The organism is Acidovorax sp. Q11 (assembly GCF_054950075.1).
Window position 1 is genome coordinate 113880 of the sequence record NZ_JBUDZG010000005.1, and the last position, 112828, is coordinate 226707.

Annotated in this window: 110 protein-coding genes (1 of these 110 running past the window's edge); 51 read left to right on the plus strand and 59 right to left on the minus strand. The window is 65.4% G+C overall.

The genetic code is table 11. The annotated features are described in order from the left end of the window. From ACYZGB_RS06475 to ACYZGB_RS06495, 5 genes are all read left to right on the plus strand, one after another. Nucleotides 1-160, plus strand: the final stretch of a protein-coding gene (locus tag ACYZGB_RS06475) for a PilC/PilY family type IV pilus protein (RefSeq protein WP_462387428.1). 3161 nt of this gene lie to the left of the window's left edge; only the last 160 of its 3321 coding nucleotides appear in the window; its start codon lies off the left edge, out of view; its stop codon occupies nt 158-160. 29 nt (nt 161-189) lie between these two features. Continuing rightward, nucleotides 190-618 (plus strand): type IV pilin protein, encoded by a 429-nt coding sequence (locus ACYZGB_RS06480; RefSeq protein ID WP_462387429.1) that lies wholly within the window; start codon nt 190-192, stop codon nt 616-618. A gap of 53 nt (nt 619-671) precedes the next feature. Then, nucleotides 672-1787: a bifunctional diaminohydroxyphosphoribosylaminopyrimidine deaminase/5-amino-6-(5-phosphoribosylamino)uracil reductase RibD gene (ribD, locus tag ACYZGB_RS06485; RefSeq protein ID WP_462387430.1), complete on the plus strand. Its 1116-nt coding sequence runs from the start codon at nt 672-674 to the stop codon at nt 1785-1787. 446 nt (nt 1788-2233) lie between these two features. Next, complete coding sequence (locus ACYZGB_RS06490; protein WP_063461107.1) at nt 2234-3436, plus strand: ammonium transporter; 1203 nt, start codon at nt 2234-2236, stop codon at nt 3434-3436. Nucleotides 3437-3595: 159 nt separating this feature from the next. After that, a complete protein-coding gene (locus ACYZGB_RS06495; RefSeq protein ID WP_462387431.1) occupies nt 3596-5503 on the plus strand; it encodes a phospholipase D family protein in 1908 nt (635 codons plus the stop codon). Between the two features lie 35 nt (nt 5504-5538). Here the strand turns inward: ACYZGB_RS06495 and ACYZGB_RS06500 are convergent, their stop codons facing one another. Beyond that, entirely contained in the window at nt 5539-6510 is a 972-nt protein-coding gene (locus ACYZGB_RS06500; protein ID WP_462387432.1) for a tRNA dihydrouridine synthase, read from the minus strand. 232 nt (nt 6511-6742) lie between these two features. Between ACYZGB_RS06500 and ACYZGB_RS06505 the strand changes: the two genes are divergently transcribed. Beyond that, nucleotides 6743-7315 (plus strand): hypothetical protein, encoded by a 573-nt coding sequence (locus ACYZGB_RS06505; RefSeq protein ID WP_462387433.1) that lies wholly within the window; start codon nt 6743-6745, stop codon nt 7313-7315. Between the two features lie 34 nt (nt 7316-7349). Here the strand turns inward: ACYZGB_RS06505 and ACYZGB_RS06510 are convergent, their stop codons facing one another. From ACYZGB_RS06510 to ACYZGB_RS06520, 3 genes are all read right to left on the minus strand, one after another. Next, a complete protein-coding gene (locus ACYZGB_RS06510) occupies nt 7350-8510 on the minus strand; it encodes a methyltransferase (protein ID WP_462387434.1) in 1161 nt (386 codons plus the stop codon). A gap of 8 nt (nt 8511-8518) precedes the next feature. Continuing rightward, entirely contained in the window at nt 8519-9043 is a 525-nt protein-coding gene (locus tag ACYZGB_RS06515; RefSeq protein WP_137746244.1) for a GNAT family N-acetyltransferase, read from the minus strand. Between the two features lie 178 nt (nt 9044-9221). Further along, nucleotides 9222-9806: a hypothetical protein gene (locus ACYZGB_RS06520; RefSeq protein WP_462387435.1), complete on the minus strand. Its 585-nt coding sequence runs from the start codon at nt 9804-9806 to the stop codon at nt 9222-9224. A gap of 164 nt (nt 9807-9970) precedes the next feature. On the opposite strand from ACYZGB_RS06520, the gene ACYZGB_RS06525 reads away from it, so the two are divergent. Continuing rightward, entirely contained in the window at nt 9971-10630 is a 660-nt protein-coding gene (locus tag ACYZGB_RS06525) for a response regulator (protein ID WP_462387436.1), read from the plus strand. Beyond that, nucleotides 10617-12509 (plus strand): ATP-binding protein, encoded by a 1893-nt coding sequence (locus ACYZGB_RS06530; RefSeq protein WP_462387437.1) that lies wholly within the window; start codon nt 10617-10619, stop codon nt 12507-12509. Before ACYZGB_RS06525 ends, ACYZGB_RS06530 begins: the two co-directional genes overlap by 14 nt. Here ACYZGB_RS06530 and ACYZGB_RS06535 read toward each other — a convergent pair. From ACYZGB_RS06535 to ACYZGB_RS06555, 5 genes are all read right to left on the minus strand, one after another. Beyond that, nucleotides 12481-13920, minus strand: a complete 1440-nt coding sequence (locus ACYZGB_RS06535; RefSeq protein WP_462387438.1) for a coniferyl aldehyde dehydrogenase — start codon at nt 13918-13920, stop codon at nt 12481-12483. The genes ACYZGB_RS06530 and ACYZGB_RS06535 overlap by 29 nt on opposite strands. A gap of 121 nt (nt 13921-14041) precedes the next feature. Further along, nucleotides 14042-14395, minus strand: coding sequence for a hypothetical protein (locus ACYZGB_RS06540; protein WP_462387439.1), 354 nt, complete (start codon nt 14393-14395; stop codon nt 14042-14044). Nucleotides 14396-14470: 75 nt separating this feature from the next. Continuing rightward, on the minus strand, nt 14471-17077 hold the full coding sequence (gene clpB, locus ACYZGB_RS06545) for an ATP-dependent chaperone ClpB (RefSeq protein WP_462387441.1): 2607 nt from the start codon (nt 17075-17077) through the stop codon (nt 14471-14473). Between the two features lie 217 nt (nt 17078-17294). Then, nucleotides 17295-17774, minus strand: a complete 480-nt coding sequence (locus ACYZGB_RS06550) for a molybdenum cofactor biosynthesis protein MoaE (RefSeq protein ID WP_462387442.1) — start codon at nt 17772-17774, stop codon at nt 17295-17297. Nucleotides 17775-17832: 58 nt separating this feature from the next. Next, nucleotides 17833-18063, minus strand: a complete 231-nt coding sequence (locus tag ACYZGB_RS06555) for a hypothetical protein (RefSeq protein ID WP_462387443.1) — start codon at nt 18061-18063, stop codon at nt 17833-17835. A gap of 81 nt (nt 18064-18144) precedes the next feature. Here ACYZGB_RS06555 and ACYZGB_RS06560 point away from each other — a divergent pair, with 81 nt between their 5' ends. The 3 genes from ACYZGB_RS06560 to dapA all read left to right on the plus strand — a co-directional run bounded on the left by ACYZGB_RS06560 (nt 18145) and on the right by dapA (nt 19904). Then, nucleotides 18145-18399 carry a hypothetical protein gene (locus tag ACYZGB_RS06560; protein ID WP_300217938.1) on the plus strand — a complete coding sequence of 85 codons (255 nt, stop codon included), beginning with the start codon at nt 18145-18147 and terminating at the stop codon, nt 18397-18399. 9 nt (nt 18400-18408) lie between these two features. Further along, on the plus strand, nt 18409-18747 hold the full coding sequence (locus ACYZGB_RS06565) for a hypothetical protein (RefSeq protein WP_462387444.1): 339 nt from the start codon (nt 18409-18411) through the stop codon (nt 18745-18747). Nucleotides 18748-19007: 260 nt separating this feature from the next. Continuing rightward, nucleotides 19008-19904 carry a 4-hydroxy-tetrahydrodipicolinate synthase gene (dapA, locus tag ACYZGB_RS06570; RefSeq protein WP_462387445.1) on the plus strand — a complete coding sequence of 299 codons (897 nt, stop codon included), beginning with the start codon at nt 19008-19010 and terminating at the stop codon, nt 19902-19904. On the opposite strand, the gene moaD is transcribed toward dapA, so the two are convergent. The 7 genes from moaD to ACYZGB_RS06605 all read right to left on the minus strand — a co-directional run bounded on the left by moaD (nt 19891) and on the right by ACYZGB_RS06605 (nt 26644). Continuing rightward, nucleotides 19891-20145, minus strand: coding sequence for a molybdopterin converting factor subunit 1 (moaD, locus tag ACYZGB_RS06575; RefSeq protein WP_462387446.1), 255 nt, complete (start codon nt 20143-20145; stop codon nt 19891-19893). The genes dapA and moaD overlap by 14 nt on opposite strands. Before the next feature lie 79 nt (nt 20146-20224). Further along, complete coding sequence (locus ACYZGB_RS06580) at nt 20225-21475, minus strand: molybdopterin molybdotransferase MoeA (RefSeq protein WP_462387447.1); 1251 nt, start codon at nt 21473-21475, stop codon at nt 20225-20227. Continuing rightward, nucleotides 21472-22029 (minus strand): molybdopterin-guanine dinucleotide biosynthesis protein B, encoded by a 558-nt coding sequence (gene mobB / locus ACYZGB_RS06585; protein ID WP_462387448.1) that lies wholly within the window; start codon nt 22027-22029, stop codon nt 21472-21474. The genes ACYZGB_RS06580 and mobB overlap by 4 nt, the downstream gene beginning before the upstream one ends. Nucleotides 22030-22165: 136 nt before the next feature. Next, nucleotides 22166-23611: a threonine synthase gene (gene thrC / locus ACYZGB_RS06590; protein WP_462387450.1), complete on the minus strand. Its 1446-nt coding sequence runs from the start codon at nt 23609-23611 to the stop codon at nt 22166-22168. Nucleotides 23612-23634: 23 nt separating this feature from the next. After that, nucleotides 23635-23949, minus strand: coding sequence for a response regulator (locus ACYZGB_RS06595; protein WP_462387451.1), 315 nt, complete (start codon nt 23947-23949; stop codon nt 23635-23637). 45 nt (nt 23950-23994) lie between these two features. Continuing rightward, complete coding sequence (locus ACYZGB_RS06600) at nt 23995-25329, minus strand: homoserine dehydrogenase (protein ID WP_462387452.1); 1335 nt, start codon at nt 25327-25329, stop codon at nt 23995-23997. A 70-nt stretch (nt 25330-25399) separates the two neighbouring features. After that, on the minus strand, nt 25400-26644 hold the full coding sequence (locus tag ACYZGB_RS06605; RefSeq protein ID WP_094285588.1) for a pyridoxal phosphate-dependent aminotransferase: 1245 nt from the start codon (nt 26642-26644) through the stop codon (nt 25400-25402). A gap of 152 nt (nt 26645-26796) precedes the next feature. Between ACYZGB_RS06605 and ACYZGB_RS06610 the strand changes: the two genes are divergently transcribed. The 3 genes from ACYZGB_RS06610 to ACYZGB_RS06620 all read left to right on the plus strand — a co-directional run bounded on the left by ACYZGB_RS06610 (nt 26797) and on the right by ACYZGB_RS06620 (nt 29844). Next, the gene (locus ACYZGB_RS06610) at nt 26797-27168 is read left to right on the plus strand and encodes an Mth938-like domain-containing protein (RefSeq protein ID WP_094285586.1); all 372 of its coding nucleotides are present in this window, start codon (nt 26797-26799) and stop codon (nt 27166-27168) included. Between the two features lie 215 nt (nt 27169-27383). Further along, on the plus strand, nt 27384-27869 hold the full coding sequence (locus ACYZGB_RS06615) for a peroxiredoxin (protein ID WP_063461152.1): 486 nt from the start codon (nt 27384-27386) through the stop codon (nt 27867-27869). 214 nt (nt 27870-28083) lie between these two features. Next, nucleotides 28084-29844 (plus strand): PhoH family protein, encoded by a 1761-nt coding sequence (locus ACYZGB_RS06620; protein WP_462387455.1) that lies wholly within the window; start codon nt 28084-28086, stop codon nt 29842-29844. A 71-nt stretch (nt 29845-29915) separates the two neighbouring features. On the opposite strand, the gene dnaB is transcribed toward ACYZGB_RS06620, so the two are convergent. From dnaB to rpsF, 5 genes are all read right to left on the minus strand, one after another. Next, entirely contained in the window at nt 29916-31340 is a 1425-nt protein-coding gene (dnaB, locus tag ACYZGB_RS06625; protein ID WP_462387456.1) for a replicative DNA helicase, read from the minus strand. A 193-nt stretch (nt 31341-31533) separates the two neighbouring features. After that, nucleotides 31534-31986 (minus strand): 50S ribosomal protein L9, encoded by a 453-nt coding sequence (rplI, locus tag ACYZGB_RS06630; protein WP_108618014.1) that lies wholly within the window; start codon nt 31984-31986, stop codon nt 31534-31536. Nucleotides 31987-31998: 12 nt separating this feature from the next. Further along, entirely contained in the window at nt 31999-32280 is a 282-nt protein-coding gene (rpsR, locus tag ACYZGB_RS06635) for a 30S ribosomal protein S18 (protein WP_005795932.1), read from the minus strand. Nucleotides 32281-32297: 17 nt separating this feature from the next. After that, on the minus strand, nt 32298-32588 hold the full coding sequence (gene priB / locus ACYZGB_RS06640; protein ID WP_462387457.1) for a primosomal replication protein N: 291 nt from the start codon (nt 32586-32588) through the stop codon (nt 32298-32300). Nucleotides 32589-32603: 15 nt separating this feature from the next. Next, nucleotides 32604-32993 carry a 30S ribosomal protein S6 gene (rpsF, locus tag ACYZGB_RS06645; protein WP_094285575.1) on the minus strand — a complete coding sequence of 130 codons (390 nt, stop codon included), beginning with the start codon at nt 32991-32993 and terminating at the stop codon, nt 32604-32606. Between the two features lie 329 nt (nt 32994-33322). Here rpsF and grpE point away from each other — a divergent pair, with 329 nt between their 5' ends. From grpE to dnaJ, 3 genes are all read left to right on the plus strand, one after another. After that, the gene (gene grpE, locus ACYZGB_RS06650; RefSeq protein WP_462387458.1) at nt 33323-33874 is read left to right on the plus strand and encodes a nucleotide exchange factor GrpE; all 552 of its coding nucleotides are present in this window, start codon (nt 33323-33325) and stop codon (nt 33872-33874) included. Nucleotides 33875-33967: 93 nt separating this feature from the next. Further along, nucleotides 33968-35920 carry a molecular chaperone DnaK gene (gene dnaK, locus ACYZGB_RS06655; RefSeq protein WP_462387459.1) on the plus strand — a complete coding sequence of 651 codons (1953 nt, stop codon included), beginning with the start codon at nt 33968-33970 and terminating at the stop codon, nt 35918-35920. 83 nt (nt 35921-36003) lie between these two features. Next, nucleotides 36004-37149: a molecular chaperone DnaJ gene (gene dnaJ, locus ACYZGB_RS06660; RefSeq protein ID WP_055399485.1), complete on the plus strand. Its 1146-nt coding sequence runs from the start codon at nt 36004-36006 to the stop codon at nt 37147-37149. Between the two features lie 39 nt (nt 37150-37188). Here dnaJ and ACYZGB_RS06665 read toward each other — a convergent pair whose 3' ends face one another. Continuing rightward, nucleotides 37189-38097, minus strand: coding sequence for a lytic transglycosylase domain-containing protein (locus ACYZGB_RS06665; RefSeq protein ID WP_462387460.1), 909 nt, complete (start codon nt 38095-38097; stop codon nt 37189-37191). 279 nt (nt 38098-38376) lie between these two features. Between ACYZGB_RS06665 and ACYZGB_RS06670 the strand changes: the two genes are divergently transcribed. The 13 genes from ACYZGB_RS06670 (at nt 38377) to accD (ending at nt 53382) form a co-directional block, all read left to right on the plus strand. Next, complete coding sequence (locus ACYZGB_RS06670) at nt 38377-39741, plus strand: MBL fold metallo-hydrolase (protein ID WP_462387461.1); 1365 nt, start codon at nt 38377-38379, stop codon at nt 39739-39741. A 137-nt stretch (nt 39742-39878) separates the two neighbouring features. Beyond that, on the plus strand, nt 39879-40856 hold the full coding sequence (locus ACYZGB_RS06675) for a LysR family transcriptional regulator (RefSeq protein ID WP_462387462.1): 978 nt from the start codon (nt 39879-39881) through the stop codon (nt 40854-40856). A 17-nt stretch (nt 40857-40873) separates the two neighbouring features. Then, nucleotides 40874-42295 (plus strand): 3-isopropylmalate dehydratase large subunit, encoded by a 1422-nt coding sequence (leuC, locus tag ACYZGB_RS06680; protein ID WP_462387463.1) that lies wholly within the window; start codon nt 40874-40876, stop codon nt 42293-42295. An 11-nt stretch (nt 42296-42306) separates the two neighbouring features. Next, nucleotides 42307-42438 (plus strand): entericidin A/B family lipoprotein, encoded by a 132-nt coding sequence (locus tag ACYZGB_RS06685; protein ID WP_063461163.1) that lies wholly within the window; start codon nt 42307-42309, stop codon nt 42436-42438. 10 nt (nt 42439-42448) lie between these two features. After that, nucleotides 42449-43099: a 3-isopropylmalate dehydratase small subunit gene (gene leuD / locus ACYZGB_RS06690; RefSeq protein WP_462387464.1), complete on the plus strand. Its 651-nt coding sequence runs from the start codon at nt 42449-42451 to the stop codon at nt 43097-43099. A 77-nt stretch (nt 43100-43176) separates the two neighbouring features. Next, the gene (gene leuB, locus ACYZGB_RS06695) at nt 43177-44253 is read left to right on the plus strand and encodes a 3-isopropylmalate dehydrogenase (RefSeq protein ID WP_462387465.1); all 1077 of its coding nucleotides are present in this window, start codon (nt 43177-43179) and stop codon (nt 44251-44253) included. Between the two features lie 380 nt (nt 44254-44633). Beyond that, nucleotides 44634-45764, plus strand: coding sequence for an aspartate-semialdehyde dehydrogenase (asd, locus tag ACYZGB_RS06700; RefSeq protein ID WP_462387466.1), 1131 nt, complete (start codon nt 44634-44636; stop codon nt 45762-45764). Nucleotides 45765-46062: 298 nt separating this feature from the next. Then, entirely contained in the window at nt 46063-48687 is a 2625-nt protein-coding gene (locus ACYZGB_RS06705; RefSeq protein WP_462387467.1) for a FimV/HubP family polar landmark protein, read from the plus strand. A 53-nt stretch (nt 48688-48740) separates the two neighbouring features. Further along, entirely contained in the window at nt 48741-49562 is an 822-nt protein-coding gene (truA, locus tag ACYZGB_RS06710; RefSeq protein ID WP_462387468.1) for a tRNA pseudouridine(38-40) synthase TruA, read from the plus strand. Next, nucleotides 49546-50319: a phosphoribosylanthranilate isomerase gene (locus ACYZGB_RS06715; protein WP_462387469.1), complete on the plus strand. Its 774-nt coding sequence runs from the start codon at nt 49546-49548 to the stop codon at nt 50317-50319. Before truA ends, ACYZGB_RS06715 begins: the two co-directional genes overlap by 17 nt. Beyond that, entirely contained in the window at nt 50297-51574 is a 1278-nt protein-coding gene (gene trpB / locus ACYZGB_RS06720; RefSeq protein ID WP_462387470.1) for a tryptophan synthase subunit beta, read from the plus strand. Before ACYZGB_RS06715 ends, trpB begins: the two co-directional genes overlap by 23 nt. Then, nucleotides 51571-52380, plus strand: a complete 810-nt coding sequence (gene trpA / locus ACYZGB_RS06725) for a tryptophan synthase subunit alpha (protein WP_462387471.1) — start codon at nt 51571-51573, stop codon at nt 52378-52380. The genes trpB and trpA overlap by 4 nt, the downstream gene beginning before the upstream one ends. Before the next feature lie 129 nt (nt 52381-52509). Continuing rightward, nucleotides 52510-53382, plus strand: coding sequence for an acetyl-CoA carboxylase, carboxyltransferase subunit beta (gene accD / locus ACYZGB_RS06730; RefSeq protein ID WP_462387472.1), 873 nt, complete (start codon nt 52510-52512; stop codon nt 53380-53382). Between the two features lie 120 nt (nt 53383-53502). Here accD and ACYZGB_RS06735 read toward each other — a convergent pair whose 3' ends face one another. Beyond that, entirely contained in the window at nt 53503-54051 is a 549-nt protein-coding gene (locus tag ACYZGB_RS06735; RefSeq protein ID WP_094285542.1) for a YggT family protein, read from the minus strand. Nucleotides 54052-54148: 97 nt separating this feature from the next. Here ACYZGB_RS06735 and ACYZGB_RS06740 point away from each other — a divergent pair, with 97 nt between their 5' ends. The 13 genes from ACYZGB_RS06740 (at nt 54149) to ACYZGB_RS06800 (ending at nt 68137) form a co-directional block, all read left to right on the plus strand. Then, complete coding sequence (locus ACYZGB_RS06740) at nt 54149-54790, plus strand: LON peptidase substrate-binding domain-containing protein (protein ID WP_462387473.1); 642 nt, start codon at nt 54149-54151, stop codon at nt 54788-54790. A 37-nt stretch (nt 54791-54827) separates the two neighbouring features. Next, nucleotides 54828-56735, plus strand: a complete 1908-nt coding sequence (locus ACYZGB_RS06745; protein WP_462387474.1) for a polysaccharide biosynthesis protein — start codon at nt 54828-54830, stop codon at nt 56733-56735. Next, entirely contained in the window at nt 56732-57964 is a 1233-nt protein-coding gene (locus ACYZGB_RS06750; protein WP_462387475.1) for a lipopolysaccharide biosynthesis protein, read from the plus strand. The genes ACYZGB_RS06745 and ACYZGB_RS06750 overlap by 4 nt, the downstream gene beginning before the upstream one ends. Beyond that, entirely contained in the window at nt 57948-58559 is a 612-nt protein-coding gene (locus ACYZGB_RS06755) for an acyltransferase (RefSeq protein ID WP_462387476.1), read from the plus strand. Before ACYZGB_RS06750 ends, ACYZGB_RS06755 begins: the two co-directional genes overlap by 17 nt. Next, nucleotides 58552-59634: a glycosyltransferase gene (locus tag ACYZGB_RS06760; RefSeq protein ID WP_462387477.1), complete on the plus strand. Its 1083-nt coding sequence runs from the start codon at nt 58552-58554 to the stop codon at nt 59632-59634. Before ACYZGB_RS06755 ends, ACYZGB_RS06760 begins: the two co-directional genes overlap by 8 nt. 32 nt (nt 59635-59666) lie before the next feature. After that, nucleotides 59667-60683: a glycosyltransferase family 2 protein gene (locus ACYZGB_RS06765; RefSeq protein WP_462387478.1), complete on the plus strand. Its 1017-nt coding sequence runs from the start codon at nt 59667-59669 to the stop codon at nt 60681-60683. Continuing rightward, nucleotides 60680-61375 carry a class I SAM-dependent methyltransferase gene (locus ACYZGB_RS06770; RefSeq protein WP_462387480.1) on the plus strand — a complete coding sequence of 232 codons (696 nt, stop codon included), beginning with the start codon at nt 60680-60682 and terminating at the stop codon, nt 61373-61375. Before ACYZGB_RS06765 ends, ACYZGB_RS06770 begins: the two co-directional genes overlap by 4 nt. Before the next feature lie 61 nt (nt 61376-61436). Continuing rightward, nucleotides 61437-62765, plus strand: a complete 1329-nt coding sequence (locus tag ACYZGB_RS06775) for a UDP-glucose dehydrogenase family protein (RefSeq protein ID WP_462387481.1) — start codon at nt 61437-61439, stop codon at nt 62763-62765. 35 nt (nt 62766-62800) lie between these two features. Beyond that, entirely contained in the window at nt 62801-63982 is a 1182-nt protein-coding gene (locus ACYZGB_RS06780) for a DegT/DnrJ/EryC1/StrS family aminotransferase (RefSeq protein ID WP_462387482.1), read from the plus strand. Nucleotides 63983-63990: 8 nt separating this feature from the next. Then, the gene (locus tag ACYZGB_RS06785; RefSeq protein WP_462387483.1) at nt 63991-64623 is read left to right on the plus strand and encodes a sugar transferase; all 633 of its coding nucleotides are present in this window, start codon (nt 63991-63993) and stop codon (nt 64621-64623) included. A gap of 79 nt (nt 64624-64702) precedes the next feature. Beyond that, nucleotides 64703-66247 carry a lysine--tRNA ligase gene (gene lysS, locus ACYZGB_RS06790; RefSeq protein ID WP_462387485.1) on the plus strand — a complete coding sequence of 515 codons (1545 nt, stop codon included), beginning with the start codon at nt 64703-64705 and terminating at the stop codon, nt 66245-66247. 76 nt (nt 66248-66323) lie between these two features. Further along, nucleotides 66324-67370, plus strand: a complete 1047-nt coding sequence (locus ACYZGB_RS06795) for a GGDEF domain-containing response regulator (protein ID WP_462387486.1) — start codon at nt 66324-66326, stop codon at nt 67368-67370. A gap of 62 nt (nt 67371-67432) precedes the next feature. Continuing rightward, on the plus strand, nt 67433-68137 hold the full coding sequence (locus ACYZGB_RS06800; RefSeq protein WP_462387540.1) for a mechanosensitive ion channel family protein: 705 nt from the start codon (nt 67433-67435) through the stop codon (nt 68135-68137). 43 nt (nt 68138-68180) lie between these two features. Here ACYZGB_RS06800 and nagZ read toward each other — a convergent pair whose 3' ends face one another. From nagZ to ACYZGB_RS06910, 22 genes are all read right to left on the minus strand, one after another. After that, nucleotides 68181-69272, minus strand: coding sequence for a beta-N-acetylhexosaminidase (nagZ, locus tag ACYZGB_RS06805; protein WP_462387487.1), 1092 nt, complete (start codon nt 69270-69272; stop codon nt 68181-68183). Between the two features lie 75 nt (nt 69273-69347). Continuing rightward, nucleotides 69348-69740 carry a holo-ACP synthase gene (acpS, locus tag ACYZGB_RS06810; RefSeq protein WP_462387489.1) on the minus strand — a complete coding sequence of 131 codons (393 nt, stop codon included), beginning with the start codon at nt 69738-69740 and terminating at the stop codon, nt 69348-69350. A gap of 61 nt (nt 69741-69801) precedes the next feature. After that, nucleotides 69802-70590 carry a pyridoxine 5'-phosphate synthase gene (locus ACYZGB_RS06815; protein WP_462387490.1) on the minus strand — a complete coding sequence of 263 codons (789 nt, stop codon included), beginning with the start codon at nt 70588-70590 and terminating at the stop codon, nt 69802-69804. Further along, entirely contained in the window at nt 70587-71354 is a 768-nt protein-coding gene (gene recO, locus ACYZGB_RS06820; RefSeq protein ID WP_462387491.1) for a DNA repair protein RecO, read from the minus strand. The genes ACYZGB_RS06815 and recO overlap by 4 nt, the downstream gene beginning before the upstream one ends. 83 nt (nt 71355-71437) lie before the next feature. Beyond that, nucleotides 71438-72442 carry a GTPase Era gene (gene era, locus ACYZGB_RS06825; RefSeq protein WP_462387492.1) on the minus strand — a complete coding sequence of 335 codons (1005 nt, stop codon included), beginning with the start codon at nt 72440-72442 and terminating at the stop codon, nt 71438-71440. Next, a complete protein-coding gene (rnc, locus tag ACYZGB_RS06830) occupies nt 72439-73122 on the minus strand; it encodes a ribonuclease III (protein WP_462387493.1) in 684 nt (227 codons plus the stop codon). The genes era and rnc overlap by 4 nt, the downstream gene beginning before the upstream one ends. Next, nucleotides 73123-73485: a DUF4845 domain-containing protein gene (locus ACYZGB_RS06835; RefSeq protein ID WP_462387495.1), complete on the minus strand. Its 363-nt coding sequence runs from the start codon at nt 73483-73485 to the stop codon at nt 73123-73125. It lies immediately after the preceding gene. Between the two features lie 41 nt (nt 73486-73526). Next, the gene (gene lepB / locus ACYZGB_RS06840) at nt 73527-74501 is read right to left on the minus strand and encodes a signal peptidase I (RefSeq protein WP_462387496.1); all 975 of its coding nucleotides are present in this window, start codon (nt 74499-74501) and stop codon (nt 73527-73529) included. Continuing rightward, nucleotides 74501-76309, minus strand: coding sequence for a translation elongation factor 4 (gene lepA, locus ACYZGB_RS06845; RefSeq protein ID WP_462387498.1), 1809 nt, complete (start codon nt 76307-76309; stop codon nt 74501-74503). Before lepA ends, lepB begins: the two co-directional genes overlap by 1 nt. A 511-nt stretch (nt 76310-76820) precedes the next feature. Continuing rightward, nucleotides 76821-78290, minus strand: a complete 1470-nt coding sequence (locus tag ACYZGB_RS06850) for a DegQ family serine endoprotease (protein ID WP_462387499.1) — start codon at nt 78288-78290, stop codon at nt 76821-76823. A gap of 161 nt (nt 78291-78451) precedes the next feature. Further along, a complete protein-coding gene (locus ACYZGB_RS06855) occupies nt 78452-79531 on the minus strand; it encodes a MucB/RseB C-terminal domain-containing protein (protein ID WP_462387500.1) in 1080 nt (359 codons plus the stop codon). Between the two features lie 42 nt (nt 79532-79573). Beyond that, a complete protein-coding gene (locus ACYZGB_RS06860; RefSeq protein WP_462387502.1) occupies nt 79574-80230 on the minus strand; it encodes a sigma-E factor negative regulatory protein in 657 nt (218 codons plus the stop codon). Nucleotides 80231-80239: 9 nt separating this feature from the next. Beyond that, nucleotides 80240-80866 (minus strand): RNA polymerase sigma factor RpoE, encoded by a 627-nt coding sequence (rpoE, locus tag ACYZGB_RS06865; protein ID WP_462387503.1) that lies wholly within the window; start codon nt 80864-80866, stop codon nt 80240-80242. Between the two features lie 6 nt (nt 80867-80872). Continuing rightward, nucleotides 80873-81379 carry a hypothetical protein gene (locus tag ACYZGB_RS06870; RefSeq protein WP_462387504.1) on the minus strand — a complete coding sequence of 169 codons (507 nt, stop codon included), beginning with the start codon at nt 81377-81379 and terminating at the stop codon, nt 80873-80875. Between the two features lie 138 nt (nt 81380-81517). Further along, entirely contained in the window at nt 81518-82762 is a 1245-nt protein-coding gene (gene fabF, locus ACYZGB_RS06875; protein WP_462387505.1) for a beta-ketoacyl-ACP synthase II, read from the minus strand. Between the two features lie 47 nt (nt 82763-82809). Continuing rightward, complete coding sequence (gene acpP, locus ACYZGB_RS06880; RefSeq protein WP_003058049.1) at nt 82810-83049, minus strand: acyl carrier protein; 240 nt, start codon at nt 83047-83049, stop codon at nt 82810-82812. 103 nt (nt 83050-83152) lie between these two features. Beyond that, nucleotides 83153-83911, minus strand: coding sequence for a 3-oxoacyl-ACP reductase FabG (fabG, locus tag ACYZGB_RS06885; RefSeq protein WP_462387508.1), 759 nt, complete (start codon nt 83909-83911; stop codon nt 83153-83155). After that, nucleotides 83908-84858, minus strand: coding sequence for an ACP S-malonyltransferase (gene fabD / locus ACYZGB_RS06890; RefSeq protein WP_462387510.1), 951 nt, complete (start codon nt 84856-84858; stop codon nt 83908-83910). The genes fabG and fabD overlap by 4 nt, the downstream gene beginning before the upstream one ends. Before the next feature lie 61 nt (nt 84859-84919). Continuing rightward, the gene (locus ACYZGB_RS06895) at nt 84920-85897 is read right to left on the minus strand and encodes a beta-ketoacyl-ACP synthase III (RefSeq protein WP_462387512.1); all 978 of its coding nucleotides are present in this window, start codon (nt 85895-85897) and stop codon (nt 84920-84922) included. Next, nucleotides 85897-86949, minus strand: a complete 1053-nt coding sequence (gene plsX / locus ACYZGB_RS06900) for a phosphate acyltransferase PlsX (RefSeq protein WP_462387513.1) — start codon at nt 86947-86949, stop codon at nt 85897-85899. Before plsX ends, ACYZGB_RS06895 begins: the two co-directional genes overlap by 1 nt. A gap of 104 nt (nt 86950-87053) precedes the next feature. Further along, nucleotides 87054-87236 carry a 50S ribosomal protein L32 gene (gene rpmF / locus ACYZGB_RS06905; protein WP_005794249.1) on the minus strand — a complete coding sequence of 61 codons (183 nt, stop codon included), beginning with the start codon at nt 87234-87236 and terminating at the stop codon, nt 87054-87056. A 110-nt stretch (nt 87237-87346) separates the two neighbouring features. Beyond that, nucleotides 87347-87895: a YceD family protein gene (locus ACYZGB_RS06910; protein ID WP_462387514.1), complete on the minus strand. Its 549-nt coding sequence runs from the start codon at nt 87893-87895 to the stop codon at nt 87347-87349. Nucleotides 87896-87920: 25 nt separating this feature from the next. On the opposite strand from ACYZGB_RS06910, the gene ACYZGB_RS06915 reads away from it, so the two are divergent. From ACYZGB_RS06915 to ACYZGB_RS06925, 3 genes are all read left to right on the plus strand, one after another. Next, nucleotides 87921-88520: a Maf family nucleotide pyrophosphatase gene (locus ACYZGB_RS06915; protein ID WP_462387515.1), complete on the plus strand. Its 600-nt coding sequence runs from the start codon at nt 87921-87923 to the stop codon at nt 88518-88520. 154 nt (nt 88521-88674) lie between these two features. Continuing rightward, nucleotides 88675-89451, plus strand: coding sequence for an SAM-dependent methyltransferase (locus tag ACYZGB_RS06920; protein ID WP_462387516.1), 777 nt, complete (start codon nt 88675-88677; stop codon nt 89449-89451). Between the two features lies 1 nt (nt 89452). Next, nucleotides 89453-90640: a toxin-antitoxin system YwqK family antitoxin gene (locus tag ACYZGB_RS06925; protein ID WP_462387517.1), complete on the plus strand. Its 1188-nt coding sequence runs from the start codon at nt 89453-89455 to the stop codon at nt 90638-90640. Between the two features lie 151 nt (nt 90641-90791). On the opposite strand, the gene ACYZGB_RS06930 is transcribed toward ACYZGB_RS06925, so the two are convergent. The 4 genes from ACYZGB_RS06930 to ACYZGB_RS06945 form a co-directional block, all read right to left on the minus strand. Next, a complete protein-coding gene (locus ACYZGB_RS06930) occupies nt 90792-91838 on the minus strand; it encodes a S49 family peptidase (protein ID WP_462387518.1) in 1047 nt (348 codons plus the stop codon). A gap of 95 nt (nt 91839-91933) precedes the next feature. Beyond that, complete coding sequence (locus tag ACYZGB_RS06935; protein WP_462387520.1) at nt 91934-92311, minus strand: Rieske (2Fe-2S) protein; 378 nt, start codon at nt 92309-92311, stop codon at nt 91934-91936. Nucleotides 92312-92332: 21 nt separating this feature from the next. Next, on the minus strand, nt 92333-93007 hold the full coding sequence (locus tag ACYZGB_RS06940) for an HAD family hydrolase (protein WP_462387521.1): 675 nt from the start codon (nt 93005-93007) through the stop codon (nt 92333-92335). 26 nt (nt 93008-93033) lie between these two features. Beyond that, nucleotides 93034-94035, minus strand: coding sequence for an RluA family pseudouridine synthase (locus ACYZGB_RS06945; RefSeq protein ID WP_462387522.1), 1002 nt, complete (start codon nt 94033-94035; stop codon nt 93034-93036). Nucleotides 94036-94633: 598 nt separating this feature from the next. Here ACYZGB_RS06945 and ACYZGB_RS06950 point away from each other — a divergent pair. The 4 genes from ACYZGB_RS06950 (at nt 94634) to queF (ending at nt 100684) form a co-directional block, all read left to right on the plus strand. Then, nucleotides 94634-97795, plus strand: coding sequence for an Rne/Rng family ribonuclease (locus ACYZGB_RS06950; protein ID WP_462387523.1), 3162 nt, complete (start codon nt 94634-94636; stop codon nt 97793-97795). 238 nt (nt 97796-98033) lie between these two features. Further along, entirely contained in the window at nt 98034-98819 is a 786-nt protein-coding gene (gene yaaA / locus ACYZGB_RS06955) for a peroxide stress protein YaaA (protein WP_462387525.1), read from the plus strand. Nucleotides 98820-98852: 33 nt separating this feature from the next. Then, complete coding sequence (locus ACYZGB_RS06960) at nt 98853-99761, plus strand: 2OG-Fe(II) oxygenase (RefSeq protein WP_462387527.1); 909 nt, start codon at nt 98853-98855, stop codon at nt 99759-99761. A gap of 77 nt (nt 99762-99838) precedes the next feature. Continuing rightward, nucleotides 99839-100684 carry an NADPH-dependent 7-cyano-7-deazaguanine reductase QueF gene (queF, locus tag ACYZGB_RS06965; protein ID WP_462387528.1) on the plus strand — a complete coding sequence of 282 codons (846 nt, stop codon included), beginning with the start codon at nt 99839-99841 and terminating at the stop codon, nt 100682-100684. A gap of 12 nt (nt 100685-100696) precedes the next feature. Here the strand turns inward: queF and ACYZGB_RS06970 are convergent, their stop codons facing one another. The 10 genes from ACYZGB_RS06970 to amaB all read right to left on the minus strand — a co-directional run bounded on the left by ACYZGB_RS06970 (nt 100697) and on the right by amaB (nt 111374). After that, nucleotides 100697-100963: a hypothetical protein gene (locus ACYZGB_RS06970; protein ID WP_057226739.1), complete on the minus strand. Its 267-nt coding sequence runs from the start codon at nt 100961-100963 to the stop codon at nt 100697-100699. A gap of 145 nt (nt 100964-101108) precedes the next feature. Next, nucleotides 101109-101597 (minus strand): tetratricopeptide repeat protein, encoded by a 489-nt coding sequence (locus tag ACYZGB_RS06975; RefSeq protein WP_462387529.1) that lies wholly within the window; start codon nt 101595-101597, stop codon nt 101109-101111. Nucleotides 101598-101748: 151 nt separating this feature from the next. After that, entirely contained in the window at nt 101749-102528 is a 780-nt protein-coding gene (locus ACYZGB_RS06980) for an anti-sigma factor (RefSeq protein ID WP_462387530.1), read from the minus strand. Then, nucleotides 102525-103163 carry an RNA polymerase sigma factor gene (locus ACYZGB_RS06985; protein WP_462387531.1) on the minus strand — a complete coding sequence of 213 codons (639 nt, stop codon included), beginning with the start codon at nt 103161-103163 and terminating at the stop codon, nt 102525-102527. Before ACYZGB_RS06985 ends, ACYZGB_RS06980 begins: the two co-directional genes overlap by 4 nt. A 117-nt stretch (nt 103164-103280) precedes the next feature. After that, nucleotides 103281-104510, minus strand: coding sequence for a Y-family DNA polymerase (locus ACYZGB_RS06990; protein WP_462387541.1), 1230 nt, complete (start codon nt 104508-104510; stop codon nt 103281-103283). A 161-nt stretch (nt 104511-104671) separates the two neighbouring features. Then, nucleotides 104672-106357 carry a thiamine pyrophosphate-binding protein gene (locus ACYZGB_RS06995; protein ID WP_462387532.1) on the minus strand — a complete coding sequence of 562 codons (1686 nt, stop codon included), beginning with the start codon at nt 106355-106357 and terminating at the stop codon, nt 104672-104674. 31 nt (nt 106358-106388) lie between these two features. Further along, on the minus strand, nt 106389-107630 hold the full coding sequence (locus ACYZGB_RS07000; RefSeq protein ID WP_462387533.1) for a pyridoxal phosphate-dependent aminotransferase: 1242 nt from the start codon (nt 107628-107630) through the stop codon (nt 106389-106391). After that, the gene (locus ACYZGB_RS07005; RefSeq protein WP_462387534.1) at nt 107627-108544 is read right to left on the minus strand and encodes an amino acid ABC transporter substrate-binding protein; all 918 of its coding nucleotides are present in this window, start codon (nt 108542-108544) and stop codon (nt 107627-107629) included. Before ACYZGB_RS07005 ends, ACYZGB_RS07000 begins: the two co-directional genes overlap by 4 nt. 74 nt (nt 108545-108618) lie before the next feature. Continuing rightward, nucleotides 108619-109815 carry an NAD(P)/FAD-dependent oxidoreductase gene (locus ACYZGB_RS07010; RefSeq protein ID WP_462387535.1) on the minus strand — a complete coding sequence of 399 codons (1197 nt, stop codon included), beginning with the start codon at nt 109813-109815 and terminating at the stop codon, nt 108619-108621. 23 nt (nt 109816-109838) lie between these two features. Next, nucleotides 109839-111374: an L-piperidine-6-carboxylate dehydrogenase gene (gene amaB / locus ACYZGB_RS07015; RefSeq protein WP_462387536.1), complete on the minus strand. Its 1536-nt coding sequence runs from the start codon at nt 111372-111374 to the stop codon at nt 109839-109841. Between the two features lie 244 nt (nt 111375-111618). On the opposite strand from amaB, the gene ACYZGB_RS07020 reads away from it, so the two are divergent. Then, nucleotides 111619-112524 carry a LysR family transcriptional regulator gene (locus ACYZGB_RS07020; protein WP_462387537.1) on the plus strand — a complete coding sequence of 302 codons (906 nt, stop codon included), beginning with the start codon at nt 111619-111621 and terminating at the stop codon, nt 112522-112524. Nucleotides 112525-112828 lie beyond the last annotated feature (304 nt).

Sequence of the window (112828 nt, forward strand, 5' to 3'; positions counted from 1 at the left end):
CATCTCCCTGAGAGGAAAAGGGATTATTATCAAAATCGGCGGCGGCAGTGGTGGCAGTGGTGGTGGTGGCGGTCCCGGCCCACTCCCACCCGGTACAGAACCACCACCACTACAGCTAGCCAAGCCAGCATCAACAGTCAATTGGAGGCAACTCCAATAATGATTTTAACGATCTGAAATGGATTGCAAATGAATCAGCAACAAAGAGGCTTCACCCTGATTGAAGTCATGATTGTGGTCGCCATTGTGGCCATTCTCACCGCCATTGCGCTTCCAAGCTACACAGAATATGTGCGGCGCGGGCATCGTGCGGAAGCGCGCGCCGCCTTGCTACAGGCAGCCCAATGGATGGAGCGCGCGGCCACGGCAACCGGCACATACCCAGCGACAGCATCGTTTCCGGCAACACTCACTACGATCAAGTCTGGCCGGTACACGATTGCACTGGCATCGCCACCAGCGAGCGCTGCGTCAGGTACCGCATATACATTGACTGCTACACCAGCTGGCGGGCAGGCGGGAGACCGATGCGGAAGCTACACGCTGACACACACTGGTGTGCGAGGTGCTGCATCTGCAGCGTCGGCGACTTTGATAACTGAATGCTGGAACAAATAGCCGCACGTGCCCTTGCCTCCATCAACTGTTGCCCCATGCATTAGCATCCGCCAATGCAATGCACCGACGAGTTGACGACCATGATGAACAAAGCGCTTGGGCTCTCCGCCCAGGCGTTTTTTGTTTCCAACCCCAATCCGCGCGTTGGCTGCGTGTTGGTGGCGCCGGATGGACGGGAAATAGGCAGCGGTCACACCCAGCAGGCGGGAGGCCCCCATGCGGAAGTCATGGCGCTGCGATCCGCGCAAGAAGCAGGGCACAGCACCCGGGGCGCGACCGCCTACGTGACCTTGGAGCCCTGCGCGCACCAGGGGCGCACGGGCCCCTGCTGCGATGCGTTGGTGGCCGCCGGGATTGGCAAGGTGGTGGCTTCCCTCACAGACCCCAACCCCTTGGTGGCGGGGCAGGGATTTGCCCGGTTGCGTGCGGCGGGGGTGGCGGTAGAAGTCGGCCCCGGGGCCGCTGAGTCCCGCGAACTCAATATCGGTTTCTTCAGCCGCATGGTGCGGGGCACTCCTTGGGTTCGCATGAAGGCTGCGACCTCGCTGGATGGCGCCACTGCTTTGCCCAACGGGACAAGCCAGTGGATCACATCCCCCGCGGCGCGCGCCGATGGCCATGCCTGGCGTGCACGCGCCTGCGCAGTGCTCACTGGCATCGGCACCGTGCTGGACGACAACCCTCGCCTGGATGTGCGCGAAGTGCCCACGCCGCGCCAGCCCCATGTGGTGGTGGTGGACAGCCAGTTGCAGACCCCGCCGGATGCCCGCCTGTTCTCGGCTGGCCGCGCTTGCTACATCTATGCAGCCATCCAGAACGACGAGAAGAAGGCCGCCCTGGAGGCGAGCGGCGCCACCGTGATCTGTTTGCCCAACGCCCAGGGCAAGGTGGACTTGGCCGCAATGCTGCGCGACCTGGCCCGCCGGGGGGTGAACGAGTTGCATGTGGAGGCCGGCCACAAGCTCAATGGCTCTTTGCTGCGCGAAGGGCTTGTCGATGAGATGCTGATCTACATGGCCCCCATGCTGCTGGGCCCTGGACTTGGACTGGCCCAGCTGGGGCCTTTTGAAGCCCTGAGCCAGGGGCTGAAGCTGGATTTCATATCGGTGGAGCAGCTGGGGCCTGACCTGCGCATCGTGGCCCGGGTGCCGGGGCGCGACACCTTCTGACGGGGCCTGCCCTCACCTGCATTTTCTGCATACCGATGCGCTCCGATCAGCAGTCAGCACAGCTGATTCAGTGCGGGTAGCGCTCCGCCCCCCACACACAGCACCCTTGCGTCGCACCGGGGGGATGAGCGCGCACTCATAGCAACCGCTCGCGGCAGGGCGCCCGATGCCAGCCATGCCCTCTGGCGCAGGCGCCGCAGCTCCATGACCTTCCCGGGCAACCACCCCAAGCGGGGACATTGCCATAGAAGAAATCTCCCGACAGCCCCCAGGCACAACACCGGAATACACACAGAGCCTTTCACCACCCCTCCACCCCGCTCCGCCCCATATCAGTGCAATCTTTCGCACCAATATCTGGCACGACTTTTGCTTCAATCTGGTGCAAATCTGTTGCAGACAGCCGCAATGCACCAGAGTCGATCAATCACTAGCGCGAGGATGTTATGGAAGCACTCAAACAGGGCACAGACGCTCTGTTCATTCTGCTCGGGGCGATCATGGTGTTGGCCATGCACGCCGGTTTTGCCTTTCTGGAGCTGGGCACGGTCCGCAAGAAGAACCAGGTGAATGCGCTGGTGAAGATTCTGGTGGACTTCTCGGTGTCCACGGTCGTCTACTTTGTGGTGGGGTACAGCGTGGCCTATGGCACGCATTTCTTCATGGGGGCAGAGGCTCTGGCACAGCAAAGCGGCTACGCGCTGGTCAAGTTCTTCTTTCTGCTCACGTTTGCAGCTGCCATTCCAGCCATCGTGTCCGGGGGGATTGCCGAGCGGGCCAAGTTCTGGCCCCAGCTCATGGCTACGGCGGTGATTGTGGGTTTTGTCTATCCCTTCTTTGAGGGCATTGCCTGGAACCAGCATTTCGGCGTACAGGCCTGGATCAAGGCCGTCACGGGCGAAGAGTTTCATGACTTTGCGGGCTCGGTGGTGGTGCACGCCATGGGCGGCTGGATTGCCCTGCCTGCAGTGATTCTGCTGGGCTCGCGCGCCAACCGTTACCGCAAAGACGGCGCGATCTCGGCCCACCCGCCGTCCAACATCCCCTTTCTGGCGCTGGGCGCCTGGGTGCTGGTGGTGGGCTGGTTTGGCTTCAACGTGATGAGCGCCCAGACCCTGGACAAGATCTCGGGCCTGGTGGCGGTCAACTCGCTCATGGCCATGGTGGGCGGCACGCTGGCTGCGCTGGTGCTGGGCAAGAACGACCCGGGCTTTGTGCACAACGGCCCGCTGGCCGGGCTGGTGGCCGTGTGTGCGGGCTCGGACCTGATGCATCCCCTGGGGGCGCTGGTGGTGGGCGCGGTGGCGGGCGCCATCTTTGTGCTGATGTTCACACTCACCCAGAACAAGTGGAAGATTGACGACGTGCTGGGCGTCTGGCCGCTGCACGGCCTGTGTGGCACCTGGGGCGGGTTGGCGGCGGGCATCTTCGGCAGCAAGGCGCTGGGGGGCCTGGGCGGCGTGAGCCTGTCGGCCCAGCTGATTGGCACGGGCCTTGGGGTGGCCTGGGCACTGCTGGGGGGCTTCATCGTCTATGGCCTGCTCAAACACACGGTGGGCCTGCGGCTTACGCAGGAAGAAGAGTTCGACGGGGCCGACCTCTCCATCCACAAGATCAGCGCCACGCCCGACCGCGAAGTAAGCTGGTAAACCCACAGCGCCGAGCCTGGCCGGGCGTGGTCAGGCCCGGGGTTCGGTGCATCGATGGGGCGAAAATGGCGGCCCCGTCCGACAGGCTCGGGCCAGGCAGCGGGATACACCTTGGAGCAACGCCCCGGCGGCTCCAAGGTCACAATCCCCCATCGCGCCATGCCCCACCAGCCTTCCTTCCTCCCCCTGCTGACATCCCTGGCCCACTACAGTCGGCGGGCCCTTGCCCTGCTGGTCACCGTGGCCCTGATGGGCTGTACGGGCTTGCCCAAGGATGTGGAGCGGCCCATCTCCACCGCCCTGCAAAACCCCGGCGACACCACACTGGGCCAATGGGTAGAGGCCCGCCGCACAGCGCAGAAGGCGCGCCACCCCTCGGGGTTCGTGCTGCTCAGCGGCCCCCAGGCGGCCTATAGCAGCCGCCTGGCGCTGGTCGATGCCGCCCAGAAAACACTGGACCTGCAGTACTACGCCATCCACGCCGACGCCAGCAGCGAGCGCCTGCTGCTCAGCGTGGCGGCCGCCGCCCGGCGTGGCGTGCGCGTGCGGCTGCTGCTGGACGACTTTCACAGCACCGGGCGCGATGCGCTGGTGATGCGCCTGGCCTTTGTGCCCAATGTCGAGATGCGCATGTTCAACCCGCTCAGCGGCGCGCGCGGCTCGCCCGTGGGCCGCATGTTCAGCCTGCTGGGCGACTTCTCCAGGGTGCAGCAGCGCATGCACAACAAGCTCTTCATTGCCGACAACGCTGTGGGCGTGACAGGGGGACGCAACCTGGGGGACGCCTATTTCGGCAACTCGGATTCCGGCAATTTTGTGGACCTGGACGTGCTGGCCGCAGGGAGCATCGTGCAGGACCTGTCGCGCAGTTTTGACAGCTACTGGAACAACGAGCGCGCCTACCCCGTGCAATCGCTCATCACGCGCGAGGAGCTGGACCGCTTGCGCGACAGCATCCGCGCCGCCGAGGCCACGCAGCAAGAGCGTGTGGAAAGCGCCAGCGCCGCCGCAGCAGCCCCCGCCCCCGCCGGGCGCGGCACTCCCGGCACGCGGCGCGCGCGCATCTGGAACCAGGAGCCCATGGACCTGCAGCAGATGCCGTTTGTCTGGGCGCCCGCCGCCGTGCTGGTGGACCGACCCGCCAAGATCCCGCCCGATGGCACCTCCACAGCCACCCTGCCCGACCAGAACCCGCCCCGGCCCAGCCCCGCCACCATCGCAGCACTGGTCCGGCCCCGGGCCTCGGCCACCGCAGCGACAACGGCGACCGCCCCATCGGCGGATGCCGTCGCCGGCACACCGCAAGCGGCCCAGGCCGCAGCGTTGCCAGCCGCGCCCGCCAATCCCCCCCTGAGCAATGGCAACGGCAACCCACCTGCCCCCTCTCCAGACAGCGAAACCAGCGAAGCCCAGACCGACACCGTGGTGGACGGCCTGCTGCAGCTCATGGGCCAGGCGCGGCGCGAGCTGCTGATCATCTCGCCCTACTTTGTGCCCGGGCCCGACATGGAGCGTGCCTTCGCGGCCGCACGGGCACGAGGCGTGCGCGTGCGGGTGCTCACCAACTCGCTGGCCTCCAACGATGCGCCCATTGCCCACGCGGGCTACGCACGCCACCGGCCCACGCTGCTGGCCATGGGGGTGGAGCTGTACGAGATGCGCAGCGAGCTCACCGGGGTGCTGCGCGGGGCCTTCGGTGGCACCGGCAGCATGGGCGCCACCGGGGCCGGTGGCAGCTCGCGCGCCATGCTGCACTCCAAGCTGATGATCGTGGACGGACGCCTGCTGGTCATCGGCTCGATGAACCTGGACATGCGCTCGCAGCGGCAGAACACCGAGGTGGCGCTGCTGATACGCAGCGGCGAGCTGTCGCGCCGGGCCACGGCACAGATCGACACCGCCCTGCAAGACGCGGCATGGCAGGTGCAGCAGACGGACCAGGGCCTGGTGTGGCGCGCCCCCCAGGGCAGCGGCCTGCCCGATGCCACCACCGAACCCGACGCCAGTCTGCCCCTGCGCCTGATGCTGCAACTACTGGGCCCCCTGGCGCCCGACCACCTGCTGTAAGCCAGCAGCCCAGGGGCCCAGCCGTCTGGGGCAGATCAGGCGCTGTTTCGCGCTTCGGCCTGTTGCGCCGCCACCCAGGCGGTGATGGCGCGCTGGTCCGTCATCGTGCGCACATGCTGGTAGGCCACTTCGGCCTCCACAAACCGCCTGCGCAGCAGGTTGAGCCACTGCTTGAGGCGCCCCGCGCGCTGGCGGGGTTCCAGGTCGTCGCACACCAGTTGCCAGAAGGCCGCGAGGTGGGGGATCAAATCGGCCCAGACCACCGGGTCCGCATCCGGCTGCCCGGCGTCGAATGCACGGATGGCGCGGGCCAGGCCGGGGTCGGCCACCATGCCGCGCCCCAGCATGAGGGCATCGCAGCCCGAGACCTCGCGGCAGCGCTGCGCGTCGGCCACCGTCCAGATCTCGCCATTGGCCACCACCGGGATGGCAACGGCCGCGCGGATGACCGGGATGTGCTCCCAGTACGCAGGCGGGCGGTAGCCATCGGCCTTGGTGCGGGCATGCACCACCAGCTCGGCCGCGCCCCCGGCCTGCATGGCCTGGGCACATTCGCGCATCAACCCCGTGTCGTTGAAGCCCAGGCGCATCTTGGCAGACACTGGCAGGTGCGCGGGCACGGCACGGCGCACGGCGGCCACCACGGTGGCAATGCGCTCGGGCTCCTGCAGCAGCGCGGCCCCGCCGCCATGGCGGTTGACCACCTTGGCCGGGCAGCCAAAGTTCAGGTCGATGCCCTCGGGCCCCAGCGCAGCCAGGCGTGCGGCGTTCTCGGCCATGCTGACCGGGTCGGAGCCCAGCAGCTGCGCGCGCACGGGCACACCCGCCAGCGTGCGACTGCCGTTGCGCAGTTCAGGCAGGTAGCGCAGGAACACCTTGTCGGGCAGCAACGTGCCGGTGATGCGGATGAACTCCGACACACAGCGGTCCACCCCGCCCACGCGCGTGAGCACGTCGCGCAGCACAAAATCCAGAAGCCCCTCCATAGGGGCAAGCAGCAGGGTCATCGCAGTGGGGGCTGTGCAAGGCCGGGCATACACGCCGCAGCCTCAAAAATATGAATAAAAACAGGCCTTTGCGCCTTATAGGCATGCCTTTATAGCTATCAAAAAATGAGCAAACCCCATTCCATGGCCAGGTGAACCGGGGCCAAGCCCCCGGATTGTGCGGCAAAGGGTCATCACGGCGTCATGGCGGGCGGCTGCAATGGCGGGCATTCGTGCCTGAACGGAGCCCCACATGCTGCTGCAAAAAACCGACAAAGCCCGCCAGGAGCTATCGCCCGGTGTGCGCACCCTGAGCCTGCGCGAACGTTCGCTGCTGCTACTGGCCGACGGCAAACCGCTGTCCGACCTGCAGGCCATGTACAACGGCATCGGCGCGCAGATTGTGGACAACCTCATGCGCCAGGGCTACCTGACGGGCCCGGCCGAGTTGCCGGAGCCCCAGCCCACACCGCCCGCGCAGGTGGCGCCCAGCACCAGCCCGGCTCCCTCGATCGAGCGGCCGGAGCCGGGTGAATCCCTGCGCTCGCTGGCCGGTGCGCGCATGTACCTGTTCGATACCTGCGAGCGACTCTTTGCCCGCCGCGACCCGGTGCTGGCACAGCATTTTCGCGAAGCCCTGCGCACCGCGCGGGACCGCAGCAGCATGCTGGATGTGGGCGACGCCATGTTCGAAGAAGTGGCCCTGGCCGCCGGGGCAGAGCGCGCCGCCAGCCTGCGCGAGCGGCTGGAGCAGTTGCTGCCCCGCGCCCCCGAGGCCACGCCCGGCCTCTATGCCGTCACACAGCCCGCGCTGCTGGAGGGCTGAGACGCCCGCCCACACCAGGCAGGCTCAAGCAGACTCAGACGACTGCTGCCAGCCGCCAGAGCGACGTCACCTCGGCCGCCCGCGCCGCATGCAGGGCATCCCCTGCATCGGCCGCCTTGGCGTGGACCGGCTTGACATCGTGCCGCCCCCGAACCACCAGACCCGCTTCGGCAATCCAGCCCAAGAGCTGCTCGCGCGGGCGCAGGCCCAGGTGCTCGGCCAGGTCCGACAGGATCAGCCAGCCTTCGCCACCAGGCTCCAGGTGCTCGGCCAGCCCCGCCAGAAAACCCCGCAGCATGCGGCTGCCTTCGTCGTACACCGCATGTTCAATGGGCGAGCTGGCACGCGCCGGCACCCAGGGCGGGTTGCAGACCACCAGCGGCGCACGGCCGGGCGGAAACAGGTGGGCCTGCAGCAGTTCGACCCGGGGCAACACCCCCAGGCGCTGCAGGTTGTCGCGTGCGCAGGCCAGGGCCCGGGGGTCCTGGTCGGTGGCAACCACCCGCTGCACCCCACGGCGCACCAGCACCGCAGACAACACGCCCGTGCCCACGCCAATGTCAAACGCCAGCGTCTGGCTGGGCAACGGGGTGCTGGCCACCAGATCCACATATTCGCCACGCACGGGCGAGAACACGCCGTAGTGCGGGTGGATACGGTTGTGCGGCGCGGCGCCCAGTGCGGGCACCTCCACGCCTTTCTTGCGCCATTCGTAGGCACCCACCAGGCCCAGCAATTCGCGCAGCGTGGCCACGCAACGCTCGCCGGTGGCGGGCCCCCAGGCCTGGGTGCAGGCCTCGCGCCAGTCGGGCGCGCGGCGCAGCGCAATGCTGTAGTCACCCTCCAGCGGGATCAGCACCGACGCCAGCACCCGCGCGCGCTGCGCCTGGGCCTGACGGTGCAGGTGAAAAGCCTCTGAGGGTGTGGCCACCACGGCTTTCTGGGCAGCCTTGGCCGCAGCACGGCGGTGCCTGCCGGTCTTGGAGTCGGCGCGCCGCATGAGCGCCTGCAGCAGATGCCGGGCGTTCTGGAAATCACCCTGCCACAGCAGGCCCGTGCCTTCACAAGCCATGCGGTAGGCCGTGTCGGCGGGCAGCGTGTCGTCGGCGGTGACCACCCGGCGCGGCGCCGGGGCGCCAGCTTCGGAGCGCCACTGGGCTTGTTGTGTCTGGCCCTGGCGGCTCCATTCAATCATTGTGTGCCCTATGCGTTGATGGGCCGTTTCAGGCGCACTTCTTCGATCTTCACGCCGCCAATCACATTGGTCTTGGCGGTAGAGAGTTCTTGCTTGAAGCCCGCCATTTCGTGGAAACGAATGGCGCGCTCGTTGCGCAGCGGCACCCATGCGGTGACGTTTGTGCAGCCTTCTTCGTGCAGGCCGTCGCGGGCGGCGTCCCACAGCGCCAGGCCAACGCCCTGGTTCCAATGGGTGGGGGCGGCGTAGATGGCCCAGATTTCACCGGTGGTGGGGCGGGACTTCTCATCGCGCGAGCGGTCGTAGCCCACAAAGCCGACGATCTTCTCGCCGTCCACCGCCACCTGCACCTGGGGCTCGCAATACTCAATGGCCTCGCGCCAGTAGGCCTGGCGCTTTTCGACCGACGACATGGATTTCAACTGCTCGTCTGGCACCAGCCCTTTGTAAGCCTCTTGGGCGGAAACGGTGTGGATCTGGGCGATGGCTTTTGCATCGCGAAGCGTGGCGGGACGAACCTGGATACTGGACATGAAAAAACCGAACGAAAACAGAGAATGAAAATGCGAAAGGTCGGCATTGTCGCCGCAAACGGTTTTTCGCCCTCCAGAGGCCCCTGTTTTGCCCTCGTCAAACGTTCGGCTTCGCTCCCCAAAATGCGGTCTTTGTGGCATGCACGGCCGGGCACCCGGCCCCGCTCTGCCGCTTTGTTCAGGCCATGGCCATCGAGCCCGACAGCGCAGCGCCCACCCCCACCGAGGCCGCCGCGCGCTGAACCATCGCCCGCTTGTTGCGCGGGCGCGGCACATGCACCACCGGCGGCGCACCATTGATGGCTGCCAGGCTGAGCACCAGCGTCACCGTGCGCGAATCCCCATCCCGCTCGTCGGAGGCATAGGCGCGGTAGCTGCCGTTGCCCGGCCCATGGCTGCGCGGCACGGCATGAAAAGCCACCCGGGCGCCCGTCACCCGGTGGCCACCAAAGGGCAGCACCCGCAGCCGCGCATCCCGGTCCAGCGCCAGCCCCAGGTTGCCCGGGCGGTTGATCAGGTCGGTGCGGATGGCGCGCCAGGTCTGCCCCTGGTCGGCAGAGAACTGCCAGGCCCCCGCCTGGGCATCGAGGTGTTCGATCACCACGCCTGCAGCGGCCAGCATGTCCGAGCAGTTCTCTTCCATGATCTGTGCCAGCGTATTGCCCCCCAGGCCGGTGCCCGCAGGGGCGGCCGGTCGCCGCTCGCCCCCCCGGTGGGCATTTGCAGAAGGGGTGGAGCCGTGGATCAACGCAGTGGTGGTCATGGGGAAGCCCTTTGAAGACGAAGTGAGACGACGAAGGTTTGCGCATCGGCGGGCACCCAAAGTGCTTTTCAATGCTTGACGGAAAGTCTAGAAAGTGACCTAGCCTGCGTCCATCGCACAAATGGACTAGCCCGCAACACCCGGTTGTGCGCAATACTTGTCCAATGAGTGCCCTCCAAAGTGCCCGTCCGAATGCCCGCCTCCTGCTGGTGGACGACCACGCCCTGTTCCGCACCGGGCTGCGCCTGATCGTGCAGGACCACCCCAGCGTGGGGGCGATTGCCGAGGCGGGCTCGATTGCCGACGCCTGCGCGCTACAGCAGGCCGACATCGACCTGGTGCTGCTCGACATCCAGCTGCCCGGCATGAGTGGCCTGGACGGCCTGCGCCTGGTGCGCCAGGCCTGCCCCCAGGCCCGCATCGTGCTGGTGTCCGCCAGCGTGGCGCCCGATGCGGTCTATGAGGCGCGGGCCCGGGGCGCCGATGGTTTTCTGCCCAAGTCGGCCAACGCCGAAGACATCCTGGAGGCCATCACCTGCGCGCTGTCGGGCCAGCCCTGCTTCCCCATCAACAGCGGCAACAGCGCCACCACACGCGGGCCCGATGCGCCCTCGCTCACGGCGCGCCAGCTGGATGTGCTGTCGCTGCTGTGCACCGGCAAACCCAACAAGGTGATCGCCCGCGACCTGGGCCTGAGCGAAAACACGGTGCGCGTGCACGTGGCCGCCATCTTTGCGCAGCTGGGCGTGAACAGCCGCAGCGCCGCGCTGCTGGCCGCGCAGCGCCTGGGCCTGTCCACACCGCAGCTCCATGACCCCCTCTGAGACCACGCCCGAGCCCCCAGGCGCGCAGCCCCCCACCCGCTGGGGCTGGCCGGTGTGGGAGCGCGACGAGGTGCTGCGCGAGCAGGTGGCCCTGCTGCGGCAGAACTTTCCGATGACGCTGCTGGCGTCGCTGGCCACCGCCCTGGGCACCCTGTGGGTGATGGCCCGGGTGGCCGACACGCAGGCCACCACCGTCTGGCTATCCACCCATGCGCTGGTGATTGCGGGCGTCTACCTCACGCTGCGCAGCATCTCCCCTTTTACCGACCCGGCGCCCCAGGCTGCGCGCAAGCTGATTGCCTGCATGGCCGCCATGGGGCTGAGCTGGGGCAGCCTGGGCTACGTGGTGCTGTACTGGGGCACGTCCGACAGCGTGATCTACGCCATCGGCATCATCAGCACCGTCTCGTCCGGCGCGCTGGGCCTGGGGGCGCCGCTGTACCGGGCCTATGTCACCTACCTCACCAGCGCCATCGGCGGGGTGATGGTGTCCGTGGCGCTGGCCGGGGGGCCTGTGATGTGGCCGGCGCTGTTCCTGACCAGCGTGTACTACGCCCTGACCTGCCTGCAGGCCCGCACCGCCGACCGGGCCACACGGCGCAGCATTGCACTCAAGCTCGAAAACGAGCGCCTGGTGAACGAGCTGCGCGCCGAATCCCAGCGCGCCCTGGCCGCGCAGGGGGCGGCCGAGCAGGCCGACCGCGACAAATCGCGCTTTCTGGCCGCTGCCAGCCACGACCTGCGCCAGCCCCTGCACGCCATGGGCCTGTTTCTCGAATCGCTGCAGCGCAGCCCGCTCAACGACCACCAGCGCACGGTGCTCAAACATGCGCACGCGGCCTCGGGCGCGGCGGCCGAAATGCTCACCACGCTGCTGGACTACTCGCGGCTGGAGGCCGGTGTGGTGAAGGTGCGGCCAGAGGCCTTTGCCGTGCAGCCGCTGCTGACGGCGCTGGAACAGGAATTTGGCGCGCAGGCCGACACGGCCGGGCTGGTGTACCGCACCCGCGAGACCTCGGCCGCAGCCTTTGCAGACCGCTCGCTGGTGGGGCTGGTGATGCACAACTTCATCTCCAACGCCCTGCGCTACACCGCACGGGGCGGTGTGCTCATCGCCTGCCGCACACGTGGCAAACGACTGGCGCTGGAGGTGTGGGACACCGGGGCAGGCATTCCCGTGCACCAGTGGGAGGACATCTTCAAGGAGTTCCACCAGCTCGGCAACCCCGAGCGCGACCGGCGCAAAGGGCTGGGCCTGGGCCTGGCCATCGTGCAGCGGCTGGCGCGCGAGATGAAGACTTCGGTGGAGCTGCGCTCACACCCCGGTCGGGGCTCCGTCTTTCGGCTGTGGCTGGACCGCTGGCAAGGCGCGCTGGAGGACGACGCCAGCCCCACCCCCTCGGCCCGCAGCCTGGCCGGGCTGAAGGTGCTGGCCATCGACGATGACGAGGCCGTGCGCCTGGGCATGCAGTCGCTGCTGCAAAGCTGGGGCTGCCAATGCCTCACGGCCGAGTCCAGTGCCGACGCGCTGGAGGCCCTGGAGGATGTGACCCCCGACATCATCATCACGGACTTTCGCCTGCGCCACGAGGAGACGGGCAAGCAGGTGCTGCAGGCGCTGCGCACCTACCTGGGCACACCCGTGCCCGCCATCATCATGACGGGCGACACATCGCCCCAGCGCCTGCGCGATGCGCAGTCCACCTCGGCACTGCTGCTGCACAAGCCGGTGTCCACCGGCCAGCTGCGCGATGCCATCGTGCAGCTCATCACCCGCCCCCCGGCCCCGCCGGACGGCGGGCCCGCAGCGGCGCCAGCACAAGAGGGGCCCGAGAGCGAGCCGGCCGCGACTACAGCCAGCGGCGCAACAAGCCCATGATCTGGTCGAACCGGGCGCCATAGGGCGGGTAGAACAGCGAGCCCATCGCCCAGCGCGACTGCACCAGCACCGACTTCTGGTGGCAAAAGCGTAGAAAGCCCTGCTCGCCGTGGTATGCGCCCCAGCCACTGTCGCCCACACCACCAAACGGCAGGTTGTCGTGCGCGATGTGCATCAGCGTGTCATTCACCGTCACGCCGCCGCTCACGGTGCGGCGCAGCACGTCATCGCGCACGGTTTCGCTCTGCCCGAACCAGTACAGCGCCAGCGGGCGCGGCCCGGCGTTGATGTGGGCAATGGCATCATCAAGCCGCTCGTAAGAGATCACCGGCAGGATGGGGCCAAAAATCTCCTCCTGCATGAGCTGCATCTGCGAGGTGGCGCCAAACACCAGCGTCGGCAGCATCTGGCGGCTGGCACCATCGCCCAGCGTGCCCACGGTGTGCACCACGGGCTTGCCTGCAGCCGGGTCGATGGTTTGCACCTCGGCCCCCTGCGTCTGTGCCTGCTGCAGCATGGTGCGCAGGCGCGCATGGTGGCGCGGCGTGATGATGGAGGCGTAGTCGGCGTTGCCCTCGATGGTGGGGAACAGGCGCGTCACCGCTGCGCGGTAGGCCTGCGCAAACTCGCCCTCGCGCCCCCGGGGCAGCAGCACGTAGTCGGGCGCAATGCAGGTCTGCCCGGCGTTGAGCAGCTTGCCGTGCGCAATCTTGAGCGCCGCGTCCTGCATGTCGCAGTGGCCGTCGATGATGCAGGGCGACTTGCCGCCCAGCTCCAGCGTGGTGGGCGTGAGGTTCTGTGCCGCCGCCTGCGCCACCTTGCGCCCCACCGCCGTAGAGCCGGTGAACACCAGATGGTCAAACGGCAACGAGGCAAACAGCGCCGACAGGTTGGCATCGCCCTGCACCACGCAGAACTCGTCGGGCGCGAAAAACTGGGCCACCAGGGCCGCCAGCTGGGCCGAGGTGTGGGGCGTGAGTTCGCTGGGCTTGAGCATCACACGGTTGCCTGCCGCCAGCGCGGTGATGGCGGGGGCCAGTGCCAATTGCACCGGGTAGTTCCAGGGCGATATCACGCCCACCACGCCCAGCGGCTGGCGCTGGATATGCGCGCTGGCGGGCTGCAGGTACAGCGGGGTGCGCACCTTGCGGGGCTTCATCCATTGGGCGAGTTGGCTCAGGGTGTGCGACAACAGGGTGCGCAGCACAAAGAAGTCCGCCACCTCGGTCAGGCGCGGCGAACGCATGCCAAAGTCGGCCTGCACCGCCGCAGCCAGCACGGGGCCATGCTCATCGAGCATTTTGGCGATGCGCAACAGCCGCTCTCGGCGCACGAGCAGTGGCACATCCACATGCGCGCGGCTCGCCTGGCGTTGGAGATCGAAATGGGCGTGAATATCGGCTGGTGTCATGTCTGGATCATAGAAGACACCCCCATGGGCGCATCACGCACAAGGCGGGTGTACCGCCGTCAAAAACTGCTGGCAGGCGCCTACGCAAAGAAGTGGGCGCGGCCCAGGGGGCCATGCCCCGTCAACGAACTTCGCGCGCTTCCACGTCGGTCACCTGGGCCGCACCCGGCAGGATGCCGCCCCGGCGTGACGCAGCGGCTTCTTCACCGGCATCGGCCGGTGCGGCGGCGCCACGGCGGCCGGAAGACCACCGCTCGGTAGAGCGGAACACGGTGCTGAAACCCGTGCGCGGATCCATGCGCATGGTCCAGGGTGTCACTGGCCGCCCCGTGAGGCGCGCCCAGCCTGCGCGCAGCATCCATACCAGGGCCAGCACCAGGGCGGCCACCAGCAGGCTGGCAAACAGCACCAACCCCATGGCAATGACCACTACACGCAGCAACAGGCGCACAACGCCCGCAACAAAATCATTCAAACGACACCTCTCCTTCACAATTTGGGAAAAGGATGGCAGCGCGAGTGTGCGCCACCACCGCTTCCCACACCCGCATTACCCCTGCGGGGCCACGCCGAACTGGAACACGCCCGGCTCCAGCACCGGGTTCACGGTGACTGGAATCACGCTCTTGGGCGGGAAGCGCCCTTCCAGCAGCAGCTTGGACAGCGGGTTCTCGATGCGCTGCTGGATCGCCCGCTTGAGCGGCCGCGCACCAAACACCGGATCGAACCCCACCTTGGCCAATTCTGCCAAGGCGGCATCGGACACCTGCAACTCCAAATCCATCTTGGCCAACCGGGATTGCAGCAGCTGCAACTGGATCTTGGCGATGGACGCGATGTGCCGCGCATCCAGCGCATGGAACACCACGGTCTCGTCGATACGGTTCAGGAACTCAGGCCGGAAGTGGTTCTTGAGTTCACCCCACACCGCATCCTTGATGTCCTGCGAGTCCTGTCCCACCATGGCCTGGATCAGGTGCGAGCCGATGTTGCTCGTCATCACGATCACCGTGTTCTTGAAGTCCACGGTGCGGCCCTGGCCGTCCGTCAGGCGGCCGTCGTCCAGCACTTGCAAGAGCACGTTGAACACGTCGGGGTGGGCCTTTTCCACCTCGTCGAGCAGCAGCACGCTGTAGGGCTTGCGGCGCACGGCCTCGGTCAGGTAGCCGCCCTCTTCATAGCCCACATAGCCGGGCGGCGCACCGATCAGGCGGGCCACGGAGTGCTTCTCCATGAACTCGCTCATGTCGATGCGGATCAGGTGGTCCTCGCTGTCAAACAGGAAGCCCGCCAGCGCCTTGCACAGCTCGGTCTTGCCCACGCCCGTGGGGCCAAGGAACAGGAACGAGCCCGTGGGCCGGTTGGGGTCGGACAGGCCCGAGCGCGAGCGGCGGATGGCGTTGGCCACCGCAGCAATCGCCTCTTGCTGGCCCACCACACGCTCGTGCAGCTTGGTTTCCATCTGCAAGAGCTTGTCCTTCTCGCCCTGCATCATCTTGGCCACGGGGATGCCCGTGGCACGGCTCACCACCTCGGCGATTTCTTCGGCACCGACTTGTGTGCGCAGCAGGCGGCGCGTGGCAGGGGCGCCGTCCTTGCCCGCCTCTTGCGCCTGCGCTTCTTTCAGCTGCTTTTCCAGCTCGGGCAGCTTGCCGTACTGCAGCTCGGCCACCTTGTTGAAGTCGCCCTTGCGGGTGAACTCCTCGATCTGGAACTTGAGCTTGTCGATGGCCTCGCGCACATGGGCGCTGCCCTGGGCCTGGGCCTTTTCGGATTGCCAGATTTCGTCGTAGTCGGCGATTTCCTTTTGCAGCTTGCCGATCTCCTCTTCAATCAACGCAAAACGTTTTTGAGAGGACTCGTCCTTCTCGCGCCGCACGGCTTCGCGCTCGATCTGCAGCTGGATCAGGCGGCGGTCGAGCTTGTCCATCACCTCGGGCTTGGAGTCCATCTCGATCTTGATCTTGGACGCTGCCTCGTCGATCAGGTCGATCGCCTTGTCGGGCAGGAAGCGGTCGGTGATGTAGCGGTGGCTCAGCTCGGCCGCAGCCACAATGGCCGGGTCGGTGATGTCCACGCCATGGTGCACTTCGTACTTTTCCTGCAGGCCACGCAGGATGGCAATGGTGGCTTCCACCGTGGGCTCGCCCACCAGGATCTTCTGGAAACGGCGCTCCAGCGCAGCGTCCTTTTCGATGTACTTGCGGTATTCGTCCAGCGTGGTCGCGCCCACGCAGTGCAGCTCGCCGCGCGCCAGGGCGGGCTTGAGCATGTTGCCCGCGTCCATCGCGCCCTCGCCCTTGCCCGCGCCCACCATGGTGTGCAGCTCGTCGATAAAGACAATGGTCTGGCCCTCGTCCTTGGCCAGCTCATTGAGCACGGCTTTCAGGCGTTCCTCGAACTCGCCGCGGAACTTGGCGCCCGCCAGCAGCGCTGCCATGTCGAGCGACAACACGCGCTTGCCCTTGAGCGACTCGGGCACCTCGCCCGCCACGATGCGCTGGGCCAAGCCTTCGACGATGGCCGTCTTGCCCACGCCGGGCTCGCCGATGAGCACGGGGTTGTTTTTGGTGCGGCGCTGCAGCACCTGGATGGCGCGGCGGATCTCGTCGTCGCGGCCAATCACCGGGTCCAGCTTGCCGATGCGCGCGCGCTCAGTCAGGTCCAGGCAGTATTTGGCCAACGCGCCGCGCTGGCCCTCGGCCTCGGCGCTGTCCACCTTCTGGCCACCGCGCACGGCGTCAATGGCGGCCTCCAGGCTCTTGCGCGTGAGGCCGTTGTCCTTGGCTATTTTTGCGGCGTCGCCCTTGCTGTCGATCACGGCCAGCAAGAACAGCTCGCTCGCGATGAACGGGTCGCCACGTTTGATGGCCTCCTTCTCGGTGGCTTGCAGCACACGGCCCAGCTCGGGGCCGCCCTGCACCTGGTCGTTGCCCTGCACCTGCGGCAGGCGCTTAACAGCCGCCTCGGCCGCCGTCAGCAGGCCGGGCACGTTGGCGCCCGCGCGCTGCAGCAGCGCCTTGGGGCCATCGTCCTGCTGCAGCATGGCCAGCAGCACATGCACGGGTTCGATGTAGGCGTTGTCATGGCCCAGCGCAATGCTCTGGGCATCGCTCAGGGCTTCCTGGAACTTGGTGGTGAATTTGTCGAGACGCATGGGTGAATGTCCTCCGAATTGCAGAACATTTGAGGCGAGGTGTGCCTGATTTCAAGACAGTCCTCCACCCCGCCCCATGGCCTGCCGTTGACCTGCATCAGTGATTTGCCACGCCAGACAATCACTTGTTACTATCAATTTTATAGCAATCAATGCTTTACCAGAGCGCGGAGACGGCCAATTTCTTTCAAATTTCCGCCCCATCGGGCCCCGCACGTCAGGCCGCGTTGCCCAGCGTGATGCCCCAGCGCGCCAGTGCGGCGTCATCGCTCACCCTCGCATCGACCCAGCGGGCGCCCTGGGCCGTTTCTTCCTTCTTCCAGAACGGCGCCTGGGTCTTGAGGTAGTCCATCAAGAACTCGCAGGCCTGGAAGCTCTGGCCCCGGTGGGCGCTGGTCACCGCCACCAGCACGATCTGGTCGAGCGGCTGCAGCAGCCCCACGCGGTGGATGACGCGGGCGCCGAAGATGTCGAAGCGCCGGAAGGCTTCGTCCACCATGGCCTCGATGGATTTTTCGGTCATGCCGGGGTAATGCTCCAGCTCCATGGACGCCACCTGGTCCCCTTCATTGCGGTCGCGCACCGTGCCCACAAAGCTGCACACCGCACCCACGCCCTTGTTTTCGCGGCGCAGCGCCGCCACCTCGGCGGACAGGTCGAAGTCTTCGGTCTGGATGGAAACGCGGGGCACGGTCATGGCGACAGGGCTTTCGGGCAATCGGTCAGTTGGGTAATCAATCGGGCAGGCGGCGCGCTCATGGCGATCGGTGCAGGCGCGGCGCGGCCAGCAGGGCGCGCTCTTCTTCCACGAACTTGTTCAGCTGGGCGAGCGCTGGGGTGGGCGGCAGCTTGGCCAGCATGGTCTGCAGGCGTGTCACGTCGGACACCGAGGGCGCCACCTTGATCTGCGCGATGGCAGCGGGCAGGTTGCCGCCCTGGATCAGGGCCAGGACCTTGTTGGGCCATTCACTTTTTGGTCTTGCCATGGGATGCTTGGAGTAACTGTACGATTCGCCCGCACTGTACCCGCACTGCCGCCCCCTTTGAACAGGCTCGCACCAACGACCATGGCCACACAAACGATTCAGACCGACCTGTACAAGCTCTACCCCTCGCCCCGCAACACGCACAAGGACGTTTTTGAGCACCAGGTTTTTGTCCCCTACCCCTACGCCATCATCGACCTGGAGGTGATGGAACTGGCCGGCAAGACCACATTGTTTGCTGCCTGCCGACTGTCGGACATGAAGATGGGCCAGCTCGTGAGCTTTGAGCTGGCCTCAGACCAGGCCAAGTTCGAGCGCCTGTTCACCCCTGACTGAGGGGTGCCCATGGACGACGACAACCAGATCCACGTGCCGCCCTCGTTCATGGCGGTGTACACCGACGCCCGGGGGCGCCTCACCGAAAAGGCGAACGGCGTGCGCACGCGCTACGAGCTGTGCGAAGACCTGGCGGGCCACTTGGTCGAGCATGCACAGACGCTCTACCACGTGCAGGCCCCGTCGGAGGCCGAGATCCTGCGGCGTATCCACGCCGGGCTGTGCACAGCCGAATCGGGCGTGTCGGTGGCCGAGGCCACCTGGATCACCACCCGCCTGGCCGAGCTGCTCAACTGGCCGTGCCCGGAACTGGTCGCGCCCACACCGCAGCCAGTGGCAGGCCCTTGATCCAACGCTTGGCTATACTGCCCCCATGCCCACACACACCTTCTTTGCCATGACTGCCGCAACTGCGGCGGCATTGCAATGCGTGGGCAAAGCCAAAAAACCAGAGCTCATCTGACCGGAGCTGTGGTTCCGTCCGGATGAGCGACGGAACCACCTGGCAGAGAAATTCCCTTCTTTTTTCTCTTTTCCCTCCCCGGCATTCCGCGCGCATTCCTTCCGGACGGTTCTTCCCCTGGTCGAACCCTGAAAGGATGTTTTGCATGTCTGCTACCGCCACCACGCCCTCCCACCAGCCGCTGTTCAGCGGGCTCTGGATCGCCCTGGTCACGCCGTTCAAGGACGGTGCCGTGGACCACCCGGCTCTCGCCGCCCTCACCACCCGGCTGCGCGCCCAGGGCGTTTCAGGCTTTGTCGCCTGCGGCTCCACGGGCGAAGCCGCTGCGCTGGACAAGGCGGAGCAGTTGCAGGTGCTGGAAACGGTGCTCACGGCCGCCCAGGGCCTGCCCGTGGTGATGGGCGTGTCGGGCTACCACCAGGGCCAGGTGCTGGAGCAGGTGCAGGCCCTGGCACGCTACCCCGTTGCGGGCCTGCTGGTCTCTGCCCCGCACTACATCCGCCCCTCGCAGGAGGGCCTTCTGCACTGGTTCCGCACCCTGGCCGACGCCGGCACGGCGCCCGTGCTCATCTACGACATTCCCTACCGCACAGGCGCCACGCTCAGTACCGAAACGCTGCTGGCGCTGGCGGCGCATCCGCACATAGAGGCCATCAAGGACTGCGGCGGCAACCCCGCCAAGACGCAGGCCCTGATCAGCGACGGCCGCCTGCAGGTGCTGACGGGCGAGGACGCGCAGATTTTCCACACCCTGGCGCTGGGCGGCGCGGGCGCGATCTCGGCCAGCGCGCACTGGCAGACGCCCCGCTTTGTGGAACTGATGGCCTTGCTGCGCGCAGGCAACCTGGGTGAGGCCCGCCGCGTGTGGCAGGCCCTGCTGCCCTGGATCGAGGTCTGCTTTGCCGAGCCCAACCCGGCACCGCTGAAGGCCGTGCTGGCCCATGCAGGCGAGATGTGCAACGAGTTGCGCGCGCCGATGATGGCCGCCTCCGAGGCGTTGGGACAACGCCTTCAGGCCCAGGCCGGACTCAGCCCCCGGTAACGGGTGGAAAAAACGCCACCTCGGCCCCATCGGCCAGGGTGGCGGATTCATCGCTCAAGGTTTGGTTGAGCGCCATGCGCACGGCCCTGCCACGGGCGAGGCTGCTGGCATGGGCTCCGCCGCGTGCGATCAGCTCGTCGCGCAGGGCGCTCAGGGTGGTGGCATTCGTTTCGACCGGCTCGCTGCCTTGGCCGATGGCCTCGCGGATGGAGGCGAAATAGCGGACGGTGATCCTGTTCATCGCCGGGCCGCCCCAAGATGAAAAGCAGCCCCCTCGGGGGGCAGCGACCACACGAAGTGGGAAGCGTGGGGGTTAACGTTCATGCCAAAAGCTCCGAGAAGGCGATGTAGTGCACGGTATCGCCCACAGCGATGGTCTGGCCTGCAGGGTTGTCCACCACGCCATCGCCCCAGGCCGCCGAAGTCAGCACGCCCGAGCTCTGGTTGCCAAACAGGTCCAGCCCACCCGCCGCGTTGTGGCGCACGCGCAAGAATTCACGGCGCTTGTCGGCCTTGGGCCAGTTGAAATCTGCCCGCACGGCCACGGATTGGGGTGCCACATCGCGCAAGCCCTGCAGCCGCAGCACAAAGGGCCGCACCAGCAGCGCGAAGGTCAGAAAGCTCGACACCGGGTTGCCGGGCAGGCCCATGAAATGCGCCGCCCCAATGCGGCCATAAGCAAAGGGCTTGCCAGGCTTCATGGCGATCTGCCACAGGTCCAGCGTGCCCAACGACTCCACGGCGGGCTTGATGTGGTCTTCCTCGCCCACGCTCACGCCGCCGCTGGTCAGGATCAGGTCCTGCGCAGCACTCGCGTCGTGCAAGGCGGCGATGGTGGCATCCCGCCGGTCGGGCACGATGCCGAAGTCCGTCACCTCGCAGCCCAGGCGCTGCAGCATGGCGCGCAGAAAGAAACGGTTGCTGTTGTAGATGGCGCCGGGGCGCATCTGCTCGGGCGGCACCTCGCCGGGCATGACGAGTTCGTCGCCCGTGGAGAACAGCGCCACGCGCGGGCGGCGTGCGACCTGCACCTGGTGCAGGCCAATGCTCGCGGCCAGGCCCAGTTCGGCAGGCGACATGCGCGTGCCCGCCGCCAGCACCACGGCGCCGCGTGTGATGTCTTCGCCCGCGCGGCGAATCCACTGGCCCGGCGGGGGCACGGCGTTGATACGCACCTGGCCCAGACCTTGTTCCCCGTCTGCGGCTGGCTGGGCTTCGCAGTCCTCCTGCATCAGGATGGCATCGGCGCCTGTGGGCACGGGCGCGCCCGTGAAGATGCGGGCAGCAGTGCCTGGCGCGAGCGGCTCTCCGGCACTGCCCGCCGCGATGCGCTGCGATACGGACAGGACCACGCCCGTGGCCGCCACATCGGCGCAGCGCACGGCATAGCCGTCCATGGAGCTGTTGTCTTGCGGCGGCACCTGCAGGGCCGAGACGCAGTCCCGCGCCAGCACGCGGCCGTCGGCGTCAAACGTGGCGACCGTGTCCACGCCCTGCAGCGGCGCGGCGTGGGCCAGCAACTCGGCCAGCGCCTCGTCCAGTGGTTTCAGGGGTTTGTGGGGGCGGTTCATGCCAGCCCCGCCCCGTACAGCTCGCAGTTGTATTCGAAGCGGTTTTCGTACTGGATCAGCCAGTCCACGACCTGCGCGGGGGCATTGAGGTCCAGCAATGGCAACTGGGTGGGCACGGGCAGGCTCCCGGGGGCGTCGGTGGCCACGGCGACCACAAAGTCATCCTCGGGGTAGCGCACGGACTTGGCCACCTGGCCGGGTTCGGGTGCACGCCACACTTCGACCTTGAGCAGGTCGCTGTCCTTGAAACCTTCCACCAGCACCCAGTCCACGCCCTGGTACAGCTCGGCCAGCAGGTGGTGCACGCTGAGCGTGGCGGACTGCTCGAACTCGCGCACCAGCATCAGGCGCTTGTCGGATGCAGCCACCACCTCGAAGGCCCCCGCCTCGCGGTGGCGGTAGGTGTCTTTGCCCGGGTGGTCGATGTCGAAACTGTGGTGGGCATGCTTGACCACCGACACACGCAGTCCACGCAGCCGCAGCTCGGGGATCAGCTGCTCGACCAGCGTGGTCTTGCCACTGCCGGAGAACCCGGCAAAACCGACAACCTTCATCCAGTGCTCCTTGGTTAGCTACACTATTTATAGCTACTAGCGCTTACCAGACGCGCGCCAGGGGCGTTTTTTACTTCAAATTCAACGCCCTTGACCGCCCCTGCAGTGCAGGCAGGCGCGGCCAGAGGGCCTGGCGTCAGCCCTGTGCAGCCGGGGCGCAGTGGCGCTCGATGTAGGCCTTGACCTGTTCCACATCGGCGGGCATCACGTGCACGCGCTTGGGCAGGTCTTCGATGCCCGCAAACTTGGCGGGCCGCTCGGGCGCATGGCCCAGGGCTTCGACGATGGTCTCGGCAAACTTGATGGGCAGCGCGGTCTCCAGCACGATCATGGGCACCTTGGCGTCGCTGTGGTGCTCGCGGGCCACCTTCACGCCGTCGGCAGTGTGGGTGTCGATGGTGACACCGTGGCGCCCGTAGGTGTCCTTGATGGTGGCCAGGCGGTCGGCATGGGTGCTCTTGCCGCTTTCAAAGCCGTACTTGCCCGCCGCATCGGCAAACAGCGGCTCGGCGCTCAGGTCGAAGCGGCCATAGGTTTGCAGCGCGGCGCTGAACAAGGCCTTGGTGCGCTGGCCATTGCGGCCCAGCAGGTCAAAAATGAAGCGCTCGAAGTTGCTGGCCTTGCTGATGTCCATCGAGGGGCTCGATGTCTCGTGCGTGTCGGCGCTGCCACGCACACGGTACACGCCGGTGCGGAAGAACTCGTCGAGCACGTCGTTCTCGTTCGTGGCCACCACCAGCTTGGCAATGGGCAGGCCCATCATGCGCGCCACATGGCCTGCGCAGATGTTGCCAAAGTTGCCCGAGGGCACCGTGAAGCTGACCTTCTGGTTGTTGGTCTCGGTGGCCTGGATGTAGCCTGCGAAGTAGTACACCACCTGCGCCAAGAGCCGCGCCCAGTTGATGGAGTTGACGGTGCCAATCTTGTACTTGTGCTTGAAGGCGTGGTCGTTGCTCACAGCCTTGACGATGTCCTGGCAGTCGTCGAACACGCCTTCGATGGCGATGTTGTGGATGTTTTCGTCCTGCAGGCTGAACATCTGCGCCTGCTGGAAGGCGCTCATGCGGCCGTGCGGGCTGGTCATGAAGACACGCACGCCCGCCTTGCCACGCATGGCGTATTCGGCCGCGCTGCCGGTGTCGCCGCTGGTGGCGCCCAGGATGTTGAGCTGCTCGCCACGGCGGCCCAGTTCGTATTCGAACAGGTTGCCCAGCAGCTGCATGGCCATGTCCTTGAAGGCCAGTGTGGGGCCGTTGGACAAGGCTTCGAGCCACAGGCCGTCTTCGAGGTGGCGCAGGGGCACGATCTCGCCCGTGCCAAAGACTTCGGCGGTGTACGTCTTGGCGCACAGGGCCTTGAGGTCGGCGGCAGGGATGTCGTCGATGTACAGCGACAGGATACGGAACGCCAGCTCGGCGTAGCCCTGCTCGTGGTAGGCCTTGCGCAGCTGGGTGAGCGTGGCGTCGCTGATCTGCGGGTAGTGCTCGGGCAGGTACAGGCCACCATCGGGCGCCAGGCCTTCAAGCAGGATGTCGCAGAACTGTTTGCGGTCTGCGTGGCCGCGTGTGCTGAGGTATTTCATGAGGGGGTTCCCGTCGGTGTCGCTCAAAGACTGATGCCGTACACGCGGATATCAAGGTAAAAACGTGAGGCGATCAGCAGCAGGAAGCCGCCGATCAGGATCAGCCAGTGCAGTGGCTTGTCCTCGCAATTGTCCGTGCGCTCCAGCAGCACAAAGTACAGCCAGGCTGCCAGAAAACTGCCCACGCCATTGAGGATGGCCTGCCCGCGTGACATGGACCCGAACAGGGCCAGCATGACCAGCAGGCCGAACCAGAACGCCAGGTGCCAGCGCGGCAGATCGACATGCACCATCTTGAGCAGCGCCGACAACGTGAGGGCGGCAACCAGGGTGGGCATGGCGGGGCGGCATCATGGCGCGTTGGGGCCCTGTGTAGCGCAGGGTCAGTTCAGCTCTTCCTTGCGGATGCGCGTGATGGGGGCCAGCACCGTGGGCAGGGCCTGCATCTGGGCGATCACGGCGTCCATGGTGCCTTCGCGGGTGTCGTGGGTCAGGATGATCAGGTCCGTTTGCGTCGATCCTTCGCCGCCCACTTCGTCGGCCTCGCGCTGCAGCACCGCGTCGATGCTCACACCCGCCTCGGCCAGCAGGCCCGTGACCTTGGCGAGCACGCCCGCCTGGTCAGCGACGCGCAAGCGCAGGTAGTAGCTGGTGACCACTTCGCTCATGGGCAGCACAGGCAGCGTGCCCATGGCGTCGGCGAGCGTGTTGGCCTGGAAGGCGAGGTGGGGCACGCGGTGCTCAGGATCGGCGGTGTGCAGGCGGGCGATGTCCACCAGGTCGGCGATCACGGCGCTGGCGGTGGGCTCGCTGCCCGCGCCCTTGCCGTAGTACAGCGTGGTGCCCACGGCATCGCCCTGCACCACCACGGCGTTCATGGCGCCCTCGACGTTGGCGATCAGCCGCTTGGAGGGCACCAGGCTCGGGTGCACGCGCAGCTCGATGCCCTTGTCCGCGCGCTTGGTGATGCCCAGCAGCTTGATGCGGTAGCCCAGTTGCTCGGCGTACTTGATGTCGGCCGCACCCAGCTTGGTGATGCCCTCGACATAGGCCTTGTCGAACTGCACCGGGATGCCGAAGGCGATGGCGCTCATCAGCGTGACCTTGTGGGCGGCGTCCACGCCTTCGATGTCGAAGGTGGGGTCGGCTTCGGCGTAGCCCAGGCGCTGCGCTTCCTTCAGCACCACATCGAAGTCCAGGCCCTTGCTGCGCATCTCGGACAGGATGAAGTTGGTGGTGCCGTTGATGATGCCGGCAAGCCACTGGATGCGGTTGGCCGTGAGGCCCTCGCGCAGTGCCTTGATGATGGGGATGCCACCGGCCACGGCGGCTTCGAAGGCCACCATCACACCCTTGGCCGATGCGGCCGCGAAGATCTCGGTGCCGTGCACGGCCAGCAGCGCCTTGTTGGCGGTGACGACATGCTTGCCCGCCGCAATGGCTTCTAGCACCAGCGCGCGTGCAATGCCGTAGCCGCCGATCAGCTCGATGACGATGTCGATGTCGGGGTTGGCGATGATGGTGCGGGCGTCGTTGACGACCTGGATGCCATCCCCCACCACGGCCTTGGCGCGCTCCACGTCCAGGTCGGCCACCATGGTGATCTCGATGCCACGGCCCGCGCGGCGGCTGATTTCGTCCTGGTTGCGTGCGAGCACGTTGAACACGCCGCTGCCGACGGTGCCGATGCCCAGAAGGCCTACTTGGATGGGTTTCATGGAAGATTTACCAGTCAAAATGGTGTTTGCGCCTGTCCAGCAAGCGCTAGCAGCTATCAAAAAATGAGTATTAGCCGACGCGTCGCAGATCGGTGCCGCAGCGCTTGCGGTACTGTTCCAGGAAACGCGCCACGCGCCCAATGGCATCGCGCAGGTCGTCTTCGTGGGGCAGGAACACGATACGGAAGTGGTCGGGTGCGGCCCAGTTGAAGCCCGTGCCCTGCACCAGCATCACCTTGGTCTCCTGCAGCAGTTCCAGGAAGAACTGCTGATCGTCCTCGATGGGGTACACAGCCGGGTCGAGGCGCGGAAACATGTAGAGCGCCGCCTGCGGCTTCACGCAGCTCACGCCCGGGATGGCGGTGATCAGTTCATAGGCCAGGTCGCGCTGCTTGCGCAGGCGGCCGCCCTCGCCCACCAGCTCGTTGATGCTCTGGTAGCCGCCCAGCGCGGTCTGCACGGCCCACTGGCCGGGCACGTTGGCGCAAAGGCGCATGTTCGAGAGCATGTTCAAGCCCTCGATGTAGTCCTTGGCGGGCTTCTTGTCGCCCGACACCACCAGCCAGCCCGCGCGGTAGCCGCAGGAGCGATAACTTTTGGACAGCGAGTTGAAGGTGAGTGTGAGCACATCCTCGCTCAGCGAGCCAATCGCCGTGTGCTTGGCGCCGTCGTACAGCACCTTGTCGTACACCTCGTCGGCGAAGATCACCAGGCCGTGCTCGCGCGCAATGGCTACGATGCCCTTGAGCAGCGCGTCCGAGTACAGCGCGCCCGTGGGGTTGTTGGGGTTGATGACCACGATGCCCTTGGTACGGGGCGTGATCTTGGCCCGGATGTCATCCAGGTCGGGCATCCAGCCATTGGCCTCGTCGCACAGGTAGTGCACGGGCGTGCCGCCCGACAGGCTGGCCGCCGCCGTCCACAACGGGTAATCGGGCGAGGGCAGCAGCAGCTCGTCGCCCGTGTCCAGCAGCGCGTTCGTGGCCATCACGATGAGTTCGCTGGCGCCATTGCCCAGATAGATATCGTCCAGCGCCACGCCCTTGATGCCCTGCTTCTGGGTCTCGTGCATCACGGCCTTGCGCGCGGCAAAAATGCCCTTGCTGTCCGAGTAGCCTGCGGAGTTGGGCAGGTTGCGGATCATGTCGAGCTGGATTTCCTCGGGCGCATCGAAGCCGAACACGGCAAGGTTGCCAATGTTGAGCTTGATGATCTTGTGCCCGTCTTCCTCCATCTTCTTGGCCGCGTCCATGATTGGCCCCCGGATGTCGTAGCAGACGTTGGCAAGCTTGGCGGATTTTTGGACGGTTTTCATGCGCTGACGGTGGTGCGGTGGGGTCAGGGGGCGGCCAAAGCAACGGGTACTTTGGCGAAACCTATAATTTGACCACAGAACCGGCGCCCTCCCCTGGCGCAAGCGCCTCTGGCCACGCCCTGCCCACCGCCCCGCCTGCCACTCCGACCTCCATGAAATTTCAGCCTGACCGCTCGAACGCACAGACCATCAGCGGCTACGGCCCCGGCTGGATCGGCGTGGACGCAGAGAAGATCACCCACAGCGTCATCCTCGGCTCCGGCGGGCTGCGCCAGGCCTGGCCCTGCACGCGCTTCGAGGACCTGACCCCGGACCACTTCGTGCAACTGGCCACCCTGGAGGCCGAGTTGGTGATCCTCGGCAGCGGAACCCGCAACCGTTTTCCGCCCCCCGCCTGGCTGGCCCCGCTGATGGCGCGGCGGCTGGGACTGGAGACCATGGACACGGCCGCAGCCTGCCGCACCTACAACATCCTGGCCGGAGAAGGCCGGAATGTGGTGGCAGCGCTGATTCTGGAAACCTGAAAGCCTGCCTGCAGCCCCTTCCAACAGGCGGGGCGCACCTATGCAAACCCTTGCCAAAGTGCCCGCCAGAAGGGGCAAGACACACAGTCTTACATTTGGCTGGCAATCGATTTCGGGGTAAAATCACCGGTTGCGGTCGGGGGCACCACCAAGAGCAATAACACACCCCACTCCCCCGGCTTACCAACGACTACATCCTGAGAGATTGAAGTGATATGGCGATCGTTGTCAACAAACCCCTCCCTGAATTTGAAGCCAACGCGACCGGTGGAATCAAGGTTTCCAACACCTCCCACCTTGGCCAGATTCTGGTTCTGTACTTCTATCCCAAGGACAACACGCCTGGCTGCACCACGGAGGCCATGCAGTTTCGCGACAAGTACAAGGATTTCGTGAAGGCGGGCGCTGCCGTGTTCGGCGTGTCGCGCGACAACATGAAGTCGCACGACGATTTCAAGGAAAAGCTGGAACTGCCGTTCGAGCTGATCGCCGACACCGAAGAGAAGATGTGCCACATGTTCGGCGTGGTCAAGAACAAGATCATGTACGGCAAGAAGGTCAAGGGCATCGAGCGCAGCACCTTCCTGATCGGTCCTGACGGCCTGCTGGTTCAGGAATGGCGCGGCCTCAAGGTGCCCGGCCATGTGGACGAAGTCCTCAAGACCGTCAAATCCATCAAGGCCCTGAAAAAGGCCGCCTGATCCTCTGCCACCTGCGCACCTGGATCACGCCCCTGGAGCATCGGCGCGACACCCCATCGGTTTTGCCTCGGCAAGACATCCAGAGTGGGCATAATGGATTTATGCCCCTGGTTATCGCGACGTTTGCCCCTCCCCAAAAAGCCGCCTCGGCCTCCAGGCGGCTTTTTGCTTTCTGACCCGTCTTTCTTCATTTACCGACCGAGGCCCTGCCACCATGCCCCTGCCCCCCGCCCCCAGCCGGCGCGCTGCACTCCTCGCGCCAGAAGCCTTTGAAGTCACGGCCCGTCCACGGGTGTCACAAACCTCGGCCAACGAGCCCGTTGCCGCACCCGTGCGCGCAGCTTCGGCCACCCGCACAGGACGCAAAACAGCCAGCGCTGCACCTGCAGCGCCTGCAGCCTTGGTCGCAGCCCCGCTGATCCAGGTCGAAACCCAGGTCCGCGCCCCCGAGCCCACGGGCACCCCGGCCCCCCCCGTCGCCCGCGCTACCGGCACCCGCAAGGCACGCACGACCAGCGTGGCAGCAAGCCCCAGCGCTGCAGCCCCTACCGCTGCGCCCCGGGGCAAAAAGGCCGCACCACAGGGCCCGACCAAGCTCTTCGTGCTGGACACCAATGTGCTGCTGCACGACCCCACCAGCCTGTTCCGCTTTGAAGAGCACGACATCTTCCTGCCAATGATCGTGCTGGAAGAACTGGACGGCCACAAGAAGGGCATGACCGAAGTGGCCCGCAATGGCCGCCAAGCCAGCCGCACCCTGGATGCGCTGGCTGCTGCCCAGGGCGCCGACATGGCCAAGGGCCTCAAGCTCGACTCCACAGGCCAGCGTGCTGCGGGTGGCCACCTGTTCTTCCAGACGGTACCACTGGATTACAGCCTGCCCACCAGCCTGCCCCCCGGCAAGGCCGACAACCAGATCCTGGGCGTGGTGGAAGCCCTGCGCAAGCTGCATGCACCGCGCGAGGTGGTGCTGGTGTCCAAGGACATCAACATGCGGGTCAAGGCGCGCGCCCTGGGCCTTAACGCCGAGGACTACCAGAACGACAAGACGCTGGAAGACGGCGACCTGCTCTACGCTGGCGTGCTCGCCCTGCCCCCTGACTTCTGGGCCAAGAGCGGCAAGAACGTGGAGAGCTGGCAGAGCGGCGCCCACACCTACTACCGCATCGGCGGGCCCATCGTGCCGCAGCTGATGATCAACCAGTTTGTGTACTTCGAGGCTCCCGGCGAGCCCAGCCTGTTTGCGCGCGTGAGCGAGATCCGCGAAAAGACTGCGGTGCTGCAGACGCTCAAGGACTATGGCTCCACCAAGAATGCTGTGTGGGGCGTGACCACGCGCAACCGCGAGCAGAACTACGCCATGAACTTGCTCATGGACCCCGAGATCGACTTCGTGACCCTGACCGGCACGGCTGGCACCGGCAAAACCTTGCTGGCCCTGGCCGCAGGCCTGACCCAGGTGCTGGACGACCGCCGCTACACCGAGATCATCATGACCCGCGCCACCGTGAGCGTGGGCGAGGACATTGGCTTCTTGCCCGGCACCGAAGAAGAAAAGATGGGCCCCTGGATGGGCGCGCTGGACGACAATCTCGAATTCCTGGCCAAAGGCGACGGCGGCAATGCGGGCGAGTGGGGGCGTGCGGCTACCAACGAGCTGATCCGCAGCCGCATCAAGATCAAGAGCATGAACTTCATGCGCGGGCGCACCTTCCTGAACAAGTACGTGATCATCGACGAGGCGCAGAACCTGACGCCCAAGCAGATGAAGACACTGATCACCCGCGCGGGCCCGGGCACCAAGATCATCTGCATGGGCAATCTGGCGCAGATCGACACACCGTACCTGACCGAGGGCTCCTCGGGCCTGACGTATGCCGTGGACCGCTTCAAGGGATGGCCACACAGCGGGCACATCACACTGGCGCGTGGTGAGCGCTCGCGCCTGGCGGACTTTGCGAGCGAAGTGCTCTGATCTCGCACTGAAAATGCAAAGGCCCCTGCCGATGGCAGGGGCCTTTTTCATTGGAGCGTCAACACCGCACGTCAGTAGTCATCACCACCGCCCATGGCCAGGTTTTCGAAGCGCGTCTGGTTCTTCTGGAAGAACAGCTTCACGGTGCCGGTCGGGCCGTTACGCTGCTTGCCGATGATGACCTCAGCCACGTTCGGCTCCTTGCTGTCCTTGTTGTAGTAGTCATCGCGGTAGATGAACATGATGATGTCCGCGTCCTGCTCGATGGCGCCCGACTCGCGCAGGTCGGACATCATGGGGCGCTTGTCGGTGCGCTGCTCCACCGAGCGGTTGAGCTGGGAGAGCGCGATCACGGGGCACTGCAGTTCCTTGGCCAGCATCTTGAGGCCCCGGGATATCTCGCCCAGCTCGGTCGCACGGTTGTCCGAACTTGCCGCCGAACCCGAGCCGCTCATGAGCTGCAAGTAGTCCACCACAATCAAGCCCAGCTTGCCACATTGGCGTGCCAGGCGGCGTGCATTCGCGCGCAGCTCCCCCGGGGACAGCCCGGGCGTCTCGTCGATGTGCAATGAGACGGTGCGCAGCCGCTCGATGGCCTCGGTCAGTCGCGGCCACTCATCGTCGGTGAGCTTGCCGGTACGCAGATTGCCCTGGTTCACCCGGCCGATCGAGCCCACGATACGCACCGCCAGCTGGGCGGCACCCATTTCCATCGAGAAGATCGCAACTGGCAGGCCTTCGTTGAGCGCAACGTGTTCGGCGATATTCACAGCAAACGAGGTTTTGCCCATGGACGGGCGGGCGGCCAGCACGATCATGTCGCCTGCCTGCAGGCCCGAAGTCATGCGATCCAGGTCGGCAAAACCAGTGGGCACGCCGGTCACGTCGGCCGGGTTGTCGGCCATCTCCTGCACCTTGTCGAGCAGGTCGATCACCAGGTTGTCGAGCGACTGGAAGCCTTGCTTGTTGCGCGAGCCCTCTTCGCCGATAGCAAAGATCTTCGCCTCGGCCTCGTCCAGGATCCGCTCCACCGTCTTGCCCTGCGGGTTGAAGGCATTGGTGGAGATTTCGTCGCTGGCCGTGACCAGCTTGCGCAGGATGGCCCGCTCGCGCACGATCTCGGCGTAGCGGCGTATGTTCGTGGCGCTCGGAACATACTGCGCCAGGTTGTTCAGGTAGGTGAGCCCACCCATCTCCTGGGCTTTGCCCTGGTTCTTGAGCTGCTCGAACACCGTGATCACGTCGGCAGGCTTGCTGGCATTGATCAGCGCGCCGATGGCCGCGTAGATGGCTTGGTGTTCGTAGCGGTAGAAATCGCCCTCCTTGAGCAGGTCTCCCACCCGGTCCCAGGCATTGTTGTCCAGCAGCAGGCCACCCAGCACACTGGACTCGGCCTCGATAGAGTGCGGCGGCGTGCGCAGCTTGGCGATTTCCTGGTCGTCGCTGGCAGATGGCAGCGAACCCTGTTCGTCGAGCGGAGGGAAAACAGCGGACATGGATTTCTCCGGGACAGGTCTAGAAACCGGTTACCCCTTGGCCCGGGGGCAGCAGCCGGAATGGATAAGCCTTGGGACAATCTGTGGATGACCGGTGGGCAACCCTGTACAAATGGGCTGGGTCAAAAGCGCGAAAGCCGCCCAGAGGCGGCTTTCGCGGCGAGTCGCGCAGAGATTATCTACGCGCTGGCGATCAGGCGGTTTCGCCGTAGACCGACACGTTGACTTCCACCACCACGTCGGTGTGCAGAGCCACGCTCACAGCGCTGTCGCTCACGACCTTGATAGGGCCATTGGGCAGGCGGATTTGCGACTTGGCAACCTTGTAGCCTTGCTTGTTCAGCTCTTCGGCGATGTCGTGGTTGGTCACAGAACCAAACAGACGGCCGTCCACGCCAGCCTTTTGCGTCAGCTTGATGGTCGTGCCACCCAGCTTTTCACCTTGGGCTTGGGCTTCTGCCAGCTTGGCGGCAGCAGCCTTTTCCAGTTCAGCGCGCTTGGCTTCGAACTCTGCCTTGGCAGCTTCGGTGGCGCGGCGGGCGCGGCCCGAAGGGATCAGGAAGTTGCGGGCGTAGCCGTCTTTGACCTTGACGATTTCACCGAGGTTGCCGAGGTTCACAACCTTGTCGAGCAGGATGATTTGCATGGGTTGTGCTCCTTAGATCTTGTGCTGGTCGCTGTAAGGCACCAGGGCCAGGAAGCGGGCGCGCTTGATGGCGGTGTTCAGCTGACGCTGGAAGATGGCGCGCGTGCCGGTCAGGCGTGCGGGGATGATCTTGCCGTTTTCGGCGATGAAATCGCGCAGCGTATCGACATCCTTGTAGTCGATTTCTTCAACGCCCGTCACCGTGAAGCGGCAGAAGCGCTTGCGCTTGAACAGCAGGGACTGGGTGTTGCGCTTTGGGCGCTTGTCTTTGTTGAACTTCTTGAACGTGGCCATTGCGGACCCCTTGAAAATTAATTTTGTTGAATATCCTGGATGTGCAGCACTGCGGTCTTGCCATTGCGCGGGTTGGCCAGAAATCCGTGGAAAGTCCAGAGACTTCCGACGTTCTGCCTTGCCAGACGCTCAGCCATCGCCCCGAAGGCCATGGCTTTGATGGCGGCCCTGACTGCGCGGGGATGTTCTGCCTCGGTTTGCTGCGACTCATGTTCGAGCCGCAGGGTGATGGCAGGCAATCCGGCGGGCGTGTAGCGCAGGGGTTCAGTCTCTGCGATACAGGCGGTCAAGACTACGCGGTTCTCCACTCCAACAGGGATGGATCAGCGCTCGCCGCGCTCGCCACCGGCAGCTGCGTACTCAGCTTGGCTGGCCTTGCGGGCTTCTTCGCGCTCGACGGTCTTCATCATGGAAGATGGGCCCGTGTCGGCCTTCTTCTTCTGAACCGTCAGGTGGCGCAGCACGGCGTCGTTGAACTTGAAGGCATGCTCCAGTTCAGCCATCACAGCTTGGTCGGCTTCGATGTTCACGCACAGGTAGTGGGCCTTGGCCAGCTTGTTGATCAGGTATGCCAGTTGACGGCGGCCCCAGTCTTCCACGCGGTGCACCTTGCCACCGCCAGCGGTGATCATGCCCTTGTAGCGCTCCAGCATCGCTGGAACTTGTTCGCTTTGATCCGGATGGATCAACAAAATGATTTCGTAATGACGCATGCAGACTCCTTTTGGGTAAGACCACCCACCGCGTCTAGAAGTGGTGTGGCAAGGGAAAGCCTGCGATTATAGCCCGGCCGCCACCGCTTGTACACTCAGCGTTTTCTGGCAGCCCTTGGGCTCGCGCCAAAGGCGTCCGAAAAAAGGCGCCTGGTGGTGCCTAAGGGGGCGTTCAACTCTTGCAAAAACCGGGGTTGGACCGACTTGCTTACCACCACGGTGCACTGCGCGCAGGGCCCAAAAGCACAAACCCCTGGTGCAGACCTTGATTTGTGGCGGCATGCCCCCAAATCCCGCGCGTACCGCTTCACTCACCTTCAGACCAAGACATGTCAGACCACAGCCAAACCACCCCGCCCCAGAGCGCCCCCGCCCCCGAAGAAGTCGAAGCCGCCATGGCTGCCCACGCCTCTGACGAGCTGGCTCGCCTGCAAGGCGAGCTGGCCGAGCTGAAGGCCAAAAGCGCCGATCTGGCCGACCAGTTCCTGCGCGCCAAGGCCGAGGCCGAGAACGCCCGCCGCCGCGCCGAAGACGAGGTTTCCAAGGCCCGTAAATTCGGTATCGAGAGTTTTGCCGAGAGCCTGCTGCCCGTGGCCGACAGCCTGGATGCCGCCCTGGCCATCAAGGAAGCCACGCCCCAGCAGCTGCGCGAAGGCGCCGACGCCACCCTGCGCCAGCTGACGTCGGCACTGGAGCGCAACAAGGTGATTGCCATCAACCCTGCCGCTGGCGCCAAGTTCGATCCGCACCAGCACCAGGCCATCAGCGTGGTGCCTGCCGAGCAGGAAGCCAACACCGTGGTGGCTGTGCTGCAAAAGGGCTATGTGATCGCCGAGCGCGTGCTGCGTCCGGCCCTGGTCACGGTGACGGCTCCCAAGTAAGCCTCAAAAAAATCGACCCGGAAGACTTGAACCACACCAAGTTATCCACAAGTTACTAGCCATCCAAACCATTCAAGCATTCGGAGAAAAATCATGGGAAGAATCATCGGCATTGACCTGGGTACGACCAACAGCTGCGTCTCCATCATGGAGGGCAACACGACCCGCGTGATCGAAAACAGCGAAGGTGCACGCACCACGCCCTCCATCGTGGCCTACCAGGAAGACGGCGAGATCCTCGTCGGCGCCTCGGCCAAGCGCCAGGCAGTGACCAACCCCAAGAACACGCTGTACGCCGTCAAGCGCCTGATCGGCCGCAAGTTCACCGAAAAAGAAGTGCAAAAGGACATCGACCTGATGCCCTACAAGATCGTGGCCGCCGACAACGGCGACGCATGGATCGAAGTGCGCGGCAACAAGCTGTCAGCCCAGCAAGTGTCTGCTGACATTCTGCGCAAGATGAAGAAGACGGCTGAAGACTACCTGGGCGAGCCCGTGACGGAAGCCGTCATCACCGTGCCAGCCTACTTCAATGACGCACAGCGCCAGGCCACCAAGGACGCTGGCCGCATTGCGGGCCTGGACGTCAAGCGCATCATCAACGAGCCCACCGCTGCAGCCTTGGCCTTTGGCCTGGACAAGCAGGAAAAGGGCGACCGCAAGATCGCTGTGTATGACCTGGGTGGCGGCACGTTTGACGTGTCCATCATCGAAATCGCCGACGTGGACGGCGAAAAGCAGTTCGAAGTGCTGTCGACCAACGGCGACACCTTCCTGGGCGGCGAAGACTTCGACCAGCGCATCATCGACTTCATCATTGACGAGTTCAAGAAGGAGTCGGGCGTCAACCTCAAGAATGACGTGCTGGCCCTGCAGCGCCTGAAGGAAGCCGCCGAAAAGGCCAAGATCGAACTGTCGAACTCGGCCTCGACCGACATCAACCTGCCCTACATCACGGCAGACGCATCGGGCCCCAAGCACCTGAACATCAAGCTGACCCGCGCCAAGCTGGAACAACTGGTGGAAGAGCTGATCGAGCGCACCATCGCTCCTTGCCGCACGGCCATCAAGGACGCTGGCGTGTCGGTGTCCGACATCCATGACGTGATCCTGGTCGGCGGCATGACCCGCATGCCCAAGGTGCAGGAGAAGGTCAAGGAATTCTTCGGCAAGGACCCCCGCAAGGACGTGAACCCTGACGAAGCCGTGGCCGTGGGTGCAGCCATCCAGGGCCAGGTGCTGTCGGGCGACCGCAAGGACGTGCTGCTGCTGGATGTGACCCCCCTGTCTCTGGGCATCGAGACCCTGGGCGGCGTCATGACCAAGATGATCACCAAGAACACCACGATCCCGACGAAGTTCGCGCAGACCTTCTCGACAGCCGACGACAACCAGCCCGCCGTGACGATCAAGGTGTTCCAGGGTGAGCGCGAGATGGCCTCGGGCAACAAGCTGCTGGGCGAGTTCAACCTGGAAGGCATCCCGCCCGCAGCGCGCGGCGTGCCGCAGATCGAAGTGTCGTTCGACATTGACGCCAACGGTATCCTGCACGTGGGCGCCAAGGACAAGGGCACCGGCAAGGAAAACAAGATCACCATCAAGGCCAGCTCCGGCCTGTCGGAAGAAGAAATCCAGAAGATGGTGAAGGACGCCGAGCTGAACGCTGCGGACGACAAGAAGAAGCTGGAACTGGTGCAGGCCAAGAACCAGGGTGAAGCTGCCGTGCACAGCGTGAACAAGAGCCTGGCCGAGCATGGCGACAAGCTCGACGCTGGCGAAAAGGACGCGATCACGGCCGCCGTGAAGGCCCTGGAAGACGCCCTCAAGGGCGAGGACAAGGCCTCCATCGACGAGAAGACCACGGCCCTGATGGCCGCCAGCCAGAAGCTGGGCGAGAAGATGTACGCCGAGTCCCAGGCTGCAAAAGCCGCCCAGGCCGCCGGTGGCGCCGACGCGGCAGGTGCCTCGGCCTCCGCTTCTTCGGCCAAGCCCGCTGACGACGACAACGTTGTCGATGCCGAAGTGAAGGAAGTCAAGAAGGGCTGAGCGAGCCCCCGTTGACCCGAGCCGCCGCGCAATGCCCACAGGGGCTGCGCGGCGTTCCTGTTCCAACCGGGTTCTGAATCACTATGTCCAAACGAGACTTTTACGAAATCCTGGGCGTTCCGAAAAACGCCTCGGACGAAGAAATCAAGAAAGCCTATCGCAAGCTGGCGATGAAGCACCACCCTGACCGCAACCAGGGGGATGCAGCCAAGCCTGCCGAAGAGAAGTTCAAGGAGGCCAAGGAAGCCTACGAGATGCTCTCCGACCCGCAAAAGCGCGCTGCCTACGACCAGTACGGCCACGCCGGGGTGGACCCCAACATGCGCGGCCCCGGCGGCGCAGGGGCAGAAGGCTTTGGCGGTTTTGCAGAGGCCTTCGGCGACATCTTCGGCGACATGTTTGGCCAGCAGGGCGGACGTGGGCGCGGTGCCGGTGGCCGCCAGGTGTACCGGGGCAGCGACCTCAGCTACGCCATGGAGATCACGCTGGAAGAAGCCGCACGCGGCAAGGACGCGCAGATCCGCATTCCGTCGTGGGAGAGCTGTGACACCTGCCACGGCAGCGGTGCCAAGCCCGGTACCAGCGCCAAGACCTGCGGCACCTGCCAGGGCGCGGGCACGGTGCAGATGCGCCAGGGCTTCTTCAGCGTGCAGCAGACCTGCCCGCACTGCCGCGGCACGGGCAAGATCATTCCCGAGCCTTGCACCACTTGCCACGGCCAGGGCAAGCTCAAGAAGCAAAAAACGCTGGAAGTGAAGATCCCTGCAGGCATCGACGACGGCATGCGCATCCGCTCCACCGGCAATGGCGAGCCGGGTACCAACGGCGGCCCGCCGGGCGACCTGTACATCGAGATCCGACTGAAGAAGCACGACATCTTCGAGCGCGATGGCGACGACCTGCACTGCCAGGTGCCGGTGAGCTTCATCACGGCCGCACTGGGTGGCGAGATCGAAGTGCCCACGCTCGCGGGCAAGGCGGCCATCGACATCCCCGAAGGCACGCAGGCCGGCAAGCAGTTCCGCCTGCGCGGCAAGGGCATCAAAGGCGTGCGCGCCAGCTACCCGGGCGACCTGTACTGCCACATCGCGGTGGAAACACCGGTCAAGCTGACCGAACACCAGCGCAAGCTGCTGCGCGAGCTGGAAGATTCGCTCAAAAAGGGCGGTGCCCGCCACTCGCCCAGCGGCGAGAGCTGGACGGACCGGTTGAAGAACTTCTTCAGCTGACGCGGCTGCGCAGCCGCCTCCAAGAAACCGCCCTCGGCCTCACGGCCCGGGCGGTTTTTTCATGCGCGCTGCGGGCGGCAAGGCCAGCCCCGTGGCCTTGCCCGGCCGCTCGTGCTGGGGCGCACGGTAGAACCCCAGGATGCGGCGCACGTACTCGCGCGTCTCGCTGTAGGGCGGCACGCCGCCATGGCGCTCCACCGCTTTCTCACCCGCGTTGTAAGCGGCCGATGCCAGTGCCACGTCCCCCCCAAAACGGTCCAGCAGCCAGCGCAGGTAGGTCAGCCCGCCACGCACGTTCTGCTCGGGGTTCCACACGTCGCGCACGCCAAAACGCTCTGCCGTCTCGGGGATCAGCTGCATCAGCCCCTGTGCGTTCTTGGGCGACAGCGCCCGGGCCTGGAAGTTGGATTCCGACCGCACGATGGCCAGCGCCAAGCGCGGGTCCACCTCAAAGCGGGGGGCGAGCCGCTGCACCAGTTCAGCGTGGCGGCGTTTGTCATCGGGCAGGTTGCTGACATAGCGGTCCACCACCTCGTGGGGCACGACCTCCTGGGCAGAATCGCGCACTTCCAGCCGGGGCGCCTCGCCCGTGGTGAGGCAGTCTGGCATCTGGTCGCCCGGCGCCAGGCCTTCAGCCAGGCTGCGCGCCTTCTCATGCCCCCGCTGCGCAGCCAGCGCCAACAAGGTGGCGGCTGCCGCCGGGTCAGGCACCACATCGCGCCCCCGCATCAGCAGGCGGCCCAGGCGATATTGAGCTTCCACACTGCCATAGCGCGCGGCATCGCAGTACCGCTGCGCGGCACGGTGCGGCTGGCGCCGCACTTCGGCCTCGTAGCCCTCCTCCAGCCAGCGCGACAGCACAGGGGGTTCGTCGGCCCATTCGGGCGGGTCGTCCAGCGGCTGCGCGCGCGCCTGCCACCCGCCGGCCAGCAAAACAATTGCCAGCAAGGCGCCATGGGCGTGACAGGAAAACCGGGGCTGCATACCTCAACCTGTTGGATGAAGGTCCCGCCAAAACGGGGCATCAGGAGATGGGCTGCCCACTGTAGTACCGCCGGAGGATTTGCAACAGAAAAACATTGCCAGCGGCAATTTCTTGATCTGAGGCAAGAATCCACCCGCCAGCGGTAGCCCCCAACCCCCCTGCGCCGTAGCATGAAAGCCCGCCAAGCGGTCTTTGGGGGCCGCCATCCGGGAAAAGGCAACAACGGGACAAGGGGCATCGGCATGAACGTCAACATCACCTTTCTGGGCGGCTCGGGCACGGTCACCGGCTCCAAGTACCTGGTGCGCCACAACGGCAAGAGCCTGCTGGTGGACTGCGGCCTGTTCCAGGGCTACAAGCAGCTGCGCCTGCGCAACTGGCAGCCCCTGCCCGTCACGCCCCACCAGATCGACGCCGTGGTGCTCACCCACGCCCACCTGGACCACAGCGGCTACCTGCCCCTGCTGGCGCGCGACGGCTATACCCATGCCATCCACTGCACGCCGGGCACGCGTGACCTGTGCACCATCCTGCTGCCCGACAGCGGGCACCTGCAGGAGGAGGATGCCGCCTTCCTCAACCGCCACCAGCTCAGCAGCCACAGCCCGGCCCTGCCGCTGTACACCCGGCTGGATGCGCTGCACTGCCTCAAGCAGTTCCAGACCCATGCCTTCCACAAGGCCTTCGAGCCCCTGCCCGGCTGGCGCGTCACGTTCTCTCCGGCAGGCCACATCCTGGGCGCGGCCAGCGTGCTGCTGGAGGTGGGCGGGCGGCGCATCCTGTTCTCGGGCGACCTGGGGCGACCCGACGACCTGCTGATGAACCCGCCCGATGCCCCGCCCCCGGCCGACACGGTGCTGATCGAATCCACCTACGGCGACCGCGAACACCCGCCCGAAGGCCTGCTGGATGAACTGGGCCCTGCCCTGCAGCGGCTGGCCGCGCGCGGCGGCACGGCCGTGGTGCCGGTGTTTGCCGTGGGCCGTGCCCAGGTTGTGCTGCACGCCATTGGCCTGCTCAAGGCGCAAGGCGTGGTGCCTGCCTCGCTCAAGGTGTTTCTGGACAGCCCCATGGCCGTGAGCACCACAGGCCTGTTCCAGCACCACATGCAGGAGCACCGCCTGAACGGCCGCGAGGTGCAGGCGCTGGAGCATGGCGCCACCATGGTCCAGACGCCCGAACAATCCAAGAGCCTGGCCCGGCTGCATGGCCCCATGGTCATCCTGTCGGCCAGCGGCATGGCCACCGGGGGACGCGTGCTGCACCACCTGGCGCTGCACGCGGGCGACCACCGCAACATGGTCATCCTGACCGGCCACCAGGCGCCAGGCACGCGCGGCGCGCGCTTGGCCGAGGGCGAAAAGACCATCCGCATCCACGGCCAGGACGTGGCCGTGCGCGCCGAAGTGGTGCGGCTGTCGTCCGCCTCGGCCCACGCCGACGGCAACCAGCTCATCGCCTGGCTGCGCAGCATGGGCCATGCACCCGACCAGGTGTATGTGGTGCATGGCGAAATGGGCGCCGCCGACCACCTGCGCCAGCGCATCGCGCACGAACTGCGCTGGAATGCGGCGGTGCCAGAGCACGGCAGCACCTGCGTGGCCTGAGAAGGTGTGAACGAACCCGCCCCTGCGCAGCGGGCAAACCGCAGACGGGCAACCCAGCCATCGCGCATGGCGATGGCGAACAACGAATAATGGGGAGAAAATAACTATCCTTCTCATTTCGAGAAGACAAACGCCCCATGAAAAGCTCCGAGCGCAGTTTTGCGCGCCGTACCGACCTCACCTCGCTGCAACTGTTTGTGGCGGTGTGCGAGCTCGGCAGCATCGGCCGCGCGGCCGAGCGCGAATTCATTGCCGCATCGGCCGTCAGCAAGCGCCTGTCGGACCTGGAAACCGCCGTGGACACAGCCCTGCTGTACCGCCACAGCCGGGGCGTGACGCTCACCCCCGCAGGCGAGAGCCTGCTGCACCACGCGCGCACCGTGCTGTTTGGCCTTGAGCGCATGCAAGGAGAGCTGAGCGAATACGCCGACGGCGTGCGCGGCCATGTGCGCATGCACGCCAACATCTCGGCGATCTTCCAGTTTTTGCCCGAAGACCTGGGCGCGTTTGCCCGCGAGCACAGCCAGATCAAGATCGACCTGCAGGAGCACCTCTCCAGCGACGTGCTGCACGCCGTGCAGGAAGGCGCGGCCGACCTGGGTATCTGCAACATCGGCATGGCCAGCGCGGGGGGCAGCCCCGCCCTGCAAAGCCGCCCCTACCGGTCCGACCGTTTGATGCTTGTAGTGCCCTCTGGGCACGCCCTGTCTGCTCAGGAAGCTATCAATTTTGAAGAAGTGCTGGACTGGGACATTGTGGGCCTGCATGCCAACAGCAGCATCAGCCTGGCCATGCGCGCCGCCGCCGCCGCTGCCGGGCGCCCGCTGCGCCAGCGCATCCAGGTCACGGGGCTCGATGCCATGTGCCGCATGATCGACAACGGCCTGGGCGTGGGCCTGCTGCCCGACCGGGCCTTTGCGCTCATGCGCGGCGTGGGCCAGCTGCAGGCCATCCCGCTGACCGACGCCTGGGCCCACCGCGAACTGCGGGTGGTGGCCCGCGACTTTGAGGCCCTGCCGATCACGGCGCGCCTGCTGGTGGAACACCTCGCGCCACGGCCCGACCTGGCGCCAGTGAACCAAGCCCCCGACACTAAAATCCAATCCCCCACCTGAAAGTAGAAAGCCACGCCATGGGACGCACCCTGTACGACAAGATCTGGGACGAGCATGTCGTCCACACCGAAGAGGACGGCACCTCCATCCTCTACATCGACCGCCACCTGGTGCACGAAGTCACCAGCCCGCAGGCTTTTGAAGGCCTGCGCGAGGCGGGCCGCAAGGTCTGGCGCATGAGTTCCATCGTGGGCACGGCCGACCACAACACGCCCACCACGGGCTGGGAAAACGGCTACGACGGCATCACCGACCCCATCAGCAAAGAGCAGATCACCACGCTGAACGACAACATGGCGACGATCTCGCCCGCCGCGTTTTTCCCCTTCATGCACAAGCGCCAGGGCATCGTGCACGTGATCGGCCCTGAAAACGGCGCCACCCTGCCCGGCATGACCGTGGTGTGCGGCGACAGCCATACCAGCACGCACGGCGCTTTCGGTGCACTGGCCCACGGCATCGGCACCTCCGAGGTCGAACACGTGATGGCCACCCAGACCCTGCTGGCCAAGAAGGCCAAGAACATGCTGGTGCAGGTGGACGGCACGCTCGCCAAGGGCGTGACCCCCAAGGATGTGGTGCTGGCCATCATCGGCAAGATCGGCACGGCGGGCGGCACGGGCTACACCATCGAATTTGCAGGCTCCGTCTTCCGCGCCATGAGCATGGAAGGCCGCATGACCGTATGCAACATGGCCATCGAAGGCGGCGCGCGCGCAGGCCTGGTGGCGGTGGATGAGAAGACCATTGAATACGTCAAGGGCCGCCCCCTTTCACCCACCGGCGTGGAATGGGACCAGGCCGTGGCGTACTGGAAGACGCTGCACTCTGACGCCGACGCGCAGTTCGACACCGTGGTCAAGCTCGACGCGGCCGAGATCCAGCCGCAAGTGACCTGGGGCACCTCACCCGAAATGGTGCTGGGCATCGACGCCCGCGTGCCCGATCCGGACAAGGAAAAAGACGCCAACAAGCGCGGCGCCATCGAGCGTGCGTTGACCTACATGGACCTGCAGCCCGGCAAGGCCATCAACGACATCACCATCGACAAGGTGTTCATCGGCTCGTGCACCAACAGCCGCATCGAAGACATGCGCGAAGCCGCCGCCGTGGTGAAAAACCTGGGCCGCAAGGTGGCCAGCAATGTGAAGCTGGCCATGGTGGTGCCCGGCTCGGGCCTCGTCAAAGAGCAGGCCGAGCGCGAGGGTCTGGACCAGATCTTCAAGGCTGCAGGCTTTGAGTGGCGCGAGCCCGGCTGCAGCATGTGCCTGGCCATGAACGCCGACCGCCTGGAGCCCGGCGAGCGCTGTGCCAGCACCAGCAACCGCAACTTCGAAGGCCGCCAGGGCGCTGGTGGCCGCACCCATCTCGTCAGCCCCGCCATGGCCGCTGCTGCTGCCGTGCACGGCCATTTTGTGGACATTCGCCAATTCGCCTGAAGGAGCACGCCATGAAGAAAATTGCCGCAACCCTCATCGCACTGTCTGCCGCCCTGCTGCTGGCCGGATGCAACACCGTCAAGGGCGTGGGCCAGGACGTTCAACGCGCGGGGGGCGCGCTCGAACGCGCCGCCAACAAGTAACAAGGCACCCATGCAGAAATTCACCTTACTCAAGGGCCTGGTGGCCCCGATGGACCGCGAGAACGTCGATACCGACGCGATCATCCCCAAGCAATTCCTCAAGTCGATCAAGAAGACGGGCTTTGGCCCCAACCTGTTTGACGAGTGGCGCTACCTGGACAAGGGCGAGCCCGGCATCCCCGAAAGCCAGCGCAAGCCCAACCCCGACTTCGTGCTGAACCTGCCGCGCTACAAAGGCGCCAGCATCCTGATCGCGCGCAAGAACTTTGGCTGCGGATCCAGCCGCGAACACGCCCCCTGGGCGCTGGACCAATTCGGCTTTCGCGCCGTGATCGCGCCCAGCTTTGCCGACATCTTCTTCAACAACTGCTTCAAGAACGGCCTCTTGCCCATCGTGCTGCCCGAGGCCACCGTGGCCCAGCTGTTCGACGAAGTGGCGGCCTTCCCCGGCTACCAGCTCACCATTGACCTGGAACGCCAGGTGGTCGTGCGCCCGCAGGGCGAGGAAATCCCGTTCGACGTGATCGCCTTCCGCAAATACTGCCTGCTCAACGGCTTTGATGACATCGGCCTGACCCTGCGCCAGTCCGACAAGATCCGCGCTTTTGAAGCAGAGCGCCTGGCCACCAAGCCCTGGCTGGCGCACACCATGGTGTCCTGAGCCCCCCAATACCCATCAAAATGGCCGTTTGCGCGCAACCATATTGCCCAAGCAGCTATCAAAACAGAAGCAAACCAATGAAAATCGCAGTTCTGCCGGGTGACGGCATTGGCACCGAAATCGTCGCTGAGGCCGTCAAGGTCCTGAAGGCGCTCGACCTGAAGTTCGAGATGGAATCCGCCCTGGTCGGCGGCGCCGCCTACGAAGCCCACGGCCACCCGCTGCCCGAGTCCACGCTCAAGCTCGCCAAGGAAGCTGACGCCATCCTGTTCGGCGCCGTGGGCGACTGGAAGTACGACAAGCTCGACCGCCCCCTGCGCCCCGAGCAGGCCATCCTGGGCCTGCGCAAGAACCTGGGCCTGTTCGCCAACTTCCGCCCCGCCATCTGCTACGAGCAGCTGGTGGGTGCATCCAGCCTCAAGCCCGAGCTGATTGCGGGCCTGGACATCCTCATCATCCGCGAGCTGACCGGCGACATCTACTTCGGCCAGCCGCGCGGCCGCCGTGTGGCCACCGACGGCCACTTCCCCGGTGCCGAAGAAGCGTTTGACACCATGCGCTACAGCCGCCCCGAGATCGAGCGCATCGCCCACGTCGCCTTCCAGGCCGCGCGCAAGCGCAACAAGAAGGTCACCAGCGTGGACAAGGCCAACGTGCTCGAAACCTTCCAGTTCTGGAAGGACGTGGTCACCGACGTGCACAAGGAATATCCTGACGTCGAACTGCAGCACATGTACGTGGACAACGCCGCCATGCAACTGGTCAAGGCGCCCAAGGCGTTTGACGTGGTGGTCACGGGCAACATGTTCGGCGACATCCTGTCGGACGAAGCCTCCATGCTCACCGGCTCCATCGGCATGCTGCCTTCGGCCAGCCTGAACAGCAGCAACCAGGGCCTGTACGAGCCCAGCCACGGCAGCGCCCCCGACATCGCGGGCAAGGGCGTGGCCAACCCGCTGGCCACCATCCTCTCGGCCGCGATGATGCTGCGCTTCAGCTTGAACCAGGAAGCCGCAGCCCAGCGCATCGAAGCCGCCGTGCAGAAGGTGCTGGCCCAGGGCCTGCGCACGCCCGACATCTACAGCGAAGGCACTACCAAGGTGGGCACGGCGCAGATGGGTGATGCCGTGGTGAAGGCGCTGGCCGCCCAGTGATCCGGTGGATGCAGGCCTGCCGGGCCTGCCCCTTCCCCAAAAAGCGCCGCAATGCGGCGCTTTTTCATGGGCGCACCCATCCAGCTGTGTCCTGAAAGCATCGCCAGGCCCGGTAAATCTGGGCAAAAAGCGCTCAAAACACGGTGATGGGGCCCGATCCGCTACAATCCCGCCTTATGTTTGCCGCCCGCCCGTTCGACCTGAACACCGCTACTGCCGCCCTGGCAGGCGTGGCTGTGCGCGCAATCACCACCAAAACCACGACCATTAAGGGCTGACCCAGCTCCGGTATCGTCGTGCGCCCTCCCTGGCCCAGACGAGCCGGGGCAAAAGTCAGTCCCGGTCGGGCACTGTTTCTTACACTGAAAAGGGGCGTTGAAATGAGCAAGTTGGTAGGGTTGGTCGGCTGGCGTGGCATGGTCGGCTCGGTCCTGATGGACCGCATGGAACAAGAGAAGGACTTCGATCTGATCGAACCCATGTTCTTCTCCACCTCGAACACAGGCGGCAAGGCCCCTGCCCAGGCCAAGAACGAGACTGCCCTGCAGGACGCGTTCAACATCGAGGCCCTCAAGCGCTGCGAAATCATCATCACCGCCCAGGGCGGCGACTACACCAACGAGGTGTACCCCAAGCTGCGCGCTGCGGGCTGGAACGGCCACTGGATCGACGCAGCCTCCTCCCTGCGCATGGAGAAGAACGCGGTCATCGTGCTTGACCCGGTGAACATGCCGGTCATCAAGAACGCGCTCGCCAACGGCGGCAAGGACTGGATCGGCGGCAACTGCACCGTGAGCTGCATGCTGATGGGCGTGGGTGCGCTGTACAAGGCGGGCCTGGTCGAGTGGATGAGCACCCAGACCTACCAAGCCGCCAGCGGCGGCGGCGCCCAGCACATGCGTGAGCTGCTCACCCAGTACGGCACGCTGAACGCCGAAGTCGCGGACCTGCTCCATGATCCCAAGAGCGCCATCCTGGAAATCGACCGCAAGGTGATCGCCAAGCAACGTGCCCTGACCGGTGCCGAGACCGCCAACTTCGGTGTGCCGCTGGGCGGCAGCCTGATCCCCTGGATCGACAAGGACCTGGGCAACGGCATGTCCAAGGAAGAATGGAAAGGCATGGCCGAGACCAACAAGATCCTGGGCCAGGGCGAAGGTTTCAGCACCGCCGCCATCCCCGTGGACGGCTTCTGCGTGCGCGTGGGCGCCATGCGCTGCCACAGCCAGGCACTGACCTTCAAACTCAAGAAGGACGTGCCCGTGGCCGACATCGAAGCCATGATCGCCGCCGACAACGAATGGGTGAAGGTGGTGCCCAACACCCGTGAAGCGACCATCCAGGACCTGACCCCCGTGGCTGTGACCGGCACCATGACCATCCCCGTGGGCCGCATCCGCAAGCTGGCCATGGGCCCTGAATACGTGGGCGCCTTCACCATCGGCGACCAGCTGCTGTGGGGCGCTGCCGAGCCGCTGCGCCGCATGCTGCGCATCCTGCTGGACGCGTGATTCCAGGGCCAAATGGCCCTCTTCCCAAAGCGCGCATACCCCCGTGTGCGCGCTTTTTTACGTCCAGACACCAGACACACTCCGTTACGGGACGTTGGCAATTGGCAACAACCGGATGCCCCAAGTTGGGGCCCCGGCACCCCTCTCAAAGCTTCGGCGCCACCTCAGCTTGTCAGTGCAAAACATTGATGCTATGGTGCTTTTTACATATTTTCACGCGCCGGGGCGGGACCAGACCATGACAAAAAAAGCACCGCTCGTCCGAGCCGCACAAAATCCTCATCAGTTGTTGGCAAACATGCATCGTTGGAAATTCTCTGTCCTGGCGGCTGCGGCCGTGGCTTGCTCTGGTTTTTACGCCAGCGATGCATCAGCCCTGGCACTGGGCCGTATCACCGTGCAATCGGCCCTGGGCGAACCCCTGCGCGCAGAAATCGACCTGCCCCAGATCACCCCGGCCGAAGCCGACACGCTGCGCGCCACTGCCGCCGCCCCCGAAGTGTTCCGCGCCCAGGGCATGGAATACACCCAGGCCATGAACAACCTGCAGATCCAGCTGCAGCGCCGCCCCGACGGCACGGCAGTGTTGCGCCTGACCAGTGATCGCCCAGTGAACGAACCCTTCCTGGATCTGGTGCTGGATGCCAATTGGGGCACCGGCCGCCTGGTGCGCAGCTACACCATGCTGTTCGACCCGCCAGCCCTGCGCCGCCCTGCGCCTGCGGTTACAGCCTCGCCCCAGATTTCCGCTCCCGCAGTGCAAGCCTCGCCTGCCGTGCGCGCACCAGCCGCCCCAAGACCCACCGAATCCGCCGCCGCACCGGCTGCGCCCCGCCCTGCAGCCCCACCACGCCCCACCCCCACGGATGGCGTCACCGTCCAGGCTGGCGATACGGCCGGCCGCATCGCCAATAGCTACAAGCCCGCAGGCGTGTCATTGGACCAAATGCTGGTCGCCATGATGCGCGCCAACCCCGACGCGTTCATCCAGGGCAACGTCAATCGCATCAAGGCGGGCGCTGTGCTGCAAATGCCCGACGAGGCCGCAGCCCAGTCCACCACAGCCCCCGAGGCACGCCAGATCCTCGCAGCACAGGCACGTGACTTCAACGATTTCCGCCGCAAGCTCGCTGGCGCGGCCCCATCCACTGAAGTGGCTGCCGCACAACGCTCGGCCTCTGGCTCTGTACAAACCCGGGTGGAAGACAAAAAACCCGCCACGGCGGCACCCGACAAGCTCACGCTCTCCAAGGGCTCCGTAAAGGGACAAAAGGCCGCAGAAGAGCAGGTCGCCAAGGACAAACAGGCGGGCGAAGCCGCCACCCGGATGGCCGAGCTGTCCAAGAACATCACCGACCTGAACAAGCTGGGCGCAGCCTCGTCCGCCACGGGTGGCAGCGCGGCCCCTGCAGCTGCTGGCGCTGCCAGTGCCCCCGCAGGCGTAGCTGTGCAAGCACCCGCCGTACCCGCCACGCCGACAGCCCCGCCCGCCCCAGAGGCACCAGCATCGGCATCTGCAGCCGCAGCCAGCGCCCCTGCAGAAGCGTCTGTGCCCGCCGAAGCGGCAGCTTCGGCACCTGCAGCCGAAGCATCTGCCCCTGCACCGGCTCCAGCCCCGGCGCCGGCACCCGTGCCAGCCCCGGCCCCCGCACCGGTCGAAGAGCCTAGCTTCCTGGCCGGTCTGATGGACGATCCACTGCTGCCGATCGGTGGCGGTATCTTGCTGGCAGGCCTGCTGGGGTATGGCGCCTATCGCGTCGTCCAGCGTCGCCGCCAGAACAACGGCGTGGACAGCTCTTTCCTGGAAAGCCGCATCCAGCCCGACTCCTTCTTTGGCGCCAGTGGCGGCCAGCGCGTGGACACGGCCAACAGCGACATGACCACCGGCTCGTCCATGGCCTATTCGCCGAGCCAGCTGGACGCCGGCGGTGATGTGGACCCCGTGGCCGAGGCCGATGTCTACCTGGCCTATGGCCGTGACCTGCAGGCCGAAGAAATTCTCAAAGAAGCTGTCCGCCACAACCCGGGCCGTGTTTCCGTGCACGTCAAGCTGGGTGAAATCTACGCCAAACGCCAGGACCGCAAGGCCCTGGAGGCCGTGGCCGGCGAGGTCTTCAAGCTGACCCAGGGCGAGGGCCCGGACTGGGCACGCATCGCCGAACTGGGTCGCGACCTGGAACCCGACAACCGCCTGTACCAACCTGGCGGCCGCCCCGGCATGGGCGAAGACGAGTCGCCGTCGCTGCCCCCTGGCGGCTTCCCCAGCACATTCACCGGCGCGGGCAGCCCTGCTGCAGCCTTGCCACCCGACCTGGACCTAGATCTCGACCTGGATCTGCCCGATGACGCGTTGACCGACGCACCTCCCGCTGCCCCCGGCGGATTTGCTGCGGCGGCGGCCGCTGCCACCGGCGCCCGTGGCAACACGCCATCGGACGCGGATGAGCCCCCCACACTGCGCCCCGAACTGGATCTACCCCCACCGTCCGCAGAACCTCCCGCCGCATGGAACAGCCCCGACACGTCGCCCAGCCCCATGGCGCCCCCTCCGGTGGCCGACCTGGACTTCCCCAGCGCTGACGATCTGAGCATGGCCCCTTCCGGCCCCATTCCGCTGACGGGTGACGCCAAGGACTCTGGCCCCATGGAATTCGACCTGGGCGAGCTGTCTCTGGACTTGAACGCCCCCACCAAGCCCATGGCCGCCCCCGCAGCCAAGGCGCCAGCCCCGGTGGCCGACTCCTCGGACGACGGCTCCGCTGCAGCGCAGGACGACCCCTTGGCCACCAAACTGGCACTGGCAGAAGAGTTCAACGCCATTGGCGATACCGACGGTGCCCGCACGCTGATTGAAGAGGTGGTTGCGGAATCCAGCGGCGCACTCAAGACCCGCGCCCAGCGCATGCTGGCCGAACTGGGCTGATGCTGCCCTCTCAGGCACGCACAACCCCACCCACCCCGTCCCCAGACCACCCCATGACGCGGGTGGCACTGGGTGTGAGCTACAACGGCCAGGCCTACAGTGGCTGGCAAAGCCAGCTGTCGGGCAACACGGTTCAGGACAAACTCGAAGCGGCCCTGGGCCGCTTTGCCACGCACCCCGTGGGCACCCTGTGTGCTGGCCGCACCGATGCGGGGGTGCATGGACTGATGCAGGTGGTGCACTTTGACACTCCGCTTCAGCGGCCTGCATCGTCTTGGGTGCGGGGCACCAACACCTTTCTCCCGGCCGACATAGCCGTTCAGTGGGCGCAGCCCGTCCCATCGGATTTCCACGCCCGCGCCAGCGCCGTGGCGCGTCGCTATGCCTACGTGCTCTTGCAATCGCCTGTGCGGCCGAGCGTGGATGCCGGGCGCGTGGGCTGGGTGTTCCACCCGCTGGACCACAACGCCATGCGGCAGGCGGCCGACATTCTGCTGGGAGAGCACGACTTCACGTCCTTTCGCGCCTCTGCCTGCCAGGCCAAGTCGCCCATCAAGACGCTGCATCGCATCGACATCACCCGCCGGGGCCTGAGCGCCCCCCACCCGGAACTGGGCTGGAGCCCCTGTTACTGGCGCTTTGAGTTCGAAGCCAACGCTTTTCTGCACCACATGATCCGCAACATCATGGGCTGCCTGATTGCCGTGGGCCGGGGAGACCAGTCGCCCGAATGGATGGCTCAGGTGCTGGCCGCCCAGTCACGCGACGCGGCCGCACCAACGTTTTCGCCCGACGGGCTGTATTTTCAGGGCCCGGTCTACGAAGCCCGCTGGGGCCTGCCCCAGCGCACGGCTGCGTATGATTGGCTGCCATGAAAGCCCAAGACATTGCCCCCCCCCCCCCGCCCGCACCCGCATCAAGATCTGCGGCCTGACCCGCGAGGAGGACGTGGATGCAGCCGTGGCCGCAGGTGCCGACGCGATCGGCTTTGTGCTCTATGCCCCGAGCCCCCGTGCGGTCACTCCGGCGCGCGCAGCCCAGCTGGCCAAACGCCTGCCTCCGTTTGTGACCCCGGTGCTGCTCTGTGTGAACGAGACCGCTACAAATGTGATAGCTGCAAGCGCTTTAGTAGCAGGCGCAACCATCCAATTTCATGGTGATGAATCGCCCGAAGACTGCTTGGCAGCCACCAGCCAGGGCGCCAGGCCCTACTTGCGCGCAGCACGCATTCCCCTGGGTGATGGTGCCGCCCGATTCGACCTCGTAAAATACGCGAACGATTATTCTCACGCCCAGGCCATCCTGCTCGACGCCCATGTCGAAGGTTATGGCGGCGGCGGCAAGGCATTCAATTGGTCACTCCTTCCACCAAGCGTCAGCTCTCACCTCGTTTTGTCTGGTGGACTCACGCCTGCAAACGTGACCGATGGCATTTTGCAAGTCCGCCCGCGTTGCAAAACGCTGGCGGTTGATGTCAGCTCCGGCGTCGAGGCCACGGACCCGAACAGTCCCGATGGTCAGCCCCTGAAGGGCATCAAGGACGCCGGAAAGATCGAGCGCTTCATCGCCGCCGTGCGCGCGGCCGATGTCCAACTTGCAAAGAACCCTCATGAATTCCTATCAGCAACCTGATGCTTCAGGCCACTTCGGCCCCTACGGCGGCAGCTTCGTCAGCGAAACCCTCACCCACGCGATCCAGGAACTGCGCGACGCCTACGCCCGCTACCAGAACGACCCGGATTTCCTGGCCGAATTCGCGTACGAACTCAAGCACTTCGTGGGCCGCCCCTCGCCGGTCTATCACGCAGCCCGCACCAGCCGCGAGCTGGGTGGCGCGCAGATCTACCTCAAGCGCGAAGACCTCAACCACACCGGCGCCCACAAGATCAACAACGTGATCGGCCAGGCCATGCTGGCCAAGCGCATGGGCAAGCCCCGCGTGATCGCCGAGACAGGCGCCGGCCAACACGGCGTGGCCACGGCCACCATCTGCGCGCGCTACGGCCTCGAATGTGTGGTCTACATGGGCTCCGAGGACGTCAAGCGCCAGAGCCCCAACGTCTTCCGCATGAAGCTGCTGGGCGCCACCGTGGTGCCCGTCGAATCGGGCAGCAAGACGCTGAAAGACGCGCTCAACGAAGCCATGCGCGACTGGGTGGCCAACGTGGACAACACCTTCTACATCATCGGCACAGTGGCAGGCCCGCACCCCTACCCGATGATGGTGCGAGACTTCCAGAGCGTGATCGGCAAGGAATCCATCGAACAAATGCCCGCCATGCTGGCAGAGCAGAAGATCGCGGCCGAGCAGCCCGACGCCGTGATCGCCTGCGTGGGCGGCGGCAGCAACGCCATGGGCATCTTCCACCCCTACATCCCGTTCGAGAAGACGCGCCTGATCGGCGTGGAGGCGGCCGGTGAGGGCCTGGACAGCGGCAAGCACTCGGCATCGCTGCAACGCGGCAGCTCGGGCGTGCTGCACGGCAACCGCACCTTCATCCTGCAGGACGCCAATGGTCAGATCACCGAAACACACAGCATCAGCGCGGGCCTGGACTACCCCGGCGTGGGCCCCGAGCACGCCTGGTTGCAGGAGATCGGCCGCGCCGAGTACGTGGGCATCACCGACCAGGAAGCGCTGTCGGCCTTTCACCACCTGTGCCGCACCGAAGGCATCATCCCGGCGCTGGAATCCAGCCACGCCTTCGCCTACGCCCTCAAGCTCGCGCCCACCATGCGGCCCGACCAGGCGATCCTGGTGAACCTCTCGGGCCGGGGCGACAAGGACATCGGCACCGTGGCCGACCTGTCGGGTGAAGATTTCTACGACCGCCCCTCCATGCGCGGCCTGACCGTCAAGGGCGGCCCCGGAGACTCCAAGCCATGAGCCGCATAGACACCACTTTCGAACAGCTGAAAGCCCAGGGCCGCAAGGCACTGATTCCTTACGTCACGGCCGGTTTTCCGTTTGCCGACATCACGCCCGCCCTCATGCACGGCATGGTGGAGGCCGGTGCCGATGTGATCGAGCTGGGCGTGCCCTTCTCCGACCCCATGGCCGACGGCCCCGTGATCCAGAAGGCCGGCGAAAAGGCCCTGAGCCTGGGTGTAGGCATGGTGCAGGTGCTGGACCATGTGCGCGAGTTCCGCAAGCGCAACACCACCACCCCCGTGGTGCTGATGGGCTACGCGAACCCGGTGGAGCGCTACGACCAAGTCCATGGTGAGGGCGCCTTTGTGCGTAACAGCGCCGAAGCCGGGGTCGATGGTGTGCTCATCGTGGACTACCCGCCGGAGGAGTGCGAGCAGTTTGCCGCCAGCCTGCGCGCGCACAACATGGACCTGATCTTCCTGCTGGCGCCCACCAGCACGGATGAGCGCATGGCCCAGGTGGCGCGCGTGGCCAGCGGCTATGTGTACTACGTGTCGCTCAAGGGCGTGACCGGCTCGGGCGCACTCGACACCTCGGCCGTGGAGCAGATGCTGCCCCGTATTCGCCAGCATGTGACCATCCCCGTGGGCGTGGGCTTCGGCATCCGCGACGCAGCCACGGCCCAGGCGATTGGCAAGGTGGCGGATGCCGTGGTCATCGGCAGCCGCATCATCCAGCTGATCGAAGACCAGGAGCATGCCAAGGTGGTGCCCCTGACCATCGACTTCCTGCGCGGCATTCGCAAGGCTTTGGACGCCTAGACACCTGGACGCATAATGCAGCCCGGCGCGCCCGCACCCCACCCGGTGCGGAGCGCCACAGATTCCACCCGGCCTGCCCCTGGCGCTTCAAGCGCCCCCACAGGCCGAGCCACCGAAGAGGAGAACACCATGTCCTGGCTCGAAAAACTTCTGCCCTCCAAGATCCAGCAAACCGACCCCACCGAGCGCCGCCAGGTGCCAGAGGGCCTGTGGATCAAGTGCCCAAGCTGCGAGACAGTGCTCTACAAGGCCGACCTGGAGCACAACCAGAACGTCTGCCCCCACTGCAGCCACCACCACCGCATCGGTGCCCGTGCGCGCCTGGACTCCTTCCTCGACGCCGAAGGCCGCTATGAAATCGGCCAGGAAGTGCTGCCGGTCGACGCCCTCAAGTTCAAGGACAGCCGCAAGTACCCCGAGCGCCTGAAGGAAGCCCTGGAGAACACTGGCGAGACCGATGCGCTCATCGTCATGGGTGGCGCGGTCAAGAGTATCAACGTGGTGGCGGCCTGCTTCGAGTTTGATTTCATGGGCGGCTCCATGGGCTCCGTGGTGGGCGAGCGCTTCGTGCGTGGCGTGGAAACCGCCATCGAGCAGAAGGTGCCTTTCATCTGCTTCACCGCCACCGGCGGTGCCCGTATGCAGGAAGGCCTGCTGTCGCTCATGCAGATGGCCAAGACCAATGCCGCTCTCACCCGCCTGGCCAAGAAGGGCCTGCCCTATGTCAGCGTGCTGACCGACCCGACCATGGGCGGCGTCTCTGCTGGTTTTGCCTTCGTCGGCGACATCGTGATCGCCGAGCCCAAGGCCCTGATCGGCTTTGCCGGTCCGCGCGTGATCGAATCGACTGTGCGCGTGACGCTGCCCGAGGGCTTCCAGCGCGCCGAATTCCTGCAGACCAAGGGCGCCGTGGACTTCATTTGCGACCGCCGCGAACTGCGCAACACCGTGGCCAGCAGCCTGGCCATGCTACAGCGCCTGCCCGCGGATGCGGTGATGTAACTACAAGCCCGCAGATGCAGAGTGAGCGGCCACGCCTATCTGGCGCGGTCGCTCTTTTTTTGATAGCTACTCAGGCTTACCCATTGCGCGCAGGGGCCGTTTTTGAGTAGCTCTTCCGGCTCAACGCATGACGCTGGCCTGCAAATGGCCCAGCACAATCATGACCACCTGCAGCAGCACCAGCACGGCCAGGGGCGACAGGTCGATGCCCCCCACCAGGGGAATGATCCGGCGAAATGGCCTCAGGACTGGCTCGCACAACCGGGCAATCACGTCGGACAGCGGCGAACGCGCCTGCACCCAGGACATCACGGCGTAGACGATTAAAAGGCCAATCAGCCCCGACACCGCCACCCGCGCCAGGCCAAACAGGGCCAGCCACGGCAACCAGGCCCATGCAGAAGCGGCCCCGAGCAACAAAGTCAGCAGGGAGTACTGCACCAGCTGCAGCAATGCAGCAGCCACCAGGCTCGACACATCCCAGCGCCCCACCGGCGGAATCACTCGGCGCAGCGGCATGATCAGCCAGTCTGTCAGGGCAAATACCACCCCCCCCACCGGGTTGGCGAACGGAACACGTTGCCACTGCATGTACAGCCGCAGCAGACAGGCTCCCGTGAGCAAGCCACCAACAACGTCGAGCAGGAAAGAAGCGATCTGAAAGAGCATGGGTGGAAAAAGGGGCGGAGGGAACGAAAAACAAGGGCAGGACTGAAAGCGGGTTGCGCCGTGGGATGATAGCGGGCCAAAGCGCCTCACCCCGCTCATGTCCCAAGCCCTCACACTGTCATCCCTGCCACTTTTCCCCCTGAACTCCGTGCTGTTCCCGGGCGGCGTGCTGGCGCTGCGTGTGTTCGAGGTGCGCTACCTGGACATGGTGCGCAAGTGCCACCAGGCAGGTGCGCCGTTTGGCGTGGTCTCCCTCACCCACGGCCACGAAGTGCGCCAGGCGGGTGCGCCCGAAGAGCGCTTCAGCGACGTCGGCACCCTGGCGATCATCGAACAGCTGGACCACCGCCAGCCAGGCCTGATCACATTGCTGTGCCGCGCCAGCCAACGTTTCCGCATCACCCAGCGCCATCACCTGCCCCACGGCCTGTGGACCGCCGATGTGGATCACGTAGACCCCGACCTCCCGGTACCCGTCCCCGGCGACCTCAAGAAGGCAGCCACCGCACTGGCGCAGGTGCTGCACACACTCCGGCAACGCGATCCCGAAACGCCCAACGCCATTGCACCCACCGACGCGCAACTGGACGATTGCGGCTGGGTGTCCAACCGCTGGTGCGAGCTGTTGCCCGTACCGCTGGAACTCAAGCAGCGTTTGATGGAGCTCGAGAATCCGCTAGTACGGCTGGAGTTGGTGGGGGATGTGTTGGAGAGGACGGGGATTGCGCCCACGCCATGAAGAGCTCCCCCCCTTCGGCGACCCCGCCTCCACGTCCATGCTGAACCGCATCTTGGGCTGGTCCCGCGCAGCCAAACGACTGGTAGTCGTGGCCATGGATGTGTGCCTGGGTCTCGCTGCGATGTGGCTAGCCTTCACGCTGAGGCTGGAGACTCCCCATTGGCCGCAGGGCATGCAGTGGCTGGCCTACGCGCTGGCGCCAGCGCTCGCCTTCCCCATCTTCGCTAAGCTGGGGTTGTACCGCGCGATCTTCCGTTACACCGGCATCACCGCACTCATCACTACAGGGCGGGCGGTCGCGATCTACGGTGCCCTGCTGCTGGCATGCCTGCTTGCAGCGCAATGGGAGGGCGTGCCGCGCAGCGTGGGCATCCTGCAGCCGCTGCTATTCATGCTACTTGTGGGCGCCAGCCGCGCCCTGGGCTGGCTGGCCCTGGCGGGCCGCAGCCACCACGCTTCGTATCGCCTGTTGATCTACGGTGCTGGCAGTGCGGGGGCTCAGACGGCGGCCGGCCTGGGCAACATGCGCCAGTACCTACTCAAGGGCTTTGTGGACGACGACGCCGGCAAGATCGGCCGCAGCATCAACGGCGTGCGCGTGCACTCGCCGCGTGCACTCGCCGACGTGGTGCGCCGGCTCGACATCACCGACGTCCTGCTTGCACTGCCCAGCACCACGCGGCAGCGCCGCCGCGAGATCATCGAAGGCATGCGGGACCTGCCCGTGCGCATCCGCACCCTGCCAGGCCTGTCGGACCTGGCCAGCGGGCGCGTCACGGTCACCGACTTCCAGGAGCTGGAGATCGAAGACCTGCTGGGCCGCGAGCCCGTGGCCCCCGACCCCGGACTGCTGGGCCGCAACCTGCAGGGCACGGTGGTGCTGGTTACCGGTGCAGGCGGCAGCATCGGCAGCGAACTGTGCCGGCAGATCGTGCGCGAGCGCCCCCGGCAGCTGCTGCTGGTGGACCACAGCGAATTTGCGCTCTACACCATCCACCACGAGCTGCAGGCGCTGGCGCAGCAGGGCGAACACACCTGCGAGCTGGCCCCCCTGCTGGCCAACGTGACGCAGCAGGAGCGCATGGCCGACATCTGCCGCCAGTACCGGCCCGCGTCCATCTACCATGCCGCCGCGTACAAGCACGTGCCCATGGTGGAGGCCAATGCAGGCGAAGGCATTTTGAACAATGTCTTCGGCACGCTGGTCATGGTGGGGGTGGCGCTGGAGCACGGTGCCAGCCATTTCGTGCTGATTTCCACCGACAAGGCCGTGCGGCCCACCAACATCATGGGCGCCACCAAGCGCGTGGCGGAGATGGTGCTGCAGGCCGTGGCTGCGTCGCCACGCACACCGTTCGGAGCCGATGCTGCGGACGGCCCCTGGAAATGCACCACACGCTTTTCGATGGTGCGCTTTGGCAACGTGCTGGGCTCCAGCGGCAGCGTGATCCCGCTGTTTCGCAACCAGATCGCCATGGGCGGCCCGGTCACGGTGACCCACCCGGAGGTCACGCGCTACTTCATGACCATCGCCGAGGCCGCCCAACTGGTGCTGCAGGCGGGTGCCATGGCCGAAGGGGGCGATGTGTTCCTGCTCGACATGGGCGAGCCCCTGCAGATCCTGGACCTGGCGCAGCGCATGGTGGCGCTGTCGGGCCTGACGGTGCGCGATGCACGGCACCCGGCGGGCGACATCGAGATCGTGTTCACCGGCCTGCGCCCCGGTGAAAAGCTGTATGAAGAACTCCTGATCGGCGATAACCCACTGCCCACGGCCCACCCCCGCATCCTGCGGGCGCGCGAGGAGTACCGGCCATGGGACGAACTGCAGGCCTCGCTGCAGGCTTTGCGCCAGGCCGCCCAGGCGGGGGACCACGGCGCCATGACCGCATTGCTGCGGCAGTTGGTGCCGGGCTACCAGCCCGAAGCCGCGGAAGCGCCATGAAGCCAGGGCTTGTGCGGGGCACGCTGACCCTCCTCACGGGCAGCGTTGCGGCCCACGCCATTCCGCTGCTGCTGGGCCCGGCGCTCACGCGCGTGTACAGCCCCGAGGCGTACGGGCAGTTTGCGCTGCTCTGGGCGGTGTCCACCAACATCGCCGTGGTGGCCTGCGCGCGGTACGAGTTTGCGCTGCCGCTGGAGACCAGCGACGAGGGCGCTGCCGAACTCATGGCGTTGTGTGCGCGCATCCTCCTGGCCGTCACGGCGGCATCCGCCGCGGCGGGTGCCGTGCTGGCTTTGTGGCAAGGCATGCCATTGGCGTGGAGCCTGCCGCTAGCCGTGGCAGCGGCAGGCACCGTGCAGTGGCTCACGATGTGGGCCACGCGGTCGCAGATGTTCGGGCTGCTGGCACTGGCCCGGCTCGTGCAGCAAGGGGGCGGCGCCATCGTGCAGCTGCTGCTGGGCCTGCTGAAGATAGGCCCGCTGGGGCTGATGCTGGGCGCAGCCACCACCGCGCTCGCCGCTGCCTGCCTGCTGGCCCGCCCCGCCCCGGCCGGTGGCTGGGCAGGGCTGTGGCGCAGGCCGCGGGCTGCCTTGGCGGCGGCTGCCCGGCGGCACCGGGACTTTCCGCTGCTCAACACGCCCCACGCCTTCCTGGGCGCACTGCAGGAAACGCTCACGCTGGTGCTGGTGGCCGCCCTCACCGGCGACGCAGCGGCCGGGGTCTGGGCGCTAGCGCTGCGCTACCTCAAGGCGCCGGCCACGCTGGTGGGCGGTGCGTTGTCGCAAACCCTGTACCCGCGCCTGCTGCAAGCCAGGGGCAGCGCAGAAGCGCGCACCATCGTGCGGCGTGCGGTGCTGGGGCTGGCGGCCATCGCGCTGCCCCTCGCAGCCGTCCTGCTGGTGGGGGGCCCGTATATCTTCTCCCTGGCCTTTGGCGACCAATGGGCGCAGACCGGCGAACTCGCCTGCGCCATGGCGCCGTACATTGCCCTGCACTTCATCGCGTCCCCGCTGGCGGTGGTGACCATGGCCTGGAAAGCGCAGGCCTGGGCGTTGCGCCTGGCGCTCGTCGGACAATGCCTGTTCTTTGCAGGCCTCGTGCCCGGGCTGTACCTGGGCGGCCTCACCGGCGCAGGATGGGGCATTTCTGCCAGCATGCTGGCCTACTTTGTCTACTATGTCTGGGCCCTGGCGCACTGGAAGGACATCCCCCATGAGAGCGCTGCTTAACCGCTGGCGTCGCAGCCTCTGGCAGGCACTTTTCTACCGCATGGTGTTCGGCGAACGCGATGCGGCGGGCCGCCTGCGGGCCCACACGCGCATCGCGCCCAGCACCTGCATCGAAGGCGCCGAAGGCCTGCAACTGGCGGACCATGTGTTCATCGGGCAGTTCAACTTCATCGACGCCGCCGGCGGCCTGCAGATCGGCGAAGGTGTGCAGATCACCAACTTCGTGAGCATCGTGACCCACAGCTCCCACCGAGCAATCCGCCTGCTGGGCCGGGGCTATGCCACGCACGAAGGCGCCACCAAGCCTGGCTACATCAGCGCCCCGGTACAGATCGGCGCCTACACCTTCATCGGTCCGCACAGCCTGATCGAGGCGGGATCGCGCCTGGGCAAGGGGGTGGTAGTGTGCGCCTTTGCGCAGGTGCGCGGCGAGGTGCCGGACTTCGCCATCATGGCGGGAGCGCCCGCGCGACAGGTCGGCGATGTCCGCGCGCGGGACGCGCAGTTGCTGGCGCAGTTCCCCGAGCTGGTGCCGCACTATGAATCGTGGGCAGGGCCGCTTTCGCCGGCCAGTCCGCATACCGCCCATGACTGAGATGACGCAGCCTACGCGAACGCCACGACACCTGTGCCTGCTCGGCGATGCCACCAGCCCGCACGTCCAGCGCTGGGCGCGCGAGATGCTGCAGCGCGGTTGGCGCGTATCGCTGATCACGGCCCGGCCTGCGGAGATACCCGGCGTGGAGGTCCGCACGCTGCGGCCGGTGCATCGCTCCACCGATTGGCTTTTTCGCGTCCGCGAAACGCAGCGCCACGTGCGCGAGCTGGCACCCGACATCGTGCACGCCCACTACATCACGTCGTACGGCTACTTGGCAGCGCGCTGCGGCAAACACCCGCTAGTGATGACGGCCTGGGGCACCGACCTGCTGGTCACGCCGCTCAAGAGCCCGTGGATGCGCTGGCTCACGGGCTGGACGCTGCGGCAGGCGGACCTCATCACCGGGGACTCGGCCAGCCTGATGGATGCCGTGGCGCGGTTCGGCCCCGCCTGCCCCGCCGAAGAGATCCACTGGGGCGTGGACCTGAACCGCTTTCGCCCCATGCCCTGGCACAGCAAGCCCGCCACGCATCTGATCAGCCTGCGCGCCTGGGAGCCCAACTACCGCATCGCCACCATCATCGACGCCTTTGCCCGCCTGCGTGCCGGGCTGCAGGACCACGACCTGCACCTGCACCTGCTCGGCGGCGGCAGCCTGGAGCCGGCCCTGCACCAGCAGGTGCAGGCCGCGGCGCTGCAGCATTGCGTGCACCTGCACGGCCGGCTGGACGACGCGGGCATGGCGCAGGTGCTGGGCGACTGCAAGGTCTCCATCTCGGTACCCGACAGCGACGCCACATCGGTCGCGGTGCTCGAGAGCATGGCCTGCGGCCTGGCCGTGGTTGCCAGCGACCTGCAGGCCAACCGGCACTGGCTCGCTGCGCAATGGCTGGTGCCGGCGGACGATGCCACGGCGCTGGCAGGCACCTTGCGCATCCTGGTGACCGACGACGACACAGCGCGCCAGGTGGGTGAGCACAATGCGGCGCGCATCGCCCAAGATGGCGACCGCGCCGCCCAGATGAACCGCATGCATGCGCTCTACCAGCAACTGGCAGACGCACAGTGAACTTACCGGTGAACATGCCAGAGGACCGTGATTTGAACCCGCTGCTCATCAGCGTCATCGTGCCCTGCCGCAATGAGCGGCAGCACATCGATGCCTTCTGCGACTCGGCCATCAGCCAGGTGCTGCCCGAAGGCTGGCGCATGGAGGTGCTCGTGGCCGACGGCGACAGCGACGACGGCACCCGGCAGCGGCTGCAGGAGCGCTGCGCCGGCGACCCTCGGCTGATGCTGGTGGACAACCCCGGGTGCATCGTCTCCACCGGCCTGAACGCCTGCATCGCCCGGGCCCGCGGAGCCATCATTGCGCGCCTGGACGTGCACAGCCAGTTCGCGCCCGACTACCTTGCCCAGTGCATAGCAGCCCTGTCGCGCACGGGCGCCGACAACGTGGGCGGGCCCTGGGTGGCCCGCGGCACCGGCCGCACGGGCGCAGCGGTGGCGGCGGCCTTCCAGTGCCGGTGGGTGGTGGGCGGCGCGCGGTCGCGCGACGTGCAGTTCGAAGGCGAGGTGGACACCGTGTACCTGGGCTGCTGGCCGCGCAGCGTGTTCGAGCGCTATGGCCTCTTCGATGAAGCCCTGGTGCGCAACCAGGACGATGAGCACAACCTGCGGCTGCGGCTGGCCGGCGCGCGCATCTGGCAGAGCCAGCTGATCCGCTCCACCTACCATCCGCGCAACTCGCTGCAGCACCTGTTCTCGCAGCAGCGGCAGTACGGCTACTGGCGCCCCTTCGTCATGCGCAAGCACGGCCAGCCGGGGGCCCTGCGCCAGCTCGTGCCAGCCATCTTCGTGGCGGTGGTGGTTGCCACCACGGCCCTGCTGCCCTGGACGGCGCTGCCCTTGGCGGGGCTGGCTCTGGCGTACGGCAGCTATCTGCTGGCCGCGTCCGTGGCAGCAGCCCGGGCTGCGGGCGACTGGGCACTGCTGCCGCGCCTGCCAGCGGCGATTGCGGCTTTCCATGTGGGCTACGGCCTCGGGACCTGGCGGGGCCTGTGGGATATCGTGCGGTCGCGCACACCGTCGGCCGACTTTGCACGGATCACCCGATGACGATGCCCGAACCCCAGGCCGTCAAAGACCGCTATGCGCGGCGCGATGCAGCCGCCGACGAGGCCCGCTACAGCCTGTATGGCAATGCGGCCGCGTTGCAGGCCCAGCAGGAGCGCCTGCGCGCCACGGTGCGCGCCTGGGCGGGCCATGGCTGGACGAATCTGGGGAACCGGCGCATGCTGGAAGTCGGCTGCGGCAGCGGTGGCAACCTGCAGGACCTCATCCGCCTGGGCGCGACCCCGGGCCATCTGACCGGCATCGAACTTCTGCCCGAGCGTGCGGCACTGGCGCGGAATCTTCTGCCCGGTGCGGTCACCCTGCTGGAGGGAGATGCGTGCCGCGCCAATGTGCCGCCCGCCAGCCAGGATGCGGTGCTCGCGTTCACGCTGTTCAGTTCACTGCTCGATGCTGCCTTCCGCCGCGAAATGGCGCAGACCCTGTGGCGCTGGGTGGCACCGGGCGGGGGTGTGCTGGTGTACGACTTTGTGGTGGACAATCCCCGCAACCCCGACGTCCGGCGTGTTCCGTTGCAGGAGCTGCAAGCCCTGTTCCCCGGGGCGCACCTGCAGTCTCGCCGGCTCACGCTGGCACCGCCCGTCGCGCGGCGGCTGCCGGCGTGGATGATTGCACCGGCGTCGCAACTGATGCACCCGCTGCGTACCCACCGCCTGACCTGGGCGGCCAAACCTTGATGAACACTACCGCACACATCCATCGCCCCGCGCATGCCGCACACAGGGCGCTGCACCGCATATGAAGATCACTGTCATTGGCACAGGGTACGTAGGCCTCGTCACCGGCGCATGCCTTGCAGAGATGGGCAACCACGTCGTGTGCATGGACCACGATGCCGACCGCATCGGTGCGCTGCGCGAGGGGCACATCCCCATCCATGAGCCGGGCCTGACCGACATCGTGGTGCGCAATGCGCACGCGGGGCGGCTCAAGTTCACCACCGACATGGCCCAGGCCGTGGCGCACGGGGTGGTTCAGATGATCGCCGTGGGCACGCCGCCCGGTGAAGACGGGTCGGCCGACCTGCAGCACGTGCTGGCCGCCGCTCGGGGCGTGGCGCAGCACATTGACCAGTACAAGCTGGTGGTCACCAAGAGCACCGTGCCCGTGGGCACCGCCGACAAGGTGCGCCAGGCCATGGATGCGGTGCTGGCCCAGCGCGCCACGCAGCCCGCCTATTCCATCGCGTCGAACCCGGAATTCTTGAAAGAAGGCTCTGCCGTGCAGGACTTCATGCGGCCCGACCGCGTGATCGTCGGCACCAGCGACCCCGAGGCCGCCAGCCGCCTGCACACGCTGTATGCGCCCTTCATGCGCAACCGCGATCGGTTCGTGGTAATGGACGTGCGCAGTGCGGAGTTCACCAAGTACGCGGCCAACGCGATGCTGGCCACCCGCATCAGCTTCATGAACGAACTGGCCCTGCTCTCGGAAACGCTGGGCGTCGACATCGAACACGTGCGCAACGGCATGGGCATGGACCCGCGCATCGGCACGCATTTTCTGTACGCCGGGGCCGGCTATGGCGGCTCATGCTTCCCCAAGGATGTGAGCGCGCTGCTCAAGACCGCGTCCGACCATGGGCAACATTTGCAGGTGCTCGAAGGCGTGAAGGCCGTCAACGACCGGCAAAAAGGGGTGCTGGTGCGCAAGGTGCTCGCGCGCTTCGGCCCCGACCTGAGCGGCCTGCGATTCGCGCTGTGGGGCCTGGCCTTCAAGCCGGGCACGGACGACATGCGCGAGGCACCGAGCCTCACCGTGATCCACGACCTGCTGGAGCGGGGGGCCGAGGTCTGCGCGTACGACCCGGTGGCCATTGCGCAGGCGCGCAAGATGCTGGGCGACCGCCAAGGCCTGCACTTTGCGGCCAGCGCCAATGCAGCGCTGGACGGCGCCACGGCGCTCATCATCGTGACGGAATGGAAAGAGTTTCGCAGCCCCGACTTCGACCACATCGCGGCCACGCTGCGCGCACCCGTCATCTTCGACGGCCGCAATCTTTTCGAGCCTGCCGAGATGAAGGCCCTGGGCCTTGAATACCACCCCATCGGCCGCGCCGTGCTCTGACCAGGCCTGCCCCATTGATCGCCCACCGAGCCCCCATGTCCCACCCATCCACCCCTTCTTCGCCGCCCAGTTTCATCCCTTTCGCCAGGCCAGACATCGGGCCCGCCGAGATCGAGGCGACCACCGCAGCCATGCGCTCGGGATGGGTGACGACAGGGCCCAAGACTAGGGAGTTCGAGCAGGCGTTCGTGCAGTACCTGGGCGGCCATGGGCTGCAGGGGATTGCGGTGAACTCCGCCACCGCGGGCCTGCACCTGGCCCTGGAAGCCCTGGGCATCGGCCCCGGCGACGAAGTGATCGCCCCGACCCTGACCTTCACGGCCACGGTCGAGGTCGTGCGCTACCTGGGCGCCGACCCGGTGCTGGTGGACGTGGACCCGGTGACGCTGAACATCGACCCCGCCAAGATCCGCGCCGCCATCACGCCGCGTACCATGGCCATCATGCCGGTGCACTACGGCGGGCTGGCCTGCGAGATGGGCGAGATCCTTGCCATCGCGAAGGAGTACGGGCTCAAGGTGGTAGAAGACGCAGCCCACGCCCTGCCTACTACGTGGCAGGGTCACTTGGTGGGGCAGTTGCAGTCAGATGTGACCGTGTTCAGCTTCTACGCCAACAAGACCATCACCACGGGTGAGGGCGGCATGGCGGTCACGCGCGATCCGGCCATCGCCCAGCGCATGCGCGTGATGCGCCTGCACGGCATGAGCCGCGATGCGTTTGATCGCTTCACATCGAAAACACCCGCCTGGTACTACGAGGTGGTCGCCCCGGGCTTCAAGTACAACATGACGGACATCGCGGCCGCCATGGGCGTGGAGCAGCTCGCGCGGCTGCCAGGCTTTTTGCAGCGGCGCCAATACCTGGCGGCGCGGTACCACCAGCAATTGGCCGCGTTGCCGCTGGTCTTGCCTACCGAAGCGCCCGCTGGTGACACGCACGCCTGGCATCTTTATGTCATCAGATTGCGCCAAGGCGCACGCCTGGGCCGCGGCGACGTTATCCAGGCCCTGTCGGACCGGGGCATCGGCACCAGCGTTCACTACGTGCCCCTGCACCGGCACCCGTACTGGCGCGACCGCTACCAGCTCACACCAGCGATGTTCCCCGACGCCGACGCGGCCTACCGGTCGATGATCAGCATCCCCCTGTTCACCGCCATGACCGATGCGGAACAAGACCGCGTGATCGCAGCGCTGCACGAGGTTCTGGGCTGACCGACCCCATGCCCAAACGCCTGTTCGACCTGGCTTTCTCCACGCTGGCTCTGGTGCTGCTGGCGCCGGTGCTGGTGGCTGTGGCGCTGTTGGTCCGGCTCGACTCGCCTGGCGGCACTTTCTTTCGGCAAACCCGCGTCGGCCGCGCGGGTCAGCCGTTTCGCATCTACAAGTTCCGCACCATGCGGGCCGGTGCCGATGCGGCGGGCCCCGTCATCACCGTGGGCGCGGACGCCCGCATCACCCGCGCGGGCCACTGGCTGCGGCGCACCAAGCTCGATGAACTGCCGCAGTTCATCAACGTGCTGGTGGGAGACATGAGCATCGTGGGCCCGCGGCCCGAGGTGGCCCGCTATGTGGCGATGTACCCCGAGGCGGTGCGGGACATAGTGCTGAGCGTGCGGCCGGGCATCACCGACCTGGCCTCCATCGAGTTCCGCGACGAGAGCACGGTGCTGGGCCAGAGCAGCGACCCCGAGCAGACGTACGTGCAAGAGATTCTGCCCATCAAGTTGCAGTACGCGGCCCAGTACGCCCGCGCGCACACCCTTTGGGGCGACCTGAAAATCATCGCGCAAACCACTCGCGCACTGTGGTGCGGACGCTCGCGCAGGGACATGGCGCCAAAAGACGGCACATAGCCGATAAAATTAGGGGTTTGGCCGAACCCAGCCCTTGCGGGGCCCGGCCCCAATTCACGCCACCGCACCGACGGCCCCTATGTCAGACCAGAACCTCGCCCCCTCCTCCCAGGACGACAACCAGCTCATCGCCGAGCGCCGCGAAAAGCTCCGCGCCTTGCGCGAAGTGCAAGCCAATGGCGGCGGCGTGGCCTTCCCCAACAACTTCAAACCCGCCCACAAGGCGGCCCAGCTGCACCAGGACCACGGCGAGACGGCCAACGAAACACTGGAAGCCACACCCGTCACCGTCAGCGTGGCCGGCCGCATGATGCTCAAGCGCGTGATGGGCAAGGCCAGTTTTGCCACGATTCAGGATGGATCCCTGGGCGAGGTCGGCGGCCGCATCCAGCTGTACGTCACCCGCGATGCGGTGGGCGAAGAGCTGTACGCCGCCTTCAAGCACTGGGACCTGGGTGACATCGTGGGTGCTGAGGGCACCCTCATGAAGACCAAGACGGGCGAGCTGTCGATCAAGGTGACCGGCCTGCGCCTGCTGACCAAGAGCCTGCGCCCGCTGCCCGACAAGTTCCACGGCATGGCCGACCAGGAGCAGAAGTACCGCCAGCGCTATGTGGACCTGATCACCGACGAGCAGGCGCGCAAGCGCTTCATGGCGCGCAGCAAGGCTGTGAGCGGGCTGCGCGAGTTCATGGTGAGCCACGGCTTCCTGGAGGTCGAAACGCCCATGCTGCACCCGATCCCGGGCGGCGCCAACGCCAAGCCGTTCGTGACGCACCACAACGCGCTGGAGCAGGAGATGTACCTGCGCATCGCCCCGGAGTTGTACCTGAAGCGCCTGATCGTGGGCGGCTTCGAGCGCGTGTTCGAAATCAACCGCAGCTACCGCAACGAAGGCATTTCGGTGCGCCACAACCCCGAGTTCACCATGATGGAGTTCTACGCGGCGTACTGGAACTACCTGGACCTGATGGACTTCACCGAGACGCTGATCCGCGAGGTGGCCCTGAAGGCCACAGGCTCGCTGCAGCTGAGCTACGGTGGGCGCGCCGTGGACCTGAGCCAGCCGTTTGCGCGCCTGACCATCCGCGAAGCGATCTTCCAGTACACCGAAGCTGGCGCCCATGTGGACGATGCGGCCTGGCTCATCAGCGCCCTCAAGAAGCTGGGCATGACGGAGGAGAAGGACAAACTCTCCACTCGCTCTCTGGCCAGCCTGCAGGTGTTCTACTTTGAAGAGACTGTGGAAGACAAGCTGTGGCAGCCCACCTTCATCATGGAGCACCCCACCGAAATCAGCCCGCTGGCCCGCGCCAACGATACGCGCCCCGAGGTGACCGAGCGCTTTGAGCTGTACATCACGGGCCGCGAGTTCGGCAACGGCTTCAGCGAGCTGAACGATGCCGAAGACCAGGCCGCCCGGTTCCACGCCCAGGTGGCTGCCAAGGACAGCGGCGACGACGAGGCCATGTTCTACGACCACGACTTTGTGCGCGCTCTGGAATACGGCATGCCCCCCACCGGGGGTTGCGGCATTGGCATTGACCGCCTCATGATGCTGCTGACCGACAGCCCAAGCATCCGCGACGTGATCCTGTTCCCGGCGCTGCGCCGCGAGTCCTGAGCCCGAGCGAGGCCCCGGGGCCATGCACTCCGGGAGCCCGAGACTGCGCCGTTTGACGGCGCCCAAGGAGACCCCTGTGCCTTTCAGCTCCAGCAACGCCCCCTACCCAGCCACACAACCCCCCGTCGAGCCCCTGCCCTCGGGCAGTGCGTTCTCGGTGCTGGTGGTCGAAGACCAGGGCTCTGTGCGCGCAGCGCTGGTGGCCGAGCTGCGGCGCGCAGGCGTGTCCAGCATCTTCGAGGCGCCCGAGGGACAGGCGGCGCTGCACCTCTTCAAGACCCACCGCCCGGACCTGGTGCTGCTCGACATCAAGCTGCCCGGCCAGGACGGCTACTGGGTGGCCCAGCAGATGCGCGAGAGCGAAGCGGGCGACTGGACGCCCATCATCTTCTTGTCGGGCCTGGACAACGAGCTGGACGTGTGGCGCGGCATTGAGGTGGGGGGCGACGACTACCTCGTCAAACCCGTCAAGCCCATCGTGCTGATGGCCAAGCTGCGCGCCATGCGGCGTCTGCTGGACATGCGCCGCAGGCTGGTGCTGATGTCGGCCGAGTTGCATGCCGCCAACCAGCGGCTCAATGAGATGGTGGAGATCGACGCCCTCACCGGCTTGGTCAACCGCCGGGGATTTGACCGTATCCTGCACAACGAGATCCTGGCGGCCCGCCGGGACGGCACGCCGCTCACGCTGATGCTGTGCGACCTGGACCACTTCAAGCTTTTCAACGACGCCAGCGGCCATGTGCAAGGCGACTCCTGCCTGAAGGAGGTGGGCCGCCTGCTGCGCGAGGTGTGTGTGCGCCCCCGGGACGTGGCCTCGCGATACGGAGGCGAAGAGTTCGCCCTCATCCTGCCCAACACACCCCGATCGGGCGCTATGACCTTCGCACGCGCCCTAGGACAGCTGCTCAAGGTGCGGGCCATCGCACACGCCAATTCGCCCCTGGGCGACATCCTCACGCTGTCCGGCGGCATCACCACCTGCGTGCCCGACGACAGCACCAATTCCGAGAGCATGATCATGCGCGCTGACCAGGCCCTCTACGCCGCCAAGGCACAGGGCCGCAACCGCTTCTTCAGTTTTGAAATGCAGATGGACACCGTGGAGCAACTGCGCAATTGAGTTTCTTTTCCGCCTTCTCGTTTGATGCCACCGAGCGCAGCGCGCGCACCGTGGCGTCCCGCATGCAGCTGCTGAAAACCCGTCTGCCCGACTGGGTGCAGGACTGGCTGGAGGTCATCATCCCCGGCACGCAGATCCTGCTCATCCTCTTTGTGGCCTGGCTGCTGCAACGCGTGCTGCGCCGCATCGTGCGCCGCGCCAGCAGCCACTACCAGGTGCCAGACGAGCTGGTCGTACCCCTCAACGGGCTGATCCGCTGGATCATCGTGGCCAGCGCGCTGCTGCTGGTGCTGGAGCGCATGGGGGTTTCGGCCACAGTGCTCTGGACCGCGTTCACCGGGTTTGCCACCGTGGGCGCGGTGGCGTTTTTTGCCGCCTGGAGCGTGTTGTCCAACCTGTTCTGCGCACTGCTGATCTTCACGGTGCGGCCATTCCGCATCGGCGACTACATCGAGGTGCTTGACACCGCCGAAAAGCCCGGCGCCAAGGGCCGTGTGGTGGACATCAACCTGCTCTACACCACGCTGGAAGACCAAGGCGCCACGGCCGAGCATGTGGCCTGGCTGCAGATCCCGAATTCGCTGGTGTTCCAGCGGGTGGTGCGGCGCTTCCAGGGCGTGCCTGCGCCGGCAACACCGCTGGCGCCCGCTGCAGCAGCGCCGCCAGAACCTGCAGACCCGGCAACAATGCCCGGTGCAGCACAACCACCCTCGCCCCAAACCTCCGCGCCAGCACCAGCGCCGCAGGGCGGTTCAGGGCAACCCTGAACGCCTGGCTTCGACCTCCTCGCGGGGGATTGGAAACAGCCCCTCAGGGCAGCAGATCCAGCGCCTGCAGGTAGGCCGGCTGGTACATCAGCTCGTCCCAGGGCTGGGGCAGGGTTTCGGGCAGCAGCGCCAGGCGGCGCGATTCGCTGTCTACGCTGGGCTGCCAGCGGCCCTGCTTGCGGGCCTTTTCCAGGCCATCGATGAGTTCATCCACCGCCTGGCCGTCGCCCAGGCTCTGGTTGCACAGCAGCACCAGGTCGCAGCCCGCCTCCAGCGCCGCAATGCCGGCGTCGGTGTAGCTGACCACCTGGCCGTCCAGGCGGCGGGCGCCTTCCATGCTGAGGTCGTCGCTGAAGATGGCGCCGTCAAAACGCATCTGGCGGCGCAGGATGTCCTGCAGCCAGCGCCGCGAGAAGCCTGCGGGGCGGCTATCGACCTTGGGATAGATCACGTGGGCGGGCATCACGCTGGTGAGCGTGCTGCTGAGCCAGGGGTATGGCGCCGCGTCGTCGGCCAGAATGGCCTTGAGGCTGCGCTTGTCCACGGGCACTTCAGTGTGCGAGTCGGCCTTCACGAATCCGTGGCCGGGGAAGTGTTTGCCGCAGTTGGCCAAACCCGCCTGCAGCAGGCCGTGCATCAGGCTCTTGGCCAGCAGCGCCACCACGCGCGGGTCGCGGTGGAAGGCCCGGTCGCCGATCACACCACTTTCGCCCCAATCGAGATCGAGAACCGGGGTGAACGAGAAATCGACACCACAGGCCCGCAGCTCGGCCCCCAGCACATAGCCCGCCGCCGTGGCGGCATTGGTGGCGCGCAAGGCGCCGCTGCCGGGCACGGCCTTGGCGCCTTGGCCGTCGTCCATCCACATCTCGCCCAGGGCGCGCATGGGCGGCAGGTGGGTGAAGCCGTCGGTGCGGAAGCGCTGCACACGGCCGCCTTCGTGGTCCACGCAGATGAGCAGGTCGTCACGCACGGCCTTGATGCTGCTGGTGAGCTGCAGCAACTGCGCGCGGTTTTCCCAGTTGCGGGCAAACAGGATCACGCCGCCGGTCAGCGGGTGGGCCAGGCGGCGGCGGTCCACGTCGGTGAGTGTGGTGCCCGCCACGTCGAGGATCAGGGGTGCGTGTTCAGTCATCAGTGCTTTTAAGAAATTACTATCAAAACAATAGCTACCACGGCATACCAGTCGCGCGGTAGAGGCATATTTTCTTCAAATTTTCTCAACCACACAGAAGCTGGCGGCGTAGTCGGTCTCGTCGGTCACGCTCAGGTGCGCCTTCAGCCCTTGGGCATCGAACCATTCTTTGAGCGCGCCGTGCAGCACGATCACCGGCTGGCCGGTGGGGAGCTTGGCCACTTCGCAGTGGCGCCAGGTCATGGGCATGCGCAGCCCCAAGCCAATGGCTTTGCTGAACGCTTCCTTGGCCGAAAAGCGCGTGGCCAGGTAACGCAGGCCCCGGTCAGGCCAGCGGCTGCTGCGCTCGCGCCAGGTGGCCAGCTCGCCGTCGGCCAGCACCTTCTGGGCAAAACGTTCGCCGTGGCGCTCCAGGCTGGCGGCAATGCGGCGCACGTCGCAGATGTCGGTGCCAATGCCGTAGATCATGAGAATTTTTGAATAAAAATGGCTGCTACCGCGCGTCCATCATGCCTTAGCAGCTATCAAATCAGGAGTTATTGACCACGCCTGCAAACCCCGCCTGGATGCATTCCAGGTAGGCCAACACCGTGGCGGTGTAGCCCAGCTCCAGCGCGTCGGCGATGAGGGCGTGGCCAATCGAGACTTCGAGCACACCGGGCACCTCGCGCACAAAGGCGGCCAGGTTGTCGCGGTTGAGGTCATGGCCTGCGTTCACGCCCAGGCCCGCGTCCAGCGCAGCCTGGGCAGCGGCGGCGTAGCGCTCCAGCTCGATGGCGTGCTGCGGCGTGCCCCAGGCGGCGGCGTAAGGCTCGGTGTACAGCTCCACCCGGTCGGCACCCACGGCCTTGGCGGCAGCCATCTGCTCGGGCACCGGGTCCATGAACAGGCTCACGCGCACACCCAGCGCCTTGCACTCCGCGATCAGGGGCGCCAGGTGCTCGGCATCCTGCGGAAAGCTCCAGCCGTGGTCGCTGGTGAACTGGTCTTCGCTGTCGGGCACAAAGGTGGCCTGGTGGGGCCGCACCTGGCGGATGAAGTCCATGAGGTTCTGCGACGGGTTGCCTTCGATGTTGTATTCGCGATCCGGCCAAGCCTTCATCAAGGCGGCCAGCTCGAACACGTCCTGGGCGCGGATATGCCGCTCGTCGGGCCGGGGATGCACGGTGATGCCCTGCGCACCCGCCCGCAGGCATAGCTCGGCCGCGCGCGTGACGCTGGGAATGCCCAGGTGGCGCGTGTTGCGCAGCAGCGCGACCTTGTTGACGTTGACCGACAGGGCAGTGGTCGGATGCGAAGCGTTGGATGGCTGGTTCATAGGGCCTGCAGATCGATCATGAGCTGGCGGGTGCGCAGCATGGGACTGCCGCAATGGTATTGCAGCACGGTGCGCAGCTGGGGTTTGAGTTCCGCCGCGACGGGGGCACAGGCGCGCAGCGTGGCGGTGTAGCTGGCGGAGTCATCGTCCAGCGCGCGCTGCAGGGCGATCCACTGGCGGCCTGCCAACGCCGCGCGGTCGGTGCTGGAGGCCATCCGCAAACCACCTTCGGCCACCAGCGTGTAGCGGGCGTCGGCCTTGAGCGGCTCCAGCGTCATGGTCTGCACATCCAGGCTGGGCAGGAGGCCAATCTCACGCAGCAGCAGCAATTCAAAGCTGCGCAGCACGGGCTCCAGCGCGTCACCATGTTCGCTGGCCAGCACGCGCACCACACCGGCGTAGGCGTCGAACAGCGCGGTGTGCGCATCGGCCCGCGCCAGCAGGCGCAGCAGCAGTTCATTGAGGTACAGGCCCGAGAGCAGCGCATCGCCCGTGGGCATCACATGGCCGCCCACCCACTCGGCGCCCTTGAGGGTGTGGATGTCGGCCGTGCCGTCGCCCGCCAGGGTGTAGGTCAGCAGCAGGGGCTGCAGCGGCAGCAGCACGGGACGAAAGTTGGAGGTGGGCTTCTTCGCCCCCTTGGCCACCAGGGCCACACGCCCCTGGCGGCGGCAGAAGACTTCCAGGATCAGGCTGGACTCGCTCCAGTCGTAGCTGTGCAGCACGAAGGCGGGCTCATCGGCAATGCGCTTGGAGGCAGCCACGGTGCTGGTTGGAAAGTGGTGCGAGAGAGATCAGAAAAAGCCAGCCACCGCGTCGGGTAGCCGGCAGATCATCCGGGCAGGGCTCATTCGTAGCCAAAGGAGCGCACGCGCGCTTCGTCGTCCGCCCAGCCGGAGCGCACCTTGACCCAGAGTTCGAGGAACACCTTGGCGTCCATGAGCTTTTCCAGCTCCTGGCGGGCCTCGGTGCCGATGCGCTTGAGGCGCTCGCCCTTGTCGCCAATGACCATCATCTTGTGGTTGTCTCGCTCGACCACGATGGTGGCGGCGATCTTCACGAGGCGCTTGTGCTGCTTGCTCTTTTCCTCGTCGAACTTGTCGATGACCACGGTCGAGGTGTAGGGCAGCTCATCGCCGGTGAAGCGGAACAGCTTTTCGCGCACGGTTTCGGACGCCAGGAACTTCTCGCTGCGGTCGGTCAGCTCGTCCTCGGCATACCACCAGCCCTGCTCGGGCAGGTACTTGGCGCAGATGCCAAAGAGGCGCTCGATGTCGCCCTTGTTCTTGGCCGACATGGGCACGAACTCGGCAAACGGGTGGCGCTCCTGCATGCTCTTGAGCCAGGGGGCCAGCTCGGCACGGCGGTTGACCATGTCGAGCTTGTTGGCCAGCAACAAGGTGGGAATGCCGGGCTTGAAAAGCGACAGCACCTTGGCATCGGCCAGCGTGAAGTTGCCCGCCTCGACGACGAAGAGGATCAGGTCCACGTCGCCGATCGCGCCCATCACGGTCTTGTTGAGCGACTTGTTGAGCGCCGTGGCATGGCGGGTCTGGAATCCCGGCGTATCGACAAAGACGAACTGGGTCTGCTCGCGCGTACGGATGCCGGTGATGCGGTGGCGCGTGGTCTGTGCCTTGCGCGAGGTGATGCTGATCTTCTGCCCCACCAGGGCATTGAGCAGGGTGGACTTGCCCACATTGGGCTTGCCCACAATGGCAATCACGCCGCAGCGCTGGCCGGGCACAGCGGCAGGCACTGCAGCGGCGGCCAACATGGCCTCCAGATCGTTTTGCACGGGGGCGCTTTCTGCACCCTCGTCACCAGCTACATTTTTAGTAGCATCATTCATAAATTCTTTGCTTTCAATGTGGCCAGCATGGCGGCGGCGGCCGCCTGCTCGCCCGCCCGGCGCGAGCCACCGATGCCACGTTCGGTCAGGCCCAATTCGGGAATATCGCACTCGACATCAAAGGTCTGGCGGTGGGCCGCGCCCACGGTCGCCACCACCCGGTACTGCGGCAGCTTCATTTTGCGGCCCTGGAGCCACTCCTGCAACGCGGTTTTGGCATCCTTGGACGCCGCCTGCATCTGGGGGTTGATTTCCACCCCTTCAAACAGGCGGTGTACCAGCGCCTCGGCGTGGGTGTACCCCGCATCGAGGTACACCGCACCAATCAGTGCTTCGAGGGCATCGGCCAGGATGGAGGGGCGTTGCTGCCCGCCTGACTTGGCCTCTCCCTCGCCCAGGCGCAGCACCTCGGAGACTTTCAGCCGCAGGGCCAGCTGGTGCAAGGTGTCCTGTTTGACGAGGTTGGCGCGCACCCGGGACAGATCGCCCTCAGGCAAGGCCGACAGCCGCTGGTACAGCAGGCTGGCAACCGCCAGATTCAGGACGGAGTCACCCAGAAATTCGAGCCGCTCGTTGTGGTCCGCGGAAAAACTGCGGTGCGTGGTGGCACGCTGGAGCAGCGAAGGATCAGAAAAAACATGCTGCAGGCGAGCCTGCAGCGCGACAAGACCGGGCTGCACCTAGTTGGTCTGCGCTTGAAAGCGGTAGACCAGGTAGGCCGGCCCCGCCAGAGGGATCTCGCGGGCGTATTTGAACGACACCACGACCTTGTCGCCGCGTTTGGTCACGTCCAGGTCCGATCCCTTGATGGAGGAAATGTCATCGATCGCCGCAGCGCGGTCAAAAGCAGCCCGCACACCGGCCACGGAACTCTCCACCTTGGCCTTTTCAATGGCCTTTTTCGCTGCGTTGTACTCAAGGAAGATAGGCACGGATTGGCCACCAATGGCAAACACAGCCACTGCAATCACGCCAACAAAAACCAATCCAAAAAAAGACAACCCGCGCTGGCGGGAGCGGCTTGCGGTGCGATTCACTGTCATAAATTACCCCCTCACTATGTGCTGTACAGCGGCTGTGCTTATCAGTGAAATGCACCGATACGCTTGAGATTACCGAAATTCATCCAGACAAAAAAAGCCTTGCCCACGATATTGCCCTCTGGAACAAACCCCCAGTAGCGGGAGTCCAGCGAGTTGTCGCGGTTGTCGCCCATCATGAAATAGTGGCCTTCGGGGACCTTGCAAGCGACACCTTCCACACTGTAGCGGCAGTTTTCGCGATAGGCAAAATTGCTGGCGCCTTGCACAAAAGCGGGCACATCGGGGTTGTTCAGCAAGCGGTGGGGCTTGTCGCCCAGCGTTTCCTCGAACTGCTTGAAGTAGCGCATCGCGTCTTCTTCGAAAAAGTCGGGAATCGCTTTTGTATCAATCGCCCTGCCATTGATCGTGAGGCGCTTGTTGATGTAGGCGATTTCGTCGCCAGGCACACCGACCACACGCTTGATGTAATCCATGCTGGGCTGCGGTGGATAACGGAACACCAGCACGTCGCCACGCACGGGCTTGTTGCCCTCGGTGATCTTCGTGTTGATGACCGGAAGGCGCAGACCGTAGGTGAACTTGTTCACCAAGATCAGGTCGCCCACCAGCAAGGTCGGAATCATGGATCCGGACGGAATCTTGAACGGCTCAAACAAAAAGGAGCGCAGGAAAAACACCGCAACAATCACCGGGAAAAGGCCTGCGGTCCAGTCCAGCCACCAGGGCTGCATGAGGATCTGGCCTTTGGCCTCCTGCACATCCACATCGATCTTCTGGATGCCCATGCGGTCCAGCTCGGCGCGGCGCGCCACGGCAGCATCCTCTATCGCTTGCGCCGCACGGCGCCGTGTCGGCAAGAAGTAGAACCGCTCCGCCAGCCAGTACGCGCCGGTGATCACCGTGGCCAAAAAAAGCAGCAGTGCAAAGTTGCCCTCGATAGCGCCAAAGTACCAGGCGCCGACATAACCAGCAAACACGGCCAGCACCAAAGACGTGAGAATTTGCATGAACTGCATCAATCTTCCACCTGCAAAATGGCCAGAAACGCCTCCTGGGGCACCTCGACCGAACCGATCTGCTTCATCCGCTTCTTGCCCGCCTTCTGCTTTTCGAGCAACTTGCGCTTTCGAGAGATATCCCCGCCGTAGCACTTGGCCAGCACGTTCTTGCGCAAGGCCTTGATGGTCTCGCGCGCGATGATGTTGGCGCCGATCGCTGCCTGGATGGCCACGTCATACATCTGGCGGCTGATGATCTCGCGCATCTTGGCAACTACGGCGCGCCCCCGGTACTGGGATTGCGAACGGTGCACGATGATGGACAGTGCATCCACCTTTTCGCCGTTCAGAAGAATGTCCACCTTCACCACGTCGGACGCGCGGTATTCCTTGAACTCGTAGTCCATGGAGGCATAGCCGCGCGACACCGATTTGAGCTTGTCGAAGAAGTCGAGCACGATTTCGCCGAGTGGCATTTCGTAGGTGAGCATCACCTGACGACCGTGGTACGCCATGTTCATCTGCACACCACGCTTCTGGTTGGCCAGTGTCATCACCGGGCCCACGTAGTCCTGGGGCATGTACAGATGCACCGTGACGATGGGCTCGCGGATTTCCTCCAGTCTCCCCTGGTCGGGCATCTTGGAGGGGTTCTCGACCATGATCACTTCTCCATCGGCCTTGACCACCTGGTAGACCACGCTGGGTGCGGTCGTGATGAGGTCCTGGTCAAACTCGCGCTCCAGGCGCTCCTGCACGATTTCCATGTGCAGCAGGCCCAGGAAGCCGCAGCGGAAACCGAAACCCAGCGCCTGGCTGACTTCAGGCTCGTAATGCAAAGAGGCGTCATTGAGCTTGAGTTTTTCGAGCGCATCGCGCAGCGAGTCGTATTCGCTCGCCTCGGTCGGGTACAGGCCGGCAAACACCTGGGGCTGGATTTCCTTGAAGCCGGGCAGCGCCTCGGTGGCAGGGCCTGCATTGTTGGGCAACTTCTTTTCGAGCGTGATCGTGTCGCCCACCTTGGCGGCCTGCAGTTCCTTGATGCCAGCGATGATGTAGCCCACCTGCCCTGCGTCGAGCGAATTGCGCGGCTCGTTGGCAGGCGTGAACACACCAAGGTTGTCCGCGTTGTACACCGCACCACTGGCCATCATCTTGATGCGTTCGCCTTTCAGCAAACGGCCATCGACCACGCGCACCAGCATCACCACGCCCACGTAGCTGTCGAACCAGCTGTCGATGATCATCGCGCGCAGCGGACCATCGGCATTGCCACGCGGCGCAGGCACCTTGGCTACGATGGCTTCGAGGATCTCGTCGATGCCCATGCCAGTCTTTGCCGAGCAAGGGATGGCGTCGGTCGCATCAATGCCGATGACATCCTCGACCTCCGCCTTCGCGTTGTCCGGATCGGCGTTAGGCAAATCCATCTTGTTGAGCACGGGCACCACTTCCACACCCAGATCCAGCGCGGTGTAGCAATTGGCCACGGTCTGCGCTTCTACGCCCTGCGATGCATCGACGACAAGCAGTGCGCCTTCACATGCAGACAATGAACGAGAGACCTCGTAGGAGAAGTCCACATGGCCGGGCGTGTCGATCAGATTGAGGTTGTAGATCTGACCATCGCGCGCCTTGTACTGCAGCGCAGCGGTCTGCGCCTTGATGGTTATCCCACGCTCTTTTTCGATGTCCATCGAGTCCAGGACCTGGGCCTCCATCTCGCGCTCCGCCAGCCCGCCACACCGCTGGATCAAGCGGTCGGCCAGCGTCGACTTGCCATGGTCGATGTGCGCAATGATGGAAAAATTTCTGATGTGATTCATCAACGGAAAGCGTCAAGTGATTGAATTAAAACGGCGCCCACAAGAAAAAAGGGCGCGTCGAGTGGCGACGCGCCCTGAACCAACAATCATTGGCAACTGCGATAGTTGGAGCTTCATTGTAGGCAAAAAGGCCGCTTGGAAAAGCCCGCCCGACTGCACCGAGGGGGAGTTGCCGGTCTGCAACAGGGATTTTATACACAGTTTATTCACAGTTGGCACAACAACAACGCTGGACAACTTGTGGGTGAGCTGTGGATCAGCTGTGCATTGCACCAAACCATCCCGCATCGTGAACCCGACGCCAGTCAATATGCAGATAAGCGTTTAACGGAAGCCTCTATTCTATCGAATATGGTTGATAGGCCTCCCGAAAGTTAGCAAAAGCTAACATCTAGTCATCCTCCGAGGGCGACGCAAAAAAGCCAAAAAAGAAATCGGTCGCCCAAAGTCCCGCTCAAAGAAGAGGGGAATCAGCCCTGTGTGGGGCCGCCCCTCTTCCAACAGCGCCGCGTCAGCGCCCAGACCGGATCAGGGCGTACTGGGCCCACTCACCGCGCCGGTACAGCACGTTGATGGACTTGCTCTTGTCGGCCCTGGCGAGCACAGACTCGAACTCCTTGACGCCCGAAATTTCGGTGTTGGCGACCGACAGAATGATGTCCCCTTCGCGCAGTCCCGCACGGGCTGCAGCGTCGGTGGCAGCGGCCACCACCACGCCACCCTTGAGCTTGAACTCCTTCTTCTGCGCGTCCGTCAGTTCCGCCACCGACAGCCCCAACTGTTGCGCGGCTGCGGAGACCTTGGGCTTTTCCTCACGCTCGGCCACCTTGGTAGCAGGCTTGTCTGGTTCGATTTCTGCGATGGTGATACCGAGATCACGCGTTGCCCCCCGGCGGAACACCGTCACCGTGCTCTTGCTTCCGGGCTTGGTATTGCCCACCAGGCGCGGCAGGTCCGCTACCTTTTCGATGGGCTTCCCGTCAAAACGCGTGATGATGTCACCAGCCTCGACACCGGCCTTGTCGGCGGGCGACCCACCCTCAACACCGGTGACCAGTGCACCTTGCGCCTTGCCCAGGCCAATGGACTCGGCCACATCTTTGGTGACCGCGCCAATCTGCACGCCAATGCGCCCACGCGTCACACGCCCCGATGCACGCAACTGCTCGCTCACCCGCATGGCTTCATCCATGGGGATGGCAAACGAGATGCCCATGAAGCCACCTGAGCGGGAATAGATCTGGCTGTTGATGCCCACCACCTCGCCACGCATGTTGATGAGCGGGCCGCCCGAATTGCCGGGGTTGATCGCCACATCGGTCTGGATGAACGGCAGGTAGTCACCCGTGTCGCGCTGCTTGGCACTAACGATGCCCGCCGTGACGGTGTTCTCCAGCCCAAAAGGGGAGCCAATCGCCATCACCCATTCCCCCACGCGCAGGCGGCTCACATCCCCCACCTTCACCGCAGGCAGACCCGTGGCTTCGATCTTGACCACCGCCACGTCCGTGCGCTTGTCTGCACCAACAATCTTGGCCTTGAACTCTCGCTTGTCCGGGAGCGTCACGATGACTTCATCGGCCCCGTCCACCACATGGGCGTTGGTCATGACAAAACCGTCTGCCGTCAGGATGAACCCGGAGCCGACACCCCGTGGCTGCTGCTCCTCTTCCTGCTGCGGCCTCTGGGGGCGCTGCTGGCGGGGCTGGTTGGGGATAGGCACACCAAAACGCCGGAAGAACTCCAGCATCTCCTCGTCCATGCCATTGGCACCGGCACGGGAGGACGCTTTTTCGACCGTGCGGATATTCACCACCGACGGTCCCACCTGGTCCACCAGATCCGTGAAGTCCGGCAACCCCCGGATCACGGCCGCTGGCTGGGCCCACGCCGCCTGGGGCAGCGCTACGGCGCCGGCCACTCCGGCAAACATGCACGCGAGCGCCACAGAGCGCAGCTTACTTCTATCGAACTTCGGCATCTTCGACCTTTCGTGAATTGCGCAAATGCTGTCTATCAACTTGGTGTGACTGTGAAGAGTGTGCCGCGAAATGGTTCCCGGCAATGATCCGGGTTCTTCTCCACACCATCAGTCAACCTAGCCAGGAAGGGGCGTTCGCCACCCCGAGAGGATGGACGCGCTCAGCGGACGCGTTCCAGTTGTCCGGCAAAAAGGCGCAGCGTCTGCAAGGGGACCTCGCCGACAGCCGTCAACCAGGTATCCGGCAACACCCGCTGCGCCAGGAGCTGCGTTGCGCCCATGCCCGACACCTGGGATTGCGCCGGGTGGCGCTGCGGGTCAAAAGACTCCAGGAACAAGGACACAGACGCCAGTCCATCGGAGTACAGGCACTGCAACACAGTTTGCGCATCGTCAGCACCAGAAACTGCGCGCCGGTGGCAACTGACAGGCACGAAGCCCGCCACCGGCTGCCGCAGTGCCCAGCCCTCGGCCTGGGCTGTCGTCTTCACGACGGCTGGGGCGACCACCTTGTAGCCCGTTGTTGAATCCATCAAGCGGGAGAGCTGCTCCACCCGCACCGACGCATTCAAATCAAGCTCCGAAAAGGCAGCCTGCTCCAGGACCCGCCCGTCCAAGGCCAGGGTTTGCAGCTTCACCACCAGCCCGGTGTCCCTCTCCACCCACAGACGATAGCCAAAGCGCAGGGCGTCCAGGGGTTTGAACCACACCACATCGGACACCAACCCCGCCACCCGCTCCTGGCCCATCAGCTGAGAGGTATAAAACTGGGCCGTGGAGGTGCCACTGACCACTGGCACGCGCGGGAAAAGCCCGGCTGCATCGCGCCGATCCGTACGCACCACACGCGCTTGTGGCAAAAAAGTACGCACTTCATCGTTGCGCCGAAAAACAGTGCGCGGTGTGCCGCTCAGCGACTCCACCCGCTCCATCTGCTGGAGCCCATCGCAGGCGTGCCAGATGCGCGAGCTGGACATGGCTCCGTTGGCCGACATCACCACGAATACCCCGGCGTAGGATTTGCGGCAGGGCGCACTGTGCATGCGCTCAATCCACTGCGCCGCATCACGCTCGACCGGGACAGATAGTGCCTCCGAGGAAGACGCAGCAGGACTGCCCCCGCCAGGGCCTGCGGCCAGGGCTGCCGACGCCACCAGGCCCCACACAACCACCGCCCCACACCACATCAGCCACCGGTTGCGAAGAATTCCAACAGTCTCCAACACTCCCAATGTGTTCATTACGCGATCTCACCGCCTGGAGCAGGCATCCCTATTCCCAATTCAACGGCCAGGGGTTTCAAAGGTGGCATTACGCAGAAAACCCGCTGGCATCTGCAGTGCCGATGTGCTGCCAAACTGCTTGTGGGCCGCGAGCAATTCATCCAGACGGGGATCCCGCAGCATCACCTGCTGACCATCAGCGTCGGCCACGGCCACCACGGGAGCCACTGGGGCCGGGCTGCTGCGTTCGGGCACAGCGGCCAACTGGGCGCCAGCGCCAGCTCCTTGCAAACTGGCCAGGGATGTCCAACCTATCGCTGCCACCGCAGCCAGGGAAGCAAAGCCCGCCACCATCTTCCAGCGGAACACGGACGCATTGGCAGCCTCGGGCAGTCCGGCCGCAACCACTGTCACGGGAACCGGGGCATGGGGACGCTCAGGCAGCGCCTCCTGGGCCAGTTGTTCACGCAAACGGGCCATGAATGCCGGATTGGCAGGCTGCGCCAAGTCTGCCGAGCGCAACACATCACCCACCAGGTGGTACAGCTGCCAGGTCTTGGCCCCGTCCTCGTCTTCTGCCGCGTAGGCGAATGCGGCACTCAGTTCGTCGCCCTGAAGCTGGCCATCGGCCAGTGCAGACAGCCGCTCCCGATGGTCCACCCCTTGGTCCACGGAGCCGCCCGCCAGTCCATTGATACCTGTTTCAGCCTTGTTCATTCCATCACCTCACCACCGTTTGCCCGACTGGTTCTCAAGCAGAGGGCGCACTTTGGCCGAGATGGCCTCACGCGCCCGAAAAATCCGGGACCGCACCGTGCCGATGGGGCATCCCATGGCCGTCGCGATCTCTTCGTAACTCAAACCCTCGATCTCGCGCAGCGTCACCGCCTGGCGCAAGTCATCGGGCAACGCCTCCATGGCCGCGTTCACCACCTGCGCAATCTCTTGGGCGGCCAGTACGGTCTCGGGGGTTTCGTCGCTGGTTAGTTCATGTCCGAGGCGGGAAGTTTCATCCTCGTCCTCGCCGCCCCGGAAGGCGTTTTCTGAAATGACCGGGTTGCGCTTCATGTCCATCAGCGCCTTTTTGGCGGTATTGACGGCAATGCGGTACAGCCAGGTGTAGAACTGCGCATCCCCACGGAACTGGTGCAGCGCCCGGTAGGCCCGAATAAAGGTCTCCTGGGCAATGTCCTGGACAAGATCGGTGTCGCGCACCATGCGCCCTATCAGGCGCTCGATGCGGCGCTGGTACTTGATGACCAGTAACTCATAGGCGCGCTGATCGCCCGCTACCGTGCGCTCCACCAAGTGGAGATCGCTGTCTTCGGAGGGGGAAGGCGAAATTACAGTCATGGATACTCAGGATTCACGCCCCACGGCCGTGGCCGGGGCGTTTGCTTCAGGGTTGTCAGCGCCCGGTACGGCGCGCGAATATACCGCACGGCGCATGTCCAGCCAGCGCTCGGGCTGGCTCGCACGCTCCAGCCAAAGCCAGGTGCGGTGATGCCCCCAGGGAGAGACACACACCCAAAGATGGGCCTGCAGGTCAAGAAGGACTTCGGGCGGCGCAGAAAGTGCCCGGAATATTTTTTCAGGCCCATCGCTTTCCAGAACCCAGCTCTGCCCGTCCCAGCGCAGGGATCCCACGAACTGCTGGCGCCAGAAATGCACCGCACCTGCAGCTGCCACCAGCCAAAGGCCACCGGCAGTGCTTACAGACACCCAGGACAGCGTCGCACCTTGCGCAAGCCAGGCCCACAGCGCCGCCGCCCCCACAAACAACAAGCCCATCAACACGGCACCCAAGACCAGGCTGCGTCGCAAGGGGTAGAGCACCGCAGGAGCGCGCCGTGTGAGCTGGATCATGGCATTCAGGTCAAACCGAAACCACGCCACAGCAGGCGATAGCCCACCACCCTGCAGAACAGGGGGCGGGCATTGGGTGTGCTGGGCCGATGGCGTCCACGGGCATCCTTGCCACGATGGAAAACGCAGTCTGCAGGATCAGATGCGCTTGAAAACCAGCGTACCGTTGGTGCCACCAAAACCGAAGTTGTTCTTGACGGCCACGTCGATCTTCATATCCCGCGCCGTGTTGGCGCAGTAGTCCAGATCACACTCGGGGTCCTGGTTGAACAGGTTGATGGTGGGTGGAACCTTCTGCTCGTACAGGGCCAACACGGTGAAAACACTTTCAATCCCGCCTGCACCACCGAGCAGATGGCCCGTCATGGATTTGGTCGAGCTGACAACGGTCTTGTAGGCATGTGCGCCCAAGGCCGCCTTGATGGCGTTGGTTTCGTTGATATCGCCCAGTGGAGTGGACGTGCCGTGCGCATTCAGGTAATCCACCTGGTCGGCATTGATGCCTGCGTTGCGCAAAGCGCTGAGCATGGCACGGCGAGGGCCGTCCATGTTGGGGGCCGTCATGTGACCCGCATCCGCACTCATGCCAAAGCCGCTGAGTTCGGCATAAATCTTGGCGCCACGGGCCTTGGCGTGTTCGTACTCTTCCAGCACCATCACGCCAGCGCCCTCACCCAGCACAAAACCGTCGCGGTCCTTGTCCCAGGGGCGGGAGGCAGTTTGGGGGTCGTCATTGCGGGTGGACAGGGCACGCATGGCGGCAAAGCCACCAATGCCCAGCGGCGACACCGTGGACTCCGTGCCACCGGCCACCACCACATCCGCATCCCCGTATTCGATCATGCGACCCGCTTCTCCGATGCAGTGCAAGCCCGTTGTACAGGCAGTCACCACAGCCAGATTCGGCCCCTTGAAGCCGAAGCGCATGGACACATGGCCAGCCACCATATTGATGATGGACGCGGGCACAAAAAACGGCGTGATACGCCGAGGCCCACGGCTGACCAGTTCCGCATGGGTGTCTTCGATCAGCGGGAGGCCGCCAATGCCCGAGCCGATCACGCAGGCAATGCGCGTCGCGAACTCGTCGCTGAGCGCCTCGCCCGTGGGCAGGCCAGCGTCTTGCACGGCCTGCGCAGCGGCGGCAATGCCGAAGTGGATGAAGGTGTCCATCGCGCGCGCATCCTTGGCGCTGATGTACGACTCCAGGTCAAGACCTTTGACCTCCCCTGCAATCTTGCAGGCGAAGTTCGACGCGTCGAACTTGGTGATGAGATCAATGCCGGATTTTCCGGCAAGGAGGTTGGCCCAGGAATCGGCCACCGTGTTACCCACGGGGCTGACGCAACCCAGGCCGGTCACGACAACGCGACGACGGCTCATGCGTAAAAACCTTCTGCTGATCGCTTGAGTCAGGCGCAGGGCGCCACTCAGGCCTTCTGGTGGGTATTGGCGTAGTCGATGGCGTTTTGCACCGTGGTGATCTTCTCGGCGTCTTCGTCCGGGATCTCGATGCCGAACTCGTCTTCCAGAGCCATCACCAGTTCCACTGTGTCGAGCGAGTCGGCACCGAGGTCTGCCACGAAGGCCTTTTCATTGGTGACTTGGGACTCTTCCACACCGAGTTGTTCGGCAATGATTTTTTTGACGCGTGCTTCGATATCGCTCATGGTTTCCCTCTGGGGGTTGTGAATGAATCCGCGATTCTAGCCGCTTAAGGAGAAGCCCCTAAACGACCCGCCGTCCGGATGAACCGGCGTTAACTTGTCTTAATTACATGTACATGCCGCCATTGACGTGCAACTCCTGCCCCGTCACATAGCCAGCCTCGCGCGAAGCCAGGTAAGCCACCGCATGCGCGACGTCCGCTGGCTTGCCCATGTGGCCCAGCGGGATCTGCGCATTGAGCGCTTTTTGTTGATCTTCGGGCAGCACGGACGTCATGTCGGTCTCGATGAAACCAGGCGCCACGCAGTTCACGGTGATGCTGCGGCTGCCCAGCTCACGGGCCAGTGCGCGCGTCATGCCGGCCACACCCGCCTTGGCGGCGGCGTAGTTGGCCTGGCCCGGATTGCCCGATGCACCCACCACGCTGGTGATGCTGATGATGCGCCCAAAACGCTGCTTCATCATCGGACGGATAGCAGCACGGCTTGTGCGGAACACGGCCTTGAGATTGGTGTCCATCACCGCATCCCAGTCGTCATCCTTCATGCGCATGGCCAGGGTGTCACGCGTGATGCCGGCGTTGTTCACCAGCACATGCAGGCCGCCTTGCTGTTTGACGATGGAGTCCATCAGGGCCTCAACCGCCGCCACATCGTTCACATTCAGGTTGGCACCCCGGCAGCCCGGGTAGGCCGCCAGTGCCTGGCTGATCCGCGCAGCCCCCTCATCGGTGGTGGCCGTGCCCACCACCTGGTAGCCACGCACAGCCAACTCCAAGGCAATCGCCGCGCCAATGCCGCGCGATGCGCCGGTTACCAGCGCTACTTGCGCTGCCTGGGCTACCGTCTGGGTCGATTCCGTCATGCCAACAACTCCCGGGTTTCGGCCAGGGTGGCCGAGTCAAACAATGCAGCGCCGACCAGTTCGGGGTCGATGCGCTTGGTCAGGCCCGCCAGCACCTTGCCGGGGCCACATTCAACAATGTGCGTCACGCCACGGCCCTTCAGCGCTTGCACGCATTCGACCCAGCGCACCGGGCCGAAGGCTTGGCGGTAGAGCGCGTCGCGAATGGCGTCTGCGTCCTGCTGCACCGCCACGTCCACGTTGTTGAGCACTGGAATCTGGGGCGCGGCCAGTGCCACACCGGCCAACGCCACGCGCAGCTTTTCAGCTGCGGGCTTCATCAGGCTGGAGTGGAAAGGCGCCGACACCGGCAGCAGCAGCGCGCGCTTGGCACCGGCCGCCTTGAGAACTTCACAGGCCTTGTCCACACCCGCCTTGGTTCCGGCAATCACCGTCTGGATCGGGTCATTGAAATTGACGGCCTCGACCACCTCAGTGGTGCCGGACCCGAAAGATGCCAGCGCCTCGGCACAACCGGCGATAACTTTGGAGGCGTCCATGCCCAGGATGGCAGCCATGGCGCCAGTACCCACCGGCACCGCTTCTTGCATGGCCGCAGCGCGCAGCCGCACCAGAGGAGCAGCCTGCGCCAGCGTCAGCACGTCGGCCGCCACCAGGGCCGAATACTCGCCCAGCGAATGCCCGGCCACCGCCACCGGGGCCGCGCCCCCCTCGGCACGCCAGACACGCCAGGCCGCCACACCCGCCACCAGCATCACGGGCTGGGTGTTGGTGGTCAAGGCCAGCGCCTCCTTGGTACCCTCCTTGATCAGGGCACCCACATCTTCACCCAGGGCATCCGATGCTTCTTGCAGGGTCTGCGCCACCACAGGGTGATCGCCCCACCCATCGAGCATGCCTACGGACTGGGAGCCTTGTCCAGGAAAGACAAATGCAAAAGACGTCATGAAAAAATCCAAAAATTTGAGAGAAATTGGGCGCTACCGCCTGTCCATATTGGATTGATAGCTACAACTTCAGGAGCACAGCGCCCCAGGTAAAGCCACCACCCACCCCCTCCAGCAGCAGGGTCTCACACTTTTGGACCTGGCCGGAGCGCACGGCATGGTCGAGCGCCAGCGGAATGGATGCCGCAGACGTGTTGCCATGCCGGTCCACGGTGACCACCACCTTGTCCATGGGCAGCTTCAGCTTGCGGGCCGTGCCCTGCATGATGCGGATGTTGGCCTGGTGCGGAATCAGCCAGTCGATATCGGCCTCGGTCAGCCCGGCCTTGGCCAGTGCGGCATGGGCGGCCTTTTCCAGCACGCCCACCGCCAGCTTGAAAACCGCCTGCCCATCCATCTTGAGGAGCGGATCCCCCAGCACCTGGCCACCCGATACATTGCCCGGCACACAGAGAATGCCCACATGTTTGCCATCGGCGTGCAGGTCGCTCGACAGGATGCCCGGCGTCTCGGAGGCTTCCAGCACCACGGCCCCGGCCCCGTCACCAAACAAAACGCAGGTGGTGCGGTCATTGAAGTCCAGGATGCGGCTGAAAACCTCGGCGCCGATCACCAGGGCACGGTTGGCCGCCCCCGTCTGGATCATGGCGTCCGCCACCGACAGCGCATACACAAAACCGCTGCAGACCGCCTGCACATCAAACGCAGGGCAACCATTGGCCCCCAGTTTGTTCTGCAAGATACAAGCGGTGGAGGGGAACACCATGTCGGGCGTGGACGTGGCCACGATGATCAGGTCGATGTCCGTCGGCTGCAGCCCGGCTGCCTGCAAGGCGTTGCGCGCAGCCTCCAGGCCCAGATCGCTGCTGGCCACATCGGGGGCCGCAAAGTGGCGCGCCCGGATGCCGGTGCGCTCCACAATCCATTCATCAGAGGTTTCGATGCCGCGCTGGCCCAGTTCGGCCACGAGATCGGCGTTGGTCAACCGGCGGGGCGGCAGGTAGCTGCCGGTGCCGGTAATGCGGGAGTAGCGTCTCATCAATGTGTCGTCGCCGCAACGCCAGGCTGGGGCTGGGCATCTGCGGGCACCAGGAGCGGCGCCGCATGCGCAATCCGGGTCCGGACACGGTCGAGCAGGTTGTTGCGGGCTGCATCATACGCCCGGTTCAAAGCCTGCTCGAAGGCCATGGCGTCGGCCGATCCGTGACTCTTGAACACCAGTCCACGCAGGCCCAGCAGCGCTGCGCCGTTGTACCGGCGGTAGTCCATGCGCTTCATGAGCGCTTTTAGGATCGGATAAGCGATGATTGCCGCCATTTTCGTGAAGATATGGCGAGAGAACTCGGTCTTGAGCGCTCCAATGATCATCGAAGCGACACCCTCGCTGGCCTTGAGCGCCACATTGCCCACAAAACCGTCACACACCACGATGTCCACGGTGCCTTTGAAAATGTCATTGCCCTCGACATTTCCAAAAAAGTTCAAATCACCGGAACTGGCCGCAGATCGCAGCAGTTCACCTGCTTTTTTGATGACTTCGCTGCCTTTGATGACCTCTTCACCAATGTTCAGCAAGCCCACGGTGGGCTCCCCGCCCTCCTGCAGGGCCGACACCAGGGCCGACCCCATCACGGCAAACTGCAGCAGATGCTCGGCCGAGCAGTCCACATTGGCCCCCAGGTCCAGCACCGTGGTGGCGCCGCCCGTGGCATTGGGCAACTGGGTGGCAATGGCCGGGCGGTCAATGCCGTCCAGCGTCTTGAGGAGGTAACGGGCAATGGCCATCAAGGCGCCGGTGTTGCCCGCAGAAACGGCTGCCGATGCCGCGCCGTCCTTGACCTGCTGGATGGCCACACGCATCGAAGAGTCCTTCTTCTTGCGCAAAGCCACCTCCACCGGGTCGTCCATGGCCACCACTTCGGAGGCAGGAACGATGGCGGCACGGTCGTGCGAGAACGCTTCCAGGCTGCCAGGCAGGCCCACAAGCAGCAAACGGGCGTCGGGGTGGTGTTCGAGAAACTGGCGGCACGCCGCGAGCGTGACGCGGGGGCCATGGTCGCCCCCCATGCAGTCAACAGCCAGTGTGATCATGGGCGACTTGTCCGGCCAACGGATGGGGCCGGAAGAAAAATACGACGGTCAAAACAAAGGCCCGCACTACGCAAAGTAGTTGCGGGCCTTGGTGGAGGCTGAAATCAGGCTTCAGACTTGTTCTTCAACACCTGGCGGCCACGGTAGAAACCGTTGGGGCTGATGTGGTGACGCAGGTGCGTTTCACCAGTGGTGGGTTCCACAGCAATGCCTGGCACGTTCAGGGCATTGTGCGAGCGATGCATGCCGCGCTTGGAAGGGGACTTTTTGTTTTGCTGAACGGCCATGATGGCTCCTGATCTTGAGTAGGTTGGTAAAAACGCGATCAGCCCAAAAGACACGATGGGATTCGCGTGAAGCCCACGATTATAACCCAAATGATTTTTGGGTCAGCCAATCACCCCTTGGGATCCTTGCGCAGCCCGGCGAGCGCTGCAAAAGGGTTGGGCTTTTCGGAGTTCGCTTCTTCAAAATCGTCGTCGGAAGAAGCCAGCGGCACGGCCGTGGGGCATTCATCGTGTTTGGGCACCACGGGCAAGGCCATCAGCAGCTCGTCCTCGATGAGTTCGTGTAGGTCGAACTCGCGGCTCAGGGCAAGCAGGTCTTCCTCACTCTCGTCGTCCAGCGCCTCGGCGGTGGCCTCGTCCGCCACAAAGCGGAACTCTCGGTCCACCTCCAGCGGCACGTCCACGGGGGTCATGCAGCGCTGGCATTCCATGGGGAAACTCGCACGCACCTTGATGCACAGCCACACCTGCCCCATGCCACCCAGAGCGGTACGCAATTCGCCCACCGCCTCCCAGTCCACCAGCAGGTCGGGGTGCAGGCCCTTGGCCTCCTGGGCCAGGCGTTCGTACTTCAGCAGCGAGTCGTGGCCCGCCAGCCGTCCGCCCGCCTGTGCAAAGGCTTTCACGTCCAGGCGCAGCGGGGAGAATTCCTTGGTCATGGCGGCAGTGTAAGAGAATCGGCGCATGCATCAATCCCCCCCCCAGCAACGCCCTCTGGTATTGGGCTCCACCTCGCGCTACCGGCGTGAATTGCTAGAGCGGCTGAACCTGCCTTTCGAGGTTGCAGCCCCGGATGTGGACGAAACCCCCCTGCCCGGCGAAACCCCGCGCGATCTGGCCCTGCGCCTGGCGCTGGCCAAGGCGCGCGCCGTGGCGCAGCAGCATCCCGGGGCCGTGGTGATTGGCTCCGACCAGGTGGCCGACCTCGCGGGCGAGCCCCTGGGCAAGCCGGGCCAGCACGAGCGCGCCGTGCAGCAATTGCGCCAGATGCGTGGCCAGACCGTGGTCTTCCAGACCGCCGTGGCGGTGGTGTGCGCTGCCACGGGCTTTGAACAGGTGGACCTGGCCCCTGTGGAAGTGCGGTTCCGCGCCCTGAGCGACGAAGAAATCGAGCGCTATCTGCGGGCCGAACAACCCTACGACTGCGCTGGCAGTGCCAAAAGCGAAGGCCTGGGCATTGCGTTGCTCGACGCGATCCACAGCGACGACCCCACGGCCCTCATCGGCCTGCCGCTGATCCGCACCTGCCGCATGCTGCGCGCTGCAGGGCTGGTGCTGCCATGATGAAGCACCCCCTGAGTCGCTTCGCGCCCTCCCCCTCTCCTTCGGGAGGGAGACACACCCAGTGGCCTAGCCAAGCCAGCTCCACGGGTGCGCTGGCCTGCACCGCGTCAGTTTCCCCGGCACCGGACACTGCGCAGCGCAATGGAGGCCAACGATGAATGCGAAAACCGGCACGCTGTACCTGGTGCCAGCTCCCCTCGACTTTGGCTGCGACACCCAGGCCCCGCTGCAGGACGCCCTGCCCGCAGCCACCCTGCAGACGGCCGCACGCCTGACCCATTGGGTGTGCGAAAACGCCAAGAGCACGCGCGCTTATCTCAAGCGCATCGACGCCCTGCACCCCCTCGCAGCCTCCCTGCAGCAGCAGCAGATCACCGAACTGCCGCGCGAAGTCCACAAAAAGGGCGACCACGGCGACAAGGGCTCGGCCTCGTTCGACGCCCGCCCGCTGCTGGCGGCGGCACTGAACGGGCACGACATTGGGCTGGTCAGCGAAGCGGGTATGCCCGCTGTGGCCGACCCGGGCTCGTCGGTGGTCCGCGCCGCGCACGACCTGGGCATCCCTGTTGCCCCCCTGGTGGGCCCGGTGTCGCTGCTGCTGGCCCTGGCGTCCAGTGGGCTGAACGGGCAAAACTTCGCGTTTGTGGGCTACCTGCCTCAGGACGGCCAGGAGCGCACCCAGCGCATCAAGGAACTGGAGGGCATCGCGCTGCGCACGGGCCAGACCCAGCTTTTCATCGAAACCCCCTACCGCAACCCCGCCTTGTGGCAGGCCCTGGTGCAGACGCTGCAGCCCCACACGCGCCTGGCGCTGGCCAGCGGGCTGACACTGCCCGGGGCACGCATCCACAGCCAGCTGGTGCGGCAATGGCGCCAGCAACCCGCGCCGCCCGACAACCGTACCCCGGTCGTGTTTGCACTGGGCCGCTAGCATGGCAAAGCACTCCTACCCTATCGCTATATTTCTGATAGCTATCAGCGCTTATGGAACGCGCGCAGAGGCCATTATTCGTTGCGAATTGAATGGCAAGGCGATCAATATTTCCAACGGTGGCGAGACCGCTGGCCAGTCTGGCCTGGTGCGCTGCCGCGACGAGGACACCGGCCATGTGCAGCGTGAGCAGCAGTTGCAGAACGGCAAGTTCATGGGCCTGGAGCGCATGTTCGACCGCGAAGGCCGCCTGCAGCGCGAGCGCACGGTGAACGAGCGCGGCAACAGCCACGGCCGGGTGGCGGAGTTCTGGCCCAACGGCCAGGTGCGCCGCGAGGAAACCGCCGACAACGGCCGCACCCAGGGCGCGGTGCGGCGCTTCGATGCCTCAGGCCGTGTGGAGCGCGTGTCCTTCCATGGCGAGGGGCAGGAGCTTTTTTACGTGGAATACACCACAAAGGGCCAGCCAGCGCGCCTGCTGTGCCCGCGCACCAGCGTGCTGCCCGAGGACCGCAAGCTCTGCGGCTTTGACGGTGCCACCGACACCCCACTTTTTGCCGAAAGCGGTGCGCGCTCGGCCCAGCTGCGCTACGACCAGGGCCGGTTGCTGAACGCTACCGAATGGACCACCGACGGCATCGTTGCCGCCCAACAGATGATGGTGGACGGCCGGCGGGTGCACAAAATTTTCTCCACCGAAGGCGGCAAGAGCGTGCTGCGCGAGGAGCGAGTCTTCGCGCCCGACGACCGCACGCTGCGGGACACGCGCGGCCAATTGCTGAGCGCCAAACGCTATGGCGCGTCGGGCCAACTCATCGAGCAGCGCAGCTTTGCCGAGGGCCGCGAGGTGCAGGCAGAGCGCTGGTACCTGAACGGCGCCATGCGCGAGCGCAGCACCTGGAGCGGCACCGGCAAGGACGCCCGCCTGCTGCGCGAGATGTACCGCGACGACGGCAAGCTGGCGCGACGCGAGCAGCTCAATGCCGATCAATGGCCCGTGGGCACCCAGCAAGCCTTCCACGACAACGGCCGCCTGGCGCTGGAAGAGCAGTATTCCGACCCCGACGGCCGAGGGCGCACCAGGCTCACGGCGCGCAAGCAGTGGGATGACACCGGCAAGCTGACTGCAGACGACACCATCCTGGAAGATGGATCACGCCAGCGCAAGGCTGGTGGGGTGGACAGCTGAGGAGTTCACCCTCCCCGCGGCCACCATCGGCGCAGCGCGGCTCGTTGCCCTATACCACCCACACCAGCAACCCTTAAGCAAAATGCCCCGAATGGAAATTCCATCCGGGGCATTTTTTCTGCATTCGGCCACCAGGCCGGGTGGGAGGCGGTCAGCGCAGCTGAGGGCCCGCCAACGCCAAAGACCTCACCGCACCCACACCAATCGCAGCGCCAAAACGCTTGACCAGGCGCTCAGCCACGTTGTCGCGGCGGGTGTAGTCGATGATGTCTTCGGCTTTGACCACTTCGCGTGCCACATAGTCCAGGTTGCCCAGCTTGTCGGCCAAGCCCATTTCCACGGCCTGCTGGCCGGTCCAGAACAGGCCGCTGAAGGTGTCGGGCGTGGTCTTGAGGCGGTCGCCCCGGCCGGCCTTCACCACGGCGATGAACTGCAGGTGGATCTGGTCCAACATGGTCTGCGCATAGGCGCGCTGCTTTTCAGTCTGCGGGCTGAAAGGGTCGAGGAAGCCCTTGTTCTCGCCTGCCGTCAGCAGGCGGCGCTCCACGCCCAGCTTTTCCATGGTGCCAGTGAAGCCAAAACCGTCCATCAGCACGCCAATGCTGCCCACGATGCTGGCCTTGTCCACATAGATGTCGTCGGCGGCTGCGGCAATGTAGTAGGCCGCCGAGGCACAGGTTTCCTCGACCACGGCGTAGATCGGCTTGTTGTGTTTGGCCTTAAGGCGAATGATCTCGTCGTTGATGATGCCCGCCTGCACCGGGCTGCCGCCGGGCGAGTTGATGAGCAACACCAGGGCCTGCGAGCCTTCGTCCTCCAGCGCGCTGCGCATGGCGGCAACGACGAACTCGGCGCTGGCCTCGGCGCCGCTGGCGATCTCGCCCTTGATGTCCACCACGGCCGTGTGGGGCGTGCTTTTGCTGGCGCTGGGCGATGCCTGGCGCAGCGCCGTGAAGGCGACAGCGGCAATCAGCACCAGCCAGGCCAGGCGGAAGAAGATCTTCCAGCGGCGGGCGCTGCGTTGTTCTTGGAGGGCGGAGAAGGCCAGCTTTTCCAGCGTGGCGCGTTCCCAGCCAGGTTCACGCGATGGGTCGCTCACAGATGCTCCTGAATGTGTAGCTGCTTGCGCCCACAGGTCGGGCGCGGGGTTGCTTTTGGGGTCAAAACCCGAGGGTCCGGGCGATTGGGGGTCGGTCATGTCTTGTGTCCTGGGCACTGCACCACTGCGGCCGGCGCCCCCACACAGGCGGCGGGTGGCAGGTGGCGTGGGTCCAGGCTTTCCATCTGGATTGTCTAGAACTCCACGGGCTGCAGGTGGTGGGCAGTATGCCAGTGCACCACACCATCGCTTTCTGACAAAGCAATTTTCACCAGCCCGCCCCGGCAGGGGCCTCCGGCACACTGGCCCGTGTGGGGCAGGTAGGCCGCCCCATGGGTGGAGCACAGCAGCCATTGGCCGGTGTCATCAAAAAAATGGCCTTCCTGGTAGTCCATCTCCATCGCCACATGGGTGCAGCGGTTGAGGTAGGCATGGGGCACGCCTCGGTAGCGGATGGCAAAGGCGCGGCAGGTCTGCCCCGCATAACGCACATCAAACGCCACCGCCAGGCCACCATCGACCAGGTCGGCGCTGTTGCACAAGGGAAGAGACTGTTCGGGGGGCGTGGACATGGCGGGTTCGTTCACACCTTCTCAGCCATGCTGCAGCAGCCAGTCGTGCAGCTCGCGCACCGAATGCACCACCGACAGCGGATTCAGCGCGTGGAAGGCGTCGGGCTCGTGGGCGCCGTAGCTCACGCCCACGCTCGCGCAGCCCGCGTTGACCGCCATCTGCAGGTCGTGGGTGGTGTCACCGATCATCAGCAGGCGCTCAGGCGCCACGTCAAATTCGGCCATCAGCTCCTGCAGCATCAGCGGGTGGGGCTTGCCAGCAGTCTGGTCGGCGGTGCGCGATCCGTCGAACACGCCGCGCAAGTCCACCGAGTGCAGCGCCTCGTCCAGCCCGCGCCGGCTTTTGCCCGTGGCCACGGCCAGCAGGTGGCCGCGCTCACGCAGATCATTCAGCAGGGGCAACACGCCCTCGAACAGGCTCAGGTCGTCCTGGTGCTGGATGTAGTGGAAGCGGTAACGGTTGCCCAGCTCGGTGTACTTCTCAGCAGGCACGTCGGGGGCCGCATAGGCCAGGGCCTGCATGAGCCCCATGCCGATCACATAGGCTGCTTCCTTGTCGGTGGGCACCGTGCCGCCCACATCGCGCACAGCAGCCTGGATGCAGCGCACGATGATGGCGGTGGAGTCGAACAGGGTGCCATCCCAGTCAAAGGCGATGAGGTCGAAGCGGCGCGGACGGAAGTTTTTGGCAGACATGGAGGGAGGTTCTTCGCGCTGGATCGTCAGGCGGGGGAGACAAATTCGGCCAGCTCGGGGGGCAGTTCGGCAATCAGCTGCACACGCTCACCCGAGGCGGGGTGGTTGAACTGTAACCGCCACGCATGCAGAAACATGCGCTTCATCCCCTGCTTCTGCAGGCGTTTGTTGAGGTCAAAGTCGCCGTATTTGTCATCGCCCACGATGGCGTGACCCTGGCTGGCCAGGTGCACACGGATCTGGTGGGTACGGCCAGTCTTGATGGTCACCTCCAGCAAAGACATTGCGGGCAGGCCCTGCTCCGGCCGGGCAGCCGCCGTGCTGCGCACCTTGACCAGGGTGATGGAGCGCATGCCGTCCGGGTCGTCCGCCGTGGTCACGCGCACGCGGCGCTCGCCGTCGGCCTGCAGGTACTTGTGCAGCGGCAGGTCGATGACCTTCTTGTTGGCGGGCCAGGTGCCAGTAACCAGCGCCAGATAGGTCTTGCCCGTCTCGCGCTCGCGGAACTGGTCCTGCAAGTGAGTAAGCGCTGACCGTTTCTTGGCCACCAGCAGGATGCCCGAGGTTTCGCGGTCCAGCCGGTGCACCAGTTCCAGGAACTTGGAGGCCGGTCGCGCCTGGCGCAGCTGCTCGATCACGCCAAAACTCACGCCGCTCCCGCCATGCACGGCCACACCAGCGGGTTTGTCGAGGGCGATCAGGTGCTCGTCTTCGAGCAGGATGGGGAACTCGCGCGCGGGCGCCGGGCGCTCGGCTTTTTCAGCCACCTTGTCGGAAATCCGCACGGGTGGCAGGCGCACCAGGTCGCCCGCTTCCACCCGGGTGTCGGCACTCGCGCGGCCCTTGTTGATGCGCACCTCGCCGCTGCGGATGATGCGGTAGACATGCGTCTTGGGTACGCCCTTCAGGTGGCGTATCAAAAAGTTATCAAGCCGCTGGCCGGCGGAGTCTTCATCGACCTCCACCATGCGGGCTGCGGGAAGGCCCGCAGGAGCGGCGGGCGGTTTGGCCCCTATAATGTGTTTCACCTGCGCGTTGTCATGTAAGTGGTTGATTTGTCTGGAGTTTAGTCCACACAGCCCATTGCCCCGTGCAGGCAGGTCGATGCCAGCGGGTGTCGTGCGCGCAGATTGCAGGCCAGATGCCTGTGGTGGCCCGCATGCCACGCGGCGGGCTGACAGATTGAAACACTGATACGGAATCCCCCAAGCTGGCAGATGTTCCCTACCCGGGCGCAGCCTGCCAGCGGATCAAAGCGAGCATGTGGTTGTTGATGGCATGGATAGAGACCCTGTGGCGGAGGCTGCGGCCTTTGGCTGCATGCTCAAAATCGCCTTCAGCGCCCAGCCAGCAAGCGCATTCAGCTACTCTTTTGCTAGCAAAACTGCGCTCCTACCACTCGCCCCCATCCACGCGCCCCTGCCTCACGATGCTGCGCTAGAGCGCGGCAGATCATTGGCATTCCCGGCAATTCCCTTCGTTTCGATGCGTCAGTCCAGGCATTCACAGCTCCTGTAGAGCTTGTTGTATTGGTTTGGAAACTGTGGGCGGCAGCCCGCGCAGCCCTCCCTGTGGGTCAGGTGGGTTGCACCGCTGCTGTCCACGAAACACTGAAGGAATCGCATCATGAAGCGGATGCTCATCAACGCCACGCAGCCTGAAGAACGGCGCCTGGCCATCGTCGACGGACAAAAGCTCCTCGACTACGAAATCGAAATCGAAGGGCGCGAACAGCGCAAGGGCAACATCTACAAGGCCGTCGTCACGCGCGTCGAGCCCTCGCTGGAAGCCTGTTTTGTGGACTATGGCGAAGACCGCCACGGCTTCCTGCCGTTCAAGGAAATCTCGCGCAGCTACTTCACCCCCGGTGTCTCGCCCAGCCAGGCGCGCATCAATGAGGTGATCAAGGAAGGCCAGGAACTGCTGGTCCAGGTCGAAAAGGAAGAACGTGGCAACAAAGGCGCGGCCCTGACCACCTTCGTCAGCCTGGCCGGCCGTTATGTGGTGCTGATGCCCAACAACCCCCGGGGCGGTGGCGTTTCGCGCCGCATCGAGGGCGAGGACCGCGCCGAGCTCAAGGAGGCGATGGACCAGCTGGAATACCCCAACGGCATGTCCATCATCGCGCGCACTGCGGGCATTGGCCGCACTGCGCCCGAGCTGCAGTGGGACCTGAACTACCTGCTCAAGCTCTGGAACGCCATCGACGGCGCCGCCAAGGGCGGCCGGGGCGCGTTCCTGATCTACCAGGAGTCGAGCCTGGTAATCCGCGCGATCCGCGACTACTTCAACAACGACATCGGTGACATCCTCATCGATACCGACGACATCTACGAACAGGCGCAGCAGTTCATGGCGCACGTCATGCCCGAGCATGCCGCCCGCGTGAAGCGCTACCGCGACGACGCCGCCCTGTTCAGCCGCTTCCAGATCGAGCACCAGATCGAGTCGGCCTACGCACGCACCGTGCAGCTGCCCTCGGGCGGCGCCATCGTGATCGACCACACCGAAGCGCTGGTCAGCGTGGACGTGAACTCGGCCCGCGCCATCAAGGGCGGCGACATCGAGGAAACCGCCACCCGCACCAACCTGGAAGCCGCCGACGAAGTGGCGCGCCAGATGCGCCTGCGTGACCTGGGCGGCCTGATCGTCATCGACTTCATCGACATGGAGGAGAGCAAGAACCGCCGCGAAGTGGAAAACCGCCTGCGCGATGCGTTGCGCCAGGACCGTGCCCGCGTGCAGTTCGGCACCATCAGCAAGTTCGGCCTCATGGAAATGAGCCGCCAGCGCCTGAAGCCCGCGCTGTCCGAAGGCTCCTCCATCCCCTGCCCCCGCTGCGGCGGCTCGGGCCACATCCGCGACACTGAATCGTCGGCGCTGCAGATCCTGCGCATCATTCAAGAAGAATCGATGAAGGACAACACGGCCGCCGTGCACTGCCAGGTGCCGGTGGAAGTGGCCTCGTTCCTGCTGAACGAAAAGCGCACCGAGATCGCCAAGATCGAACTCAAGCAGCGCGTGGCCGTGCTGATGGTGCCCAACAAGACGCTGGAAACCCCCAACTACCGCCTGGAACGCCTCAAGCACGACGACCCGCGCCTGGACCACATCGAAGCCAGCTACAAGCTTGCAGAAGAAGTGGAAGACCCCACGGCCGTGACGCGCCGCTCGCAGGAGCCCACCAACAAGCAGACGCCGGTGATCAAGGGCGTGCTGCCCGACGCCCCCGCTCCGCAGGTCGAGCCCCGCCCCGAAGGCGCGGCCCGCCCACCGCGTAGCGGCCAAGCTCCACGCGGCGCTGCCGCGCCAGCGCCCGCACCGGCTCCGGTGGCAGCGCCTGCGCCGGCCGCACCACAAGAGCAAGGCTTCTTTGCCTGGCTCAAGAGCCTGTTCGGTTTTGGCGGCGCACCCGCTGCAGCCCCGGCACCGGTGGCAGCTCCTGCCGCCGCACCGGCCGCCGAGCCCGCTGGCCGTGGCGAACCCCGCCGCGACGGCCGCAACGGTGAAGGCCGTGGCCGCCGCAGCGGTGGCCGCGATGGAAACCGTGAAGGCCAGCGCGAAGGAGGCCGCGACGGCAACCGCGAAGCTGGCAGCGGTGAAGGCCGTGGCCGCCGTGGCGAGCGTTCGGCCGAAGGCCGCGCCCCCCGCGACGCCGAGAGCCGTCCACCCCGCGATACCGACCGCCGCCCCGAAGGCGAAGGCCGTGAAGGCGGTGGCCGCAACGGACGCGATGGGCGTGACGGTGGCCGTGGCCGCCGCGATGCCGAGCCGCGCCAGCAAAATGCCGGTCTGAACGCCGACAACACCGCCGCCAACGCACAGGTGGAAGGCCCGGGTAACCAGGGCACCGAAGGCGCAGCGGCCCAGCAGCCACGGGGTGAACGTGGCCCCCGCCGCGAACGGGGTGATCGCGGTGACCGCGCCCCCCGTGGCGAACGCGCCCCCCGCGCCGTAGAAGCCCAGGAAGCCGCAGCAGCCCAGGCCCCCGCCGTGCCCGGCGACTTTGCCGACACAGCGCCCATGGCCTCGCTGCCCGACCTGGACCTGAGCGGCAATGACGCCCCCGGCAACGGCCAGGGCGCAGCCAGCGAAGAACAGCGCCGCGAGCGCCGCTCGCGCGACCGCTATGGCCGTGACCGCCGCGAACGCGGTGAACGTGGCCCCCGCGACGGCAATGGCGCCGAAGCGGCCGCCGCACCCGCCATGCTGGATTTCGACCCCACCCAGGCCGAGCCCGCAGCAGCCCCAGTGACTGCAGCGCCCCAGGACGAGCCACCACGCCGCAGCTACTTCAGCGCCCCGGCCACAGCGCCTGCCGCTCCAGCGGTTGCAGCCACTGCGGCTGCACCCGCGCCCGCCGAAGCCGTCGCACCGGCCACGGCCCCTGCAGCAGCGCCCGTGGCAGCACCGGCAGCACCAGCGGCTGCGCCCGTGGTAGCCGCCGCGCCTGTGATAGCCGCCCCAGCCACGCCCGCAGCTGTGGCACCCGCAGCCGCCCCAGCAGCTGCTGCAGCCCAGGGCGGCCTGCCCCGCGTGCAGGCGTTCACGCTGCCGGTCGATGCACTGCAGCAAGTGGCCGCTTCGTCGGGCCTGCAATGGGTGAACTCCGATGCGGACAAGATCGCAGCCGCGCAGGCCGCGATTGCCGCCGAACCCAAGCCCATCCACGTGCCCCGCGAACGGCCCCCGGTGGTGGTACTGGACGAAGGCCCGCTGGTGCTGGTGGAAACCCGCCGCGACCTGTCGGCCATGCCGCTGCCTTTCGAGCAGCCTCCAGCGGCTTGAAGCCCTGACATGGCGGCCGCCCCCGGGCGGTGGCCGTGAACCCAGAAGGCGGCTCCGGCCGCCTTCTGTTTTTTGAGGCCGCGCGAGCAAGGCCCAGCGCCTTGTTCGGCGTTGTCAGCGCGCGTCTGCCAATACCCATGAGCGATCGGCAACCGGGATGGAGCAGGTACCATTTCCTGGATAACCCGCGCCGCTGCTGACGAACCGCCCCTTACAGACCCAAGAGCTTTCCGCCCCCATGCTGTTCCTGCTGTCCCCTGCCAAGTCGCTCGACTACGAAACGCCCCTGCCCGAGGGCCTGCCACACACCACGCCGCAATTTGTGCCGCAATCCACGGCCCTCATCGAGGTGCTGCGCACGCAGTCTCCGCAGCAGATCGCCTCGCTGATGGAGCTGAGCGATACCCTCGCTGCCCTCAACGTGGCGCGCTACCAGGCCTGGCGGCCCCGCTTCACGGCCAGCAACTCGCGCCAGGCGGTGCTGGCCTTCAACGGCGATGTCTACGACGGGCTGCAAGCCCGCAGCCTGGGCCCTGACGACCTGGGCTGGGCACAGAGCCATGTGGCCATCCTGAGCGGCCTGTACGGCGTGCTGCGCCCGCTGGACCGCATGCAGCCCTACCGCCTGGAGATGGGCACACGCCTGGCCACCGGCGCGGGCAACAACCTCTGCCAGTTCTGGGGCAGCCAGATCGCCGAGCACCTCAACACCCGGCTGCGGGCCGACACCGCGCCCGTGGTGGTCAACCTCGCATCGCAGGAATACTTCAAGGCCGTGGACCGCAAGGCGCTCAAGGCGCGGGTCATCGAATGTGTGTTCGAGGACTGGAAAGGCGGCAGCTACAAGATCATCAGCTTCTTTGCCAAACGTGCGCGGGGCCTCATGGCGCGCTATGCCATCACCCACCGCATTGCCACGCCACACAAGCTGGAAGGCTTTGATCTGGACGGCTATGCCTTTGCCCCGGCATCATCCGAACCGGAGCGCCTGGTGTTCCGGCGCAAGGCGGCACCTACCGCATAAATTGTTCTGCCCCCACCCCGTTGAAGGACCGCCATGGCATCCAGCTCTGACACGCATTCCGACAGCACCACCACGGCCCAGCGCAGCCACACGGCGCGGCAGGCCATCACGCCCGAGCTGCGCCGCTGGATCATCGAGCAGGCCCAGGCCGGCCACGCCGCGCCCGTGGTGCTGCAGTCCATGCGCGACGCGGGCTGGGACGAGGACGTGGCTGCCGACGCGCTGGAAATCACGCTGCAGGACCACCTGAACGAGCTGGCCGTGCAGCAGGGCCTGCCCTCGGCCGTGCCCGTGCCCGAACCGCAGCTCGACACATCGCCCTCGCAGGTGGACTGCGGCGACCGCATGGTCAACGTGCTGCTGGCCATGGCCCAGCCGCGCATCGTGGTGTTTGGCAACCTGCTGTCGCCCGAAGAATGCGATGCCCTGATTGCCGACGCCGAGCCCCGCCTGGCGCGTTCGCTCACCGTGGCCACCAAGACGGGCGGCGAAGAGATCAACGCCGACCGCACCAGCGACGGCATGTTCTTCCAGCGCGGCGAAACACCGCTGATCCAGCGCATCGAGGCGCGCGTTGCACGCCTCTTGAACTGGCCCATCGAGAACGGCGAGGGCCTGCAGGTGCTGCACTACCGCCCCGGCGCCGAGTACAAGCCGCACTACGACTACTTCGACCCTGCCGAGCCCGGCACGGCCACCATCGTCAAGCGCGGCGGACAGCGCGTGGGCACTCTGGTGATGTACCTCAACACCCCCGAAAAAGGCGGTGGCACCACCTTCCCTGACGTGCATCTTGAGGTGGGCCCGCAGCGCGGCAATGCGGTGTTCTTCAGCTACGAGCGCCCCCACACCTCCACGCGCACCCTGCACGGCGGCGCTCCCGTAATCGCCGGCGAGAAGTGGATCGCCACCAAGTGGCTGCGCGAGCGGGAATTCAAGTAAAAACAGGCCTTTCCGCCCGTCTATATTGCCTAAATAGCTATTAAAAATATAGCAATCACTTTCACTATCACACCAGCATGAACACGCCAGAACAATCCCAGCTTGGCAAGGCCTCGGCCTATGTGGACCAGTACGACGCCTCGCTGCTGTTCCCCATCCCCCGCGCGGGCAAACGGGCCGAGATCGGCATCGCAGGCGCTGCGCCCTTCTTCGGCGCCGACCTGTGGACTGCGTTCGAGCTGTCATGGCTGAATGCACGCGGCAAGCCGCAGGTGGCGCTCGCGCACATCACCGTGCCCTGCGAAACGCCCAACATCGTCGAGAGCAAGTCGTTCAAGCTGTATCTCAACAGCTTCAACAACACGCGGTTTGCCGACATGGCCGAGGTGCAGGCCCGCATCCGCACCGACATCAGCGAAGCCGTGTGGCGCGGAGCCGAGCACCCGGCCACCGTGGGCGTGAAGCTCATCGCCCCCGAGCTGTTCGACCAGGAACCCGTGCACGAGCTGGATGGCCTGAGCCTGGACCGGCTGGACGTGGAGTGCACGCGCTACCAGCCCGCGCCCGAGCTGCTCACAGCCGAATTCAACGCGGGCCCGGTGACCGAAACCCTGACCAGCAACCTGCTGAAAAGCAACTGCCTGGTGACCGGTCAGCCAGACTGGGGCAGCGTGCAGATCAGCTACAGCGGCCCCCAGATCAACCAGGAAGGCCTGCTGCAGTACCTGGTGAGCTTTCGCAACCACAACGAGTTCCACGAGCAATGCGTGGAGCGCATCTTCATGGACGTGTGGGCCCGCTGCAAACCCATCAAGCTCACGGTGTATGCGCGCTACACGCGCCGGGGTGGGCTCGATATCAATCCGCTGCGCACCAGCCACCCGCAAGGCCTGCCGCGCAACGTGCGCACCGCGCGGCAATAGCCCCGCAATCCATCAGCCCCGTGCATCAATCCAGTCGCACCGCAAGGTGTGGCGCAAGTGCGCGCGCGTTCGCCAAGTGACATAGAGGCTGGGCCCGAAGATCCCCATCAGGCACAGCGGCGCAGTCAACGGCTCGCCAAAAGCAAAGATGGGAAACCAGCCTACCCAGCCCAGCATCCAGAGCGTCAGCACCAGATCCCAAAGGTGGTATTCGAGCGGATGGTCGGCCTTGTGCACCACATGCCATTGCTTGATGCGTTGCAGCTCGTTCAGAGTCATGGGAATCTCCCGGAAAACGGGGAAATTCACTGTAAGTTACGAGTAAGAATTCGTCAAGAAATACCGGAAAGGGAGAGCGATGCGCCATCCCTCCGGGCGACGACCACACTCCCACCTGCCGGGTGACTCCCACGGCCAGCCAGCGTTACTGCGCAGGCTTGTAGGCCGCAATGGCCTTGGCCAGATCGATGGTTTCCTCGCACTGCGCGCAGATGGCCTGCAGCTTGGCGAGCTGGGCTTCGGCCTGCGCCTTCTGGCCCACCTTGAGGTAGCCCATGCCCGAGTATTCCAGCGCACCCTTGTGGCGGGGGTCCAGCGCCAGGGCCTTGTTGTAGGCCGCAAACGCCTCGTCGTATTTGCCGAGCCAACGGTTGGAGTAGCCCAGCAGGTTGTAGGCATCGGCGTTCTGTGGGTTCTGGGCCACCACCTTGCTGAAGCTGCTGGCCGCCAGCGTCCAGTTCTTGGCTTCGATGGCTTTTTTGCCCACGGCAAAGTCGTCAATGCGTGCGTTCTCCACTGGCGTGGTGGGCATATCGGCCGCGTGGGCCATGGGCAGTGCCAACACGGGCACCAGCACCAGCGCCAGGCTCAGCAGGGGCGCAGACATCAAGGGGCGAACAGAAAATGAAGGCATGGGAGGCTCCTGAAAAACGTGAAGTGGAAAAGACCGGAGGCCGCGCTGGCCCCATGCCGGAGACCGGCACCTCGGACAAACGACACGGAATGCAAAACGGATGCAGCGCCGGACAATTATTTTTGCAAAGCCGATGGGAGCCTTGCGCCGCTCACCACAGCTTGGCGCAGTTGCCGGTGAACAGCACGGTGCCACTGGGCACCTGGGGCGTTGCCGATGTCTCTAGCGTCACCATGAGTTTGCTGACCTTGAGCAGCAGCTTCTCTGACGTATCAGGCAACACCGACACCGTAGAACCCGTCACCGGCACCGTGCCCAGCGCAAACGGGGCGCCGTCGGCGGGCACCGCCCACAGCACCAGTTGGGGGGCAGCGCCCGCCATCGTCGCTGGAGCCGCTGGAAGCGTGATAGGCCCGATGGCCTTCACCGTCAGCGTGCGCCCATGGCGCAGCGAACTCACCAGCACCTTGCCGTTGCCCGCTGCGTCGGTCAGCAGGCCCACATAGGCCTGCGGCAGCTTGTCCCCGGCGCGCAAGGCCACCTGGTCGCTCGACACAAACCAGGTGGGCACCGCAGCCACCAGGGCCACAGTGGCCACCGCACCCAGCACCACACCCGCCAAGCCCTGCAGCACCCCATGGCGCCGCCACAGCGCGCCCATCCAACCGCCTTGTGGGGCGACCTCTTTCACATCCACATCGCGAGGCCGGGTGCGCGCCTCAATGGCGGCCCACACGCGCTGCGGTGGCTGTTGCACCGGCACCGAACTGGCCAGCATCCCCAGCCGCCCTTCCCACTGCGCCACCAGCAACTGCAGGTCGCTGCGATCTCTCAGCAGCTGCTCGAAGCGGCGGCGCGCGCCACCACCCAGCGTGCCCAGCACATAGGCAGACGCCAGGTGGTCCAGCAGCGCGGGGTGGGTGTATCTCATGTGCCCACCCCTTGCGCGGCCAGGCAGTTCTTCAGGCGCTCCAGGCCCCGCCGAATCCATGCCTTGACCGAACCCAGCGGCGCTCCCATCTGCGCCGCCACCTCGGAATGCGACAGGCCCTGGTAGTAGGCCAGCGCCAGGCTTTGCCGGTAGCTCCCCTCCAGGGCATTCATGCAGCCTTCGATACGCAATGCCTGGGTGGCCTGCTCCAGCAAATGCAGCGCGCTGGGTGCGGGGGCCAATGCAGACGCAGCACCCGGCGGCGCGTCGCTGCCGTCCCCATCGCTGCCGGCAAGCTCTGCGGTGTCGTGCCAGGCGCTTTCTGGCCGCCGCGCACGGGCACGCAAGGCGTCCAGCGCCTTGTTGCGCACAATGGCGATCAGCCACGTCATGGGCTGGATAGGCTGCCCGCCCACTTCGCTGCGGTAGCTTCCAGCGTTTTTCCAGATGCTCACATACGCCTCTTGCAGCACATCCTCGGCCGCCTGTCCTTGCCCCAACATACGCACAGCAACGCCGAACAGATGCACATGGGTGCGCTGGTAGACCTGCGCAAAGGCGGCGTGATCACCCTCGGCGGCGTCGCGGATCAATGCCTGCAGGTTGACGGAGGAACGATCGGTGGCAGTGGCCATATGCGCGCGAGTATAGAAACGCGGCAGCTGTTGCAGCCAGCCCGCGACCTGGGTGTTTACGCCGATTGCCACGGCCCCGCTGAGCCGTGACGTGACAGGGAGTGGTGCCAACCCGCGCTAAAAAAGCTGCGCAGTGCCACCCACACCGTCGGTGCCATCGGTGGTGCCTGGTTTGCGTCGGCGTGTTTCTGCCGTTGCCCCAGCCCGTGGTTCCAGCATGGGCTCTTCGCCCCGCCGCGCCAGCGCGCTGGCCCGCACCCCCAACAACCGCAGGCGTTTGTCCAGCGGCACGCGCTTGAGGCACTGCCCCGCCAGCTTGCGTATGGTGGGCCCGTCCGCCGTGTAAAAGCCCACCGTGTGGTCCCGCGTGGCAATCTTGAAGTCGTCGTAGCGCAGCTTGATGCCGATGGTGCGCGCCACATAGCCCTTGCGCTGCAAATCCTCGGCCAGGCGCAAACACAGGTCGGTGAAGATTGCACCCAGTTCCGCCTTGTCGCGCACGGCATGCAGGTCGCGGTCGAACGTGGTCTCGCGGCTCATGCTCACGGGCTCGCTCTCGGTCACCACGGGGCTGTCGTCGCGGCCCCAGGCCACGCGGTGCATCCAGGCGCCGGTGGATTTGCCAAAGTGGCCGATGAGCCACTGCGGGTCTTGCGCCGCCAGCTGGCCGATGGTCTCCACGCCCAGGTGCGCCAGCTTCTCGCCCGCCTTGGGGCCAATGCCGTTGACCTTGCGCACATTGAGCGGCCAGATCTTGTCCTGCAGGTCTTCCTCGTAAACGATGGAGATGCCGTTGGGCTTGTTGAACTCGCTGGCCATCTTGGCCAGCAGCCGGTTGGGCGCCACGCCGATAGAGCAGGTCAACCCCGTCTTGTCGAAGATGCTTTTCTGGATGAGTCGTGCCAGCACCCGCCCACCTTCGCGCTGGCCGCCGGGCACGTCGGTGAAGTCGATGTACACCTCGTCCACGCCCCGGTCCTGCATCACCGGCGCGATGTCGGTGATGGTGCTCTTGAAAGCGCGCGAGAAGCGGCGCACCTCGTCAAAATCCACCGGCAGCACGATGGCCTGCGGACACAGCCTGGCCGCCTTCATCATGCCCATGGCCGAGCCCACGCCGAATTGCCGCGCAGCGTAGGTGGCGGTGGTGATCACGCCCCGGCCCACGTAGTCCTTGAGCAGCGGAAAGTCCTCCACCGGTATGAAGCGCCGCTCGCGCTCGGCCGTGCCGTCGGGCCCGCGCAGCAGCAGCTCGTCCACCTTGCGCCGCCCGCCACCAATGACCACGGGCAGGCCCTTGAGCTGCGGGTAGCGCAGCAGCTCGACAGACGCGAAAAAAGCGTCCATGTCGAGGTGGGCAATGCGGCGCAGCTTGCCCCCGGTCTGGGCCGGGGTTGCGGGGTCGCTTTCAGCAATTTCAGATGCGGGAACGGTCACGCCCGCTATTGTGCGCGGCAGGGTGACAGCCTGCTGCCACCCCGCTCTCCAGCGCTATCGCCGGGTCACCATCACTGTTTTGCCAGGGCCGCTTTGCGAATGCCCTGCAGCGTGCCCGTGGGCGTGATGGCCTCGGGGTCGATCAAACAGTGAAGCACACTCGGCAGGCCGCTGGCGCGCGCACGGGCCAGTGCGGGGGCGAAGTCTTCCGTCCGCTCCACGCGCTCGCCATGGCCGCCGAAGGCTTGGGCGTAGGCCTTGAAGTCGGGGTTCTTGAGCTGCGTGGCGCTGATGCGGCCGGGGTACTCGCGCTCCTGGTGCATGCGGATGGTGCCGTACATGGCGTTGTCCAGCAGCACCACGATGATGGGCAGGCCGTACTGCACGGCGGTCGCAAATTCCTGGCCGTGCATCAAAAAGTCGCCATCGCCCGCAAAGATCATCACCTCACGCTGCGGCCACAGGCGCTTGCCACCCACGCCTGCGGGCAGGCCATAGCCCATCGACCCGCTGGTGGGCGCCAACTGGCTAGCGTAGGTGGTGAAGGGCCAGAAGCGATGAATCCAGGTGGCGAAGTTGCCCGCGCCGTTGCAGAAGATGGTATCGGCGGGCAACACCTCCTTGAGGTGCTGCATCACCTCGCCCATCTGCAGATTACCGGGTATACGGATAGGGGCCGGATCGCTCCAGGCCAGGTACTCGGCATGGGCGGCTTCTGTGTGGGCCTTCCAGGGCACGGGGGCCGTCGGGCGCACCGGGTTCAGCGCGGCGGTGAATGCCTGCGGCGTGGCGTGGATGGCCTGCGTGGGCCGGTAGAGCTTGCCCAGTTCGTCCGCATCGGCATGCACATGCACCAAAGGCTGCGCGGGCGTGGGAATGTCGAACAGCTCATAGCCTTGCGACGGCACTTCGGACAGGCGCCCACCCACCACCAGCACCAGGTCGGATGCCCTGATGCGCGCGAGCAGCTTGGGGTTTACGCCCAAGCCCAGGTCGCCGCCATAGCAAGCGTGCGTGGCCGGGAACAGCATCTGGCGGCGGAATGAGCAATACACCGGCAGGGACCAAACCTCGGCAAACGCCGTGAACTCGCGCACCGCCTGCTCGGACCAGCGGCTGCCGCCCAGAATCGCTACGGGATTTTTGGCGGCTTGCAGGCGCTGTGCCAGCTCGACCATCTGCGCCGCGCCGGGGTGGGTCTCCGTCACCTGGTAGGGCAAAGCATCGGCCACCGTGGCGGCCTCGGTGAGCATGTCTTCGGGCAGCGCCACCACCACGGGGCCGGGGCGGCCCGAGGTGGCGACGTGGAAAGCGCGCGAGATCAGCTCGGGCACACGCGCCGGGTCGTCGATCTGCACCACCCACTTGGCCATGGTGCCGAACACTGCGCTGTAGTCCAGCTCCTGAAACGCCTCGCGCCCCATGGCATTGCGCGCCACCTGGCCCACGAACAGGATCATGGGGGTCGAGTCCTGGTGCGCAATGTGCACACCGGCCGACGCATTGGTGGCGCCGGGTCCGCGCGTCACAAAGCAGATGCCGGGCTGGCCGGTGAGCTTGCCCTGCGCCTCGGCCATCATGGCCGCGCCGCCTTCCTGGCGGCACACCGTCACGCCGATGTCTGCATCGTGCAGGGCATCGAGCACGGCCAGGTAGCTCTCGCCCGGCACGCAAAACAGTTGCTTCACGCCATGGGTGATGAGCTGGCTGACCAGGATCTGGCCGCCGGTGCGGGAGGTGGTGGGTGCGGTGGTCATGTCAGACGGTCATTTCACAAAAAACAAGAACTCAGAAAAGCGCCTTGCACGCGCGCTGGATGCGTGCGCAGGCCTCCTGCAAGTCGGCCATGCTGGCAGCGTACGAGATACGGAAGTACGGCGCCAGCCCCAGCACGCTGCCTGGCACCACGGCCACGTGGAACTCGCGCAGCAGGTAGTCGCAAAAATCGGCGTCCGTGCGCAACAGTTCGCCACCCGGTGTGGTGCGGCCCAGCACGCCTTCGCAACTGGCAAAGGTGTAGAACGCCCCCTCGGGCACGCGGCAGCGCAGGCCCGGCGATGCGTTGAGGGCCGCTACCACCAGGTCGCGCCGAGCCTGAAACGCGCGGCAGCGCTCGGCCACCACGTCCTGCGGGCCGGTGAGCGCAGCTACCGCCGCCGCCTGGCTGATGGACGACGCGCACGATGTGGCCTGGCTTTGCACCACAGCCATGGCCGCGATCAGTGCGCGCGGGCCTGCACCATAGCCAAGGCGCCAGCCCGTCATGGCGTACGACTTGGAGACTCCGTTCACCGTGAGGGTGCGGTCGCGCAGTGCGGGCAGCACCGCCACGGGAGTGGCAAACGCATGGCCGTCGTACAGGATGTGTTCGTAGATGTCGTCCGCCAGCACCCACACCTGCGGGTAGTTCAGCACCACCTCCAAAATGGGCCGCAGCTGCTCGGCGCTGTAGGCCGTGCCACTGGGGTTGGAGGGGGAATTGATGAACACCCAGCGCGTGCGTGGCGTGATGGCCGCATCGAGCTCCTCAGCCGTGATGCGAAACCCGTTGGCCTCGCTGCACGGCACCACCACAGGCACGCCACCGGCAATCAGCACCATGTCGGCATACGATGTCCAGTACGGCGCGGGCAGGATCACCTCGTCGCCAGGATTCAGGCTGGCCATCAGCGCGTTGTAGATGACCTGCTTGGCGCCCGCACCCACCGTGATTTCGTTGGTAGCAAACTCCAGAGCGTTATCGCGGCGGAACTTGAGCTGGATGGCCGCCTTGAGCGCGGGCGTGCCATCAAGCACCGTGTAGTGCGTGTCGCCCTGCGCCATGGCCTGCTGCGCGGCTTCAATCACATGGGCGGGCGTGTCGAAGTCGGGCTCGCCCAGGCCCAGCACGATCACAGGCTGGCCCTGGCGCTTGAGTTCGTTGGCAGCCTGGGTGATGCGCACGATGTCGGACACACCGATAGCGCTGATGCGATCGGCCGCGCGAAAGATCGTGGCGGGTATGGCCGTGGCGGGGATGGCGGCGTTCATTGCTGGTAGGTCTCCAGGGGCTTGTCGTTGGGGGTGGCGAACAGCTGGCGCAGCGTGGTGCCCAGTGGCAGGCTCAGGCTCGCGTTCTTGGGCGGAATGGGGTTCACAAACCACTTGGTGTAGATCTTTTCCATCTCACCGGACTGCATCAGCTTGGTGAGCACACCGTCCACCGCCGCCTTGAAGGTGGGGTCGTCCTTGCGGAACAGCAGCGCAATCGGCTCGGCGCCCAGCGGCTCGCCCACGATGCGGTAGGCCGAGGGGTCCTTGGAGTTGGAGATCATCCCGGCCAGCAGGTTGTCGTCGAGCACAAAGGCATCGGCGCGACCCGATTCGAGCAGCAGAAAACTCTCGTGGTGGTCCTTGCCCAGCACGGTCTTGATGGGGGCGCCGCCCAACGCGCGTTCCTGCTTGCGCAGCAGTTGCACGGCCGTGGTGCCGGTGGATGCCGCAATGGTGCGGCCCGCGAGCTGGTTGATGGACTTCAGGTCCGAATCCTTGCGCACCGCCATGCGTACTTCGCTCACATAGGTGGTCACAGCAAACGCCACCTGCTGCTGGCGCGCCGTGTTGTTGGTGGTGGGGCCACAGCCAATGTCCAGCGTGCCGTTCTGCACCAGTGGCAGGGTGTTCTGCGCCGTCACGGCCATGTATTCGAGCTTGGCGTCGGGCGCGATTTCTTTCAGCACGCGCTCGCACAGCTCAACGTGGTAGCCCACGTATTTTTCATTGGCGCCCAGCGCGTAGGCCATGGGCGGCGAGGTCTCGCGCACGCCCAGCACGGCCTTGCCGGATGCCTTGATCTTCTCCAACGTGGGCTGGGTGACCGTCTGCGCCAGCGCGGGGGCCGTGGCCATGCAGGCCAGGGCCAGGCCTGCTGCGAGCGCAGTGAAGGTCTTGCGAAAAATTGCCATGTCGTTGTCTCCTGATGTGTTGTGGTTGGCAGGTTGAGAAAAGGGTGAGGGAAAACTGACGGTACCGATGGTGCTCAGATCACGTTCTTTTCAAGCAGCGGCGCGTTGCGCGCAATGCGCTCGATGGACAGCGGCGACAGGTCCAGGCTCTGGTAGCCGCCCGTCAACATCCACTCCGCCAGGCCACGCCCCACGGCCGGGCACTGCTGCAGGCCGTGGCCCGAAAAGCCGTTGGCAAACACCAGGTTGTCGCACGCCGGGTGCAGGCCCACGATGGCGTTGTGGTCGAAGGTGTTCATCTCGTAGTAGCCCGCCCAGGCGCCCTGCATGCGCAGTGCCTCAAAGCCCGGGATGCGCTCAGCCAGCGTGGGCCAGATGCGGTCCTCGAACGCTGCGTACTCGGGCTCCAGCGGGGCAAAGTCGGCGTCGTTGCCCACCTCTGGCGCAAAGCCGCAGATAAAACCCTTGCCCTCGGGCCGCAGCCAGATGCCACTGGTGTCGATGAGCAGTGGGCAGCCCGGCAGCGCTGCGGGGCTGGCCAGGTTGAAGACCGTGCGGCGCTTGCCCACCACGGGCAAATCAATGCCAGCCCAGCCCGCAATGGCAGCCGCCCACGGGCCGCCCGCGTTCACGGCATAGCGGCAAGGCAGCACGGTGCCGCTTTGCAGGCGCACCGCATCCACATGCAACACGCCGTCGCTGGCCGCCGTGTCCAGCCCCACAGCCTCATCGGCCACATAGCGCACGCCCTGGCTCTGTGCCTTCTTGCGCAGCGCCGTCAGCAGCAGGTAGCCATCAAACCAGCCCTCGCCCGACAGGCCCAGCGAGCCCAGCACCACGTCCTGCAGCGCCAGCCAGGGAAAACGCTCGGCCAGTTGCTGCGGGCTCAGCAGCGCCACGTCAGCACCGTACTGCTTTTGCAACGCATGGTTTTCGCTCAGTGTGGCCTCGCCCGCCTGGGTGGCCAGGTACAGGTAGCCGCCTTCGTGCAGGCCAATGTCGGGCACATCGCCGTTGCAGGCCAGCAGCTGGCCCACGTTGCGCAGAAAGCCAATGCTGTAGGCCGATATCTGGATGTTGATGTCGGTCGAGAACTGCTGGCGGATGGAGCTGGCCGACAGCGCCGACGAAGCGCTCGTATAGGTCGGGTCGCGCTCGACCACCACCACCTCGCAGCCCGGTTGCTGCAGCGTGAGGAAGTACGCAATCGCACTGCCGATGACACCACCGCCAATGATGACGATGGGGTGTGAGTCCTTAGCAATCAACATGAACGGGGCAACCAGCGCGTGGATTACACGTCAAACGTCACGCCCTGCGCCAGCGGCAGTGCGGTGGAGTAGTTGATGGTGTTGGTCGCGCGGCGCATGTAGGCCTTCCAGCTGTCCGAGCCCGCTTCGCGGCCACCGCCCGTTTCCTTCTCGCCGCCAAATGCGCCGCCAATCTCGGCGCCGCTCGGGCCAATGTTCACATTGGCAATGCCGCAGTCTGAACCCGCTGCCGACATGAACTGTTCGGCCTCGCGCACATTGAGCGTGAAGATGGACGACGACAAGCCCGCGCCCACGGCGTTGTTCATGGCAATGGCTTCGTCAATGGTGCCGTAGCGCACCACATACAGGATGGGCGCAAAGGTTTCGTGCAGCGCGGGGCCTTCGTGTTTTTGCAGCTCCACCAGTGCGGGGCGCACGTAGTACGCATGGTCACCACCGATGCCTTCCACGCGGCCACCACCGTGCACCGTGGCGCCCAGCGCGCGGCTTTGCTCCAGCGCCTTTTGCATGCCGTCAAACGCCATGCGGTCGATCAGCGGGCCCACCAGCGTGCCCGCGGTGCGCGGGTCGCCCACCCGCACGTTGGCGTACACCTTGGCCAGCTGGGGCACCAGCTGGTCGTAAGTGCTTTCGTGCACAAACAGGCGGCGCAGCGTGGTGCAGCGCTGGCCGGCCGTTCCCATGGCGGCAAACGCAATGCCGCGCAAGGCCAGGTCCAGGTCGGCCGTGGGTGCCACGATGGCCGCGTTGTTGCCCCCCAGCTCCAGAATGCCGCGCGCAAACCGCGCGGCCAGGCGCGGGCCCACGGCGCGGCCCATGGCGGTGGAGCCCGTGGCCGACAGCACGGGCACGCGGGCGTCATCCACCAGCACCTCGCCAAGGTCGCGTTGGCCCACGATCAGCTCCAGCAGGCCCTCGGGCGCGTCGCTGCCAAAACGCGCAATGGCGCGCTGGGCAATCGCGTGCGTGGCCAGGGCCGTGAGCGGGGTCTTTTCCGAAGGCTTCCACACCACCGAATCACCGCACACCAGCGCCAGCGCGGCGTTCCACGACCACACGGCCACGGGGAAGTTGAAGGCTGAGATCACGCCACACACGCCCAGCGGGTGCCAGGTTTCCATCATGCGGTGGCCGGGGCGCTCGGTGGCAATCGTCAGGCCATACAGCTGGCGCGACAGGCCCACGGCAAAGTCGCAGATGTCGATCATCTCCTGCACCTCGCCCAGGCCTTCGGACGGGATCTTGCCCGCCTCGATGGTCACCAGCAGTCCCAGATCGGCCTTGGCGGCGCGCAGCTCTTCGCCCAGCAGGCGCACCAGCTCGCCCCGGCGCGGCGCGGGCACATTGCGCCACGCCTGGAAAGCCACATGCGCGCGGCCGATGGCGGCCGTGGCATCGGCCGCGCTTTGCTGCGGCACCTGGGCCAGCACCTCGCCCGTGATGGGCGAACGCGCCGCCAGCGTGCCGCCGGTGTACGCCGCGCGGGGCACGCCCAGGCGTTGCAGCAGTTGATCGACTTCGGACACAAGGGCGGTAGCGACAGGGGTGGCAGACATGGCGGCTCGCAAGGGTGGATGGAGGCAGAGAAAGAGAATCAGCGCGGGAGAACACACGCAATGAATGCGCCAATATCCGCCAATCGCTCCGTGCTGGATAGCAAAAAAATGGAACTACTTGATCACAAAACAGAATGAAGTGCCTGAAAATATCAGGACTTCTACCCCATACCCAATGCGCGGAAGAGGCTCAAAAGGCTCAATTTTTGGCACCCATCATCATTCCCCCAATGCATAACCCGGTATGACCTTGCTGCGCCGCGCCTTCCTGCCCTCCACCGCCGACCTGCTGGCCTTCGAGGCGGCGGCGCGCCACCAAAGCGTGTCGCGCGCGGCCGAGGAGCTGCACCTCACCCAAAGCGCCGTGTCGCGCCAGATCCGCCAGCTGGAAGATCAGATTGGCACCGCCCTTTTCCACCGCGTGCGCCAGCGTGTGGTGCTGACCGACGCGGGCCGCATCTATGCCGCAGACGTGCAAAACGTGCTGCAGCAACTGTCGGCCAGCACACAAAAAGCCATGGCGTTTTCCAGCACCGACGGCCTGCTCAACCTGGCCGTGCTGCCCACGCTGGGCACGCGCTGGCTCATCCCGCGCCTGGGCGGCTTCATGGCGCTGCACCCCGAGGCCATGGTCAACTTCTCGGCCCGCACCGAGCCGTTTGACTTTGCGGGCACACCGTTCGACGCTGCCATCCACTTCGGCACCCCGCACTGGGCAGGCGCCGTGTGCGAATACCTGATGCACGAAGAAACCGTGCCCGTGTGCAGCCCCACCTACCGCGACCGCCACGGCATCCACACTCCGCAGGATTTGACCCGCGTGGTGCTGCTGCAGCAAAGCACTCGTCCCACGCAATGGGCCGAATGGTTTGAGCTGGTGGGCGCGCCCACGGCCCTGGCCCTGCGCGGCCCGCAGTCCGAGCACTTCGCCATGATTGCGCAGGCCGCGGTCTCGCACTTGGGTGCGGCGCTGCTGCCGCGCTTTTTGATTGAGCAGGAGCTGGCTGCGGGGAGCCTGGTGGAGCTGTCAGACCAGGTGCTGACGAGTGCCGATGCGTACTACCTTGTGTACCCCGAGGCACGGGCGCAGACGCCGCTGGTCAAGGCGTTCAGGGATTGGGTGGTGGGGGAATGTGCGGGGCAGCGGTAAGGGTGAGAGCCGAGCACTCATACCAAGCGACCGGGGCGTATCGCCAAGAGAATGAGGCTGGAATCAAAATGGCTTGTAGCGCCATATTGCAAAGCGGCCACAGCTCATCAAGATTGACACAAAACACCTGATACTTCATGCCCATACCGGGAGCTTGTACGGCAGCTAACGGCCAATGGACTAAACCGCTCGCGCGGTAGCCCGCCGCGAAGGCCCTGACAGTAACTACACATCGCGCCCCTGTCTATGTTGGCGAGCGAGGCAATCGGCCTCTTTCTTCGACAGGAGCGCGATCATGATCTCT

What these genes read in the sequence shown, in the direction of transcription:
- ACYZGB_RS06990 (WP_462387541.1), bottom strand. Translation starts at nt 104,510, where the DNA reads ATGGACGCTTTTTTCGCGTCTGTCGAGCTGCTGCGCTACCCGCAGCTC.
- plsX (WP_462387513.1), bottom strand. Translation starts at nt 86,949, where the DNA reads ATGATCACACTGGCTGTTGACTGCATGGGGGGCGACCATGGCCCCCGC.
- ACYZGB_RS06780 (WP_462387482.1), top strand. Translation starts at nt 62,801, where the DNA reads ATGTCCCACCCATCCACCCCTTCTTCGCCGCCCAGTTTCATCCCTTTC.
- dnaK (WP_462387459.1), top strand. Translation starts at nt 33,968, where the DNA reads ATGGGAAGAATCATCGGCATTGACCTGGGTACGACCAACAGCTGCGTC.
- ACYZGB_RS06815 (WP_462387490.1), bottom strand. Translation starts at nt 70,590, where the DNA reads ATGAACCAGCCATCCAACGCTTCGCATCCGACCACTGCCCTGTCGGTC.
- ACYZGB_RS06560 (WP_300217938.1), top strand. Translation starts at nt 18,145, where the DNA reads ATGGCCACACAAACGATTCAGACCGACCTGTACAAGCTCTACCCCTCG.
- ACYZGB_RS06580 (WP_462387447.1), bottom strand. Translation starts at nt 21,475, where the DNA reads ATGAACCGCCCCCACAAACCCCTGAAACCACTGGACGAGGCGCTGGCC.
- fabF (WP_462387505.1), bottom strand. Translation starts at nt 82,762, where the DNA reads ATGAGCCGTCGTCGCGTTGTCGTGACCGGCCTGGGTTGCGTCAGCCCC.
- nagZ (WP_462387487.1), bottom strand. Translation starts at nt 69,272, where the DNA reads ATGACTGAACACGCACCCCTGATCCTCGACGTGGCGGGCACCACACTC.
- ACYZGB_RS06495 (WP_462387431.1), top strand. Translation starts at nt 3,596, where the DNA reads ATGCCCCACCAGCCTTCCTTCCTCCCCCTGCTGACATCCCTGGCCCAC.
- ACYZGB_RS07005 (WP_462387534.1), bottom strand. Translation starts at nt 108,544, where the DNA reads ATGGCAATTTTTCGCAAGACCTTCACTGCGCTCGCAGCAGGCCTGGCC.
- fabG (WP_462387508.1), bottom strand. Translation starts at nt 83,911, where the DNA reads ATGACGGAATCGACCCAGACGGTAGCCCAGGCAGCGCAAGTAGCGCTG.
- ACYZGB_RS06995 (WP_462387532.1), bottom strand. Translation starts at nt 106,357, where the DNA reads ATGACCACCGCACCCACCACCTCCCGCACCGGCGGCCAGATCCTGGTC.
- accD (WP_462387472.1), top strand. Translation starts at nt 52,510, where the DNA reads ATGTCCTGGCTCGAAAAACTTCTGCCCTCCAAGATCCAGCAAACCGAC.
- lepB (WP_462387496.1), bottom strand. Translation starts at nt 74,501, where the DNA reads ATGCAGTTCATGCAAATTCTCACGTCTTTGGTGCTGGCCGTGTTTGCT.
- acpS (WP_462387489.1), bottom strand. Translation starts at nt 69,740, where the DNA reads ATGATCTACGGCATTGGCACCGACATCTGCGACGTGCGCCGCATTGCC.
- ACYZGB_RS06675 (WP_462387462.1), top strand. Translation starts at nt 39,879, where the DNA reads ATGAAAAGCTCCGAGCGCAGTTTTGCGCGCCGTACCGACCTCACCTCG.
- ACYZGB_RS06860 (WP_462387502.1), bottom strand. Translation starts at nt 80,230, where the DNA reads ATGAACAAGGCTGAAACAGGTATCAATGGACTGGCGGGCGGCTCCGTG.
- ACYZGB_RS06940 (WP_462387521.1), bottom strand. Translation starts at nt 93,007, where the DNA reads ATGTCTGCCAAAAACTTCCGTCCGCGCCGCTTCGACCTCATCGCCTTT.
- ACYZGB_RS06735 (WP_094285542.1), bottom strand. Translation starts at nt 54,051, where the DNA reads ATGCTCTTTCAGATCGCTTCTTTCCTGCTCGACGTTGTTGGTGGCTTG.
- ACYZGB_RS06515 (WP_137746244.1), bottom strand. Translation starts at nt 9,043, where the DNA reads ATGTCCAGTATCCAGGTTCGTCCCGCCACGCTTCGCGATGCAAAAGCC.
- ACYZGB_RS06980 (WP_462387530.1), bottom strand. Translation starts at nt 102,528, where the DNA reads ATGAGATACACCCACCCCGCGCTGCTGGACCACCTGGCGTCTGCCTAT.
- ACYZGB_RS06595 (WP_462387451.1), bottom strand. Translation starts at nt 23,949, where the DNA reads ATGCCCACCCTGGTTGCCGCCCTCACGTTGTCGGCGCTGCTCAAGATG.
- ACYZGB_RS06525 (WP_462387436.1), top strand. Translation starts at nt 9,971, where the DNA reads ATGAGTGCCCTCCAAAGTGCCCGTCCGAATGCCCGCCTCCTGCTGGTG.
- ACYZGB_RS06855 (WP_462387500.1), bottom strand. Translation starts at nt 79,531, where the DNA reads ATGAACACATTGGGAGTGTTGGAGACTGTTGGAATTCTTCGCAACCGG.
- clpB (WP_462387441.1), bottom strand. Translation starts at nt 17,077, where the DNA reads ATGCGTCTCGACAAATTCACCACCAAGTTCCAGGAAGCCCTGAGCGAT.
- ACYZGB_RS06615 (WP_063461152.1), top strand. Translation starts at nt 27,384, where the DNA reads ATGGCGATCGTTGTCAACAAACCCCTCCCTGAATTTGAAGCCAACGCG.
- dnaJ (WP_055399485.1), top strand. Translation starts at nt 36,004, where the DNA reads ATGTCCAAACGAGACTTTTACGAAATCCTGGGCGTTCCGAAAAACGCC.
- ACYZGB_RS06620 (WP_462387455.1), top strand. Translation starts at nt 28,084, where the DNA reads ATGCCCCTGCCCCCCGCCCCCAGCCGGCGCGCTGCACTCCTCGCGCCA.
- ACYZGB_RS06925 (WP_462387517.1), top strand. Translation starts at nt 89,453, where the DNA reads ATGGCAAAGCACTCCTACCCTATCGCTATATTTCTGATAGCTATCAGC.
- ACYZGB_RS06870 (WP_462387504.1), bottom strand. Translation starts at nt 81,379, where the DNA reads ATGATCCAGCTCACACGGCGCGCTCCTGCGGTGCTCTACCCCTTGCGA.
- grpE (WP_462387458.1), top strand. Translation starts at nt 33,323, where the DNA reads ATGTCAGACCACAGCCAAACCACCCCGCCCCAGAGCGCCCCCGCCCCC.
- acpP (WP_003058049.1), bottom strand. Translation starts at nt 83,049, where the DNA reads ATGAGCGATATCGAAGCACGCGTCAAAAAAATCATTGCCGAACAACTC.
- ACYZGB_RS06565 (WP_462387444.1), top strand. Translation starts at nt 18,409, where the DNA reads ATGGACGACGACAACCAGATCCACGTGCCGCCCTCGTTCATGGCGGTG.
- ACYZGB_RS06950 (WP_462387523.1), top strand. Translation starts at nt 94,634, where the DNA reads ATGAAGCGGATGCTCATCAACGCCACGCAGCCTGAAGAACGGCGCCTG.
- thrC (WP_462387450.1), bottom strand. Translation starts at nt 23,611, where the DNA reads ATGAAATACCTCAGCACACGCGGCCACGCAGACCGCAAACAGTTCTGC.
- ACYZGB_RS06895 (WP_462387512.1), bottom strand. Translation starts at nt 85,897, where the DNA reads ATGAGACGCTACTCCCGCATTACCGGCACCGGCAGCTACCTGCCGCCC.
- era (WP_462387492.1), bottom strand. Translation starts at nt 72,442, where the DNA reads ATGAATGATGCTACTAAAAATGTAGCTGGTGACGAGGGTGCAGAAAGC.
- queF (WP_462387528.1), top strand. Translation starts at nt 99,839, where the DNA reads ATGAACACGCCAGAACAATCCCAGCTTGGCAAGGCCTCGGCCTATGTG.
- ACYZGB_RS06770 (WP_462387480.1), top strand. Translation starts at nt 60,680, where the DNA reads ATGACGATGCCCGAACCCCAGGCCGTCAAAGACCGCTATGCGCGGCGC.
- dnaB (WP_462387456.1), bottom strand. Translation starts at nt 31,340, where the DNA reads ATGTCCGCTGTTTTCCCTCCGCTCGACGAACAGGGTTCGCTGCCATCT.
- ACYZGB_RS06755 (WP_462387476.1), top strand. Translation starts at nt 57,948, where the DNA reads ATGAGAGCGCTGCTTAACCGCTGGCGTCGCAGCCTCTGGCAGGCACTT.
- leuB (WP_462387465.1), top strand. Translation starts at nt 43,177, where the DNA reads ATGAAAATCGCAGTTCTGCCGGGTGACGGCATTGGCACCGAAATCGTC.
- ACYZGB_RS06850 (WP_462387499.1), bottom strand. Translation starts at nt 78,290, where the DNA reads ATGCCGAAGTTCGATAGAAGTAAGCTGCGCTCTGTGGCGCTCGCGTGC.
- ACYZGB_RS06490 (WP_063461107.1), top strand. Translation starts at nt 2,234, where the DNA reads ATGGAAGCACTCAAACAGGGCACAGACGCTCTGTTCATTCTGCTCGGG.
- rplI (WP_108618014.1), bottom strand. Translation starts at nt 31,986, where the DNA reads ATGCAAATCATCCTGCTCGACAAGGTTGTGAACCTCGGCAACCTCGGT.
- ribD (WP_462387430.1), top strand. Translation starts at nt 672, where the DNA reads ATGCAATGCACCGACGAGTTGACGACCATGATGAACAAAGCGCTTGGG.
- ACYZGB_RS06835 (WP_462387495.1), bottom strand. Translation starts at nt 73,485, where the DNA reads ATGACAGTGAATCGCACCGCAAGCCGCTCCCGCCAGCGCGGGTTGTCT.
- dapA (WP_462387445.1), top strand. Translation starts at nt 19,008, where the DNA reads ATGTCTGCTACCGCCACCACGCCCTCCCACCAGCCGCTGTTCAGCGGG.
- lysS (WP_462387485.1), top strand. Translation starts at nt 64,703, where the DNA reads ATGTCAGACCAGAACCTCGCCCCCTCCTCCCAGGACGACAACCAGCTC.
- ACYZGB_RS06915 (WP_462387515.1), top strand. Translation starts at nt 87,921, where the DNA reads ATGCATCAATCCCCCCCCCAGCAACGCCCTCTGGTATTGGGCTCCACC.
- ACYZGB_RS06775 (WP_462387481.1), top strand. Translation starts at nt 61,437, where the DNA reads ATGAAGATCACTGTCATTGGCACAGGGTACGTAGGCCTCGTCACCGGC.
- moaD (WP_462387446.1), bottom strand. Translation starts at nt 20,145, where the DNA reads ATGAACAGGATCACCGTCCGCTATTTCGCCTCCATCCGCGAGGCCATC.
- ACYZGB_RS06910 (WP_462387514.1), bottom strand. Translation starts at nt 87,895, where the DNA reads ATGACCAAGGAATTCTCCCCGCTGCGCCTGGACGTGAAAGCCTTTGCA.
- ACYZGB_RS06610 (WP_094285586.1), top strand. Translation starts at nt 26,797, where the DNA reads ATGAAATTTCAGCCTGACCGCTCGAACGCACAGACCATCAGCGGCTAC.
- fabD (WP_462387510.1), bottom strand. Translation starts at nt 84,858, where the DNA reads ATGACGTCTTTTGCATTTGTCTTTCCTGGACAAGGCTCCCAGTCCGTA.
- ACYZGB_RS06520 (WP_462387435.1), bottom strand. Translation starts at nt 9,806, where the DNA reads ATGACCACCACTGCGTTGATCCACGGCTCCACCCCTTCTGCAAATGCC.
- ACYZGB_RS06970 (WP_057226739.1), bottom strand. Translation starts at nt 100,963, where the DNA reads ATGACTCTGAACGAGCTGCAACGCATCAAGCAATGGCATGTGGTGCAC.
- lepA (WP_462387498.1), bottom strand. Translation starts at nt 76,309, where the DNA reads ATGAATCACATCAGAAATTTTTCCATCATTGCGCACATCGACCATGGC.
- ACYZGB_RS06685 (WP_063461163.1), top strand. Translation starts at nt 42,307, where the DNA reads ATGAAGAAAATTGCCGCAACCCTCATCGCACTGTCTGCCGCCCTGCTG.
- ACYZGB_RS06930 (WP_462387518.1), bottom strand. Translation starts at nt 91,838, where the DNA reads ATGACCGACCCCCAATCGCCCGGACCCTCGGGTTTTGACCCCAAAAGC.
- ACYZGB_RS06555 (WP_462387443.1), bottom strand. Translation starts at nt 18,063, where the DNA reads ATGGCAAGACCAAAAAGTGAATGGCCCAACAAGGTCCTGGCCCTGATC.
- ACYZGB_RS07010 (WP_462387535.1), bottom strand. Translation starts at nt 109,815, where the DNA reads ATGTTGATTGCTAAGGACTCACACCCCATCGTCATCATTGGCGGTGGT.
- ACYZGB_RS06510 (WP_462387434.1), bottom strand. Translation starts at nt 8,510, where the DNA reads ATGATTGAATGGAGCCGCCAGGGCCAGACACAACAAGCCCAGTGGCGC.
- ACYZGB_RS06785 (WP_462387483.1), top strand. Translation starts at nt 63,991, where the DNA reads ATGCCCAAACGCCTGTTCGACCTGGCTTTCTCCACGCTGGCTCTGGTG.
- truA (WP_462387468.1), top strand. Translation starts at nt 48,741, where the DNA reads ATGACGCGGGTGGCACTGGGTGTGAGCTACAACGGCCAGGCCTACAGT.
- rpmF (WP_005794249.1), bottom strand. Translation starts at nt 87,236, where the DNA reads ATGGCCGTTCAGCAAAACAAAAAGTCCCCTTCCAAGCGCGGCATGCAT.
- ACYZGB_RS06705 (WP_462387467.1), top strand. Translation starts at nt 46,063, where the DNA reads ATGCATCGTTGGAAATTCTCTGTCCTGGCGGCTGCGGCCGTGGCTTGC.
- ACYZGB_RS06750 (WP_462387475.1), top strand. Translation starts at nt 56,732, where the DNA reads ATGAAGCCAGGGCTTGTGCGGGGCACGCTGACCCTCCTCACGGGCAGC.
- ACYZGB_RS06600 (WP_462387452.1), bottom strand. Translation starts at nt 25,329, where the DNA reads ATGAAACCCATCCAAGTAGGCCTTCTGGGCATCGGCACCGTCGGCAGC.
- ACYZGB_RS06985 (WP_462387531.1), bottom strand. Translation starts at nt 103,163, where the DNA reads ATGGCCACTGCCACCGATCGTTCCTCCGTCAACCTGCAGGCATTGATC.
- ACYZGB_RS06480 (WP_462387429.1), top strand. Translation starts at nt 190, where the DNA reads ATGAATCAGCAACAAAGAGGCTTCACCCTGATTGAAGTCATGATTGTG.
- ACYZGB_RS06975 (WP_462387529.1), bottom strand. Translation starts at nt 101,597, where the DNA reads ATGCCTTCATTTTCTGTTCGCCCCTTGATGTCTGCGCCCCTGCTGAGC.
- amaB (WP_462387536.1), bottom strand. Translation starts at nt 111,374, where the DNA reads ATGTCTGCCACCCCTGTCGCTACCGCCCTTGTGTCCGAAGTCGATCAA.
- ACYZGB_RS06740 (WP_462387473.1), top strand. Translation starts at nt 54,149, where the DNA reads ATGTCCCAAGCCCTCACACTGTCATCCCTGCCACTTTTCCCCCTGAAC.
- ACYZGB_RS06935 (WP_462387520.1), bottom strand. Translation starts at nt 92,311, where the DNA reads ATGTCCACGCCCCCCGAACAGTCTCTTCCCTTGTGCAACAGCGCCGAC.
- ACYZGB_RS06960 (WP_462387527.1), top strand. Translation starts at nt 98,853, where the DNA reads ATGGCATCCAGCTCTGACACGCATTCCGACAGCACCACCACGGCCCAG.
- ACYZGB_RS06550 (WP_462387442.1), bottom strand. Translation starts at nt 17,774, where the DNA reads ATGACCGTGCCCCGCGTTTCCATCCAGACCGAAGACTTCGACCTGTCC.
- ACYZGB_RS06715 (WP_462387469.1), top strand. Translation starts at nt 49,546, where the DNA reads ATGATTGGCTGCCATGAAAGCCCAAGACATTGCCCCCCCCCCCCCGCC.
- rpoE (WP_462387503.1), bottom strand. Translation starts at nt 80,866, where the DNA reads ATGACTGTAATTTCGCCTTCCCCCTCCGAAGACAGCGATCTCCACTTG.
- ACYZGB_RS06800 (WP_462387540.1), top strand. Translation starts at nt 67,433, where the DNA reads ATGCAGCTGCTGAAAACCCGTCTGCCCGACTGGGTGCAGGACTGGCTG.
- mobB (WP_462387448.1), bottom strand. Translation starts at nt 22,029, where the DNA reads ATGAAGGTTGTCGGTTTTGCCGGGTTCTCCGGCAGTGGCAAGACCACG.
- leuC (WP_462387463.1), top strand. Translation starts at nt 40,874, where the DNA reads ATGGGACGCACCCTGTACGACAAGATCTGGGACGAGCATGTCGTCCAC.
- ACYZGB_RS06605 (WP_094285588.1), bottom strand. Translation starts at nt 26,644, where the DNA reads ATGAAAACCGTCCAAAAATCCGCCAAGCTTGCCAACGTCTGCTACGAC.
- ACYZGB_RS06535 (WP_462387438.1), bottom strand. Translation starts at nt 13,920, where the DNA reads ATGACACCAGCCGATATTCACGCCCATTTCGATCTCCAACGCCAGGCG.
- ACYZGB_RS06670 (WP_462387461.1), top strand. Translation starts at nt 38,377, where the DNA reads ATGAACGTCAACATCACCTTTCTGGGCGGCTCGGGCACGGTCACCGGC.
- ACYZGB_RS06745 (WP_462387474.1), top strand. Translation starts at nt 54,828, where the DNA reads ATGCTGAACCGCATCTTGGGCTGGTCCCGCGCAGCCAAACGACTGGTA.
- ACYZGB_RS07000 (WP_462387533.1), bottom strand. Translation starts at nt 107,630, where the DNA reads ATGAACGCCGCCATCCCCGCCACGGCCATACCCGCCACGATCTTTCGC.
- trpA (WP_462387471.1), top strand. Translation starts at nt 51,571, where the DNA reads ATGAGCCGCATAGACACCACTTTCGAACAGCTGAAAGCCCAGGGCCGC.
- trpB (WP_462387470.1), top strand. Translation starts at nt 50,297, where the DNA reads ATGAATTCCTATCAGCAACCTGATGCTTCAGGCCACTTCGGCCCCTAC.
- asd (WP_462387466.1), top strand. Translation starts at nt 44,634, where the DNA reads ATGAGCAAGTTGGTAGGGTTGGTCGGCTGGCGTGGCATGGTCGGCTCG.
- ACYZGB_RS06505 (WP_462387433.1), top strand. Translation starts at nt 6,743, where the DNA reads ATGCTGCTGCAAAAAACCGACAAAGCCCGCCAGGAGCTATCGCCCGGT.
- rpsR (WP_005795932.1), bottom strand. Translation starts at nt 32,280, where the DNA reads ATGGCCACGTTCAAGAAGTTCAACAAAGACAAGCGCCCAAAGCGCAAC.
- yaaA (WP_462387525.1), top strand. Translation starts at nt 98,034, where the DNA reads ATGCTGTTCCTGCTGTCCCCTGCCAAGTCGCTCGACTACGAAACGCCC.
- rpsF (WP_094285575.1), bottom strand. Translation starts at nt 32,993, where the DNA reads ATGCGTCATTACGAAATCATTTTGTTGATCCATCCGGATCAAAGCGAA.
- leuD (WP_462387464.1), top strand. Translation starts at nt 42,449, where the DNA reads ATGCAGAAATTCACCTTACTCAAGGGCCTGGTGGCCCCGATGGACCGC.
- ACYZGB_RS06920 (WP_462387516.1), top strand. Translation starts at nt 88,675, where the DNA reads ATGAATGCGAAAACCGGCACGCTGTACCTGGTGCCAGCTCCCCTCGAC.
- ACYZGB_RS06760 (WP_462387477.1), top strand. Translation starts at nt 58,552, where the DNA reads ATGACTGAGATGACGCAGCCTACGCGAACGCCACGACACCTGTGCCTG.
- ACYZGB_RS06500 (WP_462387432.1), bottom strand. Translation starts at nt 6,510, where the DNA reads ATGACCCTGCTGCTTGCCCCTATGGAGGGGCTTCTGGATTTTGTGCTG.
- ACYZGB_RS07020 (WP_462387537.1), top strand. Translation starts at nt 111,619, where the DNA reads ATGACCTTGCTGCGCCGCGCCTTCCTGCCCTCCACCGCCGACCTGCTG.
- ACYZGB_RS06530 (WP_462387437.1), top strand. Translation starts at nt 10,617, where the DNA reads ATGACCCCCTCTGAGACCACGCCCGAGCCCCCAGGCGCGCAGCCCCCC.